Origin of the sequence: Companilactobacillus formosensis, from assembly GCF_005405305.1 — a bacterium.
GTDB classification, from domain to species: domain Bacteria; phylum Bacillota; class Bacilli; order Lactobacillales; family Lactobacillaceae; genus Companilactobacillus; species Companilactobacillus formosensis.
Genome location: NZ_BJDU01000007.1, coordinates 57,672 through 146,930, shown reverse-complemented (window position 1 = coordinate 146,930; position 89,259 = coordinate 57,672). Strand labels below are relative to the sequence as shown.

The window sequence follows — 89,259 nt, the reverse complement described above, 5'->3', positions numbered from 1 at the left end:
TAAAACTTTGTTCAGTTTTCAAAGGTCTACCATCTGATTAAGCGCTTACGCTCATCAGCGACTTAATTATTTTATCAAGCTGACAAGTTGATGTCAAGAACTTTTTAAAATAATTTTTCTAGCAAATCATCAAGTAAATGATAATTTGTTAGGTGATGTCTAACAGACAACTTAATTATCTTATCGAAGATGCAAGAACAAGTCAAGCACTTTTTTAAAATAATTTTTGACGTCTTGGATAAGCTGTAAGGCTTGAATCCGTTGACGCCGTTGCTCTGTCGCAACAACAAAATATATATTACCAATTAGAATAGAGGTGCGCAACCCCTTTTTACAAAAAAGTTGAATTTTTTTCAAAAAATAGCTCATTTCCTAATCCACTACTTAATTATACCCTTCTATTTCGTTATTAGAGCAAACAAAAAAGCATCAGAGACAATATCTCCAATGCTTTATATTACTTGTCTGAACTCAATTCAGGCGCATCTGTTTGATACAAGTCAACCATCGACTTATTGTCATTTTGTGCTAATAGACTTGTTCCGTTCTTAGTACGTGCTTTTTTGAGTTGTTTCAAAGCTTTACTCTTCTTATATGAGTAGTCTTTAGTATTAACCTTCTTGAACCCTGGCAACTTATGGAACCTCAAAAGATCCCCATTGATCACACGATCGGACAATGACAACTCGGTCGTTACCTTATTCGATAATTTAGCCTTCTCGGCAGAAGATATCTTCTTATCCACTTTACCAGTCTTCGTATTGTAATACGTACTACCAACCTTAGTTACCTCTGGCGTGACAAAATCACCGTTTCTGAATGCCACTACTTGCGAATGCTCACTCGATAACAAATCACTACCAAATTGGATCATGTTCTTATTACTAATTCCCAACAAATTCAACAAAGTTGGCAGAACATCGATTTCACCACCATAAGTATGGTTAATACCACCTTTTAGACCATCCATGTGAATCATAAATGGTACACGTTGGTATTGCGCATCGTTAAAGTCGTTGAAACCTTTGATTCCTGTTAACTTAGCCATAGCCTTGTTGTGATTATTAGAAATACCATAGTGGTCACCATATAATACGACCATACTATTCTTATCCAAACCTGTTTCTTGTAACCAATTCATAAATTCACCAATTGATTGATCCAAATAACGAGCCGTTTGAACGTAGCCATCAACGGTACTATCACCAGTATCAGTCTTAGAAATAGTTTGATTCTTCTTATCTAGTGTATAAGGATAGTGGTTCGTAACAGTAATCAACTTAGCATAAAATGGTTGTGGCAATTGCTCAATATATTGTGCAGAGTCTTTCAAGAAAATCTTATCTTTCATACCATAACCGATGTTATAGCTCTTCTTCTCTTTGTAATACTCTGAACTAAAGAAGTAATCGTATCCCCATGATTTATAGGCATTATCACGATTCCAGAAACTAGGAACATCCCCATGGAACGAAGCACTAGTATAACCAGCTTCTTGATCCAAAATAGCTGGAGCTGCTTGGAAGGTATTCGTCGTACCATCTGTAACCATAGCTGAACCTTCTGGCAATCCGAAGAGTGAGTTTTCTAGCATCAACTCAGCATCAGCAGTCTTACCTTGTCCAACTTGGTTAAAGAAATTATCAAAACTAATTGTGTCATCCTCATGATAGATTTTATTCAAGTTAGGAGTTACTTCTTCACCATCCCACTTAAAGTCAATCATGAATTGTTGCAAACTTTCCAAATGAATAATAAAGACGTTTTTACCCTTAGCAACGCCGGTATACTCGACATTAGGCTGAACGTAATTATTCTTCATATATTTCTCAATTGAGTCAATATCTGAACTCTTAGCTTGAGATTTAACCGCATTCGTCTTCGTTGTTTTGACCATATCATAAACATTAAAGACATTTAGTCCTAAGTACTTAACGATGTAGTTGTTATCAAAAGTTCTTGTTAAAAGCTGTGAACGGTCACTTTCGGCCAAAGTCAAATTGGCACCAAACAACAATACCGCTAAAGAACTGACCAATACTGGGATCTTCCAGTTAAGTTTTCTAATATCTACCTTGATGACATGAAAAGCCAACAATAATATCAGAATAATTATATCCGTAAAAACTAGGAAATCAGTTGGTTTCAAAATTCCCATGATACTTTTACCAAGGTTATTGGAAACTGATCCTGAACCTTTGATAAGTACCATGGTTAAAAAGTCGGAGAATTCTCGATAGTACAAAATATTGGAGAATAGCCAGACCGTATCCAAGAAATCAACAATCAGTAGAAAAATATAAGACTTTCTACCCTTCATATACAGTGAGATACCAAACAATAACAGCATCACTGGAATTGGATTGATGATCATCAAGAATGTTTGAATCGATCCCTTAACACCTAAGTTAAACTTAGTTTCATAAGCATAAATGGTTTTAAGAGTATATAAAAATACAGCCAGGATCACAAAACCCAGCCTAGTATTTAAAAAATTAGAAATACCTTTAGTAATACGCTTCATTATTTTCGCTCCATAGATTTATTAGCAACTTGTTGTTCAATTTTCGGTTTCTTCGAAACAGCAATAATCCCTAAGAACATCCCCAAATAATACGTAATAAATCTCCATAAAAACATACCCAAAACGAGACCTGAAGGAGAAGGTATAAATCCAGCAAACAATGTCTTAAAACTGAATTCCGCCCCACCTGATCCACCAGGGATTGGGAAGATTGAGACAATCATAACGATCATGATGTGCATAACTAAGACATCAACAACATTCACATGATCGCAGTTTAGTGCTAGTAAAACAAAGTAAACTACGAAGTAATACAAGAATAGCTGCAGAATTGTTAGTAAAGAAGCCTTGAGAACTTTTTTCTTCTCACGTTTCAAAACTAAACTCTCATTATAAAAACTATCAATACTACTCATAGCTGACTGTAAAATTTTATCACGTTTTTCCTCTTTGAGAAAAAATAAAACCGGTTTCAACACAATTTGTACCATTTTTTTGGTGAAATCATAGTAATACATAATCATTAACAAGAAAGAAATCGTTGCAACATGAATTACCATTCCAAAAACAATCAGCGTTGCTAATCCAGAAAAATGTTGTGCCACACTCTTAAAACTGACTAACATCGCAATAATGAAATTCACCAATACCATTAGTTGATAAATGACGAATTTCATCAATAAAACTGAACTGGCTCGTCCACCATCAATTTTTGACTGCATTAGACCAATCAATTGAGCTGGTTGACCACCAGAAGAAAAAGGTGTGATTGCGTTGAACAAAGCTTGAATCAATGGTATTCGATACATTTCCCACCAACCAAACTTACGCTCTCCTTTTTTCTTCAATAAGGTATGTAAAACCATTGCTTCAACGCCATACGATAGCAAAATTGATAAAAATGCCACCGCAAGCCAGAAATAATTTAACCCTTTAAAGGTTGAAACTAAAGAACTGAAATTGATGTCTTTGGCTTCCCACCAAAAAATACCAATTCCTAATCCCAGCATTACAAAAAGTGCTGCTATGTGTTTTCTATTCATTATTTACCCTGTTTAGCAATTTTATATTGACTCGTATAGAAATCATACCAGATTTTACTCAAATTTTCTTCTGAGTATTGTTTGGCAGCTTCCTTAGACTTTTTCTTAAAGCCTTCCAAAATAGAACGATCTTGATTAGCTTTGTTAATAAAAGCATTCATATCGGAAAAGCCATCAGCTTTTTGATAATAACCATCGATAATAGCGCGATACAATTCCAAATCTCTCAACAAGACTGGTGCACCGCAACTGAAAGCCTCTAAAACTGACATTGGGAACAATTCATCATAAGAAGGCAATAAGAATAAATCACAAATATTATAATAATTTACTAAATCGTTTCTATCAACTATTCCAGTGAATTTCATATTATCAGGCGCATTGTCGATCATATCCTTATAGCGATCATAACCATCAGTGATCTTACCAAAAGAAAAACCGCCCGCCCAAATAAATTGAATATCTGGATTAGTTTGCGCTAATTTATAAAAGTCATCGATTCCCTTACGTTCTTGAACTTGACCATCGCCAAAAACAACGAACTTATCTTCAGGAATGCCGATTTTCTTTCTAAATTCAGCTTTTTCTTCAGCTGTTTTTTCGTAAAAATTATCGGTTGAAACAAAATTAGGAATGTACTTAATTTTATCTCTATCTAGGCCATGAGCAACCAACTTATCGATAAAGGTAGGATTGACAACAACAATTTGGTCCATACGTTTATAAAAACTGATGACATATTTATAAAAAATACTGCGCGCTGGCTTTGGCAATTTGATACTACCTTCTAAGGTTTCTGGTAAAAAGTGCACGTAACCAATCTTACGACCCCTCTTTTTTGAGAAAGTCGAAGCATAAAATTGTGGGTCAATCGTATGATAATGGCTTAAATCACTCTTTGAGTAATCATTGATCTTGACCTCAAATTCATCACTAAAGTGTTCCTTCAACAAGTTGATCAATTCCTTATAGGCACTACCAACTCCTTGCCCGGCAACTTTGTCAGCTGATGAAAACATATTAATTTTAATCATTAGAATACTCCTCTGGATCAATTGATGAATCTGAAAGTTTCTCTCTTATGAAGTAATCTTCGGAACGACGGTAAAAATCAAGAATTGAATTACCGAATCCATCTGACGAAATACCATAGAGAACTTTCTTACGAGCATCACGGTCATCAAATGAATTAGGGTGTTCCAAATAAGTTTTGATTTTTGGCACTAATTGATCGTCTTCACTAAAAGTAACCCCAACTGACGGATCAGTCAATAAAGCATCTGTATACGGCGCACTTCTAACAACAATCTTTGTTCCAGAAGCAATTGCTTCAATATAAGTTAAACCTTGTGACTCAGTATCACTGGATGAAACAAATAAATTGGCCATGTGATAATAAGGTGAAATTTTATCATGCTCAACTTCACCAGTAAAAATAACATTATCACTGATACCTAAGTCCTTGCTCATTTGAACTAACTCATCCATATCTGGACCATCACCAACGATAACCAACATAACTTTCGGATTATACTTCAATAAATCTGGCATCGATTTTAACATATGATCGATTTTCTTTTCCAAAGCAATTCGACTCAACATTAAAATGACCGGCGTATCTTCAGCAATACCCAATTTTTCACGGATAGCTGAAGCATTGACTGGCTTAGTATACTCTGACAAATCAACTCCGGTCGGAATAATTGAAACCGGCGCTTTGATACCATAACGATCCATTGTCTCTTTAACTTGCTTACTAGGAGCAACTACTCCTGAAGCATTCTTTAAAAATAATCGTGTCATTTGCTTAACATGGTATGGCTTTAACAGATGTCCGTTCAATACATAATGTAAATAATCTTCATACATTGTGTGATATGTGTGAACAAATGGAATTTTGAGTTGTTTTGCAACAAATTTACCCATCATACCTAACGAGAATTCAGTTTGCGTGTGAATGATATCTAATTTTAATTCTTTAGCCAAATCGACCGCATGAAACATTCCTCGAATTGCAATCCTTCTATCAGTAAAAGATATAAAGGGAACACTAGCCAAACGGAAAATATTTGGTTCAATCGTATTCTTAGGAACATTGGGATCAGTCGTTGTAAATATATACACTGAATGACCTTTACGCTCCAAATCATTCTTCAAGGTCTGGATCGATGTAGCTACCCCACTAACTTGAGGGAAGTATGTATCGGTAAAAATTCCGATATTCATATAAACACATCTCCTCACAATACTTTATAAAGTAGATTATAACAAAAAAATGGAGGAATCACTTCCCCCACCTACGTCTTACCTTATTAATTTACTGAAACTTTGATTCTGCATCAAGAAATAGAATACTACAGCACCGATTGCAACTACGACCAACTCACCAAAGCCGACTGTAACGAAGTTAAGCCAAAATGGCAACTTCAAAATAAAATGAAGCTCTGCTCCAACAATAATTCCATTGACCACGGCACAGACAACTGGAACGGCCCATAAAAATTTGTTATCAGCAGGAATTCTAGTAATAATTAGACAAGCAATAGCAGTTGCCAATGTTCCTAAAATCAAATCAGCCACTCCCAATGAAGCACTGAAAATATTAGAAACAAAACATCCCACGATCAACGACCAACTATACTTATGATTAAAAAATGGCAATAACATCAAAATCTCGGAAACACGGAATTGAATTTGACCATAAGAAAATGCTGAAATTCCTGGAGCAATCGTCACAGCTACGTACAAAGCTGCAATCAATGCTAATTGTGTAATATCTCTTGTTTTTAAATTACTCAAAGTAAAACCTCCACTGTTTTAATTTCATAGCAGGTTACCAGTGCAAACTGCCTTTAATAGGTTATCTTATTTTGTCTATACTAGCAAGTAACAAAAAAGCCTAGGAATCATCCCAGGCAATTAATTAGTCTAAAGTACCACGAACGCGTAATTGTTCATCAATCAAATCAAGAACCTTTTGACGGTCTTCAGGATTTTCAACGAAGTCATACTTGTCGCCGTCAATCTTCATCTTAGGACTGTAATCATAGTCATCATACCAACCGTCATAACGTGAAAGTAAGTTATGGTAGTATTCTGGCAAAGTTGGATCTTGTTCTGGTTGTTCATATGAACGCCCACGTTTTTCGATACGGTGAATCATTGTGTCGTATGAAATATCCAAGTGAACTAGCAAATCTGGAGCTTTTTTAGCAGCAGCGTATGGTAGTTCTTGCATCATGTTAGCTAACAATTCATCATAAACTTTTACTTCTTGTGGTGTAGCACGTCCCATATCAGCATTCATATGGAAGAATAGTGAATCTTCATAAATTGAACGGTCCAAAACATTATTGTCTTGTACCATAGCTTTCTTGATTGATTCAAAACGCTTGTTTAAGAAGTAGATTTGCAATAAGAAGGCATACTTCTTAGGGTCTTTATAAAATAGTGGCAAAACTGGGTTATTATCAACTTGTTCATAGAAAGCCTCTGTTCCTAAATGTTCTGATAACACCGTAGCCAATGAACTCTTACCGGCTCCAATTGCGCCGCTCAATACGATCATCATTATTATCCTCCAATAAGTGAATTAAATTTATCTATTAGTTTCTAAAAAAACAACATTCACTATAATATCACTTATATTCTAGATATTGTATAGATTTCTAAAATTTCACAAGATATGGTATTAGTGAGAGCGGATAACTTCCTATTCATCAGGCTTTTGTGACTTAAAATTAATTTATTAATAATTTTCTTCACTACCCTGTTTTAAAGATATCATTTCTCTTATAATTAACTATGTAATCTATAGAAAGGGGAAAAGAAATGGGGAAAAAATTACACACTTTTTTGGCTGCTTTTGTAGCTGCTCTGGGACTAGTCATTTTAGTTTTTGCTAGTCACCCTAGCGAAGCTCAAGCGGCTGAATATCAAACTAATGATTTATTGAGCGGAATTTCGATAAAACAAAAAAATTATGGTACAGCTAGCGATATAAATCTGACTCTTGATTGGGACGCTAAAGATATAGAACTGCATGACGGTGATACTTGGAAAATACAATTTCCAGATACATTAAAAGTCACCCGAAGTGAAACTATTCCACTTTATGATGATGCAGGTGCCTTAATTGGTACTGGTGTATTAGATCCAAAATCTAATACTTTAACAGTTACTTTTAACGAACAAATTGAGAATCAAAAAGATTTCAAAGGTTCAATTAGTATCTTGACAGGAATTGGTCCTGGAAAAGATGCAAATATTGGTAATAATAATGTTATCATCGGAAATTTTAATGATAATATGACAATCATTTCATCAGATGCTGACTTCTCAAAAAAAGGAGTCATCGGTACTGACGAAAATGGTGATGCCATCATTACTTGGACGATTCTTGCTAATCGCAATAGTGCTGAAATGCCTAATCTAAAAATAATCGAAAACAACATTAACGATGATCAAACTTTCATCAAGGGTTCAGTTAATGTTTATGAGGCTAGTTGGACATCGCCTGGTTATTATAAAAAGGGGTATCAATTAAATAGTTCTGAATATACATACACTGAGGATGGTAATGGTTTTATCATCAACGGTCTTCCCAAAGATAATCAATTTTATGCTGTTACTTTCCAAACAAAAATCAATGATTCTGATAATGCAACAAATGGTCATAAGTTCAAAAATCACGCTGATTTCACTTGGGGTAATGGCTCAAGTACCGGTACAAATATGGCAGCCGCTGACGGTAGTGTAACTGGTAACTCTAATTCTGGTAGTGGTAACGGTAACAATATCTTAGGTTCAGTTGTTTTGACTAAAACTAGTGCCGATGAGAATAATACTTTGATTCCTGGTGCCACTTACAGTCTTTACAGAAAAGACGCTAATGAAGATACTTTGATTCAATCAGATTTAGTAACTGACGCTAATGGTCAAATTACAGTTGATAAATTACCTGCTGGTGATTATTACTTCGTTGAAACATCTACTCCAGATGGTTATCAACAAAATCCAAATGAAATTCCATTTACAATCACTGGTCAAACAACGACTGCTGTTCAAGTTGAGACTAAAGATGAACCTGTTGGCTCCAAAGAAGGTTCAATCATTATTCAAAAACTCGATGCTGCAACTGGTTATCGTTTAGCAGGTGCTGAATTCGACGTAATCGATGCTGACACTAACGAAGTAATCGGTCATATCACAACCGACCAACTTGGTTATGGTCACATGTATAACATCCCTTATGGAAATTATATTTTAAGGGAAACTAAAGCCCCTGATGGGTACATTTTAAACAACAAGGATATTACCTTCACTATCAATGATGAAACCCAAGCGCCTGCAATCATCTCAATTTATAACGAAAAAGAAACTGGTGGCGATGGTAACTTTAGTGCTTCCATGATCAAATACGATGCCGATTTATTACACGAAGAAAAAGTCGGAGTCGCTGGTGCTGAATATACGCTTTACGATACTGATGGTACCGCATTAGGTGTTTTCCAAACTAATGATGAAGGTGTCATCAAAGTTGATAATCTAAACCCTGGTAGCTATTACTTCCTTGAAACTAAAGCTCCAGACGGATATGATATCAACCCTGAAAAGATTGAATTCACTATTACTGATAGTGACATTGAATTAGGTACTCTTGAAACTTCTGATCCTAAATTAACTGGCGGTTCCGGTGGTGGCGAAACACCCGGAACTGACGGTAACGGAAATGAAGGAAAAGATCCTGATCCAGACGAAAACGGCAATACTGAAAACCCTGATCCCGATGGCAATGGGAATGAAGGCAATACTGAAAATCCCGATACTGACGGTAATGGTGATGGCGACAACAACGGTGGTGTAATTGTTGACCCAGAAAATCCTGGTTCTAGCAATAACAGCAACGATAACGAAGGCGGATTAATTACTAATCCAATCAATCCTGGAGACGCCAATAACGGTTCTGACAGCTCAAGTGATCTTCCTCAAACTGGTGAAAAAACTAGTTTGACAGCTACTTTCTTGGGCTTAGTATTGCTATCCGGAATTGTCTACTTCAAACGTCGTAACGCTTAATAAGTCAAAAAAATAGACTGAGAAATTAATCTCGGTCTATTTTTTTGCTCTAAAAAGCTCCACCACCGGAACCTCCACCAAATCCTCCTGATGAACCGCCAGAAAAACCACCTGATCCACCACTGATACTTGATGAACTTCCAGCAATGCCACCACCAGCACTGATTGCACCGATGAAGGCAGATTCAAAGCCATTCTTTGAACCTAAGAAACTAGTTGCTCCAATGTAATATGGAATTATCATAGAATCGTTAATTTGCTCGGTAGTGAAGTTTACCTTCAAGGCCTTAATAACTTTATCCGAAACTCCGAAAGCGACTGCATAAGGCAAGAATTGCTCCCAGAGAATCAAATCTCCGACCTCTGCCATCTTAATATCGTCAATATCAGAAAGCATGCGTTTGAAAGCTTTAATTTCATTAACCTTTTGTTCTCCTAAATCAGTATAAGGAGTAATCTTTCTTTTTGCCATCCACAGCATGACCCAAGAAAGAATTGTAATTATTACGTAGACTATCCCTAAAATTAATAGTTTTTTGCCAAAAATTGCCGCAATGATAAACATCAGGAATAAAATACCCGGAATTACTATTGCAGTTAAGCGGAAATTATCAACGATACGCATATTTTCTAAATCGAGATACTTTTCACGCCCTTTAGCAGCATCTTTAGACCAAGTTTCAAAATTCTGTACGATATCATTTTTAGCAGTGTGATACCCTTTGGCCGCAGTCTTGATCTGTTTCAACGTAACCTTTTTGCCATCCCCGATATTTTCAATCAAGAATTTGAAAAACGGATTAGTTGGTGGCACTAAAGCAGTAATTTCATACGTCTTTTTAACTTTTTTAATAGCCATCCGTCTCTTACCCACTTCATACAACAGATCAGCCGTCAATGACAAACTATCAGCTTTATCGCTACGATCAAGAATTACCTTTGCCATACTAGGTAAGAACTTAGGTTCATCGAAGAAATGATACAAAGGTGTCGGATGAAAATGCTTATTGCCAGGATTTTTTTTGATACTAATCAAACGTGCAATAAGGATTCCCGCAACGATTAAATAGCCAAAGGTCATTAAAACAATATAAATCCATTTTTTACGTTCTCGACTAGCATTCGCATCTAAAGCTAATTGCTTTTCATGGTTGAGAACTTTTTGTTTGATTTTTTTATTGACTATCTTGGGGTTATCGGCTGTTACCGTTGTTGGAAAGAGCATTTCTGTTTCCACAAATTGTCCTTCAGGAACAGTTTCAATTGTCATTTTGACAGAGCCATTTTTCCGATCAACCTTTGTATATCCGTCTAATGGTCCGTGTGTCCAAGCTTGTAACTTGGGAATATTCTTTTGTGGCAAATTGACCTTTAAAACAACGTTATGTAAATCTTTTTGCCAACCATCGCCGATTATTTTCCAATTTAGTCGCGCCGTATCAGTGTAATTAGTAATAGCCCCTAATAAATGATACTTATAAATATAAGTCAGTTTTTCCGTAGATGCTGAATGATAAACTTTGATATTCACTTTATCTTGGGTCTTATCAACTTTAAAGGAATTATTTAGTCCGGAATTATTTTGAGTCAATTGTTTAGTCGTATAACCATCGTCGATATAAACTTCGGGCGGCGTGATGCCATTGATTCCAGCAATATCCTGATTATAGTAAACTCCCTTGAAGTCACCATCAAACTGATAGGTGATTTTTTGCGTTAAATCAATATCACCATTTTTTTGGACGTCTGCTGTAGCGTTATACTTCTCTATTTGGTAATCGCCATCAGCTTTGACCGTTGAAGTCATTGTAAACATCAGCAACAATCCAAAAACTAGACTCCAAATACCCCAAATTTTCTTCATCGTATCCCCCAGTAAACTTAATATCCTAATTTTACCATATTAGGATTGTCGATAAGTTACTTGCATCTTAGTAGCATCAAATCTAGCCCAAGCGCCTATCGGAGTAGTCATCATTGGCACCGTATGACAGGAATCAAAATCATAGATTATCGGTAAATCACGATTCCCCAATACCTCTAAAAGAATATCTATCGGTTTGCGTCCCGTGTGCAAATCATCAAATAAGGCGTGTTTTCCCAAAACCATTCCTTTTACTTGATCAAAAGTACCGAAATTCTTTAACATCGAAAAGTTTTTTTCAATAATTGAAGCATCTTTTTCAGCGTCTTCAATGAATAACAAATCGTCTTTAGTATATTTAGGGAAATACTTGGAACCCAAAATTCCAGACATCGTGTTTAAGTTTCCACCGACAATTCTTCCCTCTAATATCGGTTGTTTTATGTAATGCCATTGATTTTGTACCATTTTTTTAGGTCGCTGGTAATCTTCCCAATTGATTGCCTCATCGGTCCAAAATTTTGGTGCCGTTAATTCTACTTCTCGATTGTTTAAAACTTGTTCAAAACTTTGCCAGGTGTAATCAATGATTTCCTTAGCATCCCCAAATGAAGCCACTAAAGCTGGTCCATAAAGTACTTTGCAAGCTGGTGCCTGAGTAGAAATCGCTAATAACAAAGCTGTTGCATCTGAATAACCAACAATAGTTTTAGGATGTTTTTGTAAATAATCATAATCAATTTTGTCTAGAATAGAATTAGTGACCAATCCTCCAATCGTTGCCATCAAAACATCAATTGTTTCATCATGAATCAACTGATTGATCTCATCAGCTCGAGCCTGGATACTACCAGAACGATAGAAATCGCTCTTCTGTGTCAACGAACCAGCTTGTAATTCTATTCCTTTACTAGTTAAGAAATCTTTGGCTCGTTGAAACCTTTTTGGCGAAAGATAAGTAATTGGTGTTGAAGATGAAAAATAGCCTATCTTCATAATAATCCTCCCTTGATTAATAATTATTTTACTACTTATCACCTAACAAAAAATGCAAAAAAAAAGAGAAACTAGTACGCATTTTTCATAACACGTCTAATTTCTCTTTCTTGATCACGTTTCTTAATTGTTTCACGTTTATCGTACTGTTTCTTACCTTCGGCGATACCAATCAATACTTTAGCAAAACCATGCTTTAAGTAAACTTTCAAAGGAACTACTGTGATTCCTTTTTCTTGAATACTTGAAGTAATCTTACGAATTTCTTTTTTATGGAGCAACAATTTACGATTACGTAAAGGATCATGATTAAAGATATTTCCTTGATCATAAATGCTAATGTTAACATTCTCTAACCAAAGTTCGCCATTTCGAGCTTGGACGAAACCATCTTTAATGTTCATCTTGCTGGCACGAACGGATTTGATTTCTGTTCCTGTCAAAGCGATTCCTGCTTCATAAGTTTCTAAAATATTGTAATCATGGCGCGCCTTACGATTGTTAGCTACTTCATTAGCAGCTTTAGTATGATGTTTCTTCAACAGAATCACCGTCTTTCGTATTTACCACGTCTCTTATGGTTTTTGTTTCCATTACTATTATTGTTTCTATTGCCATGACCTCTGTGATCATTGTGACGACCATGACCGCCACGACCTCTGCCATGTTGCATTGAACGTTTCTTCTTAAATTCAGCTTCACGTTTGTCAGCTTGTTCTTGTTCTTCTGGAGTTAGTACACGTTCAAAGTCAATTTGTCTGTGTTCAACATCCGCTCTGATCAACTTAACTTTGATTGGTTGACCAACTTTAAAAGTCTTACCAGTTCCACGACCGTGCATTGACATACTCTTTTCGTCAAATTCGTAGAAGTCGTCTTTCATGTTAGAAATGTGAATCAAACCTTCAACGGTATTATCCAATTGAATGAACATTCCAAAACTAGTTACTGAACTAACAACAGCATCAAAAGTATTTCCAACTTGGTCAGCCATGTATTCAGTCTTCTTCAAATCATCAACAGCACGTTCAGCATTGATAGAAATTCTTTCACGACTTGAAGTATGTTCAGCAATTTCTTGAAGCTTGTTGCTCCACTTAGCTTGTTCATCGTCAGTAAAGCCATGTTCAGCATAACTGTGAATCATACGGTGAACCGTTAAGTCAGGGTAACGTCTGATTGGTGAAGTAAAGTGTGTGTAATACTTAGCAGCCAAACCAAAGTGACCTAATGGTTCATCAGAATATCTAGCTTGTTGTAAACTTCTCAACAACATAATTGTAACAACCTGTTCTTCAGGGGTTCCGACAACATCAGATAAAACATTTTGGAACATCTTTGGTGTGATTTCTTTCAAGTTACCTTTAACTTGGACACCCATTGCAGCAGCAAATTCAAAGAAGTTCTTGATTTTTTCTTCATCAGGTTTTTCGTGGACACGATATAAGAATGGTACATGTTTAACATTGTAATGTTCAGCGACTGTTTCGTTAGCAGCTAACATGAATGATTCGATCATCTTTTCAGAAGTTCCACGTTCTCTTAACTTGATGTCGATTGGCTTACCGTTTTCATCAACGATGATTTGTGCTTCTGTTTCTTCAAAGTCGATAGCACCACGTTGGTGACGTTTGTTGAAGAGAATTTCGTGAAGCTGCGCCATTTGTTTCAACATTGGAACTAATGGAGAATATTCTTCAGTTAATTCTTCGTCACCCTTCAAAATTTCGTTAACATTATTATAAGTCATACGATATTTTGATTGGATAACACTTGGGTAAATTTCATGTTTAACGACATTACCTGAGTGGTCAATTTCCATTTCACAAGTCAAAGCTAGACGGTCTTCACCAGGGTTCAATGAACAGATTCCGTTTGACAATCTAAATGGCAACATTGGAATTACTCGATCAACTAAATAAGTACTTGTCCCACGAGCGTAAGCTTCTTCATCTAGTGGAGAACCTTCTTTGACATAATGCGTAACATCGGCGATATCAACTTCTAGATGGAAGTTACCATTTGGCAACATGTCCAAACCGACCGCATCATCAAAGTCTTTTGAATCATCCCCATCGATTGTGATAACCATATTCTTAGTCAAATCTTTACGACCAACACGATCTGAGTCTAAGACGTGATCAGGAATACTTTCGGCTTCTTTTAAAACTTCGTTAGGGAATTCTGGATTGATGTCATTGTCGACCACGATTGACATGATATCGACACCGGGGTCATTTTTGTTACCGATGATTTCAAGAGCAGTACCTTCCATACTTTGAGGGTGCTTGTCGTTTGGATATTCATCGATAGAAACTTGTACCATGTCACCCATTTGTGGATGCAATCCTTTGTCAGAAATAAAAATCATGTATGCAGCAATTTTCTTCTCATGACTTTGAACGTAGCCATAGTGGCCTGTCTTTTCAACTTGTGAATCACTGTAAGGGTGGAATTCACCAACAGCTTTAGTCAATGATCTTTCAACGATTTTAGTGATCTCACCTTCTGGTCCTTTGTCGATCCAAGGGTTAGATGGTTTAGTGATCTTCACTTCAACTGTATCGCCGTTGACCGCGTGGAGTGTGTTGTCTCTGGAAATAAAGGCATCAGGGTCGACTTCATCGTATCTAACGAAACCAAAGCCCTTATCGTTTCCTTTAAAAGTTCCTTCAACCACAGTTTCTGGTGTGGCCATCTTGAACTCATCTTTGTTGGTCAAAGTAATCTTACTTTCACCTTCTAGGACAGCTAGAGATTTAACAACACGTTTGAAAGCTGAAGCCCCATGCATTCTTAAAATGTCTTCGATCTGTTCTGACTTGTAACGACGATCGGGGTTGCTTCTAAAAACCTCTAAGATGTCCGCAATTAATTTATTTTCTTTATCTGGCATTTCTATCCTCAATTATTTTCTAAAAAATTTAACACGTCACTCTGCAATTGATTATGAGCGCGGTTGATAGTTAAAACATGCCCTGCATCGTAAAAATGTAGCTGTGATGTTTTAACGTCTTGAGCTACTAATTTAGCAGCTTCTGGATTTACTAATTTATCACTCGTACCTTGACCAATGAAATATGGTCGTTTTATTTCAGCCAACTTTTCAGTCACACCAACGGAAGTTTTTTGAATCGACATTATTTTGTTATCGATTTTTGATCTAACGACTCTCATCTTGGCGTCTAATTCCACATCAGTTAGTTCCTGTTGTAAAGAATACACCTTTTTAGCATACGTCATAAAGGCTGATTTAATGTCTTTGAACTCTTGATTATACAAAGGTGAGCCAAAAACTCCCCCTGCAATTACATCCGGGTTTTCTTCAAGTGCTTGGGTCGCAAAAATCGCACCTAGTGACAATCCAAAAACATAAATCTTGGTCTTTTGTTTTTGCTTTAAAAAGTCAATTGAAGCCTGTGTTTGTTGCCACCACTGATCTGGACCACCTTTTTCCAAAATATCCAAAGGTTCATCAGTTCCATGGCCAACTAGCATCGGAGCGTAGGCCGAAAAATTATTTCTCTGTAAAAATCTTCCTAATAGCCGCATGTCATTGGATGTCCCTGAAAAAGAATGTAACAACAACACTGCGCTAGTTCCACCGTCAAAATAAAATGGTTGTGGTCGTAAAATTTTCATTCGTAGCTCCTTATAACAAAAAACCTCCTGAGTAACTTTCAGGAGGATAAATTGCTTAGTGAGATGATAAGTAAACTAGTATCAATGAACAAACAAAAAATAATACTAGTAAAACGTAGGTAACCTTAACCATGAAGGCTTCAAAACCACGTTTCTTCTGGTTGCTGAATAGGTCACCACCACCACCGGACAATGCATTCAAAGCATCTTGTTGCTTAGTTGGTTGCATTAATACGGCAATGATTATCAAAATGGATACTATTATCAACAATGTTTCGATAATGTTATACACCTGTAAAACCTCCGTTCATGGTGTTGAAAGCTGAAATCACTCCTAAAACAATAACATAAAAGTGGTCAAATTTCTAGTGCATACCTTGAATCAAGTCTTGCAATTTTTGAGATATTTTTGCTCGTTGACCGGCATTGACCATGAAGACGATTCGATCCCCTGCTTTGATCATTGTATCACCACGAGGAATCAATTGTCTCTCACCACGGTAAACCGCAATCACTAAAATATCTTTTGGAAAAGGAATATCACGAATGTATTTTCCATCGATCGAACTACCTTCATAAATTGGTACCTCTAGTCGATCATTAAACTTGCTGACCCGATTCAAATATTCTGAATTGAGATTTAAACGTTCCTTTAAAGCTTCATAAATTGGGGCACCATTCAATAAATCAACCACAATGTAAGCCACTAATGACAAAACGGCCAATGGCATCAAATGTTTTAAAGAGCCAACCATTTCTGTGACTAAAATAATTGCTGTAAATGGTGCTTTACCAATACAAGCAAAGTAACCAGCCATCGCAAAGATAATCAAGTTACTTTCAAAATAAATTGGCAACAAGCCGAGTTGATTCATAAAGACGGCATAGATTGCTCCAATGATAGCACCGAGATTCAAGATTGGTAAAAAGATTCCACCTGGAAGTCCTGAACCATAAGAGATCATTGAAAAGACAAATCTCAAGAACAACAAGCCCATTAGAAATAACAGACCACCTTTGAATTTGTCCAAGTTGACGATAACTTCATTACCACCACCGATAAATTGCGTGTACATCATTCCTAAGGGAACAATTAGAATCAACGGGATTATTCCGTGGATATAACGTGGTAAACGAGTCTTAGCAAAAACTGCTGGCATTGATAAGGTACAAATTTGATACAGGCGACCCATCAAGCCTAAAATGATACCTAAAATAATCAAATGCCAATAATATTTAACTGGCAAACTAAATTGATAAGGCACTTGCAAAACCGGTTGTAATCCAAAAACGTATAACGCCACTAAATTAGCACTAACTGCACTAGCTAAAGAAGTAATCCACACCATCGGTGAAAAATTGTGATAAACTTCTTCCAAAACAAACATCGCTCCAGCAATCGGTGCACTAAAGGCAGCAGACAAACCAGCCGCAGCACCACTAGCAATAAGGACTCTTTGATTAACACCTTTATTATCATGTGTTAAATCACCAACCCCTTGACCAACAGCTGAGCCTAATTGAATTGAAGGACCTTCACGACCTAAGAATAAACCTGGTCCAATACAAAGAATTCCTCCAACAAATTTTCTCCACAAAATTGACCACCAATTTAGATGCATTTCCCCACCTAATTGAGCTTCAACTTGTGGAATACCTGAACCCGATATATTGGGTTCTTTTTTGACTAAATATCCGACAAACAGTCCGATAATAATCATCAAGCCTAATAACGACAAAACTAATAGAGAATTATTTCGTGCCGCAACATAAAGACCTTGATAAAACTTTAGAGAATGCGCAATCGACCACCGAAACATACTAACTAAAATCCCGGAGATGACTCCAACTAAAACTCCCTCTAAAGTCAGTCTTAACTTCTCATTATCTGTAACAGCTACTTTCATGATTCTCCCCTAAATATCTAATTTTGGCACATTGTAAATTGAAGGTGAAGGTTGATAGAAACCAGCTTCAAGAATTTCCATATCTGTTAAAATTTCTTCATCACTGACAAGTCTTGGTTTATGGTTGACCAAAGTATCGTAAACAGAATCGTAATACAATCCATAATCACCGAGTGGTGTCTTGATTTGTTTCTCGATCCAATCCCCATTGGCATTTTGATATTTAGCAATTCCGTAATACATTGGACTATCTTCTCCAAAGCCTGGTGTGCCTGGCATGATACCAGCTTTCAAGTCATTTTCTTGTTGGTCAGCACCGTATTTAATAAAGGAACCATTCATACCATGAACGATAAATCTTGGATACTCTTTGGCAACATCAGTACTTACTTTGACCTTAGCCTTCATTTTTGAGCCATAATGTAAGTCTACATCAAAATAGTTGTCGACTGCATCCTCAACTTCAGTATTTCTGATATCATAAACCACTTGATCAGGACGACCAAACAAAGCTACCATCCGGTCCATCAAATGTATTCCCAATCCATAAAATTCACCTTGTTCTTTTGTACCAACGTTATTAACTGTATGTGGACGATAGTAATCAATGTGTGATTCAACTTCAACAATATCACCCAAGAATCCTTGATCAATTACTTGTTTAGCAGCTAAATAGTCACCATCGAAACGACGATTTTGGTAAGGCATAACTAGAACGTTATTATCTTTTCCTAATTGGATCAATTCTTTGGCGTGGTCCAAAGTATCAACGAATGGTTTTTCAACAACCACTGATTTTTTAGCTTCGATAACCTGTTTAGCTAATTGATAGTGCGTTGATGCTGGTGTACAAATGGTTACTAAATCAATTTCTGGATCATTTAAAATATCATTCAGATCATTAGTAAAAGTGACACCTTTTTGTCGATAAGGTTTAGCCAATTTTTCATTAGGAGCCTTACGAGTATAGACTGTCTTTACTTCAAAATTGTCTCTAATATTTAAATATGGTAGATGATAACGGTTAGCCGATTTACCGAAACCGATAAAAGCAATTTTTAATGTCATAGAAATTCTCCTTCAATAGTTGATACTATTATTGTACAAAAAAAACAGCCCGAGGGCTGTTTTAATCAATCAATAAATAACTATTTGTTCAAGTTGTAGAAACTCTTGATACCCTTGAATTCAGCTTGGTCACCAAGTTGATCTTCAATTCTCATCAATTGGTTGTACTTAGCAATACGGTCTGTACGGCTCATTGAACCAGTCTTGATTTGACCTGCGTTTGTAGCAACAACAAGGTCAGCGATTGTTGTATCTTCTGTTTCACCTGAACGGTGTGAAACAACGGCTGTGAAACCTGCTTCTTTAGCCATTTCGATAGCTTCGAATGTTTCTGTAAGTGTACCGATTTGGTTAAGCTTGATAAGGATTGAGTTTGAAACTCCCATTTCAATACCCTTCTTCAAGTAGTCTGTGTTTGTAACGAACAAGTCATCACCAACAAGTTGTACTTTCTTACCAAGTTTAGCAGTAACTTTTTGCCAGTCTTCCCATTCGTTTTCGTCGATAGGATCTTCGATTGTAACAACTGGGTACTTTTCAACGATACCATCAAGCAAGTCGATAAATTCGTCTGTTGAAAGAACAGCACCATTTTCGCCTTCACCCTTTAGTTCGTACTTGTGTGTTTCAGCATTGTAGAATTCTGATGATGCACAGTCAAAACCAATAGCAACATCTTCACCAGGCTTGTAACCTGCTTTTTCAATAGCTTCAACCAAAATCTTGAAAGGAGCTTCGTTGTTTTCAAGGTCAGGAGCGAAACCACCTTCGTCACCAACAGCTGTGTTCAAGCCACGGCTTTCAAGAACAGCTTTTAGTGAGTGGAAAGTTTCTGAACCCATACGTACAGCTTCACGCATTGATTTTGCACCAACAGGCAAGATCATGAATTCTTGGAAGTCAACGTTGTTATCAGCATGCTTACCACCATTGATAACGTTCATCATAGGTGTTGGCAATACGTGAGCGTTAGGACCACCAAGGTATTCGTACAATGGAAGACCTAATTCGTCAGCAGCAGCACGAGCAGCAGCAAGTGAAACACCAAGAATAGCGTTAGCACCCAAAGTACCCTTGTTTGGTGTACCGTCAAGATCGATCATAGCTTGGTCAATAGCACGTTGGTCAGTAACGTCCATGCCGATAACCTTCTTAGCAATCTTGTCGTTTACGTTAGCAACGGCTTTAAGAACACCCTTGCCACCAAAACGTGATTTGTCGCCATCACGTAATTCAACAGCTTCGTGTTCACCAGTTGAAGCACCTGAAGGAACAAGTGCGCGGCCAAAGCCACCTAGTTCAGTATATAGTTCAACTTCAACAGTTGGGTTACCACGTGAATCAAGAACTTCACGGCCTAAAATATCAGTAATTACAGACATATTTTAAAAATCTCCTTTATGGTTTTAATACAGATTAATTTTAACCTTTTTTGCGACTAAAATAAATAACTTAATGAAAGTAAATTATTTATTGAAGTTAGCTAATGCGATATATGATTCTGGATCCATTGATGCACCACCAACAAGTCCACCATCAATATCTTCTTTAGCCATCAATTCTTTAACGTTAGCAGGTTTAACTGAACCACCGTAAAGAATACGTACTTTGTCAGCTGTGTCATTGTCATACAAGCTAGCAATCTTTTCACGGATTACGTGAACCATTTCTTGTGCTTGATCAGCAGTAGCAGTCTTACCAGTACCGATAGCCCAGATTGGTTCGTAAGCGATAACTGACTTAGCTAAGTCATCAGCAGAAATGCCTTTAACAGCATTTTCGATTTGACCTGTTACCCAGTCTTCTGCCTTGCCGGCTTCACGTTGTTCTAATGTTTCACCACAGCAGATGATAGGTAGCATGTTGTTCTTCAAGATAGCCTTAGCTTTCTTGTTGATATCTTCGTCAGTTTCTTTGAAGTATTGTCTTCTTTCTGAGTGACCGATGATTACATAATCAACGCCCATTTCATCAAGTGCCTTAGGTGAAGTTTCACCAGTAAATGCACCAGCATCTTCAAAGTATGAGTTTTCAGCAGCAGTCTTCAATGGTGTACCCTTTGCTCCTGCAACAAGAGTTGTAAGATCAATAGCTGGAGCACCGATGATTGTTTCTACGCCAGATTCTGGCAACTTGCCTTTGATACCGTCTAAAAATTCTTGGGTTTCTTTAGGATTTTTGTTCATCTTCCAGTTACCCGCAATAATAGGTGTACGCATAAAATTAGTTCTCCTCATGAAAAATAATTATTTATCTGAAATTGAATCGATACCAGGTAATACTTTACCTTCTAGGTATTCTAGTGAAGCACCACCACCAGTTGAGATGTGTGTTAGCTTATCAGCAATACCAAGACTCTTAGCAGCAGCAGTTGAGTCACCACCACCAACGATAGTAATAGCATCTGACAAGTTACCCATAGCACGTCCAACTTCTAGTGTACCTTCAGCAAACTTGCTCATTTCGAATGCACCCATAGGTCCGTTCCATACAACAGTCTTAGCACCCTTTAGAGTGTCTTGGAACAACTTAACTGTCTTAGGTCCGATATCAAGAGCCATTTCGTCATCAGGAATATCAACGCCATCTGTTGTTGTAGCTTCAGCGTCATTTGAGAATTCTTTAGCAACGATGTGGTCTACAGGAAGAACGATCTTGTCGCCAGCTTTTTGAAGGAGGTCTTTAGCTAGTTCAACTTTGTCTTCTTCGAATAGTGACTTACCAATCTTGTGGCCTTGAGCAGCTAGGAATGTATAAGCCATACCACCACCGATTAAGATGTGGTCTGATTTTGGAATTAAGTTTTCAATAACACCGATCTTATCTGAAACCTTAGCACCACCAAGGATTGTTACGAATGGGTGTACAGGATTGTCAACAGCGTTACCTAAGAACTTGATTTCCTTTTCCATTAAGAAACCAGCAGCAACGGGTTTGCCAGCAGCTTTCATAGCTGTTGAGATACCAACGTTTGAAGCATGTTTTCTGTGGGCTGTACCGAAAGCATCGTTGATAAATACGTCACCAAGTGATGCCCAGTATTCGCCAAGTTTAGGATCGTTCTTGCTTTCACGTTTACCGAAATCGTTGTCGATATCTTGGAAACGTGTGTTTTCCATAAGTAGAATGTCGCCATCATTTAATTCATTGATAGCATCTTCAAGTTCTTTACCTTCGTTAACAGGTACGAACTTAACTTTCAAACCACTTAATTCTTCAAGTTTAGCAGCAACTGGCTTCAATGATAAAGCTTTCTTGTCTTCGTCACTCTTAATACGACCCAAGTGAGATAGCAAGATAACCTTTCCACCATGTTCTGAAACATATTTGATTGTTGGGATAGCACCAACGATACGGTTAGTATCGCCGACAACACCATCTTTGATAGGAACGTTGAAATCAACACGCATCAAGACTTTTTTGTCTTTTACGTCAACGTCAGAAACAATAAGTTTTGCCATTATAAATCCTCCGATATTTTCCTTAAAAAAAGGCGGAAGGAGTTATCCTCCCTCCGCCAATTTAAAACACTAAATTAGGTTTTTTGATTACTATTTTAGATTAATGAATTAGTCTAATGTAGCAAATTTTTCAAGTGTACGAACCATTTGTGCAGTAAATCCTGATTCGTTATCGTACCATGCAACAGTCTTTACAACTTGGCTATCACCTGAACCAACGATTTGTGTTTGTGTTGGGTCAAAGATTGAACCAAATGATGTACCGATAACATCTGATGAAACGATTTCGTCATCATTGTAACCGAATGAAGGGTTGTTGTCTGTGTACTTCTTGATTGCATCGTTAACTTGGTCAACTGTAACTTCTTTGTCAAGAGTTGCAACTAATTCAGTAACTGAACCTGTGATAACTGGAACACGTTGTGCATGTCCATCAAGCTTACCCTTCAAGTCAGGAACAACTAGACCTAGGGCCTTAGCAGCACCAGTTGAGTGAGGGATGATGTTTGCAGCAGCAGCACGTGCAGCACGAACATTACCTTTACGTTCTGGACCATCTTGAAGTTTTTGTGTAGCTGTGTAAGCATGGATTGTTGTCATTGTACCAGCTTTAATACCGAATTCTTTGTTTACGGCATTTGCTAGAGGTGCAAGACAGTTTGTTGTACATGAACCAGCTGAAGCGATCTTAACGTCGTTTGTTAGGATGTCATCGTTAACACCATAAACAACTGTAGGCATGTCACCTGATGGAGCTGAGATCAATACACGTTTTGCACCGGCATCCAAGTGAGCTTGTGCTTTGTCTGCTGATGTGTAGAAACCAGTACATTCAAGAACGATGTCAACACCGTCGTTTGCAACCCATTTAAGGTCTGCAGCGTTCATTTCAGCATATACAGGAATTGTCTTACCGTTAACAACGATAGCATTGTCAGCAGCTTCAATCTTGTCGATTTCGAAGTTACCATGAGCTGTATCATACTTCAATAGGTGAGCAAGCATAGCAGGTGAAGTTAAATCGTTAATTGCAACAACTTCCAAATCTGTCTTGCCAGCTGCTTGAAGTGCAGCGATACGGCGGAATGCCAAACGACCGATACGGCCAAATCCATTAATACCAACTTTTGTAGTCATACAAAAATTCCTCCTTCAGGAAATCAAAAAAATATTATTTTAAAGGGTTATCCCTTAAAATCAGCTTTGAGGCACCCTCATCAGTAATCAATATAGTATGATGAGGTGCGTTTTTCATATATGACTGAATTGCTTTAGCCTTACTTTGACCACCGGCAATCGCAATCACATATTTTATTTTATCAAGGTCCCGGACGTGAAGTCCAATCCTAGGTACCTTATATACAAGTTTACCACTTTGATCGAAGAAATCTCCAAAAGCTTCTGAAACAGCTTCACCATTATCGATGATTTTTTGTTCCTTAGCCGAAAGATTTCGACGCTCTGCCATAACACTTGCAGTTCCGATGCTGTGAATAACAACATCACTTCTATATATTAGTTCAAGAACCGACTTAATTGAAGTCTCTTTTTGCAAAGATTCAAAACTTTTTTCGCTTATGTCCTCTGGAAGGTACATAGCCCGGTACTGGCCCTGCGTTCTTAAAGCCATCTCTGCACAGACACTATTTGCTTGAATCGTAACTGATTCACCTACACCACCGCGTGCTGGTAAGAAAACCAACTTACGGTTTTTCGATAAATCAGGTGAAAGATTACGAGCAACTTGTGCCAACGTACTACCACCAGTCACAGAAATCATTGACTGTCCATTTGGTAATACTGATCCTAAGAGTTGATTAAGTCTTCTACCAAACGAATCGACTACCCGATATTGCTTATCCGCATTACCTGGTAAAACAATACAACGACTAATTCCTAGCTTTTCACTTAAGCGTTTCTCCAATAGAGCTGTACCTTGATAATCCGCTAAGACATTGGTCAAGCGAACTACTACATCGCTACCTGTATGCGTTAGAGACATTCCAGATTTTGAAGAAACAATTAAGCCTTGCTTTCTTAATAAATCAGTCTCAGTTCTTAATCCACGTTCAGTAATATTAAGATCATCAGCTAATACTCTGCGCCCGACTGGCTCCATTAATGAGATACTCTGAAGTATTTTAAATCGCTTTTCCAGAGTTTTAATGAAGTCTGGGGCAACTAAATCCAGCAATTCTAAATCTTCATTATTAGTCATTTGATATACTCCATGGGACAATCATTGTCCCTGTATGTCTGTTTACGACCCATGTACTCAAAAAATAAAAGCCCGGATGAATCATTCCATCTCTTAAGCACAGTTATTAGTATAAACTCTCTTGTGAAAAATTCAAGTGAAATGATTACAAAAAGTACAATTAATAATATTTTTTTTGACATTTACTTTTTATATAGAGATGCGATAGAATTAAACAGTAATGCGCCGCTAGTGTAATGGATCGCACACAGGATTCCGGTTCCTGGAATGTGGGTTCGACTCCCACGTGGCGCATTTTTTTGTTTCACAAACTTTCAACAAGAAATGTTGAATTATCAACATGTATAAGATTCAACAAGAATATTATTACATGAAAAGAGAGTAATACTTCGTGTTTTATGACGGAATATTACCCTCTTTTTTAGTTTCTACGACTACTGAAAATAAAATGTCTTAACGTTTGATTAAAAGCTTCTGGAATTTCAGCCATAATGTCGTGACCACAATTATCCAAAACAATGTTAGTTATTCTCTTGTTTTGTGCTAAGTAATCTCCAAATCGATAATCGAAGTAAGGACTCTGCTTGGCAGTTACTATGCTTACAAATTTACTACTATGCAATAATGAATTGCGCCAATCCCTTTGGAAATGATCTTCTAAAAGAACTAGATTTTGCTTTCTATCGAATGGATAAAGACTCCGAACTTTATTTAACGACAAAGCTACTTGATTATTTAATCCATGTAAAGTTTCATGAGTTTTGTTTGGCAGTGAAATTTTTTCTTTAAAATTATCGGCAGTAAAATTTTCAAATCCATATTTCCACTCTGAATCATTGAGCATTTTTGGAGACTGATCGATTGCCAGAACCGATTTAACGTTAGAATATTTTTTTAAATAAGCATAACAGACACTTGCTCCCATCGAATGACCGATTAAAATTGGTTCTTGAAGTTGTAAATATTCGATTAAATTGGCTAAATCTTCGGTTAATCGATCAATTGTCAAATCTTTTTGGGTGCGTTGTGATTTACCATGATTTCGATGGTCATAAGTAATCACTCGACAATTCATCCCTACCAAATAATCAATTTGAGCTTGCCAAATTTCTTGATAACCACCAAAACCTTCTACTAAAATAACCGGTTGACCGATACCAAAACTTTGAAAATTAATTTTTATTCCATCGTTAGTTAAAAATTCCATTATTCTCTCCTCAAAAAAAGATAGACCAAAACGGCCTATCTTTTTTATTTATTCCAAGGATCTTTTACTAAAATTGGATTAGATAAAGTTTTCATCATTATAGTAGATTTTGACTGACTATATTCTTCTAATGAAAAACCATTATTACCTTGGATAACTTGTAGATCAGCATGAACACCGAATTGATTCAACTTTGCTAACAAATTCTTAGCGCCCTCACGACTAATTGGACTATTCGGTTTCCAAACTAGATCCAAATCACTGGTCATTTTGGCTGAATTAGTCCCTGTTGCTAATTCGAAACCAACGCTACCACTGATTCCCCATTTATATTCTTGTAGAATTTTTGCCACTGCTGGTAAAGCCTTAATTGCAGGTAAATTTTTGCGCTCATCAGATACATTTTGCCAAGACTTTTCAGAAACTAATTGATAAGGAGTAATGACTTCTTTAATGTTTGAATCTAAGACAAAAGCAGCAAAACGTTGTTCTCTTTTGATTCCTCTAATACCGACAGGAATCTTATCACCAACTATTTCACTACGACGGACCACAGCAGTTAACGAATCGGGAAAAATATCCTCTGCCCATTTGGGTAGTCCATCAGTAATCAAATCATTGATCGATGAAATTTTTAGTAGATCATGTGGTTCTACTTTGACCATTCTTCATCCACTAGTTTTCTAACTTGAAGAGTTGATTTACGACCACTAGCTTTAGCAATCTCTGTTTGATAACGGAAGTGCAAGCTTGTATCACCATCTAAACTGTCAATGGCTTGATCAATCAATTCTTTGATCTTATCAACATTTTCATCAGTTGCTTCCCATGAACCGATACCTTTAACTAATTTGTACAAAGCACCAAGTTTTTCATAATTGTCAATATCGTAAGCCATAGCAGGAACATGCTTAGTAGCTTCTTCCAACTCGGCAATTGTTCTTTGGGTAATACGAGCAGCACTAGCTTTTGACATGGCTTGAATAGTAATTGAATCATCATCTAAGGCAATCATTCTATTAGATTGCAAACCATGAGCTAAGAATCCACCAGATACAGCATCCCCAGGTATAAAGTCAATTACTGGATGGCCAGCTTGTCTAGCTTTAGCATATGCGGCAGCACTTGAACCAAGGGCTACGTGAATACCAATCAATTCTTCTTGATAACCATAAGCTTGGCTTGGAACATCAACGACTAAAACAATTGGACGTTTAACGTCTTTATCCTTATCTTCAGCAACAATTTGGTTAACGATGCTTGCAACAGCAAATCCTTCTTGAAGACCGACTTCACCTTCACGAACACGTGGAAATTTATTATCAGCATCTGGAACGATAGCAATAAATTCTTTACCATCTTTTTGAGCGTGCAAAACAGTTGAAACTGGACTAGTAGCATTCTTAATACCAGTCAATTTTTCAAACCATAGACGACCACGACTCTTAGTGCCAGCTTTTTCACCAGCAACAGCAGCTGGAATCGTATGTTTAGTAGCAACAACTGACTTGAACAACTTATTATATGAATCGATATCTAACTTCTTACTCAAGTCTAATTTATCCAACAAACTCAAGTAAAAGTCGACATTTTCAGTTCTGTGGGCATCTTTTTTAGTCTTGATTTCATTAACGATGCTTTCCTTAATGCTATCAACAGTATCATCGACCACTTCGTCAACTAGGTCAGTAGCTTGACGTTGTTTAGTTCCTAAAGTATCCCAAATCAAATCTTTATCGCTAGAATCAAATTCACGTACACCAGCTTCTTGTTCGATAACTTCGGGACCATTCAAAGCAATTCTTGCCTTGTTAGTAGCAATCAAATAAGAAAGGATTGAAGCGGTAATTGACATCCCACCGAATGATCCAACACGACCAGGTACTAATCCGATAACAGGAACAAATTTCTTCAAAGCAATAACAACATTTTGAATTTCTGAAATTGATAACAAACCGTAGTTAGCTTCTTGAAGACGAACACCACCAGTATCCAAAACAATAATTGGGTAAATAGTGTTACCATTCTTGTTCTCTTCTAATACCTTTTCCAAAGCTGCAACAATTTTGGCACCGCTGACTTCACCGATACCGCCACCTTGGAATTTACCTTCAATTGAAACAACTAAAACTTGGTTGCCTTCGATTTTTCCACGCATCAAGACGATTCCATCATCACTTTCAGGAACGATATCTTGAGGTTCAAGATGTGGTGAGATCATGTCATCGAGTGGTCCAACGATTTCTCTAGCAGTATTTGCATCTAATAATGAAAGCGCGCGTTCACGTGCATGTAATTCAACAAAACTATTTTTCATCTTTTAGTTCCTCCAATGCTTGAGTTAAACGAAGATTAACTACCCCTGGTGTGGAACCAAAGTCATTGATCTCAATATTAGCTTGGATTGGATATCTGTCGAAGAAACGTTTCAAAACATTTCCCCAAACTTCTTTGAAGCCGTCACTACCAGTTACGATATTAACTTCTGTTTCTTTATCTGTGGGTCTGAAAATAACTTCAAGGTCACCTGATGCAACTACCCCAACGTGTACGGGTTTGGAAATAGCATCTTTGGTATCGAAGTTAAAATGTAATTTTTCCATATTTATCTCCATTTCTACTTCAAATGTTTTAAAAAATAACTTGCAGCAAACAAATCAGCACAACCACCGGGTGAAATATTGTGTTCCCTAGTAAAGTCAGTCAATTTTTCAAACTGAGGATTATCTAAAATATTCTGTGGGTCAACAACGATCTGAGCTGAAAGATTCTGAAAATCACGTAAGACTTTTAAATTACTACGATAAACGATATTGGTATCATCAACGTTACTGTATAAAACGAGCAATCGTCTCATCCAAGTATCGAAATCATCCAACTGTGATTTGAAGGCTAAAGCTTTGGCCAAATTAGGAAAACCATTTTGAGCTTCTCCCTTAGCACCAGTCAAGGCATACTTTTGCTTCGTTACTGCACCATGAGTCTTTTTGGGAATGACATTCTTATCTGGCAAACGCGATAAATCTTTAGCTGTTAGTAAAATTGTTTCTAGATTCTTAGTTTGTTGGCTACTGATAGCACTGATCAATAACCCCATACTCCAGATAGCGCCCTTATGTGTATTGACACCATTGGTTGCTTGAAACATATCTTTTTCGGCAATCCGACCGATTCGGCCAATTTCTTCTCGCAATGGCAAGTCAATTGGTTGTTGATAAGATTTTTCAGCGATTTCCACGAAACTATCTAATAAACTATCAGCTGACTTATAAAATAATTTCCAATCCATATCGGTATGCGAACCATTTGAATAGGCATCGACTAGACCTGGCTTGGGTGAGAAACTAACTTCCCACTTCAGTGCTGCTACTGCTTGTTGTGCTAGTTGTAAAAATTTGGTTTCAATCATTAATTATGACCAACTTCTGAATTTTGCAGGTGGATTGTAAAGTCCATCAGACCATTTAACTAAGTCATCCATGTTTTGTGCTGCAAGAAGCGATCTCTTAGCTTGACCACGTTGAACGCCTAAGTCTTCAGGAAGAGCTACGATACCACGACGACGAAGATCAGCTAATTGCTTAGGATTGCTTCTCAAACCAACTGGTGTAACACCGGCGATAGCTTCAATAGCAGCTTGTCTTTCAGCCATACTGTCAGTCTTGTAAAGATAAGCGATACCTTCTTCAGTTACGATGTGAGTTGTATCTTCGCTATAAATCATAATTGGAACATTAGCCAATTTAGCTTCTTTTTGAACTTCTTCAGCATCCAAATGATCAACAAAGACAGGTTTCTTATTTGAACCGAAAGTTTCAACCATTTGAACAACTAATTTTTGACCTTTACCTAATGGATCATCATCGGGACGAAGGCTTTGCCAAGCTGGTGTTGAGTGACGACGTCCGTGTGGATTACTTCCCATGTTAGGAGCTCCACCAAATCCAGATAAACGACCATTAGTAACAGTTGATGAGTTACCATATTTATCGATTTGAAGAGTTGAACCAACGAACATATCCAAAGCATATTGACCAGCCATTTGACCGAAGGCACGGTTTGAACGCATTGTTCCATCTTTACCAACGAAGAAAATGTCAGGACGATGAGCAATGTAATTTTCCATTCCGACTTCTCCACCGAAACTGTGGATAGTTTTGACCCAGCCACTTTCAATAGCAGGAATCAAAGTAGGTGTAGGGTTAACTTCCCAGTTAGGAACAATCTTACCCTTTAGTCCAAGTTGTTCACCATAAGTAGGTAATAACAATTCGATGGCAGCAGTATTGAAACCAACACCATGGTTAACTGTTTGAACGTTGTGTTTTTCATAAATACCACGAATTGCCATCATACCCATTAGGATTTGTAATTCAGTAACATTTTGAGGGTCACGTGTAAATAATGGTTCCAATTGATAAGGTTCATCAGCCGGAACAACGATGTCGACCCAATCACCAGGAATATCAACACGAGGAACTTTGTCAACGATCTCATTAGCTTGAACGATTACAATACCATCTTTGAAAGCAGCAGCTTCAACGATAGCTGGTGTTTCTTCGGTATTTGCACCCGTATAAAGATTACCGTCATGGTCCACTTTATCAGCAGCTACCAAAACAACATTTGGAATCAAGTCAACATATAGACGAGCATATAACTCAAGATAAGTATGAATATCGCCGACTTCCATTGTTCCATCAGCAATCATTTGAGAAATTCTCGTACTTTGAGGTCCCGCAAATGAGAAATCAAGTTTCTTAGCGATACCTGTTTCAAAAATATCCAAATGTTCTGGACGTGACACACTGGACATGATCATATGTAGGTCGTGAACTTTTTCTGGGTCAACTGAAGCTAAAACTTTTGACAAGAAACTAGCTTGCTTTTGGTTATCCCCTTCCAAAACGACCTTATCGCCTGGTTTAATAACACTTTCTAATAATTCTTTAGCATTTTGAGTTTTAACAAATTTGCCATCGAGCATTGATGCGATACTGTCTAATTTGGCAGCTTTGGCATCACGATTTTGAGTCCAACTTCTTTTAGCCATCAATTATCCTCTTTTCCATTTTTCTAACAAAAATTGAATATCATCAAGATTCATATTATCCATGGTGATAGTTCGAAAATCTGGGAACTTGCTTTTGACTAACTTCGTAAAAGTATGTCCCGGTTTTATTTCTAATGCTGTATCAACACCTAATTCCTTAGCAACATCCATCATGGTATCCCAGTAAACGGGATGAACTAGATTATTGATCATGTCATATTTGACACCATCAACTTTTCTAATTGCGTGACCATTGTAATTTGCTAAATAGATGCTTTGGGGATCGTTCAAAGAAACCTTTGCCAATTCTTTTTCTAGGACATCAGCAACAGATTGCATCAAAGGTGAATGTGATGGAACAGGAACTTTCAATAAAACCGTTTTTTGTGCGTTATTATTTTTAGCCAGTTCCAAAACCTTCTTGATTCCCTTAAGAGAACCAGAAATAACTGTCTGTAATTCTGAATTCTGATTAGAAGTAAAGACTGGTTGAGTTTCGTTATTAACTTGATCAACCAAATTAATAACTTCTTTTCTAGTTAAACCAACAATTGCTCCCATTCCATAGCCAGTTGGATATGACTCTTGCATCTTTTGCGAACGAATGTAAACAATTTTAATTGCGTCATCTTCACTGATAACGCCGCTAGCAACTCCCGCTGCAAAAATACCTAAAGAATGTCCAGCTACTACATCTGGAGTTTGACCAATTTTCTTTAGTTGTCTGATATTGAACAATTGCAAAATCAAAATTCCTAATTGAATCTGAATTGAATCTTGATAAGCTTGTTCATCGTCAGTTAATTCAACACCAGTCAATTCTTTTACTTTCTCAAGCATTGATTCTGGTACGTCTTTTAACATTCCACTTCTCTGACCGCCTTGACCAGGGAAAATCCATAATACAGAAATAATTATCCACCCCCATCAAATCCTTTTTATTGATCTCACAAGTTCAGTATATGAAATGATTGATAACATGTATAATATAGAAAAAGCATAATACTTAACCATTTGGTTATATAAGAGGTGTTAATTTTGAATATCAATCAGCTCAAATATTTCGTCGTTGTCGCCAATCAAGAAAGTATCACCAAGGCTTCTAATATCTTGTATGTTTCCCAGCCAGCTGTCAGTAAAATGATCAAACAATTGGAAGATGAATTACAAACTAAATTATTTGATCGAACTGGTCGAACTTTAAAACTCAATCGTTCCGGAAAGTTATTTTATAGTTATGTTAATGATAGTTTGGAAGAACTTGACCGTGGCATCAATGCTGTCAAAGGCGGTCCTGATAAAATAGAACATCCAATTTCCTTATTAATGGAAGTGGCTTCTCCATTTATCCCCGCCATCGTCTCAACTTTTAAACAAAAATTCCCTAACGTCAGGTTGAATATTGCTCAACATAACGTTAGGGAAACAGATTTTAAACAGTTTGATTTTATCGTCACAACTAAACCACTAGAAGGTTTAACCAACGTGCCAGTTCTAAAAGAAGAAATACTCGTTGGCTGGAACATTAATTATGGCTACAGTAAACAGTTTATTAAGCCGAAAGATTTAAGGGGTGAAAAAATAATCGGCTTGTCCAAAAATAATCCTTTGCGTTTAACGATCGATAACTATTTCAATAAACGCGATATTACTCTGGATTACATGTACGAAGCTGATGATCCCGCAACCGTTCGTGGTTTGATTGAAGCAGGAATTGGTCTGAGTTTCATCCCTTCAGTCACTTGGCAAACAATCGAACCACGAGTTCAACTCGCCAGACTTTCTCCTGATCCATTGCAACGAACTATTTACCTCAGTTCTCCCTATGGAGTTCTTAATGGCATCAAACGAGAAATCAGTAACGAATTAATCATGATTTTCTTAGATTTCCAAAATTTTGAATTAAAAATATAGTTGCATTTTATTCTGAATGCGCTTATATTGAATCTAAGTTTCCTTTTGTTGATCTCACAAATTTACAAGAGGAGTGTTTCACATGAAAATAAAAAAAGACACTACAAGCCCGGCCGATATCGGTGATTACATGAAGGTCTTCGCTTGTACTGCCGTTATGATGCAGACCGTATTGAGTCTAGTTCTTGCAACTAGTCCAACTTATAACTATCAAACACCAATTGGTATCATTTATAACTTAGTTAAGTTCACTGCTCCAGCCTTTATTTTTGGTATTTTATATACCACGACTAGAACGACTAATCAAAATACCTTGGCTAATTATGGTGGCTATATGAAAAAACAATGGTCTGCTCTTTTTGTACCCACAATTTGGTGGACTCTAGCCTACTTACTGATCATGCCAAATGTTCAACAAGTTAACCAATATCACAACGTTGGTTCATTTCTTTGGCATTTCATCAATGGTAATGCCGCACCACATCTGTGGTATAACACGATGATGCTACAATTCATTATTTTAATGCCATTCTTCTGGATGCTAGCCCATTTTGTCAGAAACAATGCTAAGCGTGGAATCTGGACTTTAATTATCACAGTTATCTTTTTTGCAGCTTGGATTGGTTTTTACGACTTGGAAGTTTTCCATGGACTTCATGAACAAAGCTGGTATTTACTCGATCGAATTTTTATTAGTTTCGTCATTTATGGAATTTTCGGTGTTTTGAGTTGGATGTTTAGAGATAAACTCGAAAAATTTTTAAAGAAGTCTTTTCCTATTTTAGTAATTCTTTTCATAGCCGTCTTTTACTGGACTAACAAAGAACTCTTTAATTTCGGTTATCCTGTCAGTTTAGCTAATGCTCCTTATTACAAACCTTCGATGACCTTATATGCACTACTAGTTATTGGATTGGTTGCAACTTTGGCTATCAGACATATCAACACTGATTCCAAAGCTCTACCGGTATTCCACTTTCTAGCAACCTACGCTTACCGTGCTTACTTGTCTAACGTCTTTTGGCTACAAATCATCTGGCGTTTAGGTGGCAAGAATTTAGTAAATGTTAATCCTATCTTAGCCATTATCGTTTGCTATTTATTGACTTGGGTACTATCATTTGCTTCTGCATATACTTTCCACATCATTTGGTCAAAAATCAAAGATTCTTTACCAAGAAAACGTGTTCAAGAGTCAACTGAATAAATATTTTTATTTATCAAGCTTAGTTTGTTGACCCGATACATATTGTATGCTAAATTAGCACTGTGCTATTAAGAGTGCTAATTAAAAACAGGAGGCATTTTATGTTAGTTCCTACAGTTATTGAACAAAGTTCACGTGGCGAACGTGCCTATGATATTTACTCAAGATTATTAAAAGACAGAATCATCATGTTATCTGGTGAAGTTAACAGTCAAATGGCAAACACTGTCATTGCTGAACTACTTTTCCTTGATGCTCAAGATTCAGACAAGGATATTTCCATGTACATCAACTCACCCGGTGGTTCAGTTACCGACGGATTAGCTATCATGGATACGATGAATTTCGTTAAATCTGATGTTCAAACAATCGCAACTGGATTAGCTGCCTCAATGGGTAGTGTCTTGTTGTCATCAGGTACTAAAGGCAAACGTTTTGCCCTACCAAATTCAACTGTCCTCATTCACCAACCATTAGGTGGTGCTCAAGGTCAACAAACAGAAATTGAAATTGCTGCCCAAGAAATCTTGAAGACAAGAAAGAGATTAAATCACATTTTGGCTGATAACTCAGGTCAAACATTTGAAAAACTTCAAAAAGATACTGATCGTGATAACTACATGACAGCCCAAGAAGCTAAAGACTATGGTTTGATTGATGAAATCATGACAAATAAAGCTGACAAATAATCTTTTATAAAAATCTTCCTTTATCCGTTTTGGATAAGGGAGGATTTTTTTTGCTTCAATGCGTTTATTCCACCCTATAATTGAACTGATTTGGAGGTAAAAATGACTATCTTAAAACATTTAGATCAAAACTCTCTTGCAGTTCAATATTTAATGAAAAAAGATAAACACCTCGCTAAAGTCATTCAAATGGTGGGTCCCATGAATTATCGACTACAAACCGATGCCTATGCTTTTTTGGTCAGTCAAATTATTGAACAAATGCTTTCTAAAAAGGTCGCACAAATATTAACTCTTCGTCTAACAAATGAATGTAACGGTCATATTTGTCCAACTAAAATTGATTACTTATCTGATGAGCAACTATTAAATATCGGCATCTCACATTCTAAAGTTCACTACATCCAAAATTTAACGGGAGCAATTTTAACAAATAAAATAAACTTCTCAGATTATTTACAAATGTCCGACACAGAAATTATCGACAGCTTAACCACAGTCAAAGGAATTGGTATCTGGTCAGCAAAAATGTTTTTGATTTTTTCATTAAATCGACCTGATATTTTACCTTTTGAAGATGTAGCCTTTTTGCAGAGTTATAGTTGGGTTTACAAAACTCATAATTTAAACAAAGCAGCCGTCGTGAAAAAATGTTCCAAGTGGCATCCCTACGCATCTATCGCTAGTAGGTATATGTATCAAGCAAAAAACCTAGGCTTAACTAAAAACATTTTTCATTTATACGAAAAATAGGCCTGAAAGCGCTGTAATACGGGCATTGTGTTGGACAGCTTTTTTCATTTAGACTATCCTTTATTTGGTATTAGATTTTACAAAGAAGGGGTATTTTATGAACAAGGGTGAAATTCAAAATAGCCTAGCTCGGAAGTTATTCATCATAACTTTGCTATCGGGAACTTTCACGATGTCGATCAGTCAATCATCACTTTCAACGGCTTATCCAACATTGATGAAATTCTTCGGTGTAACGGCACCAACGATTCAATGGTTAACAACTGGTTTTATGTTGATCATGTGTATCATGATGCCTATCAGTCCTTGGCTATTAAACAATTTTTCATTTAAGAAAATCTTTTTAAGTGTGGTCGGAATTTTTGCGCTAGGTACGTTGATCATTATTACGGCGCAAAACTTTCCAATGGCTATGCTTGGTAGAGCTTTAGAAGCTATTGGTGTTGGGGTTTTATTCCCATCATTTCAATCGGTTTTATTGACCATTACACCGGAGAGTAAACGTGGCTCGACCATGGGTTACGCTGGATTGGTCATGGGATCAGCTTTAGCTAGTGGTCCAATTATTTCTGGTATTGTTTTGAACTTTTTGAAGTGGCAAGGATTATTCGTCATCTTCTTACTGATTATGATTATTATCTTTATCAGTGGATTATTTTGTATCAAAGACGTTATGCCTCGTCATAAGGCTAGTTTAGATTTAATTTCAACTGTTTATTTGCTCGGTTTGATTGGTTTGCTCTACGTCGTTAATCAAGCTGGAGCTACGAAGAGTTTTAGTACTAATTTAATAATTCTCTTAGTAATCAGTGTCATTTTGACTGGTCTTTTCATTCACCGTCAATTGACTAAAAAAGAACCACTACTCGATTTGAAAGTTATGAAGAACTTCAATTTTGATTTAGCTGTCTTATTAACTGGTTTTTCATATATTTCCTTGATCGTTGTGACAATTATTTATCCACTTTATTATCAAAATGTTTTGCACGTTTCAGTTTTGAAATCAGGTTTAGCACTAGTTCCACCAGCTATCGTTTTGAGTATTTTGAACCCATTAACTGGTAAACTTGCTGATAAGATTGGTTTTAAAGCTACTTTGATCAGTGGTATGTCCATGATTGTCGTTGGTTGGTTCTTATTATTCGTACTTCACTTCAAGTTAAGTATGTTCCCAATGATTTTGATTGCTATTCTAATTGAAGGTGGAAATGCCTTCGTTATGATGCCTGCAACTACACTTGGTGGTAATTCTTTGTCAGAGGATTTGATTCCCCATGGAACAGCTATCATTACAACCGTACGTCAATTATTAGGATCTCTTGGTGTTAGTTTAGCCACTTTGATCTTGGTAATCACTAATGAAAACCATCACTTACCTGCTAACAATGGTTTAATTGGTTATCAAAGAGTCTTTGCTTTCTTCTTCGTAATGGCAATCCTTGGATTTATCTTTGCATTGCTGATTAAGAACAAAAAGACTAATAAATAATAATTTAGTTCATGACTTTCGTCGTGAGCTATTTTTTTGTTTTCAATAATTGAAGTATAATTAAGGTCTGGATTATTTATTTATAGGAGAAATATTTTGGACTCAAAAAATAACTCACATAAGCAAACCATCTTCATCGCCTTATTCTTTTTTATTATTTTATTAGCTTGGACTATTTGGCAATTTCACTTTAATTATATGATTTCGCTCTACGATACTTTTTTCCATTCAGAGCGAATTTATGAAATCAGACTGGCTTTTCAACAACACCAATTGCCCAGTTGGGTCAATTTCAATAGTTTCTTTAATACAGGTCAGGCCATAAATGGAATGTATCCCGATATAACTTTGTGGCCGTTTGTCTTTTTGACTAACTTCTTAACGCCGATTCATCAAATCATTGCCATCAAAGCTCTCATTGCTGGACTCAGTTTTATCGTGACCTTCTTGTCCGTAAACAAACGTTTCGACAGCCGTAACGCCGTTTTAGCAGCGACAATTTTTACGCTTTCCGGTTCAGTTTTAAAAGACCTCGTCAATGAAATGCAAACGGGTACTGCTTTAGTAATGATTTTTGCTTTTCCAATTTTCTTTACACTCAAAGAAGCCATTGAAAGTGAAAAAATCGACCCACCTTTGATTATTAAAACTGCCCTATTGATGTTTTGGGTCATTGGTTCACACTTACTCAGTGCCGTTGTTATTACGATAGTGACAGGACTCTTTTTGATTATTAACACTATTATCAAGAAAAACTATTTAGCTTGGCTCAATTTGATTATTGCGGCTGGACTTACAGTTGTCCTCTGCGCACCAATCTTGTATCGACTAATGAAAATCACACAAACTGGATTGTTGTCACCGTTTGGATTAGGACACGTCGACAGCCTCAGTCTTTGGCAAATCTTTTGGACTTCACGTTGGAACACTAAATCAACGATTTCTTGGCTCTCAATTATTTTGTTGTTGATCGTAATTCTCAAGTTCAATCGACAAAAATTAAGACAATTACTTCCATGGATCAGCGTCGAAGTTGTTTTGATCTTATTTTCCAGTAACATCATCCCCTGGAATATTTTGGGGAAACTACCGATTATCAACAACTTCCAAAATTCTGCCTGGCGCTTTGCTCCCTTTTTAGGAGTCGTACCGATAATTTTGATATTAATTAATTTCAGTTCAAGGACGGCTCGTAAAATATTTTTTGGAGTAACGATTTTATCTTATTTAATGGCTGGCTATACCGGTTTTCAGGCTCAATATCATAAAACGGCTAAATTACCAGTTATTACGCAAAACTCCACTACCCCAACTGGTTTGAATGGCTATGCTAAAGTAACCTCTAGCGGCATCACTAGCGATACACTTTCACGTACCTTGATTCCTGATTACGCTCCTAATTCCGTTCCACTCGCTAAAGGAACTAATGGGTTGAGTCTAGACCCACGAATCGTTTACTTAATAAATGGTCATCTGGGAGTAACTAAGAATCGTGAAATTCCTTTAAAGCACAACAGTACCGATGTTAACTCAATTACTTTAACCGCCGATAACGTTCCTAAAGGTGAAATAACTTTACCAGTTTATGGCTATAATTCATTGATCTATCAAATCAAACTGAATGGACAAAGGGTTAAAGCTAGTCGTAGTTCTGAAGGTTTTATAACTATTCATTCCAATAAAAATCTTCAACACGCTACTTATCAAATTACGCAAGTTCAACCTAAAATGTATCGACCCCTACTTTGGATGTCGACAATTTTATTGATTGTTTTAATTGGTTTGTTAATTATTCCAAGTATAAAAAAAGCTAGACAACTGTAAAAAGTCGTCTAGCTTTTTTAGCTTTATACTTTATCTGTTTCTGCTAATTGATTCAACTTACGTAAACGGTGATTGATTCCAGATTTTGAAATCGGACCACTTGGTACCATATCGCCCAATTCCTTTAGTGAAACTTCTGGATTCTCTAATCTCAAGACCGCAATTTCACGTAATTTATCAGGTAAATTATCCAAACCAACTGTCGCTTGCAAATGCTTGATATTTTCAACTTGACGTTCAGCTGCTGCCACAGTCTTATTGATATTAGCATTTTCGCAATTAACTAGACGGTTGACTGAATTTCTCATGTCACGCACGATTCGGATATCTTCAAATTTCAACATTGCATTCGTAGCACCAATCAATTGTAAGAAATCAGCAATTTTTTCTGCTTCCTTCAAATAAACGATATAGCCGTTACGACGTTTAGTAGTTCGTGCATTCAAATGAAAATAATTCATCATTTGCGCAATACCTTCATTATGCATTTCGTATAATGAATAAATCTCTAAATGATATCTAGAAGTTTCCGGATTATTGACACTTCCAGTTGCTAAGAATGCTCCTCGTAGATATGAACGCATTCGTTGATCTTCATTGATAACTTCCAATGGCACATTAGTATTAATCGACAAACCAGATTCATCTAAAATATCCAAATCTGTCAAAATTTTATTAGTATCTTGGTTGATTCGTACTAAATACTGATTATTTTTCTTTAACTTCATCTTTTTACGCACTAATAATTCTGATTCAATGCCATATTTTTGCTTAACTAACGAAAAGATTCTTCTGGCAATTGCGGCGTTTTCAGTTTGTGCGGTTAAGACGAAATGATGGTTTTGCAAACTCAAAGAACCATTCATTCTCAACAATGCTGATAACTCCACACGAGCATGTTCGGGATGAACGACTAATTTTGTGAGCTCTTGTTTAACTTCACTAGCGTATGAAACCACTAACGTCTCACCTCATTTTTTCTATTTCCTGATTGCAACGAGAGATTGATAATTTCTCTGGCAACCTTTTCTCCATCGTGGAAAGCTCCCTTATCATGTAACGATAAGAAATCATCTTGAATAACTTTACAGCCCATTTTTCTCAAGCCTTCAAAGTCAGTTTCCACTTGGTTAACGTATTCATCATACTTTTTATGATCCATATAACCGTCAGGGATTTTACGCGTATTAACTAAAACTGTATCGATAAAATTCCCACCTAAATGACGGTTCAATACTTTTACGTGATCTGCATCAGTAAAGCCTTCCGTTTCACCGATTTGAGTCATGATGTTACAAATATAAACGATTTCGGCTGAAGTTTGTTTAACGGCTTCACCAATCTTTTTAATCATTAAATTAGGCAAAATACTTGTAAACAAACTACCAGGTCCTAAAACAACTACATCAGCCTGCATAATAGAAGCAATAACTGGAAGCACTGACTTAGGCTCTTGATCAGGATTATCTGAATCAGTGACCCAAACCCGTTTTACATGCTTACCTGAATGCGTTATCTCGTGTTCTCCTGACAAAGTCGTTCCGTCAGTAAATTCTGCATTCAACGTTAATTTCGTATTGCTGGCTGGATAAACGTGACCATCAACTTGCATCATTTTAGATAGTTCTTGTACGGCGTCAAAAATATTAGGCGACATTTCTGTTAAAGCAGCAATTATCAAATTTCCAATCGCATGACCAGAGAAGAAATCATCATTGGTCTTGAAACGATATTGGAAAACGTCTAAATCCACTTTAGGTAAATCAGATAAGGATGCCAAAACGTTTCTAATATCCCCAGGAGGGACAACGTTAATATAATCACGAATGATACCAGATGATCCCCCATCATCGGCTACGGTAACAATCGCAGTAATATTTGCATCCATATTTCTTAAACTGTTTAAAACAACTGGTAAACCAGTACCCCCACCTATAACTACAACTCTTGGACGGCGTCCCTTAACAACCCGAACTATCCTATTTGTTGCCATGTTCTATTACCTTCTTTTGAGATTTTTCCATGTCACGATGAGTAATATCTACGTAGTAATCTAATTTCTTTAGATCAGTACCTAAACGTTGAGCAATAGCGACTGAACGATGTTGACCACCAGTACAGCCAATTGCAATCGTCAAACTGGTCTTACCTTCTTTTTCATAACCAGGAACGATATCTTTTAGTAAACCATAGAATTTGTCATAGAAATTTTTTGTTTCTGCATCATCCATCACATAATCATAAACTGGTTTATCCATCCCGGTTTGAGTCTTTAATTCTTTAATATAGAATGGATTTCTTAAAAATCTAACATCCATCACAATGTCAGCATCAATTGGCAAACCATATTTAAAACCAAATGACATCACTTCGATGTGAAATGTTGGCACGACAGAACTTTCTTGGAAATTGTCGAAAATTTCTTCTCGTAATTGTCTAGGAGTGAGATCAGTCGTATCAATTTCAACTGATGCTCGACTCTTGATTTCTGAAAGTAACTCACGTTCCTTTTCGATTCCATCTAATAAACGACCTTCCATAGCCAATGGATGACTACGGCGAGTCTCTTTATAACGAGAAACTAATTCTTCATTAGATGCATTTAAGAAGAGAATCTTCATATCAACCTTTTGGTGTTTCTCTTGTTCATCCTCGTCCATTTTTGAAAGCATTGAGAAAATTTCATCATAAAATGAACGTGATCTAATATCTACAACTAACGCTACTTTTTTTATCTTACCGGATTCATGAACTAGCTCCCAGAATTTTGGAAGTAAGTTAGGTGGCATATTATCGATACAAAAATATCCTAAATCTTCAAAGGATTGCATTGCAACGGTTTTTCCCGCACCACTCATTCCAGTTACGATAACCAAACTAAGCATATCTTCTGCCATAATGCACCTCACATTCGAATATAAGCATAACACAACAAGCCGGGCGTGTCAGTTTTTAATACTGAAAAAGCCAATTAAAAAAGGCCTCCATAAAATGCGGCTAAAGCTCATTTCATGAAAGTCATTTTAATTATTGTGCATCTTTAGTACGCTTAGTATCACGCTCTAGGATAGGTTTCAAATATTGACCAGTATAACTAGCTTTGACCTTAGTAATGTGCTCTGGGGTTCCTTGAGCGACGATTTTACCGCCACCTTCTCCACCATCAGGACCAAGGTCGATCAACCAGTCAGCTGACTTAACAACATCCAGATTGTGCTCGATAACCAAAACAGTGTTACCTTCATCCACCAAACGTTGTAATACGCCTAATAAGCGTTTGATATCATCAGTATGCAAACCAGTTGTTGGCTCATCTAAGATATAGAAGTTCTTACCATTAGATTTCTTATAAAGCTCTGAAGCTAATTTCATTCTTTGAGCTTCACCACCAGACAATTGAGTAGCTGATTGACCTAGAGAAACATAACCTAGACCGACATCCTCGATTGTTTGGAGCTTACGTTTGATCTTAGGGATATTACTGAAGAAGTCCAAAGCTTCTGACACTTTCATATCCAAGATCTGAGCAATGTTCTTACCCTTATAAGTTACTTCCAAGGTTTCGGAATTGTAACGAGTACCATGACAAACCTCACAAGGTACATAAACATCAGGCAAGAAATTCATTTCAATTTTAATAATTCCGTCACCACGACAATTTTCGCAACGACCACCTTTAATATTGAAAGAGAATCTACCCTTCTTGTATCCGCGTAATTTAGCCTCATTAGTTTGAGCAAACAAACCACGGATATCATCAAACACGCCCGTATAAGTAGCTGGATTACTTCTTGGTGTTCGACCAATTGGGCTTTGATCAATAGCTATTATCTTATCTAAGTTCTCGTAACCAGTGATTTTCTTGTACTTACCAGGTTTTTCAGAATTATGGTTCATCTTCTGTGCCAAAGCACGTTTCAAAATCATATTAACCAACGTAGATTTACCAGAACCAGAAACTCCAGTTACGACAGTAAATTTGCCTAGTGGGAACTTAACATTTAAGTTCTTCAAATTGTTTTCAGCAGCACCGAAGACTTCAACGAATTCACCATTACCAGCACGACGTTTCAAAGGCACTGGGATAAACTTCTTACCCGCCAAATATTGACCAGTTAGAGATTTAGGATTCTTCTCAACCTCTTCAGGTGTACCAGCAGCTACGATTTGACCACCATTTTCACCTGCACCTGGACCAACGTCAATCAAATAGTCGGCAGCTCGCATGGTATCTTCATCGTGTTCAACAACTATCAAAGTATTCCCGAGGTCACGCATTTTCTTCAATGAACTGATCAAACGGTCGTTATCACGTTGATGCAAACCAATTGAAGGTTCATCCAAAATATACATAACACCTGACAAATTAGAACCAATTTGTGTTGCCAAACGGATTCTTTGAGCTTCACCACCAGATAATGTTCCAGCTGAACGAGAAAGCGTCAAATACTCCAACCCAACATTGATCAAGAAACTAAGACGATCCTTAACTTCCTTCAAAATTGGTTTAGCAATAACAGTATTTTGTTCACCAAATTTCACTGACTTGAAAAATGGAAGTTCATCTTTAATCGACATATCAGAAGCTTCAGCGATATCTTTGCCTTCAATTTTGACCGCCAAGGCTTGACGATTCAATCTCTTACCATGACAAACAGGACAAGTTAATTCCGTCATATATTTACGCATAACTTCACGAGTAAAGTCACTGTTAGTTTCATGATAACGACGATTGATATTGGGAATAACACCTTCAAATTCTACGTCGACATCACGCACACCGCCAAAATCATTTTCATAGTGGAAGTGGAAAGTCTTACCATCAGAACCATACAAAATAGTATTTTGATCTTTTTGAGGCAAGTCTTCAAAAGGTGTATCCATATCAATTTTGAATTCTTTACATGCTTGAGCTAACATTTCAGGATAATATTGTGAACTAATGGGGTTCCAAGGAACAATGGCTCCCTCATTTAAAGTCTTACTTTGATCCGGAATAACTAAGTCCAAGTCGACTTCTAGTTTAACTCCTAGTCCATCACAATTATCGCAGGCTCCAAAAGGAGCGTTGAAAGAGAACAAACGAGGTTCCAATTCTCCAACTGTAAAACCGCACAATGGACAGGCATTCTTCTCAGAGAATACCATCATGTCAGAACCGATCACATCAACGTTCATGTAACCATCAGATAGTCTCAAAGCAGCTTCAACTGAGTCGAACAAACGTGATTTGATGTGATCATTGATTACAATACGGTCAACGACAACATCAATACTGTGCTTCTTATTCTTATCTAATTCAATATCTTCAGCAATATCACGAGTTTCACCATCAACTCGAACTCTAACGTAACCTTGTTTCTTAATTTGATTCAAGGCTTTTTTATGTTGTCCACGTTTTGCACGTACAACTGGTGAAAGAATTTGTAGTTTAGTTTTATCGCCCAACTTTAAAATAGCATCAACCATTTGTTGAGCTGATTGACTAGTAATTTTGGTCCCATCATTAGGACAAATTGGTGTTCCTACACGAGCCCACAACAAACGAAGGTAATCATTAATTTCTGTAACGGTACCAACGGTTGAACGAGGATTTTTGGAAGTAGTTTTTTGATCAATCGAAATAGCTGGACTCAATCCATCAATCGAATCGACATCCGGTTTATCCATTTGACCTAAAAATTGTCGAGCATACGATGAAAGACTCTCAACGTAACGTCTTTGACCTTCCGCGTACAAAGTATCAAAAGCCAAGGAACTCTTCCCTGAACCGGATAAACCAGTCACAACGACTAATTTATCACGAGGAATCGTCACGTCAACATCTTTCAAATTGTGTGCACGTGCACCATGAATTACAATTTTATCATTTAACATATTAATTACATTTCCGCCTTTAACTCTAAAATCGTGTCACGTAAATTAGCTGCGGCTTCAAAGTCGAGCTTCTTAGCAGCTGACTCCATTTGCTCCTTTAGATTGGCAAGGAGCTCTGCTTGTTCCTTCTTACTCATATCCTTAAAGTCAATATCATCATCGATTTTTTCTGTCTCAGAAGAAGTATTATCGACTTTCTGGAACATTGAAATAGCATCTCTGATAGGTTTAACAATTGTTTTTGGAGTAATACCATGCTCTTCATTGAACTTCTCTTGTAGTCTACGACGACGGGCTGTGGCATCAATTGCTCCACGCATAGAATCAGTAATGGAATCAGCATACATGATAACTTTACCATGTTCATTTCTTGAAGCACGGCCAATAATTTGAACTAGTGAACGTTCAGCCCGCAAGAAGCCTTCCTTGTCAGCATCCAAAATCGCAATTAAGGAAACTTCTGGCACATCGATACCTTCACGTAACAAGTTGATACCAATCAAGACATCGAACTTACCTAAACGTAAGTCACGAATGATCTTCGATCTTTCCAAAGTCTTAATATCACTGTGCAAGTATCTGACCTTGATACCTAAATCCTTGAAGTAATCAGTTAAATCCTCAGCCATCTTCTTCGTTAAAGTTGTAACGAAGACTCTCTCATGTTTAGCCACACGATCATTTATTTCAGCTACTAAATCATCGATTTGACCCATAATTGGACGGACTTCAATTTTAGGATCCAACAAACCAGTTGGACGGATAATTTGTTCAGCTCGATGATCAGTTCTCTCCAGTTCATAAGGGCCAGGTGTAGCTGAAACATAAAGGATTCGATTAACATGTGTCTCAAATTCTTCTAGTTTAAGTGGACGGTTATCCAAAGCACTAGGCAAACGAAAACCATAATCAACCAATTGCTGCTTTCTAGCTCGATCACCATTGTACATCCCACGAATCTGAGGCATAGTAACGTGTGATTCATCAATCATGATATTGAAATCCTTAGGGAAGAAATCAAGCAACGTAAATGGAGGTTCACCCTCTGCACGACCTTCCATATGACGTGAGTAATTCTCAATTCCGGAAGTATAACCCATTTCACGCATCATTTCGATGTCATATTCTGTTCTTTGCTTGATACGTTGAGCTTCGAGCAACTTACCTTCTTTAGTAAATTTAGCTACTTGTTGATCCATTTCATCTTTGATGCGTTTGAGAGCTTCTTCCATCTTAGAATCACTGATCATAAAGTGCGTAGCAGGGAAAATCCCGATATGATCCATTTGACCTTTAACTTCACCAGTTAAGGCATCCATTTCGATGATTCGATCAATTTCATCACCAAAAAATTCCACACGAATAGCATTATCGTCACGTGAAGCTGGGAAGATATCCACAACATCTCCACGAACTCTGAATCTACCACGTTGGAAATCGATGTCATTTCTTTCAAATTGATTTTCGACTAATTCTTCTAACAATTCATCGCGAGCAATCTCTTGCCCAACACGTAAAGAAATAATACTGTCAGCGTATTCTCGTGGATCACCTAATCCAAAAATACAAGATACCGAAGCAACCACAATAACATCATTACGCTCTAGTAATGAACTAGTTGCCGAGTGACGCAATTTATCAATTTCATCGTTGATACTAGAATCCTTTTCAATATATGTATCACTAGATGGTACATAAGCTTCGGGTTGATAGTAATCATAATAGCTGACAAAATATTCCACCGCATTGTGTGGGAAAAATTCCTTCATTTCACCATAAAGTTGACCAGCTAAAGTCTTATTATGAGAAATAATTAACGTTGGTTTATTGAGATTTTTAATAACATTGGCCATTGTGAAAGTTTTACCAGTACCAGTAGCACCTTCCAAAATGACTTCTTTATCGCCTTTTTGAAAATCTTTAGTGATAGTGTCAATTGCTTGGCCCTGATCTCCAGCTGGAGAATACTTTGAGACCAAATCAAATTTATTATCAGTAACTCTATCTATCACGCCGTCAGTCCCCCTTTAAGCTAAAAAATACATCTAACTCGCACATGAATTAGATGTAATTAATGTCAGGCATATTTCGCTGGCTCTATAGTACCATAGCGAACATATTTTCGCCATAGATTTACTTATTCCTTTGTCAGTCGTGGCAACATCATAAAAATTGCTAAACCAACTAAGAACAAGACACTCAATGAAGCAGCTCCAATCGTTGATTTACCAGTAATTTGCGTCACGATACCAACTAAGACTGGTCCCAAAACAGCCGAAAATTTACCTAAAATATTATAAAATCCAAAGAATTCACTACCGGAATCTTTCGGAATCAATTTACCAAAATAAGACCTACTCAAAGCTTGAATACCACCTTGACTAGTTCCTACTAGAACAGCTAAAATCCAAAAATCCTTTGCTGTTTCTAGCTTTAAAGCGTACAAGCAAATTCCAAAATACAGAATAATTGCTAATAAAATTCCTTTACGAGCAGAAAAATGATTAGCTATCCAACCATACAAAATGGAGAATGGAAAAGCGACTAATTGGACAACTAACAAAACTAACATCAAGGTCGTCGTGGTAATTCCCATATCCATCCCAATTGATGTAGCCATCGTAAAAATCGTATCAACCCCGTCAATATAGAAGAAATACGCTACTAAGAACCAAGCAGCTGCCTTGTATTTACGTAAATGCGTCACTGTTTCCCAAACACGTTTAAAACTTGAAGTAATTGGATGAGGATTTTCTGGCAATGAATAAACTTGTTGAACATTTTTCAATAGCGGAATGAAGAATATCAACCACCAAATTGCTGCCAAGAAGAAACTCCAACGAGCAACACCATAACTAGACAGCATTCCAAAACCACTCGTCAACTGTAAAACTAAGAACAATATAAAAGCTAAAACACCACCCAAATAACCATAAGCATAGCCATTTGACGAAAGTGAATCCATTCGTGAATTATCAGCCACGTCGGTCAAAAAACTATCATAAAATAAATTTCCCGCCGAATATCCAATTATCGACAGGATATACACAGCCAATAACATTTGCCATTGATTAGGTGGTAATAATGCCAATCCAAATGTCATTAAAATCCCTAAGAATGAAAAACTAGTCAATAATTTCTTTTTGTGATGTGGATAGTCAGCTAATGCACCTAAAACGGGTGCCAAAATGGAAACTATCAAGGTTCCAAAACTATTAGCATAACCCCAAAATGCCGTCGCATTAGCTTGTGATACTCCTGAATTTTGAGCTACCGATTTGAAATAAACTGGCAAAACTGCTGTGGTAACAATAATTCCATAACCTGAGTTAGCCCAGTCATAAAAAATCCAACTCCATTGTTTTTTATTGAATCTCATAAATTCCCTCAATTCTAATCTTTAAAAATACCCTCGATAGCACTTCCAGCCAATGGTTCAGGGAACTTTAGCCCTAATAATTTAGCAAAAGTTGGTGCTTCGTCAACTAATTTAGCACCATCAATCGTTTGATTTTCTTTGACCATTGGTCCGTTAAAGATAATTGTTGTCTTATAGCCTGGTTTTTGTGGATCATAACCGTGAACCCCTTGATAACGGTCAGGATGTCCCATCATTTCTGGCATAACCTTTTCCACAACATTTGAACGACTACCCTCGTCAGTGAAATAATAACCAGCTTTGGCCTCAACCATCAGCGTACATTTAGGATCAGCTCCACGAGCAATAGCTTCTTCATTAGAATAAATTCGTTCGACACCTTCTACTCCAGAAATAACTTCCCGTAGACGTTTAATCTGACTGAAGTCCTTTGTATAAATATATGTGGACCCGTCACAAGTCTTTGCTAACACTGACCAATCTTTTCTAATTGTTTGATCAGGATTACCCGTTAACCAACCACGTTTAGCAAATAATGTGTTCAAATGAATCATTTTATCAACGTTAATTTGATAATGGTCACCCAATATTACGAAATTAGTATCGCCAAAAGTTCCCGCTTCTTTGGTAGCATCAACTACTTGCTTAACGTGTTTATCAAGTCGATGTAAGGCTTCCATAGCTTCATCAGAGCGAACGCCATAACGGTGACGCATACTATCCATATCTACAAGATGCAAAAGCGTCAGATTCGGTTTCTTATTTTTAATCGTATCGACGGCACAAGCTGTAATAAATTCATCCAATTGCGGTTGTTCGATGCCATTTCTTAATTTACCGTACTTTTTGTTCATTTCCAAAATAAATAAAGGTGAACTAGCTCTCAAAGATACTAAAACTTGATTCGTCCAAATTCGGTTAGGAAAAATTTCTGCCAAATTGTAAGTGATTTTACTACCAGCAGTTACTGGCCACAAAAAAGCCGCCGTTTTCATTTTATTTTTATGTGCTAAATCGTAAAGTGTCGGTACTTGAACGTCTTTTTGATACCAGTACCAATCTGGGGAACGACGTGTCGTTTGGATCTTGGTGTTATTAACTATTCCATGAACATTTGGATATTGACCGGTGATGATAGTTGTATGCGAAGGATAAGTCAAAGTCGGATAAATTCCACTGACTTCTTTGACCCAAGTTCCTCCATTAACTAATTTGTTCAATGTTGGAAGTTCTGATTGATGTTCATTAATATCGTTAAAACCCAATGAATCTAACGAAATAATTACTAAATGTTGATTTGTAGACAATTTGATTTCCCCTTTTCACAAAGTACATGAAAATATTATATCGCAATTGGATAGTGACTGTAACGTGGTAAAAGCAACAAAAAAAGACCTTATTAGGATTATGCCTTTCCTAACAAGGTCTAATTTTTTATTCCCAGCCTTCAATTTCTTTAGCAAATTCGGCTAGTTTCTTAGCAGCACCATCTTCAGTGTCACTCTTAACGCCAATGTAAAATTTCATCTTAGGTTCAGTTCCTGATGGTCTAGCGGCAACCCAAGTGTCATCAGCTAGAACGTATTTCAAAACGTTGGCCTTTGGTAGACCAGTTTCTTTAGTACCACCAGCGGTGACATCAGTGTCATTCAAATAATCGATTGATTCAACTACTTTAACGCCATTGATTGACTCAATTCCTTCTTCACGAAGTGTCTTCATGATTTGAGCCATCTTGTCTTTTCCAGAAATACCTTCAAATGTCTTGGAAATAGTCTTTTCACGATAATAACCAAATTCTTTGTAAAGGTCTTCTAGAGCATCATAGATTGTCTTACCTTCTGATTCATAATAAGCAGCTGCTTCAGCTAGTAGCAAAGTTGATTGCATGGCATCCTTATCACGAACGAAAGGCTTAACTAGATAACCGTAACTTTCTTCAAAGCCAAAGAGGAATTCATGGCTATTAGTTTTTTCAAATTGTTCGATTGTTTCAGCAATATATTTGAATCCTGTCAAAACATCAAACATCTTAACGTCATATTTATTAGCAATTGCTGTAGCCAATTCTGAAGATACGATTGATTTAACAACTGCTCCGTTAGCTGGTAATTCCTTCAAATCCTTCTTAGCCATCAAGAGATAGTTCAATAGAACTGAAGCAATTTGATTACCAGTCATTAATTTATAAGAACCATCCGGTTGTCTTACTGCGGCTCCTAAACGATCAGCATCAGGATCAGTCGCAATTAAAATATTAGCACCAATCTTCTTACCACGTTCGATAGCCAAATCAAAAGTTTGGGCAAATTCCGGATTAGGGAATGGTGTTGTCGCAAACTCTGGATCAAGGATGGCTTGTTCTGTTACCATATTAAAATTCTTAAAACCTAGTTTTTGGAAGATTCTTGGAGCAATCATCTTACCTGTTCCATGAAGTGGCGAGTAGACGAATTTCATCTTATCACCAATATCTTCAATCAACTTTGGATTTACGATAACTGTCTCAAGATTCTTCATATAATTCAAGTCGACATCTTCACCAATCAAAGTCAACAATTTGTTAGCACGCAATTGAGGTACTGACATAACTTTGATACTAAAGAGGTCGCTAGCTTTACGAGCAAAACTAGTAATATTATCAGATTCAGCTGGAGGCATTTGTCCACCATCTGGACCATAAATTTTGAAACCATTGTATTGCTTAGGATTGTGGCTTGCTGTAATCATAATTCCTGCATAAGTGTGCAAGCTTCTTACAGCAAAAGATAACTCAGGTGTTGGTCTCAAACTATCAAAGACGTAACTGCGGATTCCGTGAACACCCAAAACTTTAGCTGATTCGTAAGCAAAATCTTGTGAATAGTAACGAGAATCATAACTAATTGCTACACCTTGAGCCTTCACTTTTTCGTCCAAAGTATCCATAAATGATGCTAGTCCTTCAGTAGCTTGACGAACTGTATAAATATTCATGCGGTTGATACCAGGTCCAATCAAACCACGCATACCAGCCGTACCGAACTCCATAGGTTCATAGAAAGCTTCTTCAGCTACTTCTGAGTCATTCTTCATCTCATTGAGTTGCTGTTTCATATCTGGATCTAAATCTTTATAGTCGAGCCATTGTTGCATATTATCTTGCCAAGACATTAACTTCGTCCTCCTAATTTGTAAGTACCTACAGCTATTATAGCAATCCTAAAGTACTATTAAAATTTGATTTACACAACTTTAACAATAAAAATTTAAAAGAGACTTAAAATTGTGTATCAAATTTACAAATTAGTAAGCTTCACTACTGATGATCCTGTTGATATCCGTATTATAGTATCTAGCCAAAGCAATCAAAGTATCAATATCTGGCATTCTAATACCAGTTTCATAGTGAGATAAGGTTGTGACATCAATATTTAAATGTTGAGCAACTTCCTTTTGAGTAACATTTTTTTCTCTTCTAAGGATTTTCAAGTTTTTTGCAATATTAAAACCGGATTCATTCATCAGACGATCCATATTATTATTTACTACTTCACGCATAAGAATCACTTCCTATCTTTTTATACACATTATACTATATGTTTAAACATGTACAAAATGGAACCACTTTTAGAAAATTTATTTTTCAAATATTAACCAATCGTTACGGCCCCAGATAATAAAAAAAGGTTATGTAAAAGAGAACAATTCTCTTTTACATAACCCTCAATTATTTTTATAAAATGATTACTTAGCTGAAACTTCACTATCAGAAAGCTCTTGAATGTAGTTGTAAGCTTGTTGTCCGGCAATACCACCTTCACCAACAGCAATAGCAACTTGACGCAAGTCTTTCTTTCTAACGTCACCTACAGCAAAGATTCCAGGAACTTTTGTTTCCATGTGTTCATTAGTATCGATCCAACCATCTTCATCAAGCACGCCTAAGCCCTTGAATGGTTCAGTCATTGGTTTGATACCAACATAGATAAAGGCACCCTTAGCTGGAACAACGTGTTCTTCACCGGTCTTCTTGTCAACGTAACGTACGCCAGAAACCTTGTCATCTTCACTTGTGATTTCCTTGACGTCAGCATTCCAAACGAACTTAATCTTATCGTTCTTAAATGCACGGTCTTGCAAAATCTTTTGGGCACGTAATTGATCACGACGGTGAATAATTGTTACGGATTTAGCTAATTGTGTCAAATAGATACCTTCTTCAACGGCAGAATCGCCACCACCGATAACGGCAACGTCTTGTCCCTTGAAGAATGCACCATCACAGACAGCACAGTAAGAAACACCACGGCCTGATAATTCTTCTTCACCAGGTACGCCAATCTTCTTGTATTGTGAACCAGTAGCGATAATTAAAGCCTTTGTTTCATAATCGCCATCATCTGTATGGATGATTTTAACATTTCCTTTATCTTCAACTGATTCAACAGCACCATAGCCAAAGTCAGCTCCAAATTGAGTTGATGATTTATACATCTTTTCACTTAAGTCTGGTCCTAAAATTGAATCAAAGCCAGGATAATTTTCGATTGCGGCGGTGTTGTTCATTTGACCACCATAAATACCACGATCAAGAATCATTACTGACAAATTAGCACGTGAAGCGTATAAAGCAGCTGTTAAACCACCAGGTCCCGCACCAATAACTACTACATCATATGTTTTCATCGTCGAATTACCTCCTATTACTCAACAAATATTACCATTATTTTTCAACTTGGCAATTAAGTTGCTCACAATTCATTATACCAAGGTTGTTTTTGTCGTTTGCGCCGATAAATGAATAATCCGATTGCGACAAAGAATAAAACTAATGATAAGACTTGCGAAACTCTAACTCCGGGAAGAATATACAAACTATCAGTTCGCATCCCCTCGACAAAGAAGCGGACAGCTGGATACCAAATTAAGTAAGACAAAAATACTTCTCCGCGCTTAAAGAGGTGTTTTCTATTTCTCAAAACTAAAATCAAAACTAAACCGATCAAATTTCCAACCGATTCATACAAAAATGTCGGCTGGCGATAAGCTCCATTGATATACATTTGTTCAATAATGAAATGTGGCAAATGCAATGATTGCAAAAAGTCTAAGCTAGTTTTGGCACCAAAAGCTTCTTGATTCATGAAATTTCCCCAGCGACCAACAATTTGACCAAGCAAAACTGATGGTGCTGCAATATCTAACATTAACCAAGGAGAAATGTTTCTCTTTTTGCACAAAACTAATAATACGATAAAGGCTGCAATCAAACCGCCATAAATAGCAATTCCACCGTGCCAAATTTTAATAATTTCACTCGGATTAGCCAGATAAAATGGCAATTCAAAAATCACATAATACAATCGAGCACCCACTAAGGCTATCGGTACCCCATACAAGACTAAATCCAAAATATTATCTGGATCAAGATGACGTCTTTTGGCTTCACGCATCGCCATAATGACTCCCACTAAAGCGCCTAAGGCAATGATGATTCCATACCAATGTACTTGTAATCCCCCCAGATTAAACGCAATTGGATTTAATGCTAATAGGTCAAAACTCATTACTTACCTTCTCCATTATTTTTTGTTTTGGCTTCATTTTCTTTAATCAATAAGCCTAAATTATCCTCGAATTTCTTAGTAGCATCGTAGCCCATCTTCTTGGCACGATAGTTCATTGCTGCAACTTCAATGATGATAGAAATATTACGACCAACTTTAACTGGCACCGTAATTTGAGGAACATCAACGTCAAAGAAAGTACGTTTGTCTTCCAAAGTTCCGATTCGATCATAATTCTTATCAGCTGACCAATTCTCCAAGTTAATGATCAATTGAATTTCACTCTTAGAACGAACAGCACCGGCACCAAAGAGATTCATCACATCGATAATTCCGATACCACGAATTTCTAGCAAGTGATTCAAAATCTTAGGAGCTTCACCAACGATAGTCTTCTCATCACGTTGATAAACATCGACACGATCATCAGCAATCAAACGATGCCCTCTCTTAACTAATTCCAAAGCCGTTTCACTCTTACCAATTCCAGAATGTCCCGTCAAAAGAATTCCAATACCATAAACATCAACTAAAACACCGTGAATAGATTCTCTAGGTGCTAACTTCTCATCGAGATATTCAGTAATCATACTAGAAAGTCTTGTTGTAGGCAAAGTCGAACCAATTACAGGTACATTGTGCTCTTTAGCCGCTTGCAAAATTTCTTTACTAGGTTGAATATTTCTAGAAATAAGCAATGCCGGCGTATCTTCACGACATAATTCCAACATAACCTTATAACGATTGTTGCTTGTCATTGAACGTGAATAAGCCGATTCAGTTTGTCCAAATAATTGAATTCTTTCACTAGGATAATAGTCAAAGTAACCAGTTAACTCAATTCCTGGACGAGAAATATCACTAGTAATAACCTTTTTACCTTCAAGAAGCTCTTCGCCGCTATAAACTTTTAATTCATTATCTTTTACCAATTGCGATACAGTAACAAAATTTGTCATAACCCAGCCTCACTAATTCATGTTTTACCTTAAGTTTATCATTAAATGATACAAAAAAAACGCGTTCTAGACGCGTCTTTGAAAATTGTCTTTCGTGTAATTGTTAATAATAGAATAACAAATTGCTAAAATTACTGCTACGACTAATGCCGAACCAAAACCATTAAAATGAAAACTTGCTGATCCTACTAAAACAGAAGTCAGTTCCAAAGTAATAGCATTAATCACAAACGAAAATAATCCGAAAGTGATAAAAGTAATCGGCAATGAAATAATGTGCAACAGTGGCTTAATAGTTCCATTCAGAATCACCAAAACCAAACTTGCTAAAATAGCCGTACCCAAACTATCAATTTGAAACATCCCTGGTAAAACACGCGCAATTGCTAAAAACAACAACGTTTGAATTACCAGTCTGATTAATAACTTCATTGCATACCCTCATTTAATTATTATTTAAATCAATAATATTTTTTGGGCGCCTTAGGTCGACGATATTTCTTTCTAAAATCAGTTTCTTGAATATTACGAGTTTCCGGAAACGAAAAGACGCAAACTACGTAAACCAAAATTGTCAAAAAATAAGTCAACGGTGTTAAGAAAATAAACAACAGGCGAATCCAAGTCGAGTCGATTCCAAAGTACTCACCTAATCCTCCACAAACACCTGCAAGCATCCGATTTGTACTAGATCTCGTGATTCTATTTCTCATAAAATATCACCTCAACTCGTTCCAAAAATATTATACACATGCTTATTCAGCAATATGCTTCCGATTCAGTTCTACCACATGTCCGGTGTTCAAGTAAACTACCCATTCACAAATATTAGTTGCATAGTCACCAACACGTTCCAAATAACTAGCTACTAACATGTAAGAGGAGCCACTCAAAACATTCTCAACAGTCTTTTGCATATCTTTGATACACAATTCATTGATCATCGTACTCTTAGCGTCAATTTCGATATCACGGTGAGCAACTTCTTCAGCCATCTTGCTATCTCTTTTTAAGTAGGCTTCTAGAGAGTCTTCAACGATTGATGTTGCCATATCACCCATTTCACCAATGACTTTTTCGATTTCTGGAATTCTAGTCTCGCCTTTGACCCGAATTGTTTCTTGCGCAATACTTACAGCATGGTCACCCATTCGCTCTAAATCAGAACTTGCCTTTAATACTGTCACAATCATTCTCAAATCGGATGTCACAGGTTGTTGCAGAGCAATCATTTCAAAAGATTCTTTTTCCAGGTCCATTTCTCGTTTGTTAATTACATGGTCATGTTGAATTACATCTTTTGCTAAAGCCTTGTCATGATCTATATATGCTTTAACGGATTTCATAATGGCTTCACTCGCCATCATACCCATCTCTGAGAACCGTAAATGTAGATTATTTAATTGTTCTTCAAAAGTAGTACGCATTTTTCTTTTCTCCTAACCGAATTTTCCAGAAATATAATCCTCCGTCTGCTTTTCCTTCGGATTTAAGAAAATATTTCTAGTTTTATCCGCCTCAATCAATTCCCCATTTAGGAAGAAAGCGGTCTGATCTGATATTCTTGATGCCTGTTGCATATTGTGTGTAACGGTAATAATTGTGTAATCCTCACGTAAGCGAAGCATAGTATCTTCAACTTTGGATGAAGAAATTGGATCCAAAGCCGAAGTTGGTTCATCTAATAAGATAATATCAGGTTTCACTGCTAAAACTCTAGCAATACATACTCTCTGTTGCTGACCACCGGATAATGACAAAGCACTTTGATGTAATTTATCTTTGACGTCATCCCAAACGGCAGCACTTTGCAAACTAGTTTCAACAGCTTCATCCAAAACAGCTTTATCTTTCACGCCTGCAAGTCTTAGTCCATATACTACATTATCATAGATTGAAAAAGGAAACGGATTTGGTTGTTGAAAAACCATTCCAACTTGTTTACGTAATTCAACCGTATCGATATTAGGAGCATAAATATTCTTCCCATTTAGACTGATAGTTCCAGTAATTGTTACATCAGGAATCAAGTCATTCATGCGGTTAAGACATCTAAGATAAGTTGATTTACCACATCCAGAAGGACCAATCAAAGCTGTGATTTCATTTTTGTTGAAATCCAAATTAATGCCCTTTAAGGCTTCTTTTTTACCATAAAATAAATGTACATCAGATGATGTTAAAATTTTTTCTGTCAATATGAGTGCTCCTATCCAAAGTGTCCAGAAACATAATCTTCAGTCGTCTTAATCTTAGGACGCGTAAAGATTTTTCTAGTTTCATTAAATTCGACAGCATGTCCCATGTGGAAAAATGCTGTGTAATCACTGATTCTAGCTGCTTGTTGCATGTTATGCGTAACGATAATAATGGTAAATTTATCCTTCAAGCTCAACATTGTTTCTTCAACATTTGACGTTGATATTGGATCTAGCGCACTTGCGGGTTCATCCATCAATAAAATATCCGGTTTCATCGCAATGGCTCTAGCAATACAAAGTCTTTGTTGTTGACCCCCAGAGAGTGCTAATGCACTTTTGTTAAGATCATCTTTGACTTGGTCCCATAAAGAAGCCTGTTTCAAAGTTGTCTCAACGATTTCATCTAATTTATCCTTGTCATGTAAGCCATGACGTTTTAATGCAAAGGTAATATTGTCATAAATTGATTTAGAAAATGGATTAGGACGTTGGAAAACCATCCCAATATGCTTCCTAACTTCATAAATATCAACATTATCTTTATTGATATCTAAACCACGATACATGATCTGCCCTTTAACACTAGCACTTGGTACTTCATCGTTCATTCGATTTAAAGATCTTAAATAAGTCGATTTACCTGAACCAGAAGCGCCAATCAAAGAGGTGATCTTATATCTTTCAAATTGAAGCGATGCCTTATGCATGGCTTCTTTTTCGCCATAAAAAACTTGTAGATCCTTAGTCTTCATGGCGATTTCATGTTTATCCTCGTCTAAATGAAGGATGTATTGTTGTTCATTTTGTTCAGTCATATTCTATTCACCCGTCATCTTTTTATAAACTAAATTGCCAATATATCTAGATAGAAGATTAAAAATCAATACAGCAATGATCAACACAGCTGAAGCCCCGGCAGAAACTTGCACTGCATCAGGAATTAGACCTTCAGAGTTAACTTTCCAAATATGTACCGCCAAAGTTTCAGCTGGTCTCATCAAGTTCAATGGACTAGTAATGCTGAAGACATTGAAATTAGTGAAGTCCAATGGTGGAGCAGACTGACCGGCTGTATAAATCAAGGCCGCAGCTTCACCAAAGACTCTTCCGGCACCAATAATCATTCCGGTAATAATTCCTGGAAGTCCATCAGGGATAATAACGTGAATCACAGTTTCCCATTTTGATAATCCTAAAGCAAGTCCAGCTTCTCGTTGAGATTGAGGAACGGACTTCAAAGAATCTTCCACATTTCTCGTCAAAATTGGCAAGTTAAAAACTGTCAAAGTTAAAGCACCAGAAAGAATTGAAAATCCAAATTTAAAACTAATTACGAAGATCAAAAATCCAAACAAACCAACAACGATTGATGGTAAAGAACTCAAAACTTCAATTGAAACACGAATTAATTCAACGAATTTATTTTTTCCAGCGTATTCAGACAAGTAAATTCCGGCACAAATTGAAATTGGAATTGAAATCAACATTGATAAAATCAATAAGAAAAACGAGTTGAACAATTGAATCCCAACACCACTTCCGGCTTGGAAAGCTTTTGAACCAGAAGTTAAGAAATGCCAATTAACATATCTTAGACCACTGCCCAAAATATAAATCAATAAACCTAGCAAGATTAAGACAATGATTCCTGACATCGTATAAATAACGCCAGTAGCAATCTTATCTTTATTTTTCTCGTTAAACACTAGAATTCACCTCGCTTAGCAATTGATCTGATGATGAAGTTGAAGAATAGAGACATCAACAACAATAATAAAGCTAATGACCAAAGCGCATTGTTCGGCGTTGATCCCATAATGGTATTACCCATATTCATCGTCAAGACACTAGTCAAAGTCGATGATGGAGAAACTAAATTTTGTGGCAATAACATGGCATTACCGATAACCATTTGAACAGCCAAAGCTTCACCAAAAGCTCTTGCCATACCAAAGACAACAGCTGTCAATAATCCTGGTGTAGCGGCTCGCAAAATAACTTTGTGAATCGTTTGCCATCTAGTAGCACCAAGTGCTAGAGAAGCTTCCCGATAATATCTTGGAACTGCTCTTAATGCATCGACAGACATTGAAGTAATCGTTGGCAAAATCATTACGAATAAGACAAATGATCCAGCTAAGATACCAAAACCACTACCACCAGCGATTTTTCTTACAAAAGGTACCACAATTGTTAAACCAATAAATCCATAAACAACTGAAGGAATACCCACTAATAATTCAATCACAGGTTGTAAAATTTTGCGCCCCCATTTAGGCGAAATTTCTGTCATAAATAAAGCGGCCGCAATCGCAAATGGCGTACCGATTAGAGCTGCAATCAAGGTTACTGCAAATGAGCCAACAATCATCGGTGCAGCTCCAACAATTGGGTGTCCAGCGCTATCTAATTTATTTGGAGCCCAAACAGAATGAGTTAGAAAATCAATTGGATTTACACCATCTTTAATAAAGATTAAAACCCCACGTGATGCGATGAAACCAATAATCGTAACCACTAATAAGACAATAATGGCAGTAAAACTGAAAGATATAATCTTACCGCGAGTTTCACGTTTAGCGGAAACAGATTTTTTCGTTAAGCTTTCTTTGATTGGATCTTTCAAATTACTTTACCCCCTTTGAAACGGGCGTAACATTGCCCTTATAATCCTTTTGATACTTCATTTCATTGATTGGAACATAGTTCATTTTTTTAACGACTTTATTCTGAATTTCATCAGTCATAATAAACTCAAGAAACTCTTTAGTCATAGAAGTTGGTTGACCATTCGTATACAAATGCTCATATGACCAAATCTTCCACTTATTATTTTCAATATTTTTAATTGTTGGCGCAACACCATTAATATTAATAGTTTTTACTGCGTCGTTTAAATAAGGCATAGCCAAATAGCTAATTGAACCAGCTGTATTATTGACGATTTGACGGACCATCCCACTAGAATCTTGTTCTTGCGAGCGAACAAATGGTGCCCCATTCATAACGTCGCTTTCAAAGGCAGCTCTAGTACCACTACCATCAGCTCGGTTGATGATCGTGATCTTCAAATCTTGTCCACCAACTTGTTTCCAGTTAGTTATTTCACCAGAAAAAATCTCACGCAATTGCTTGATCGTCAGTGACTTAACTTTGACGTCTTTATTAACGATTGGAATCATTCCAACTGCAGCTATTCGATGATCAACAAGTTTACTAGCATCAATACCTTTTTTCTGTTCAGCATACAAATCAGAATTACCGATATTAACGGCACCTTGTTGAATCTGGCTGAGTCCTGTACCGGTTCCTCCACCTTGGACGTTAATGTACCTATTGGGGTTACTCTTTGAAAATTCTTCCCCCGCCAGTTCCACTAACGGTTGAGCAGCTGACGAACCAACTGCTGTAATAGTTTCTTGGCTTGAAGTGCCTTTGCAACCACTCAAAACAAAAATAATTGGAATCATAATTGCAAATAATGCAACAAGTCTCTTTTTCAATGTTCTCACCTCTATCCGACTAGAATAATACACAATTGTATATTTTTTGTATAAAAAAAAGCTGTAACAAAATAAAATATTTTGTTGCAGCAATTTTATTAAAGTGGTACGTCAACTGTAAACGTTGTCCCTAATCCCTTATTAGACTCGATTCTGATATCTCCGTCCAATGTATCAAGGGTCTCCTTAACGATAGCCAATCCTAACCCAGTTCCACCGGTTTCCAGACTTCTGGAACGGTCAACTCGATAAAATCTCTCAAAAATTCGACCTTGATCTTCTTCGGAAATTCCGATTCCGGTATCTTTGATAACAAATTTGATTCGATTTTCAATTTCATCGTGGTGAACTTCCAAATCAATTTCACCATTTTCTTTATTGTAAGAAATAGCATTCTTGATCAAATTACGGAAGACGAGATTGATTTTTTCTTTATTGATCGTTACTTCTGGATTACCGAAGTACTGTTGTTTAACTGTTATATTGTGCTTCTTAATGGCGATTGACTGACGATCTAAAATCTTATCAATATCTTCATGCAAATTAATCGTATCAGCTTTTTGGGTGTCACGTTTAACTTTGGATAATGACAAAATATCTTGAATCAAGTCAGACAAACGAACACTTTCGCTATGAATAATTTCCAAGAAATGATCTAACTTCTTAGGATCATCTTTGGCACCATTAAGCAAAGTCTCTGAGAAGCCTTCAATTGAAGTTACTGGTGTCTTCAATTCATGACTGACATTATTAACAAAATCTACTTGCATACGTTCAATCTGACGACTTTGCGTCAAATCGTACAAGATAACTAGGACTTGTTGTTCATAGTCTTCTCGTGAGTGAACCAAGCGAATAACGTTAGCATCTACGAATTTTTGTGAATTGCCAACTAATTGAATTTCACGATGGTGGTTCTTATTTTTCTTCAAAGTATGCTCAATCATACGACTCAAACTATAAGTCTTTACATCTTCAATGAACGGATGAATCTCGTTAGAAATGTTTTCATCCAACAAACTAGACATCGCTTGATTATGCAACAAGACATCCCCCTGAGAATTCAACAACATTACCCCAATTGGCAAATGTCCAACCAGACCACGAAAACGTCTTTCACGTAATCTAACGTCATCCCGTAATTCATTGATATCCATACTGATTTTATTAGTTTGTTCAACCAAACCATACAATTCATCAGTCGGTGACAAAATCAAAGAAGACATTTCCTTATCTTTTCTAACTCGACGCAGATTTTCAGTTACATTTCTAATATCGGCACTCAATTGCTGACGCTTGCGATAATAGAATAAAATCACTGAATCAGTGATCAAGAAATACATCAAAGTAACAATTACAAAAGTCATTGGACTCTGACTCCAAAAACGATTATAAGTCTTAGCTACGATGTGGCGACTAGAGCTCGACATGAAATACATTGTTCTAGTAGTAAAAGTCTTATCTGTCACATAATTCTTGCCAGGAGTAGTCCGACCATTGTGATACATATCATAAGCCTTTTTTTGCATAGTCGTATTTTCTTGACTAGCATCAACATAATTCAAACCAGCGATTCTAGCTGCATCTGCAGGTTCATGGTTTTTCTTAAGTTCTTTATAAGAGACGGTTTCTTCTGTAAACATATTGTTTTGAGAATCCGCCAGAATACTATCGGAGAAAGTAACTAAAATCAAAAATATTGCAACAGAAATCAAAATGGCAACTATTGGTCCAATTCTTTTCTTCATAAATGTCATACCTCTAAAATATAACCGAATCCATGCACGGTTTTTATTATTTGTGGGTTCTTTGTATCCTGTTCAATTTTATCACGAAGGTGGCTAATTTGAATATCGACCATCCGCATCTGTGAATTGGAATTAATGCCCCAGACATTGTCGAAAATTTGTTCTCGAGAAACGACAATCCCCTTATTTCTAATCAAAAATTCCAATAATTCATATTCCTTTTTAGTTAGCGAAATTTCCTTGCCATCCAAAATAAGTCCCTTGACATCAGTGTTAAGTTCAAAGGTTTTACTCTTCTGCTCTCCTGAAGTTCGACGCAACACTACTTCGATTCGAGCTAATAATTCCTTAATACTAAAGGGTTTAGTGACATAATCATCTGCACCACTAACTAATCCCTCAATCTTGTTATCTTCTGAATCTACAGCTGTTAGAAAAATAACTGGTGTTAGATTACCGGATTTACGCATTTTTTTCAAAACTTCAATTCCACTCATTTTAGGCAACATTTGATCCAATAACATCAAATCAAAAGTCTGCTCATTTACTTTGTCAAAAGCTTCTTGACCGTCTTTAGCAGTGGACACTTGATAATCATTACTTTCCAAGTTATATTCAATCAACTCTAAAATCGAAGGTTCATCATCGACAACTAAGATCTTTTTTTTCATTTTTATTTGGCTCCTTGTAATTTCCATTGGAGATAAGCATAAATAAATGGATCTAAATCACCATCCATAACGCCTTGACCATTGCTAGTGGAGTAATTTGAGCGATGATCTTTGACCATAGTATATGGATGAAATACATAAGAACGAATCTGTGAACCCCAACCGATATCTAGTTGTTCACCTTGAATCTCAGCATGCTTCTTAGCACGTTCTTCCTCTTCTCTTTGGAACAACTTAGCTTTCAACATGTTCATAGCTGTTTCTCTGTTTTGCAATTGCGAACGTTGTGCTTGCGAACTGACAACGATACCTGTTGGCAAATGAGTAATTCTAACCGCTGAAGAAGTCTTATTAATATGTTGACCACCAGCACCAGAAGATCTAAACACATCAACTCGCAAATCATCATCATTAATATCAACGTGAATACTATCGTCCAATTCGGGCATCACGTCAACTGAAGCAAACGATGTATGTCGACGACCAGCAGAATCAAACGGAGAAATTCTAACTAATCGATGAACTCCACGCTCAGAACGCAATAATCCATAGGCATTTTTACCACGGATCATCATTGAAACACTCTTGATCCCAGCTTCATCACCTGGCTGATAATCTTCGATTTCAACTGAAAAATGGTGTTGTTCAGCCCATCTTTGATACATTCTCAAAAGCATAGAACCCCAATCTTGAGATTCGGTTCCACCAGCTCCTGGATGAATTTCCAAAATTGCGTTGTGAGAATCATACGGTTCAGCTAATAACATCATTAACTCATAAGAACGAAGTTTTTCAGCTAATTTAGACGAATCGTCTACTAATTGTTGCATCAAATCATCTTCTGGGTCATCTTGATAAAGTTCGGCTAAAACTTGTAAATTTTCTAAACCTTCACTTAATTCTTTAAAGTTATCAAATTTATCTTTTAAAGAATTAGTTTCATCAATTAGTTTTTGAGCTTTTTCATGATCATCCCAAAAACCATTCTCAGTCATCTGATGTTCATTTTCGGCGATACTTTCTTCGAGATTCTCTAAGTCAAAGAGACCCCCTGAACTGCTTTATTTTGTCTTCCATCTCAGAAATTTTATTTTTAATTTCACCAAATTCCATAACGTCACCTATAAAAAAAGCAGGCCATCGGCCCGCTTTTATCTTTCCATATTTTGTCTGATTTCGGCCTTCATGAATAGTCTTGTAACATCATATTCAATATCTGAAACCATTTCTTCAAACATACGATATCCTTCTTCTTGATATTCAACCAAAGGATTCAATTGTCCATAACCACGTAGACCAATTGATTGACGTAGTTGATCCATAGCATCGATATGATCAGTCCAATGTTCATCAACAACTCTAAGTATAACAACTTTTTCAAATTCTAGCATTTGAGAAGGATCACCAAGCTGTTGTTTCTTTTGCTCATAATTCTTGTGAACAAAGTCCATCAAATACTTAACGATCTCTTCAGGCTTCTTAAGTTGTAAGTCAACAACGCTCATTTGATCGTCATTAACTAAGGCAGCTTTGGCAAAGTCAGCGATGGCTTCTAATTCCCAATCTTCTTCCTTACCTTGTGTATGAACATCAACTTGTGCTTTGATAGTTCTTTCAATCATAGGGAGTAATACTCGATCAAGATCTTTGTCTTCGTTGATAACTTCCATACGTTCTTTATAAATAACTTCACGTTGTTCACGCATAACATCATCGTATTGAAGAGTATTCTTACGTGTATCGTAGTTATTACCTTCAACACGTTTTTGAGCAGATTCAACTTGACGAGTCATCATCTTACTTTGGATAACAGCATCATCGTCTTCAATCTTCAAAGCCTTTAGAACACGTTTAATTCGGTTAGAACCAAAACGTTTCATCAAGTCATCTTCTAGTGACATATAGAATTGTGTTACACCAGGATCACCTTGACGACCAGAACGTCCACGCAACTGATTATCGATACGACGTGATTCGTGACGCTCAGTACCAATAACACATAGTCCACCTAGTTCTCTAACGCCAGGTCCAAGTTTAATATCAGTACCACGACCAGCCATATTAGTAGCAATCGTAACAGCACCACGTTGGCCGGCGTTCATGATAATTTCAGCTTCTTTGGCGTGATTCTTAGCATTCAAGACAGCATGTGGAATACCTTCTTTATCCAATAATTTAGATAGATATTCTGAAGATTCAACCGCAACAGTACCAACTAGTAATGGTTGACCCTTAGCATGACGTTTCTTGATTTCACGAACAACCGCTGCGAACTTACTCTTCAAAGTTGGATACAAAACATCTTCTTTATCAACACGGATAACTGGTTTGTTAGTAGGAATTGAAATAACTTCCATGTTATAGATTTCTCTAAATTCTTCAGCTTCTGTCTTAGCAGTACCAGTCATACCAGCCAATTTGTCATACATACGGAAGAAGTTTTGGTAAGTAATGTTGGCCATAGTTTTAGTTTCATCTTGGATTTCTACGCCTTCTTTAGCTTCAATAGCTTGGTGTAGTCCATCAGAATAACGACGACCATCCATTACACGACCAGTGAATTGGTCAACGATTTTAACTTCGCCTTCTTGAACCACATAATCGATATTCAAACTCATGATGTAATTAGCACGCAAAGCTTGATCCAAATGGTGGTTCAAAACAGTATTATCAATGTCATAAAGGTTATCGAGGCCAAAGTAATCTTCAGCCTTTCTAATTCCTGTTTCAGTCAAACTGATTGACTTAGTAGGCCAATCAATCTTGTAATCGTCTTTTTCAAGAGTTTTGGCAAAACGGTCAGCACGAACGTACATTGCGGTTGACTTCTCAGCTGCACCAGAAATGATCAAAGGAGTTCTAGCTTCATCAATTAAGATTGAATCAACTTCATCGACAATAGCATAGTGAAGCGGACGTTGAACCATTTGTTCTTTGTAAACAACCATGTTATCACGCAAATAATCAAATCCAAGTTCACTATTAGTTGAATAAGTAATGTCACAATTGTAAGCATCACGCTTCTCTTCAGAACTCATACTATTAACGTTTAGTCCAACTGATAGACCTAGCCAATTGTACAATTCACCCATTTGCTTAGCATCACGGCCTGACAAATATTCGTTAACTGTAACAACGTGTACACCTTTGCCTTCAAGGGCATTTAAGTATACTGGCAATGTAGCTGTCAAAGTTTTACCTTCACCAGTTTTCATTTCCGCAATATTACCTTCGTGCAAAGTAATACCACCAATTAATTGAACTCTAAATGGATAGAGTCCAAGAACTCTTTTTGCACCTTCACGAGCTGTAGCGAAAGCTTCAGGTAAAATATCATCGAGTGTTTCACCCTTAGCTAGTCTTTCTTTAAATTGTGGAGTCTTAGCTTTTAGATCGTCATCAGACAACTTGCTGTATTCATCAGCATAGCTTTCAATCTTATCGGCAATCTTGCCCATACGTTTGACTTCTCTTTTATCACTTTCGACCCATCTTCTTAGTGGATTTGCCATATTAATATATCTCTCCTAAGTGTTATAAACATACTCTTAATAGTAGCATTAATTTTTAAACTTTTAAACTTAATATCAATTAAACAGACTTTTCAGGATTACAATGATACACCATTTGCGGGTCTTTTTGTGTTAAGAAAGCTTTACAATTCAGCCGAAGGTATAAAAAAAGCCGAGATGTCAATTCATCTCAGCTTAAAAATTATTTTTATTCGTTAGTTTCAATTAGACCATATTTACCATCGTTACGTTTATAAACGATGCTTGCCCCATTTGTTTCTGAATCCTCAAAGATAAAGAATTCATGGCCTAACATTTCCATTTGTAGAACAGCCTCTTCGGCATCCATTGGTTTCAATGATAACCGCTTTGTTCTAACAATTTGTGATTTGTCCTCTTCTGTATCCTTTGGTGTAATGTCATCTAAAGGAAGATCCTTCAAACTGCCGCCCTCGCGACTCTTGCGATTTACACGTGTCTTGAATTTCTTTACTTGTCTTTCTAGCTTATCGACAACCAAATCAATTCCAGCATACAAATCATCATTTACTTCCTCAGCTCTCAATGTGATGTATGGTAGTGGAATCGTTACTTCAACCTTTGTACCTTTTGAAGGGTATGTTTTTAAGTTTACATGAGCAATTGGATTGCTTCCATCACTAAAGTATTTTTCCATTTTGGAAAGTCTTTTTTCGACATATTCGCGAATTGATGAAGTTACTTCGATATTTTCACCACGTACATTAATAGTTAACATAATAATCTCTCCTTCCGACGATAGGAAATTAAAGAGTGTTCTTACATCTCTTTAATGTAATTATAATATTCTTATGCCTATATGACAACGTTTTCACTATCGAGATAATGAAAATGTTGAAATATTCGTCAAGCCAGCTTGTAAAAACACATCATGACTATGCATTAAAGTCCGGCCGGTCGTATAAATATCATCCAATATTAAGATATTTTGATTTTTGGGAATTTGTTTTAACTCTGGTAAAGGATAAAAGGTTTGAGGAGTCTGCAGCCTCTCCAAACGATTTTTTTGTGCCTGTGGTTTATCGGCATCTACTTTGACTAAAAGTTTTTTTAAATTAAAAATATCTTTATATAGTTCATAAACCGGATCAAAACCTCGTGCTTGAAGATGACTCGGGCTAGCAGGAATGTAAGTAACTACATCAAAGGAATGTTTCAAAGACCATCTCTTTATATCTTGATAAAATAATCGTGCTAACAAGACATCTCCGTATCTTTTATACAGCTTGAAGTAGCTGTGTATGAACTGATTATACTCAAACAAAGCTTGATGGCAATTGATTATTTGATATTTCTTTTCCCACATCAGACAATCCTGACAAATTGTCCCAATATTAGGCTTACAGCAACGTGGACAATTATTTTGCCCATCTAATGGTTCTAACTGACTACGACATAGATCACAAATATAATTTGGTATCTCAGCTTGAAACAAGAATATTTCTGATATTTTTAAATTATTGTTTATTTCTGTACCACAATTGAGACATTTCATTTTTTGGCCTGCTGATTTAAATATTTGATTTCTGCACAAGCTAAACGAATCTGTTCTGTGTAATATTGATAGTAGAAATGAACCTCGTCATCATAAGAATCTTTACCCCTACCAGCTCTTCCAGCTATTTGGATCAGTGTCGTCTTCGTAAATTCTTTTGCTTGTGCTTCTAAAACAATTACCGTAATCTTCTTGAATGTGACGCCACGTTCCAAAATCGTTGTCGTCAAGATGGCTTGCACTTCTTGATCACGAAACTGTTGTACCTTTTCTAATCGTTGTTTATCTTTGGAACTCACATCGACAAACTTTAATGTTGGATACAATTTCATTAATTGTTCAGCAAAGGATTTCATAATTGGAATTTGTGGAAAGAACAACATAAATCGTTGTTTGTTATTAATCATTTGATTTAATTTATAACGCAATTGAGGATTAATACCCCAAAAATTAACTTTTTTGAACAAAAGATGACACTGCGGTTCAGGTAGTGGATGACCGTGGAATCTTTGATACAATTTACTCAAGGTAATTTTTCCTTGTTGAACATCTTGAAGTAATTTCTTTGGTGGCGTGGCAGATAGATAAACAATCATTCCATCAATTTTTTTAGCTTTAAAGATGGCCTTATGCAACATTTCATTACCTTCCAAAGGATACGAATCTACTTCATCAATTATCAAGACATCAAAGGCGTGTTCAAAACGGATCAACTGGTGAACTGTCATAATAGCAATTTGAGTCAAATGATATTTTTCTTCACTCTTGCCATGAAAAAGTCCAATTGAAGTTCCTGGAAAAACCTTTTGGATTCGTGGGAATAGTTCAATACAAACGTCAACTCGAGGAGAACACATTGCTACTCGTTGACCTTTTTTCAATATTTGTTCGATCAAAGAAAAAATCATTTCTGTTTTACCAGCACCAGTTACGGCCCAAACTAAATGATCTTGTCTATTGTGAAAGGCATTTATAAGCTCTCTAACACCTTTTTGTTGATTCGAAGTTAATTGCCCGTTCCATCGTAAGTATTGGCCTTGAATTGGATATGAGACGTCTGTCGGAGTAATTATCAACTTATCGTTTGCCTGAATTTTTCCTAAATTAATACAGTAACGGCAATATTGAAAATCAATCGGTAACTTTTCGATTTCCATCAAGCAACGTCGACAAAACAGTTTATTATCTTTTTTTACAGTTGCCTCACAAATCACACCTCCCAACGCCTGCAATTTATATAAATCTTCATTTTCTAAATTAGTCGCATTAAGTACGCGGCCACCTAAATATTCATTTATTTTATCCATATAAAAAAATACGCAAAGGAGTCATTATTTTTGGAAAATTATAAAACAATCGCTCAAACTGGCAGTCATGAAAAAGACATTAAAAAATCTCGTTTCATTGCACACATCGCCCAAGTATTCTCTGAGGATGAAGCCAATGATTTTATCAAGAAAATTCGTCAGCAAGAATCTGGTGCTACTCATAATTGCACTGCCTTTATCGTCAAAGAAAATGTACTGATCGAACGTATGTCAGATGATGGTGAACCTAGTGGAACTGCAGGATCACCGATTCTAAACGTCTTACAACAACAAGAATTGCAGAACGTGGCAGTCGTTGTTACCAGATACTTCGGTGGTATTAAATTAGGTGCCGGTGGTCTTATCAGGGCTTATTCTTCAACTACTGCTGAAGCGGTCAAAGAAATTGGCTTAGTTGAAAATCGTATTCAACAAGGATTTGAATTAACAATTCCATATCATTTATTTGATAAATTTGATAACTATGCCAAAAACGAAAAAATCAACCTTGAAAATAAACAGTTTACTACCGATATTAAATGTGAAATTTATTTAGATTTAAACGTAGTTGATCAAGCTGTACAAAATATCAAAGATTTATTCCAAAACCAAATTCAATTAAAAGAAACTCAAAAAACTTACAAACAAGTTCCTATTGAGGCCAATTAAAAAACTCCGATTCGTAAAAAAAGCGAATCGGAGTTTTTTAGTATCTACCTGTCTGCATAGTAAAAATTGGAACGTCGTTACCTTGATGTCCTGTTTGGCTTTCTTTAAAGACTTGATACATTCCGCGATATTTTTCATAATCTCGATACATATTATTTCTAATAGATTTAGGAATTGATTGCCAGTCGACAAAATTAATTCTAGAAACATAGCTACCACGGTGCTTTACCATCGCATAGGGTTTATTTTTGGGAGCTAATCCACCATAAAAAGTTAAGAATGAAGAATCTCCCCAAGCATTGTCAGTTACAACCATATTCTTATATGGCGAACCCAAGATTTTTTTTGTTTTACCATGGGAATCTTTAACAATTTCATAATCTGAAGCAATAGCTGTCTTTTCAGTTGGCAAAGCCGCATAACCAATTTCAGTCTCCAACAACGGATTAAATCGATCGACCATGACATTCTTATACTGGTAAGTTGATAAAAAGTAAAAACTTCCTCCGATGGCAAAAACCAATACTAAAATTGCTATTAACCATTTTTTATAAACTCGTTTTAATTTCAAATCTTTATCAATTTTTTGCACAGTTTCAAAATCTCCCTTTAAAAATTCATCTAAGGAAACTTTCAAAATAGAACTTAAATTGATCAACATCGAAATATCTGGATAAGTTCGACCAGTTTCCCAACTAGAAATTGTCTTATCAGAAACATTTAATTTCAAGGCTAACTCTCGTTGGGTTAAATCATTTTGCTTTCGATATTTTCTTAGCTGTTCATTCAATTCCATATTGAATCCTCCTCAATTTCAATTTAAAGGTACCAACATATATTTACTACCTATGAAAAGTAGAACTCAATCTTTCAACTGTCTAAGATTTGTAGAATATCTTCAGAAACAAAAAAAGCAGGCGCTATAACGGCACTTGCTAATCTTTCTTTTCCATTCTTTTAACGAATCTTTGAATCGAACGTAGTAAAGGCTGACGATCATCACCAAGTAAACCAATCGATTCAATAAATAATTCCAAACCAATCAAAACGCCTATCGTCAACAAAACGCTTCCCCATAAAGTTGACAATGGATAAAGCAATGAAATAAAGGCAAATACTAATGACAATCCATAAATCACCAAAACAGTTTGACGATGTGACAATCCCAATTGCATCAAACGATGGTGCAAATGGTGCTTATCGGCTTGCATAATTGGCTTTTTGTTCAATAATCTTCTTAAAATTGCATAAACAGTATCCGTAATTGGCACACCCATAATAACCACTGGCATCAATAAACTAATGAAAGTTACGTTTTTGAGGCCCTTTAAAGAAAAGACGGCCATCATGAAACCAATAAAGAGTGAACCAGTATCACCTAAGAAAATGCTGGCTGGATGGAAATTATGTGGTAAGAAACCAATTAAGGCTGCTACCATCGCAAAAATCCAAATTGCTACATAAACGTTAGTCATATTCAAGAAGAAATATGCCATAACTCCCATGGTAAACAACGCTATGATTGAAACTCCCGTCGCCAAGCCATCGAGTCCATCAATCAAATTGACCGCATTAGTAATAGCGATAATCCAAATGATAGTTATCGGCAGACTCCACCAACCAAGTTGGAATGAACCAAAAATTGGTAACGTGACCTCATTCATTCTAATTCCAGCTAAGAAGTAAATTACCAACGCTGCTGCCAAGATCCCAGCTAACTTAGCTTTAGGCGACAACTCTCTAATATCATCAATAATCCCTGTCAAAATAATGATACATTCGGCCAAGAAAACACTGAACAACTCATGAGTAGGAAATTGTTCGCGCAATAACACAAACGTCGAAAAATTAAACGCAATAAAAATAGCCAGTCCACCCATTGTGGGCATTGGCTTAACATTTACTCGCCGAGCATTTGGTTTATCCACAGCTCCTAAAATATAGGCTAATTTCACTACGAAAGGAGTTATTGCAGCCGACAGAATCATCGTTAAAAATAATTTTACTATTACACTAAACATAACCGACATTTTAGAAAAACTCACTTTCCATTAATAAAACAATTATACAATACCAGACCCTTAATCTAAAAGAAAATAAAAAAAGAGTGTACCCTTTGATACACCCCTCAATAATTATTTTGCTAATTCAACTTTTCTGACTTCACGAACAACTGTGACTTTAATATGTCCAGGATATTCAAGATTGTCTTCAATCTCACCTTTAATATCTCGAGCTAAAATTGCAGCTTGATCGTCAGAAATTTGTTCAGGCTTGACCATGACACGAATTTCATGACCAGCTTGAATAGCATAACTATGATCAACACCTTCATGTTTATCAGAAATTTCTTCCAATTTTTCAAGACGGTGAATGTAATTCTCCATCGATTCTGATCTAGCACCAGGACGCGATGCAGAAATTGCATCAGCCGCTGCAACAATTGTTGCAATCAATGATGTTGGTTCAACATCCCCATGATGTGAAGCAATCGTATTAATGACTACTTCTGGTTCTTTATACTTAGTTGCGATATCCACACCTATTTCTACGTGGGATCCGTCAACTTCACGATCGATAGCCTTACCGATATCGTGCAATAAACCTGCTCGTTTTGCTAACATAACATCTTCACCCAACTCTGAAGCCATTACAGCGGATAATTTAGCGACTTCGATTGAGTGATTCAAAACATTTTGACCGTAACTCGTACGATATTCCATACGTCCAATAATCTTGATCAAATCAGGATTAATTGAGCTGATGCCCAAACTATAAACAGTCTGTTCACCAACTTCACGAATATGATCATCCATTTCTTTTCTAGCTTTATCGACCATTTCTTCGATACGAGCTGGATGAATTCTTCCATCTTCAATCAATTTCTCCAGAGCCATTCGAGCTATTTCTCTTCTGACTGGATCATAAGCACTTAATGCAACTGCCTCTGGAGTATCGTCGATTATCAAGTCAACCCCCGTTAACGCTTCGATAGTCCGGATATTTCTACCCTCACGACCAATAATTCTCCCCTTCATGTCTTCATTAGGCAATGTAACGGTTGTAACGGTCGATTCTGAAACAGTATCAGCTGCACTTCTTTGAATTGCTGCAACGATCAAGGCTTTAGCATCTTTTTCTGAAGTTTGCTTAGCCTGTTCGTCACTTTCTTTAATCATTTTGGCACGTTCATGAACCAATTCTTTGTTTAATTTATCAAGAATGATTTTTCTCGCTTGTTCACGAGTTAAGTTACTTACTCTTACCAGCTCCGCTTGCTGTTTTTCAAGAGTATCAGTCAATTGTTTAGCCTTTTCATCAAGTTTTTGTTGGCGTACTGCAAGATTATTTTCGTTGTGCTCGATATTGTCCTCACGTTTTTCAAGCGTTTGGTCTTTTTTATCCAAAATGTCTTGTCTTTCGAGAACACGATTTTCTTGTTTCTGAATATCTTTACGACGTTCTTTCAATTCATCTTCTTGCTTCTCACGATACTGATGAATTTCATCCTTGGCTTCAAGTAATTTTTCCTTTTTCAAGGACTTGGCAGCCTTATTAGCGTCCGAAACAATATCTTCAGCAGTTTGTTTAGCTTGTGAAAGTTTTTTCTCGTAGGCATCTTTACAGAGAGCATATCCGAAAAGGACACCCACAATTAATGTTACTAGAGCGAAAGAGAAGGTTATGATAGCAGGATACATGCCATCACCTCCATATTTGCTTTTAAAAATGTGTTTGTAAAAATTTAAATGTTGCAGATTATTACATACAACTTAATATTATAGAATAAATATCGCCTGTCGACCAACTAAAAAGAAAAAAAAGAGACACAATCGGCCTCTTTTCTCTTATTTATTATCCTTTTTGTCAGCCTCAAGATTCAAATCTAGAGCTTCATCGTCTTTTTTAGCTGTTTTTTCATCTTTTTTTGAATCTTTATTATCTTTGGCATTTTTAGCGTCACTAGAATCTTCTTCATCTTCTGGCTTGCCATCCATGCCGTATGCTGCACGAACTTTTTGCTTGATTTCTTCCATCTTATCAGGATTATTGGCTAGGTAAGTCTTTGCATTCTCACGACCTTGACCAATTCTCTCATCACCATAAGAATACCATGAACCACTCTTGTCGATAATATCCTTATCGACGGCCATATCCACTAATTCACCAGTTTGAGAAATACCATGACCATACATAATATCTACCAAAGCAATCTTAAATGGTGGAGCAACCTTATTCTTTACAACTTTAATCTTCGTACGGTTACCAATTACATCTGTACCATCTTTGATTTGTTCAGCACGACGTACTTCTAGTCTGATCGTTGAATAAAATTTCAAAGCACGACCACCAGGAGTAGTTTCTGGATTACCAAACATAATACCGACTTTTTCACGAATTTGATTAATAAATAAAGCAATTGTCTTAGTCTTGTTGATTGAACCAGACAACTTACGTAAAGCTTGTGACATCAATCGAGCTTGAAGACCAACGTGGGAATCTCCCATCTCACCTTCAATTTCAGCACGTGGGACCAAAGCGGCAACAGAATCGACAACGACGATATCGACCGCACCACTAGATACCAAAGCATCAGCAATCTCTAATCCTTGTTCACCTGTATCAGGTTGCGATAACAACAAGTCATCGATATTAACACCTAAGGCAGTTGCATAAGCGGGATCCATGGCATTTTCAGCATCAATATATGCTGCTGTACCACCTTGTTTTTGAACTTCAGCAACGGCATGTAAAGCAACGGTTGTTTTACCAGAACTTTCAGGTCCATAAATTTCTACGATTCTTCCTCGTGGAAAGCCACCAACACCTAATGCATTATCAAGCGCAAGTGAACCACTAGAAACAGTTGAGATTTGAGTATTTAAATCATCACCCATTCTCATAATGGCACCCTTACCAAAATCCTTTTCAATCTTTTTTAAGGCTACATCCAAAGCCTTTTGTCGTTCATCTTTAGCCAAATTGCTTTCCTCCTAATGCATTCATCACTAGTTATATTATTAGTAATTCATCAAAAAAGCAAGAAAAAAGCGAACAAATGTTTGCTCGTTATATTATTTCTTGAACGAGAGCAAATCCACAAAGGACGGACTTTTCACGAATAGCTTGACGCGATCCAGAAAAATGAAATTCTTTGACGATTTTTTCGTTATTTGTACGGTTGTAAGCACTGATAAAGACCGTTCCCACAGGGTTTCCCTCCAATGGATCAGGTCCGGCTACTCCTGTGAAACCAACGCCTATATCAGCCTTGATTTTTTCAGCAGACAATTTGGCCATTGCCAAAGCTACAGGTCCACTGACGACAGTATTGTCTTCAATCAATTGCGGATCCATTCCCAGCAATTGTACCTTGATAGAATCAGCATAAGTAACAAAACCACCATCAAAGACGTTTGATGCACCTGGGACAGTCGCAACGGTTGCTTGAAACATCCCGGCCGTCAAACTCTCTGCCGCAGTGATTTTTAAATGACTTTGCTTTAATAGATCAACTGTCTGTTTAGGAAAACCTTTAAACTCTTCTGGAATTCCTTTTTCAAAATCTAATCGTTCAATTGTCTTTAAAAAATCTATCTCTTTTTTCATTGCTCTCTCTTTCAAATTACGTATTAAGATTTGAAAATATCTTTACTTTGAATAAAGTAATCAGCACCTGAATAAATAGTGAAAATTAAACAGATATATAAGAAAATTTCTCCAATTGGAATATTGATAGCTGAGAAGAAAATGTTGTGCATCAACAAGAAAATGATAGCTAACATTTGAGTAGTAGTTTTGATCTTTCCTGGCATTTGAGCTGCCATAACCTTGCCACCAACTTCCAAAACGATAGTTCTTAAACCAGTAACTGCTAATTCACGACAAACGATGATAGCAACTACCCAAGCTGGAGCCATTTTAAAACTAACTAAGAAAATGAACGCTGTCATAACTAACATCTTGTCAGCCAACGTATCAGCAAATTTACCAAAGTTAGATACTAAATGATACTTACGAGCAATTTTGCCGTCTAACAAATCTGTCAACGAGGCAACAATAAAGACTACTGTTGCTAAAACATGATTGACTGGAATCAAATCATTGGCGACGTAAATATCCCCCAAGCCACTCCAATTGAAGGCTAATAAAATAATAAAGACCGGAATTAAAATAATCCGTAACATGGTTAATTTATTTGGTACATTCCAAACCATTGAAAAAGTCCTCCAGAATACTAATTTTGACAAAACAATGGTGCCTACCCATAAAGATTAGACACCATTATTTTATTTTTCAATATTAAATGTCAAAGTTTTGACGATTGTGTCACCACTTTGTGACTTAGACAAGTCAACATCTTTACCATCAATCGTAACCTTAGTGTTATTAACGTTACCAGTTTGAATGGTGAAAGTTGTTGTGTCGCTAGGAACAGTAGTTTCCTTCTTTTCGTCAGCGCTAAGAGCTTGTTGCCAAGTAGTATTGTCGCCTTCCTTGAATTGAATCCAAGCTTGACCATTACTACCTTCAACAACAACTTTTAATCCGTCACTTGGAGCATTTGTGATCGTATATGTTCCTTCAGTGTCAGACTCCTTGACAGTTGTCTCTTTAGACTTAGTTTCTGTCTTTTTAGCAGCCTTTTTCTTAGTTGTTGTCTTCTTAGCTTTCTTGGTTGTTTGTTCAGTATTATCCTTTGGAATTGTCACGCTTGATGTACTTTGACTCTTATGAATCATTCCAAAGGCGATAACTCCGATAATTACGATAATTATAATTCCAACGACAATTTGAGGAATATAGTTACCCAAATTTGAGAAGAAAGAATTTGATTCTTCTTTGATACTTCTAGTCTTAGTTTCTTCAGGAGCAGATTCTTGTGTAGGTTGTGCATTAGGAATATCTGACTTGTATTCTTCCAACAAGTCATCGCTTGAAATACCAACAGCATCAGAATATTGCTTGATAAAAGCTCTGACATAGAAATCACCAGGAAGATGATCAAATTGACCTTCTTCAATAGCAATCAAATATCTTTTTTGAATTTTTGTGATTTGTTGTAAATCATCAATTGTGTATCCTTTTTTGATACGAGCATTTCTTAATTTTTGGCCAATTTCGTCCATTATTTACCACCGATTAACTAATTTTTCTAAGTATAACATATATTATTATCTAACTACTAGCGACCTTATAGCAACCAACCACCTGCAAAATAAATTGTTTGTCCCGTCAGGTAATTTGATTCGATATTAACTAAATAACTAACCAAATCAGCTATTTCATCAGGATTTGCCAATCTATCTGCTGGTATCTCTTCTTTTACATTTTCAAGGTCTTCGCTCGAAAATTCTTGAGTATTCATCTTAGTATTGACTGCCCCAGGGGCGACAACGTTGACGGAAATACCCAAAGAAGCTACTTCCTTAGCATAGGCATCTGCAAAGGAAGACATTGCCCCCTTAACAGTACTGTAAACTACTTCCATCGCTGAACCGATTTTTCCATAGATTGATCCGATAAAAACGATTCGACCATGATGCGTTTTAGCTAGTTTATCTTGAAGCGCCTGTAAAATCAAAATTGGTAATTTTACGTGGATATTCCACAAAGAATCAATTTCTTTTTCCGAAATATCAACTAACAACTTATAGTAAGTATTACCTTGAGCAAAAACTACTGCATCCAATCCAAATATCTGACTGGTCAATTGTTCAACTGTATCTTGCTCCATATTGAACTTGATGGGAATAAAATCCTGTTGCGGATACTTTTCCACAAGTTCTGTGCGTAACTTTTCAATTCGTTCTCTATTCTGATTGTAATGCAAATACAAGGACCAACCCTTTTGGGCTAGTTTTTTAGCACTACTGGTCCCGATATCACCAGAACTTCCCATAACTAATGCATACATAGTTTACTTCCTATTTGGTAAAAGATTGTAGTAGGTACAATTATCATCCTTCAAAAATTTCTCTGCAATCGTTAAAATGTCATCTTTTTTAATAGAATCAATCATATTGATCAGTTCTAAGTAGTCAACATCGTAGAAGTAAAGTTCAGCCATCTGATTAGCAATAGCTTCAGGTGAATTTTGTGCAAACAAGTAAGAACCAATGGCATCGCGCTTAATTCTTTCAAATTTGGCATCTGTTAGAACTTCCTTTAACGAGCTATAAGACAAGTGATTGCGTAGATATTCTTGAAATTTTTGAGGATTATTATTTGACCCACTAATTATGATAAAACAATAGTTATTTTCTGCAACTACATTATAAGAAAAACTATCATCAATTAGACCAGAATTACTCATTTCTTGATAATTCTTGGAAGATTCACCTATCAAAGTCTCCATAATCATATTTAATTCAAATTGTTTCTTTACTAAATCATACCCAGACATTTCAGTATTAATTCTAATTCCATAAGCACTACGAGCTTGACTGATGTCCATCGTCTCATAGCCACCTTGACCAATTGGTTCAAACTGACGATCAACTTTTTGCAATGGTTTATCTATTTGATGAAAATTAGAATTTTCAACTATATTTTCAACTTTTTCAAAATCTACATCGCCAACTAAAACGAGGTTCATGTTATCAGGTCGATAGTTTTGTTGATAAGTAGATAATAAATTTTGACGATTGATTTGTTTTAATGACTCACTTGACCCAGCAATATCTTCTGCAATCGGATCATTAGGATACAATTGTCCCAAAATTCGTTGTTCTAGAACCCATTCAGGCATATCTAAGTACATTTGAATTTCTTGATCGATGATCCCACGTTCAGATGCAACATTCTCATCGGTGAAATATGGATTTTGAATCAAGTCTAATAAAATCTTCAAATTATCATACGGATTATCTAAAGTTTGAAATAAATATGCCGTCTTCGTATAACTAGTGTAAGCATTGGAATTAGCACCATATTGGGCAAATTTTTCTGATACATCGTAATTAGGTTTGGCAAATAATTTATGCTCAATGAAGTGAGCAATTCCCGCAGGTAAAGTTCCCTCGTTTGTTTTAGTATCTACTGAACCAAAATTAGTCATTGCTAGTCCGTAGACTTGATTAAATCCTGACATCGGTACGACAGTGATTTGTAAACCGTTATTTAATTTTTTCGTTTGTTTTTCTAACTTCTCAGTCATTCGAATCTCCAATCAACTGATATTGTGCAATGGCATGTAAATTATTAGCCACACTAGCAATATGATCACGATCTAATTTATCTAATTCTGCTTGAAATTGCTCATCGCTCATCAAAGTCTTTGGATAAACAGTTTCCCAAATACTACGCATGATGTAGTACTGGATCGAATCAGTCGCAATCTTTCTTCTCGTCAACATGACTTTTTGAGCATGTTCTACTTGATTATCAGTAAATTCTCCATTTTTAATAAAGTCGATTTGTTGATTGATCAACTCTAAAGCCTTTTGAACTGAATCAGAATCCAAACCGGCCTGAATCGTAACCAAATGACTCAATGGTTGATAAGTACTAGATACTGAATAAGCTAAACTATTCTTCTCTCTAACTTGTTGGAACAATTGTGATTGATCATCGCCACCCAAAATCAAATTCATAATTTGAGGTGCCAAACGATTAAATTTCTTAGAAACTCCCTCAGTTGCATAAGCCAAGGCAATTCGACTTTGATTGAGGTGTTTGTGTTCAATTTTTTCAGCTGGATTAGCAATCAATTGATTGAATTTATCGAATTCAATTTTTAAATCTAGGCGTTCATTATTCATTTGAGTATAAAAGCTACTAGTTAAAATATCTTCCGCAAATTTTTCTTCATCAACATTCCCAACGACATTAATGACAATCGTATCTTTTTTAATGACATCTTGATACATTTCTAGCAATTTTTCATTTGTTAATTCGCGTAATTGATCAATACTTCCAAAAATCGGTATTTGACGATCAGGATTATTCTGATAAATCAATTTAGTTAATCCTAGAGTACTGACTAAATCTTGATTATCTTGAATCGAAACTAAATTAGACATCAAATTACGTTTTTCGGTTTCAAAAGATGTCTGATCGAATTCTTTTCCTGCTAAATTTGGCTTAAAAATTATTTCATTCAATAATTCCAAATTGTCTTTAATCTGCGTTTGACCATCAATCAAAAAATTAGGATCAGCAAATTCAATGCTGAAAGCCAAGTCATTAAAATTCAAAAGATTTCGCGTAAAAACATTGATTTCAGAGCCATACAATTCCATTTCACGGTCATTTATCGATCGAAAACTGGGATAATTAGCTGTTGAATTAGACATAACGTTGGCCAACAATCGGCGTCCCGTAGTTTCTTCTTTTTTTAAAGGACGAAGAAAATCGACTTGAACTTTAATAGTTCGGAATTTTTTGATTGGATTTATATTTAAGAAAATATTCTTTGCTAATGTTTTTCTCAATTTTTCACCTGATTTTTTCTTATTGTTTCTAGTTGTTCGGGAGTAATTAATACTTTTCGTGGCTTACTACCCTCTGATGGTCCCACGATACCTTTATTTTCCATTTCATCAACCATTCTTGCAGCTCGATTATAACCGATAGCAAATCTTCTTTGAAGCATAGAGACACTGGCCGATTGACCCTTAACAATCATATCGACAGCATCATCCCAATACTCATCTTCTGGCTTATCGCTGTCGCCACCGCCTTCTTCAACATCAGTAGGAATCATTTCTTCATCGTAATGGGCTTCTTGTTGCTCGCTGACAAATTTCACAACATTTTCAACCTCTGATTCGGAAATATAGGCTCCCTGAAGTCGAATTGGTTTACTCTTCCCAATTGGTTGGAAAAGCATATCGCCTCGTCCTAAGAGCTTCTCAGCTCCAACTGAGTCCAGAATAGTTCTTGAATCGACACCACTGGAAACAGCGAAGGCCATTCTGGATGGAATATTGGCTTTGATCAATCCAGTAATAACATCAACAGAAGGACGTTGCGTTGCAATAATGATATGCAAACCGGCTGCACGGGCCATTTGAGCTAAACGAACAATAGCTGCTTCTACTTCGTGTCCAGCTACCATCATCAAATCAGACAACTCATCAACGATAACGACGATAAATGGCAAGCGTTCCATTTTATCTTCGTCCGCAGCGGTTTCATTGAACTTATCAACATCAGCGTTATACTCACCAATGTTACGGTGACTAGTCTCAGCAAACAATTTATAACGACGTTCCATTTCTTTAACAGCCTTTTGTAGCGCTCCGGCTGCTCGTCTGGCATCAGTAACAACTGGAATCAGCAAATGCGGAATGCCGTTATAAACATTCAATTCAACCATCTTTGGATCAATCAAAATCAACTTAACCTCATTAGGTTTAGCTTTCATCAAAATACCCGTAATAATCGTATTGATTGCAACAGACTTACCACTACCAGTAGAACCGGCAATCAACAAATGGGGCATTTTAGTAATATTTGCTTCAATGATATTACCCGAAACATCCTTTCCAAGTGGAACAATTAACGGATGAGTCTTATCTTTTTGATTTTCAGTGATATCTTTAAATGAAACTGTTGAGATAGTCTTATTAGGCACTTCGATCCCAACAAATGGTTTTCCTGGAATTGGTGCTTCGATACGGATATCTTTAGCAGCCAAAGCCAAAGCCAGATCATCGGCTAAATTGACAATCTTACTTACTTTAACACCAACTGCTGGTTGAACTTCATATTTTGTGATAGTTGGACCTAAACTTGCCTTCTTAACTTCAACATCAACCCCAAAACTCTTGAAAGTCTGACGTAATTTATCTTTGTTTTCTTCAATCAAATGAACTTCTGAAGTCTGATCCGTTTGTGGTACTTGCTTCAACAAATCAACAGATGGTAATACATAACCATCATTATTGACGGGCTCAGCTTTCTTATAGCCAACTGGATCTGGTAAATCTTTATCTTTAGTACCATCGATACCATAAGGTTTAGAAACCACAGTAGCCTCAGAAGTAGGTTGTTCCGGAGGCTTAGGTGCTCCTTCGATTTTAAAGTCATCTGGTTTCTTGTCTTCTGTTTTATCTTCAACGAAACTATTGAAACCATCCTCTGTTTTATCGTCATCTCTCACTATTGGAGCACGTTTAGTAGGTTTATCAGATTTAAGATCAACCTGCTGTGTCTTCTTTTGATCAACATAATTGCTGTAATGGCCAACTAAAATATCTTTTATTTTAATAAATAGATGCTTTAAGAAAACCAAAATATCTGTCGTTACAACCGAAACTTGTTTCATCGTAACGTTTAATAACATTAAAATTCCAATAAAAATAATTAACGCGGTAACAAAATACGTTCCTACACTTGAAAACATTGGCATGAAGAAACTATATAAATAAGAACCTATCATTCCTCCACCAACTGATCCGCCGACATCAACCTGCGTTATATCAGCAGATAAAGTATTCCATGTGACGAGATTATAATTGTGATATAGCGACATACTGGAGAAGAAAATGCCGTGTAAAATTATTAATGTTCCTAAATAAACAAACAAAAAACCAAAATTTCGTTTAGGCGACAATAAAGGAAATCGCCCTGTAGCGATGATGAACGCCGCTACAACGATACTGATAATTAACAATACTGGATAACTATCCCCAACAAAGATTCGATAGATATTATCGAAAGTTTTGCCAACGAGACCAAACTTGAATAAGCCTAGAATCGCCAAGATTATCCACACTAAACTGACCAAAGATCTAATCAGCCGTGAATTATCAACGGTTTTTTTACTCTTTCTAGGCCTTGAACTTGCCTTTTTTTTAACCATAAGTACCTCACATGAATTTAAAAGTAATCATCTAAAATTATACCTTTTTTGAACGTTAAAAAAAACAGCCCTCAAGGACTGTTTATTTATCTTCTTCATTATTAGGCTTGATTTCTGCATCTTTGGTAAAATTCAATGAAACACCATGATTCAACGTTACACTAGTAACTTGATAAGTTAATGTTTCAATATACTCAACTGCCGAACGTGAAATTTGTTGAACTTGCTTGCCATCTAAATCTTCTGCTTCACCGTGGAAGCCAACTGGTTGAACTACTTGCCCAACTAATCCTGAAACTTTAAAGGGAGCATCTTTCATATGAATTTCAAAAGGAATAACGACTTGGAAAATCTTACCTTCATCTTCATTCATAGGTTGACCGTTCTCATCTTTGAACTCAGGATGTTCGATACTAATGTTTAAAGTACTCTTCTCATCAGCACTTGGTGATTCAACATCATAGTGAAACGCTTGAACGCTAACTGCACCTTTATTAATTTTCATAGTTTTTCTCCTAATCTAATTTATCGTGTTCATAATGATGACTTAATTCTAAACCAGCAAAATGTTGTTGGCGCACGGCTTCATAAATAACTAAAGCTGCACTGTTAGATAAATTTAAAGCTCGGATATTGTCACTCATAGGAATTCGTAAGCATTTTTCAGGATTGCGACGCATGAAATCTTCTGGCAAACCAGTTGTTTCTTTACCAAATAAAAAGTAATGATCAACCGAAGTATCTGAGAAATCCTGATCACTATAAACCTTATCTGAAAATTTAGTAATCAAATACAAATACTTATCGTCAGGTATTGATTCCAAAAAAGCATCCAAATCATCATGGTAAGTAATGTCGACCTTATCCCAGTAATCCAAACCAGCACGCTTCATATGAGCATCGTCAGTATTGAAACCTAATGGTCTGATCAAATGTAATTTAGTATTAGTTCCCGCGCAAGTTCTAGCAATATTACCAGTATTAGCTGGCATCAATGGTTCATAAAGTGCAATATGGTTCGTCATTATTTAATCTCCTTTTACATAAACAAAAAGCGCATGACCTCGGTGAAAACCACAGCAAGGACATGCGCTAGTATAGCCTCTTGTTTACTTGCTTTTGTCAAAATCACTTCTGAGAAAAACAAATAACCCCAAAACTCATAAAACATTATATACGTTTTATCCGGTCTAGACAATAGTTTTTGAATTATTTGTGATTTTTCTTAGATTTTTCTGTATCTTTTGCAGTTGTTGTTTCATCAACTGGTTCAACGTCTTCATCATCATACCAAGAAGAATTACGTTTGAACCAGTTAAAAATTCTCGTACAAATAATTTTTAAAATAGCAAAGATTGGAATCCCTGCAATCATCCCTACTAACCCATACAATCCGGCTGAAACTAGCAAGACTAGAATCGTCGTTACAGGATGCATTTGCATTTTATTACCAACAATAATTGGTGAAATAACACGGGTCTCAATCGTCTGCTCAACAGCAAAGACAATCAATACTTTTATAACCATCGATGGAGCAATAAAGGCCGCAATAACTAGTGAAGGAATCAAGGCCAATGCTGAACCAACATAGGGAATCAAGTTTAAAATTCCGGCAACGATTCCTAAAATCAAGGCATATCGTTGTCCTATGATCAAATAGCCAACGAAGAACATAACTGCTACCCAGAAAGCCACCGTCAACTGTCCCGTAATGTAAGAACTCAATGATTGACTGATTTCTGAAAGCATGTCACTAACTGACTTCTTCAAACGATTAGGAACGAATTTAACAACAGAAATCTTAAATTTCTTATCGTCTTTTAACATAAAGAACAAAATAAATGGTGCCGTTAGTAAAATCATGACAACATTCGTCAAGACACTTACAGCTGAGCTTAAATTATTCATCGTCTGTGGCAAAATTTGACTCATAGATTTTTCAAAACTCTTCGTGATACTGGCATTAGTTGTAGCTAGTCGCTCTTTAACAATATGTAATTTTGGATCAGAAAACATATTTTGTAAGCTCTTATTCAAAGAATCCCAATATTGTGGCCAATTCTTAACTAATGAATCCACTTGGCTTTGTACAAAGGGAATCAGCGACATAACGCCCCAAATCAATAAAGCCAAAATAATAATAAAAACAAAGGCAATTGAAATAATCCGATTAACGTGAAGCTTGTTTTCCAAAACATTGATCAGCGGATTGATTAGATAATACAATACCAAGGCCAAAATAACTGGTGGCATTATAATTCCCAAAATTTGTCCGACTGGTTGGAAAACAAAACTGATTTTTGAAAATAAAAATATAATCAAAAATACCAAAAAAATGTTAACCAAAATCACCGTCAATTGGTTGTTTAAGAACCATTTGTAAAACCAACTTTTATTTTTTTCCGGTGTTTCTCGCATAGATTGCTCCCCAAAATTTTTATACAAAGATTATACTGTATATTATAATACTATACATTATTTGGAGGAATTGTAATGATTGAAAAGCTTCTTTTAAGCGGTTACACAAAAAAGACTGGTAAAGGTGTTTATTCTGCCGATTTCAACTCAGAAACTGGTGAATTGACTACACCTAAAGTATTGGTCGAATTAAACGGACCAACATATATCGATGTAACTAATGATATGAAATTGATTGCCTTAGCTAAAAAAGATGATCGTGGCGGTATCGTAGTTTACGACATTAATAATGAGCCTAAGCTTTTGGATGAGGATTTTTCAGAAGAAACTTCCCCATCTTACGTTAAATTTGACCCTAGTCGCAATTTGATTTTTAGTGCCTACTTCCACTTGAGCAAGGTAAAGATCGATCATTTAACTGATGATGGCAAAATTGAGCATTACTCAGAAGTCAAATTTGAAGGACATGGTCCTCGTACTGAACAAGATCAATCCAAACCTCATTTCAGTGCTTTGACTCCTGATGGCAAATTGATTATTTGTGATTACGGTGCTGACCGTATTTATATTTACAACATTGATGATCCTAAAGAGCCAAAATTGATGAATAATTACATTGCCCCAGCTGGTTATGCTCCTAGACATTTAGTCTTCCATCCAACAAAGCCAATCGTTTACGTTGCTTGCGAATTATCTTCAAAAGTTTTAGTTATGGAATATGATGCAGAAACTGCTGGTTTGACATTAGTCGACGAAGTTGAAGCTGCCAAAGATGAACAAAAAAATACAACAGCTGCTATCCGTATTTCTAAGGATGGTAAATTCTTGTATGTTTCAACTCGTGGTGCTGACACAATTGCTACTTTCAGCATCGACAAAAATGGCGACCGTCTAAAGAAACTCAACACAGTTTCAACTAACGGTAATGGTCCTCGTGATTTTGAGTTAGATCCTTCAGAAAAGTATTTGTTAGCTGCTAACCAAGATAGCGATGACTTAACTATCTTCAAACGCAATCCTAACAAAGGAAATCTAACACCTTTAGAAAATAAAATTTCCATTCCTGAGTGTGTTTGTGTACACTTTATCTAGTTCCAAATTTAATTCAGGAGAATATTATTAATTATGTTCATTGAAATTATTAAAACCATCATTTTGGGTATTATCGAAGGTTTTACAGAATTTCTACCTATCAGTTCAACTGGACACTTGTACTTAGCTGATGAATTCATCAAATTAAATGAATCTACAGCTTTTATCAACATGTTCATGGTAGTTATTCAATTCGGGGCAATCTTAGCGGTTATCCTCATCTACTTCCACAAATTGAATCCTTTCTCACCTAAGAAAAATCATCGTGAGAAAAATCAAACTTGGAGTATCTGGTTCAAAGTTTTGGTTGCTATCATACCTTCAGTAGTTATTGGACTTCCTTTAAACGACTGGATGGATGCTCATCTTACTAGCTGGCAAGTTATCTCGGCCACATTGTTAATTTATGGTATTTTATTCATTGTCGTCGAAAATTGGTTGAAGAATAAACGTCCTCAAGTTGAAGACTTAGATCAACTTTCATACAAAACTGCCTTTACAATTGGTCTTTTCCAAGTCCTATCACTAGTTCCCGGTACTTCTCGTTCTGGGGCAACTATTTTAGGTGGTATGACAGTCGGTACTTCTCGTTTTGTCGCAACTGAGTTCTCATTTTTCTTAGCTATTCCAACTATGTTTGGTGCTAGTCTTTTGAAGATTGGTAAGTATTTCATGAAAGGCAATACTTTTACTGGGGACCAAACTATTATCCTACTTGTTGGTACATTAGTTTCATTCATTGTTGCTTACGCTTCTATCAAGTTCTTGCTTGATTACATCAAACGTAACGACTTCAAGGCTTTTGGTTGGTATCGTATCATCTTGGCAATCATTGTCATCGCATACTTTGGAATCAAAAGTTTTGTATAACATATTGGACGTCTTCGGACGTTCTTTTTTTGTTCAAAATTGTTAGAATAAAGATACTGATAAAAAGAGGGGTTGAACATTATTTATAAAGAAGTTGCTGTAGAAAATTTCACTAAGATTCCTGCTGCGGTTTTAAAAGGTGCTAATCGAATCGAATTAAATGACAATCTAGCTGTTGGAGGAACTACTCCTAGTTTTGGTGTTTTACAAGAAGCTACTAAATACCTTCAAGAGAAGTCTGTTCCTGTCGTTGAAATGATCCGTCCTCGTGGTGGAGATTTTGTATATAATGATTTAGAAATTAAGATGATGGAAGCTGATTTATTCCAAGCTCAAAAATTAGGTGTTGATGGCGTAGCTTTTGGAGCTTTGACTAAGGATGGAAATTTGGACGAAGATGCTATGGAACAACTGATTGCTGCTTCCAGTGGCATGCAAATCGTCTTTCATATGGCTTTTGATGCCTTAGCTGAGGACAGCAAAAAATCAGCTATTGATTGGTTAGTAGATCACGACGTTGACCGCATCTTGACTCACGGTGGGCCACTAACGACACCAATCGACCAAACTTTAGACAATATCAAGAAATACATCGACTATGCAGACGGTAGAATTACTATTTTACCTGGTGGCGGTGTTAATTTTGAGAATTGTGACACAATTGCTAAAGAATTAGGCGTTAAAGAATTACACGGTACAAAAATTATTGCTGATATTCAATAAAAAAAGCTGTATTGACTAGGAAAGTTAGTTCTTTTCTAAATTAGGTCAATATCAAACTGCCACTTGAGCATCGTAAAACTGTCTCTACCGAGTTACATTTCATATAATTCAAGATCAAAAAAAGCCTCTATTTGGAGAATACACTCCCAATAGAGGCTTTTGATTTGCTGATATTAAAAAACAGAACCACTATAAAGTCCGGAATACTTCCATTAATCAATACAGTTTTTTTACACTTTGATAAAGTATTGCATGAACACTCCAGCAATACTGAAATAAATTAAGACACTAGTTAAATCACTTAAGGTGGAAATAAATGGACCACTGGCGACCGCTGGATCGAATCCAAAGCTAGACATTAACATTGGAATAAAACTACCAGCTAAGTTAGCTACCGTAATAGCAGCACACATGGCTAACCCAATGACCATCCCTAAGACGAAATTATGTTTCCAAATTCCTACTAATAGCAAGACTGCAGCACCTGTTACTAAGCCTGTTACAAAACCAGTGACCAACTCTTTGATCAATAATTTTAAAAATTCATGGCGATTTATTTCTTCAACTGCTAAACGCCTAACTGCCACAGCCAAACTTTGCGTACCAGCATTACCAGCTGTACCAGTGATTGTTGAAATAAAGACCGCTAAAATACTCGCTTCAGCTAACAAGTTTTCGTAATGATTAATCAAGGTAGCAGTGATCATACTTAGAAGCAACAGTGTGATCAACCAAGGCAAACGCTTTGAAGCTGCTTTGAAGGGACCATCGTTATTAGTCTCGTCCATACTAACACCGGCCAAACCGGAGTAATCTTGTTGGGCTTCATCATCAATAACTTCAATAACATCATCAACTGTAACGATACCAACTAATTTGTTTGAATGGTCAACAACGGGAACGGCTAAAAACTCGTAATCTCTAAAGACTTGAGCAACTTCAGCTTGTTCCGCATCAACATTGACCGTAATAATATCACTATTCATTTTTTCACTTAAAGTATCGTCGTCTTCAAGTAAAATCAAATCACGCAACGACATAACGCCAACTAAATCATCGTGGTGATCCAAAATGTAAATATAATAAATTGTTTCAGCAGTCTTAGCGAACTTTTTCAAAGCTCTGATTGCCTCAGCTGCTGTCTCTTCCTCATGAAACTCTACGTAGTCGGTCGTCATGATACCACCGGCAGTTTCAGTGTCATAGTGCAATAGTCCACGTAAATTATTGGCATCATTACGTGGCATCTGACCTAGGAATCGGTCGACATCGACCTTATCCAAATGTTCTAAAACATCAGCGGCATTATCATCATACATATCGTTCAACATTTTTGAAGCGTAATTAAGATCCATTTCCTTCAAAAGTTCAGGAATTTTAGGATTATCATCTTCAATGGTATCGAACATATCTCCCATTTCGTCCGGTTCCAAAATTGAATAAAGCGTCATTCGTTCAGGTTTATTCAACGTGAGGTAAAAAGTACTCTGGTCATAAAA

General features: G+C 36.5%; 79 protein-coding genes and 1 tRNA gene (1 of these 80 cut by a window edge). 12 read left to right on the top strand and 68 right to left on the bottom strand.

Annotated elements, in window-relative coordinates:
- Window positions 1-457 precede the first annotated feature (457 nt).
- The 6 genes from FFM65_RS09465 to FFM65_RS09440 form a co-directional block, all read right to left on the bottom strand.
- On the bottom strand, window positions 458-2,524 hold the full coding sequence (locus FFM65_RS09465) for an LTA synthase family protein (protein WP_119318506.1): 2,067 nt from the start codon (window positions 2,522-2,524) through the stop codon (window positions 458-460).
- Entirely contained in the window at window positions 2,524-3,567 is a 1,044-nt protein-coding gene (locus FFM65_RS09460; RefSeq protein WP_119318505.1) for a lysylphosphatidylglycerol synthase transmembrane domain-containing protein, read from the bottom strand. The genes FFM65_RS09465 and FFM65_RS09460 overlap by 1 nt, the downstream gene beginning before the upstream one ends.
- Entirely contained in the window at window positions 3,567-4,601 is a 1,035-nt protein-coding gene (locus FFM65_RS09455; protein ID WP_119318504.1) for a glycosyltransferase family 4 protein, read from the bottom strand. Before FFM65_RS09455 ends, FFM65_RS09460 begins: the two co-directional genes overlap by 1 nt.
- Window positions 4,594-5,793 (bottom strand): glycosyltransferase family 4 protein, encoded by a 1,200-nt coding sequence (locus FFM65_RS09450; protein WP_119318503.1) that lies wholly within the window; start codon window positions 5,791-5,793, stop codon window positions 4,594-4,596. The genes FFM65_RS09455 and FFM65_RS09450 overlap by 8 nt, the downstream gene beginning before the upstream one ends.
- A gap of 78 nt (window positions 5,794-5,871) precedes the next feature.
- Window positions 5,872-6,366 carry a QueT transporter family protein gene (locus tag FFM65_RS09445; RefSeq protein WP_119318502.1) on the bottom strand — a complete coding sequence of 165 codons (495 nt, stop codon included), beginning with the start codon at window positions 6,364-6,366 and terminating at the stop codon, window positions 5,872-5,874.
- 124 nt (window positions 6,367-6,490) lie between these two features.
- A complete protein-coding gene (locus FFM65_RS09440; protein WP_010020467.1) occupies window positions 6,491-7,135 on the bottom strand; it encodes a deoxynucleoside kinase in 645 nt (214 codons plus the stop codon).
- A 263-nt stretch (window positions 7,136-7,398) separates the two neighbouring features.
- Here FFM65_RS09440 and FFM65_RS09435 point away from each other — a divergent pair, with 263 nt between their 5' ends.
- A complete protein-coding gene (locus FFM65_RS09435) occupies window positions 7,399-9,645 on the top strand; it encodes an LPXTG cell wall anchor domain-containing protein (RefSeq protein WP_119318510.1) in 2,247 nt (748 codons plus the stop codon).
- Between the two features lie 49 nt (window positions 9,646-9,694).
- On the opposite strand, the gene FFM65_RS09430 is transcribed toward FFM65_RS09435, so the two are convergent.
- The 13 genes from FFM65_RS09430 to FFM65_RS09370 all read right to left on the bottom strand — a co-directional run bounded on the left by FFM65_RS09430 (window position 9,695) and on the right by FFM65_RS09370 (window position 24,822).
- Window positions 9,695-11,509 (bottom strand): DUF2207 domain-containing protein, encoded by a 1,815-nt coding sequence (locus FFM65_RS09430; RefSeq protein WP_119318501.1) that lies wholly within the window; start codon window positions 11,507-11,509, stop codon window positions 9,695-9,697.
- 39 nt (window positions 11,510-11,548) lie between these two features.
- Window positions 11,549-12,505 (bottom strand): S66 family peptidase, encoded by a 957-nt coding sequence (locus FFM65_RS09425; RefSeq protein WP_119318500.1) that lies wholly within the window; start codon window positions 12,503-12,505, stop codon window positions 11,549-11,551.
- A 71-nt stretch (window positions 12,506-12,576) separates the two neighbouring features.
- Complete coding sequence (smpB, locus tag FFM65_RS09420) at window positions 12,577-13,047, bottom strand: SsrA-binding protein SmpB (protein WP_010020471.1); 471 nt, start codon at window positions 13,045-13,047, stop codon at window positions 12,577-12,579.
- Window positions 13,048-13,052: 5 nt separating this feature from the next.
- Window positions 13,053-15,401 carry a ribonuclease R gene (gene rnr, locus FFM65_RS09415; protein ID WP_119318499.1) on the bottom strand — a complete coding sequence of 783 codons (2,349 nt, stop codon included), beginning with the start codon at window positions 15,399-15,401 and terminating at the stop codon, window positions 13,053-13,055.
- 8 nt (window positions 15,402-15,409) lie between these two features.
- A complete protein-coding gene (locus tag FFM65_RS09410) occupies window positions 15,410-16,147 on the bottom strand; it encodes an alpha/beta hydrolase (RefSeq protein WP_119318498.1) in 738 nt (245 codons plus the stop codon).
- Between the two features lie 55 nt (window positions 16,148-16,202).
- Window positions 16,203-16,439, bottom strand: a complete 237-nt coding sequence (secG, locus tag FFM65_RS09405; protein ID WP_010020475.1) for a preprotein translocase subunit SecG — start codon at window positions 16,437-16,439, stop codon at window positions 16,203-16,205.
- A 73-nt stretch (window positions 16,440-16,512) separates the two neighbouring features.
- Window positions 16,513-18,054, bottom strand: coding sequence for a ClC family H(+)/Cl(-) exchange transporter (locus tag FFM65_RS09400; protein ID WP_119318497.1), 1,542 nt, complete (start codon window positions 18,052-18,054; stop codon window positions 16,513-16,515).
- 9 nt (window positions 18,055-18,063) lie between these two features.
- Complete coding sequence (locus FFM65_RS09395) at window positions 18,064-19,122, bottom strand: oxidoreductase (RefSeq protein ID WP_119318496.1); 1,059 nt, start codon at window positions 19,120-19,122, stop codon at window positions 18,064-18,066.
- Between the two features lie 80 nt (window positions 19,123-19,202).
- Entirely contained in the window at window positions 19,203-20,504 is a 1,302-nt protein-coding gene (gene eno, locus FFM65_RS09390; protein WP_119318495.1) for a phosphopyruvate hydratase, read from the bottom strand.
- Window positions 20,505-20,588: 84 nt separating this feature from the next.
- Window positions 20,589-21,341: a triose-phosphate isomerase gene (gene tpiA, locus FFM65_RS09385; protein ID WP_059074838.1), complete on the bottom strand. Its 753-nt coding sequence runs from the start codon at window positions 21,339-21,341 to the stop codon at window positions 20,589-20,591.
- Between the two features lie 27 nt (window positions 21,342-21,368).
- Entirely contained in the window at window positions 21,369-22,583 is a 1,215-nt protein-coding gene (locus tag FFM65_RS09380) for a phosphoglycerate kinase (protein WP_119318494.1), read from the bottom strand.
- A gap of 108 nt (window positions 22,584-22,691) precedes the next feature.
- Entirely contained in the window at window positions 22,692-23,720 is a 1,029-nt protein-coding gene (gap, locus tag FFM65_RS09375; RefSeq protein WP_119318493.1) for a type I glyceraldehyde-3-phosphate dehydrogenase, read from the bottom strand.
- A gap of 34 nt (window positions 23,721-23,754) precedes the next feature.
- Window positions 23,755-24,822: a sugar-binding transcriptional regulator gene (locus tag FFM65_RS09370; protein ID WP_307722444.1), complete on the bottom strand. Its 1,068-nt coding sequence runs from the start codon at window positions 24,820-24,822 to the stop codon at window positions 23,755-23,757.
- 201 nt (window positions 24,823-25,023) lie between these two features.
- Between FFM65_RS09370 and FFM65_RS09365 the strand changes: the two genes are divergently transcribed.
- Window positions 25,024-25,095 (top strand) — tRNA-Arg (locus FFM65_RS09365).
- Window positions 25,096-25,222: 127 nt separating this feature from the next.
- On the opposite strand, the gene FFM65_RS09360 is transcribed toward FFM65_RS09365, so the two are convergent.
- The 7 genes from FFM65_RS09360 to FFM65_RS09330 are packed head-to-tail and all read right to left on the bottom strand — an operon-like array spanning window position 25,223 to window position 31,958.
- On the bottom strand, window positions 25,223-26,008 hold the full coding sequence (locus FFM65_RS09360) for an alpha/beta fold hydrolase (protein WP_119318491.1): 786 nt from the start codon (window positions 26,006-26,008) through the stop codon (window positions 25,223-25,225).
- 44 nt (window positions 26,009-26,052) lie between these two features.
- Window positions 26,053-26,673, bottom strand: a complete 621-nt coding sequence (locus tag FFM65_RS09355) for a malonate decarboxylase holo-ACP synthase (protein WP_119318490.1) — start codon at window positions 26,671-26,673, stop codon at window positions 26,053-26,055.
- The gene (gene mdcD, locus FFM65_RS09350) at window positions 26,661-28,325 is read right to left on the bottom strand and encodes a biotin-independent malonate decarboxylase subunit beta (protein ID WP_119318489.1); all 1,665 of its coding nucleotides are present in this window, start codon (window positions 28,323-28,325) and stop codon (window positions 26,661-26,663) included. The genes FFM65_RS09355 and mdcD overlap by 13 nt, the downstream gene beginning before the upstream one ends.
- Window positions 28,315-28,611, bottom strand: coding sequence for a malonate decarboxylase subunit delta (locus tag FFM65_RS09345; protein WP_010020492.1), 297 nt, complete (start codon window positions 28,609-28,611; stop codon window positions 28,315-28,317). Before FFM65_RS09345 ends, mdcD begins: the two co-directional genes overlap by 11 nt.
- A gap of 14 nt (window positions 28,612-28,625) precedes the next feature.
- Entirely contained in the window at window positions 28,626-29,417 is a 792-nt protein-coding gene (locus tag FFM65_RS09340) for a triphosphoribosyl-dephospho-CoA synthase (RefSeq protein ID WP_119318488.1), read from the bottom strand.
- Between the two features lie 3 nt (window positions 29,418-29,420).
- On the bottom strand, window positions 29,421-31,061 hold the full coding sequence (mdcA, locus tag FFM65_RS09335; protein ID WP_119318487.1) for a malonate decarboxylase subunit alpha: 1,641 nt from the start codon (window positions 31,059-31,061) through the stop codon (window positions 29,421-29,423).
- A gap of 3 nt (window positions 31,062-31,064) precedes the next feature.
- Complete coding sequence (locus tag FFM65_RS09330; protein ID WP_255311500.1) at window positions 31,065-31,958, bottom strand: ACP S-malonyltransferase; 894 nt, start codon at window positions 31,956-31,958, stop codon at window positions 31,065-31,067.
- Window positions 31,959-32,099: 141 nt separating this feature from the next.
- Between FFM65_RS09330 and FFM65_RS09325 the strand changes: the two genes are divergently transcribed.
- The 6 genes from FFM65_RS09325 (at window position 32,100) to FFM65_RS09300 (ending at window position 38,937) form a co-directional block, all read left to right on the top strand.
- A complete protein-coding gene (locus tag FFM65_RS09325) occupies window positions 32,100-32,975 on the top strand; it encodes a LysR family transcriptional regulator (RefSeq protein WP_162897972.1) in 876 nt (291 codons plus the stop codon).
- A gap of 82 nt (window positions 32,976-33,057) precedes the next feature.
- A complete protein-coding gene (locus FFM65_RS09320) occupies window positions 33,058-34,182 on the top strand; it encodes an acyltransferase family protein (protein ID WP_119318484.1) in 1,125 nt (374 codons plus the stop codon).
- 101 nt (window positions 34,183-34,283) lie between these two features.
- The gene (gene clpP / locus FFM65_RS09315; RefSeq protein ID WP_010020500.1) at window positions 34,284-34,871 is read left to right on the top strand and encodes an ATP-dependent Clp endopeptidase proteolytic subunit ClpP; all 588 of its coding nucleotides are present in this window, start codon (window positions 34,284-34,286) and stop codon (window positions 34,869-34,871) included.
- A 102-nt stretch (window positions 34,872-34,973) separates the two neighbouring features.
- A complete protein-coding gene (locus FFM65_RS09310) occupies window positions 34,974-35,624 on the top strand; it encodes a DNA-3-methyladenine glycosylase family protein (RefSeq protein WP_119318483.1) in 651 nt (216 codons plus the stop codon).
- Between the two features lie 97 nt (window positions 35,625-35,721).
- Window positions 35,722-37,113, top strand: a complete 1,392-nt coding sequence (locus tag FFM65_RS09305; protein ID WP_119318482.1) for a DHA2 family efflux MFS transporter permease subunit — start codon at window positions 35,722-35,724, stop codon at window positions 37,111-37,113.
- Window positions 37,114-37,209: 96 nt separating this feature from the next.
- Window positions 37,210-38,937, top strand: coding sequence for a putative glycosyltransferase family protein (locus tag FFM65_RS09300; protein WP_119318481.1), 1,728 nt, complete (start codon window positions 37,210-37,212; stop codon window positions 38,935-38,937).
- Between the two features lie 23 nt (window positions 38,938-38,960).
- Here the strand turns inward: FFM65_RS09300 and whiA are convergent, their stop codons facing one another.
- The 27 genes from whiA to FFM65_RS09165 form a co-directional block, all read right to left on the bottom strand.
- Entirely contained in the window at window positions 38,961-39,896 is a 936-nt protein-coding gene (whiA, locus tag FFM65_RS09295; RefSeq protein WP_119318480.1) for a DNA-binding protein WhiA, read from the bottom strand.
- The gene (mgfK, locus tag FFM65_RS09290) at window positions 39,896-40,930 is read right to left on the bottom strand and encodes a gluconeogenesis morphogenetic factor MgfK (protein ID WP_119318479.1); all 1,035 of its coding nucleotides are present in this window, start codon (window positions 40,928-40,930) and stop codon (window positions 39,896-39,898) included. Before mgfK ends, whiA begins: the two co-directional genes overlap by 1 nt.
- Window positions 40,917-41,834, bottom strand: a complete 918-nt coding sequence (gene rapZ, locus FFM65_RS09285) for an RNase adapter RapZ (protein ID WP_059074029.1) — start codon at window positions 41,832-41,834, stop codon at window positions 40,917-40,919. Before rapZ ends, mgfK begins: the two co-directional genes overlap by 14 nt.
- Before the next feature lie 130 nt (window positions 41,835-41,964).
- Entirely contained in the window at window positions 41,965-44,814 is a 2,850-nt protein-coding gene (gene uvrA, locus FFM65_RS09280) for an excinuclease ABC subunit UvrA (RefSeq protein ID WP_119318478.1), read from the bottom strand.
- Between the two features lie 5 nt (window positions 44,815-44,819).
- Entirely contained in the window at window positions 44,820-46,826 is a 2,007-nt protein-coding gene (gene uvrB, locus FFM65_RS09275; protein ID WP_119318477.1) for an excinuclease ABC subunit UvrB, read from the bottom strand.
- A 125-nt stretch (window positions 46,827-46,951) separates the two neighbouring features.
- Complete coding sequence (locus FFM65_RS09270) at window positions 46,952-48,193, bottom strand: MFS transporter (RefSeq protein ID WP_119318476.1); 1,242 nt, start codon at window positions 48,191-48,193, stop codon at window positions 46,952-46,954.
- A gap of 14 nt (window positions 48,194-48,207) precedes the next feature.
- Window positions 48,208-49,500, bottom strand: a complete 1,293-nt coding sequence (locus FFM65_RS09265) for an alkaline phosphatase family protein (protein WP_119318475.1) — start codon at window positions 49,498-49,500, stop codon at window positions 48,208-48,210.
- Between the two features lie 127 nt (window positions 49,501-49,627).
- Window positions 49,628-51,346 carry a phospho-sugar mutase gene (locus FFM65_RS09260; protein ID WP_119318474.1) on the bottom strand — a complete coding sequence of 573 codons (1,719 nt, stop codon included), beginning with the start codon at window positions 51,344-51,346 and terminating at the stop codon, window positions 49,628-49,630.
- Window positions 51,347-51,478: 132 nt separating this feature from the next.
- A complete protein-coding gene (locus tag FFM65_RS09255) occupies window positions 51,479-51,733 on the bottom strand; it encodes a helix-turn-helix domain-containing protein (protein WP_057814034.1) in 255 nt (84 codons plus the stop codon).
- Between the two features lie 186 nt (window positions 51,734-51,919).
- Window positions 51,920-52,861, bottom strand: coding sequence for a thioredoxin-disulfide reductase (trxB, locus tag FFM65_RS09250; RefSeq protein ID WP_119318473.1), 942 nt, complete (start codon window positions 52,859-52,861; stop codon window positions 51,920-51,922).
- A 65-nt stretch (window positions 52,862-52,926) separates the two neighbouring features.
- Window positions 52,927-53,742 (bottom strand): prolipoprotein diacylglyceryl transferase, encoded by an 816-nt coding sequence (lgt, locus tag FFM65_RS09245; RefSeq protein ID WP_119318472.1) that lies wholly within the window; start codon window positions 53,740-53,742, stop codon window positions 52,927-52,929.
- Window positions 53,742-54,701 carry an HPr(Ser) kinase/phosphatase gene (gene hprK, locus FFM65_RS09240; RefSeq protein WP_119318471.1) on the bottom strand — a complete coding sequence of 320 codons (960 nt, stop codon included), beginning with the start codon at window positions 54,699-54,701 and terminating at the stop codon, window positions 53,742-53,744. The genes lgt and hprK overlap by 1 nt, the downstream gene beginning before the upstream one ends.
- 66 nt (window positions 54,702-54,767) lie before the next feature.
- Window positions 54,768-55,133, bottom strand: a complete 366-nt coding sequence (locus tag FFM65_RS09235) for a phage holin family protein (protein WP_057814026.1) — start codon at window positions 55,131-55,133, stop codon at window positions 54,768-54,770.
- 29 nt (window positions 55,134-55,162) lie between these two features.
- The gene (locus FFM65_RS09230) at window positions 55,163-55,414 is read right to left on the bottom strand and encodes a PspC domain-containing protein (protein ID WP_059074038.1); all 252 of its coding nucleotides are present in this window, start codon (window positions 55,412-55,414) and stop codon (window positions 55,163-55,165) included.
- A 42-nt stretch (window positions 55,415-55,456) separates the two neighbouring features.
- On the bottom strand, window positions 55,457-56,128 hold the full coding sequence (gene phoU, locus FFM65_RS09225) for a phosphate signaling complex protein PhoU (RefSeq protein ID WP_059074039.1): 672 nt from the start codon (window positions 56,126-56,128) through the stop codon (window positions 55,457-55,459).
- A 12-nt stretch (window positions 56,129-56,140) separates the two neighbouring features.
- Window positions 56,141-56,899 carry a phosphate ABC transporter ATP-binding protein PstB gene (pstB, locus tag FFM65_RS09220; RefSeq protein WP_010020535.1) on the bottom strand — a complete coding sequence of 253 codons (759 nt, stop codon included), beginning with the start codon at window positions 56,897-56,899 and terminating at the stop codon, window positions 56,141-56,143.
- 11 nt (window positions 56,900-56,910) lie between these two features.
- A complete protein-coding gene (gene pstB, locus FFM65_RS09215; RefSeq protein ID WP_057814014.1) occupies window positions 56,911-57,717 on the bottom strand; it encodes a phosphate ABC transporter ATP-binding protein PstB in 807 nt (268 codons plus the stop codon).
- A gap of 3 nt (window positions 57,718-57,720) precedes the next feature.
- Window positions 57,721-58,608: a phosphate ABC transporter permease PstA gene (gene pstA / locus FFM65_RS09210; protein WP_119318470.1), complete on the bottom strand. Its 888-nt coding sequence runs from the start codon at window positions 58,606-58,608 to the stop codon at window positions 57,721-57,723.
- Window positions 58,608-59,528 carry a phosphate ABC transporter permease subunit PstC gene (pstC, locus tag FFM65_RS09205; protein ID WP_059074040.1) on the bottom strand — a complete coding sequence of 307 codons (921 nt, stop codon included), beginning with the start codon at window positions 59,526-59,528 and terminating at the stop codon, window positions 58,608-58,610. The genes pstA and pstC overlap by 1 nt, the downstream gene beginning before the upstream one ends.
- Before the next feature lies 1 nt (window position 59,529).
- A complete protein-coding gene (locus FFM65_RS09200; RefSeq protein WP_119318469.1) occupies window positions 59,530-60,405 on the bottom strand; it encodes a phosphate ABC transporter substrate-binding protein PstS family protein in 876 nt (291 codons plus the stop codon).
- Window positions 60,406-60,503: 98 nt separating this feature from the next.
- Entirely contained in the window at window positions 60,504-62,153 is a 1,650-nt protein-coding gene (locus tag FFM65_RS09195; RefSeq protein ID WP_119318468.1) for a sensor histidine kinase, read from the bottom strand.
- 5 nt (window positions 62,154-62,158) lie between these two features.
- On the bottom strand, window positions 62,159-62,824 hold the full coding sequence (locus FFM65_RS09190) for a response regulator transcription factor (RefSeq protein WP_010020543.1): 666 nt from the start codon (window positions 62,822-62,824) through the stop codon (window positions 62,159-62,161).
- Window positions 62,825-62,826: 2 nt separating this feature from the next.
- Window positions 62,827-63,937 (bottom strand): peptide chain release factor 2 gene (gene prfB / locus FFM65_RS09185; RefSeq protein WP_238788910.1). Its coding sequence is split into 2 segments (ribosomal slippage): window positions 62,827-63,864 and window positions 63,866-63,937, totalling 1,110 coding nucleotides; the frame shifts between segments, so codons are not numbered across the junction.
- Window positions 63,938-63,975: 38 nt separating this feature from the next.
- Window positions 63,976-66,336: a preprotein translocase subunit SecA gene (gene secA, locus FFM65_RS09180; RefSeq protein ID WP_119318467.1), complete on the bottom strand. Its 2,361-nt coding sequence runs from the start codon at window positions 66,334-66,336 to the stop codon at window positions 63,976-63,978.
- A gap of 208 nt (window positions 66,337-66,544) precedes the next feature.
- Window positions 66,545-67,093 (bottom strand): ribosome hibernation-promoting factor, HPF/YfiA family, encoded by a 549-nt coding sequence (gene hpf, locus FFM65_RS09175; RefSeq protein WP_010020547.1) that lies wholly within the window; start codon window positions 67,091-67,093, stop codon window positions 66,545-66,547.
- Window positions 67,094-67,189: 96 nt separating this feature from the next.
- A complete protein-coding gene (locus FFM65_RS09170; RefSeq protein ID WP_119318466.1) occupies window positions 67,190-67,870 on the bottom strand; it encodes a ComF family protein in 681 nt (226 codons plus the stop codon).
- Entirely contained in the window at window positions 67,867-69,177 is a 1,311-nt protein-coding gene (locus tag FFM65_RS09165) for a DEAD/DEAH box helicase family protein (RefSeq protein WP_119318465.1), read from the bottom strand. The genes FFM65_RS09170 and FFM65_RS09165 overlap by 4 nt, the downstream gene beginning before the upstream one ends.
- A gap of 30 nt (window positions 69,178-69,207) precedes the next feature.
- Here FFM65_RS09165 and FFM65_RS09160 point away from each other — a divergent pair, with 30 nt between their 5' ends.
- Window positions 69,208-69,846 (top strand): YigZ family protein, encoded by a 639-nt coding sequence (locus FFM65_RS09160; protein WP_119318464.1) that lies wholly within the window; start codon window positions 69,208-69,210, stop codon window positions 69,844-69,846.
- A gap of 37 nt (window positions 69,847-69,883) precedes the next feature.
- On the opposite strand, the gene FFM65_RS09155 is transcribed toward FFM65_RS09160, so the two are convergent.
- The 14 genes from FFM65_RS09155 to FFM65_RS09090 all read right to left on the bottom strand — a co-directional run bounded on the left by FFM65_RS09155 (window position 69,884) and on the right by FFM65_RS09090 (window position 85,075).
- A complete protein-coding gene (locus tag FFM65_RS09155; protein ID WP_119318463.1) occupies window positions 69,884-70,642 on the bottom strand; it encodes a helix-turn-helix domain-containing protein in 759 nt (252 codons plus the stop codon).
- 139 nt (window positions 70,643-70,781) lie between these two features.
- Window positions 70,782-71,867: a glycosyltransferase family 4 protein gene (locus tag FFM65_RS09150; protein WP_119318509.1), complete on the bottom strand. Its 1,086-nt coding sequence runs from the start codon at window positions 71,865-71,867 to the stop codon at window positions 70,782-70,784.
- 114 nt (window positions 71,868-71,981) lie between these two features.
- On the bottom strand, window positions 71,982-73,547 hold the full coding sequence (gene rny / locus FFM65_RS09145; protein WP_119318462.1) for a ribonuclease Y: 1,566 nt from the start codon (window positions 73,545-73,547) through the stop codon (window positions 71,982-71,984).
- Between the two features lie 147 nt (window positions 73,548-73,694).
- Window positions 73,695-74,828: a recombinase RecA gene (gene recA, locus FFM65_RS09140; protein ID WP_119318461.1), complete on the bottom strand. Its 1,134-nt coding sequence runs from the start codon at window positions 74,826-74,828 to the stop codon at window positions 73,695-73,697.
- An 88-nt stretch (window positions 74,829-74,916) separates the two neighbouring features.
- The gene (locus FFM65_RS09135) at window positions 74,917-75,456 is read right to left on the bottom strand and encodes a CinA family protein (RefSeq protein WP_119318460.1); all 540 of its coding nucleotides are present in this window, start codon (window positions 75,454-75,456) and stop codon (window positions 74,917-74,919) included.
- A gap of 23 nt (window positions 75,457-75,479) precedes the next feature.
- Window positions 75,480-76,064, bottom strand: a complete 585-nt coding sequence (pgsA, locus tag FFM65_RS09130) for a CDP-diacylglycerol--glycerol-3-phosphate 3-phosphatidyltransferase (RefSeq protein WP_010020559.1) — start codon at window positions 76,062-76,064, stop codon at window positions 75,480-75,482.
- A gap of 72 nt (window positions 76,065-76,136) precedes the next feature.
- On the bottom strand, window positions 76,137-76,976 hold the full coding sequence (locus FFM65_RS09125) for a helix-turn-helix domain-containing protein (protein ID WP_119318459.1): 840 nt from the start codon (window positions 76,974-76,976) through the stop codon (window positions 76,137-76,139).
- Between the two features lie 65 nt (window positions 76,977-77,041).
- Window positions 77,042-77,764, bottom strand: coding sequence for an elongation factor P 5-aminopentanone reductase (gene ymfI / locus FFM65_RS09120; RefSeq protein WP_119318458.1), 723 nt, complete (start codon window positions 77,762-77,764; stop codon window positions 77,042-77,044).
- Window positions 77,765-77,767: 3 nt separating this feature from the next.
- Window positions 77,768-79,006 (bottom strand): EF-P 5-aminopentanol modification-associated protein YfmH, encoded by a 1,239-nt coding sequence (gene yfmH, locus FFM65_RS09115; protein WP_119318457.1) that lies wholly within the window; start codon window positions 79,004-79,006, stop codon window positions 77,768-77,770.
- The gene (gene yfmF / locus FFM65_RS09110; RefSeq protein ID WP_119318456.1) at window positions 78,999-80,282 is read right to left on the bottom strand and encodes an EF-P 5-aminopentanol modification-associated protein YfmF; all 1,284 of its coding nucleotides are present in this window, start codon (window positions 80,280-80,282) and stop codon (window positions 78,999-79,001) included. The genes yfmH and yfmF overlap by 8 nt, the downstream gene beginning before the upstream one ends.
- Window positions 80,279-82,657, bottom strand: coding sequence for a DNA translocase FtsK (locus tag FFM65_RS09105; RefSeq protein WP_119318455.1), 2,379 nt, complete (start codon window positions 82,655-82,657; stop codon window positions 80,279-80,281). The genes yfmF and FFM65_RS09105 overlap by 4 nt, the downstream gene beginning before the upstream one ends.
- Window positions 82,658-82,739: 82 nt before the next feature.
- Complete coding sequence (locus tag FFM65_RS09100) at window positions 82,740-83,162, bottom strand: DUF1149 family protein (RefSeq protein ID WP_010020569.1); 423 nt, start codon at window positions 83,160-83,162, stop codon at window positions 82,740-82,742.
- A 10-nt stretch (window positions 83,163-83,172) separates the two neighbouring features.
- On the bottom strand, window positions 83,173-83,682 hold the full coding sequence (gene trmL / locus FFM65_RS09095; protein ID WP_119318454.1) for a tRNA (uridine(34)/cytosine(34)/5-carboxymethylaminomethyluridine(34)-2'-O)-methyltransferase TrmL: 510 nt from the start codon (window positions 83,680-83,682) through the stop codon (window positions 83,173-83,175).
- Window positions 83,683-83,866: 184 nt separating this feature from the next.
- Entirely contained in the window at window positions 83,867-85,075 is a 1,209-nt protein-coding gene (locus FFM65_RS09090) for an AI-2E family transporter (protein WP_119318453.1), read from the bottom strand.
- A 75-nt stretch (window positions 85,076-85,150) separates the two neighbouring features.
- On the opposite strand from FFM65_RS09090, the gene FFM65_RS09085 reads away from it, so the two are divergent.
- The 3 genes from FFM65_RS09085 to FFM65_RS09075 all read left to right on the top strand — a co-directional run bounded on the left by FFM65_RS09085 (window position 85,151) and on the right by FFM65_RS09075 (window position 87,760).
- Complete coding sequence (locus FFM65_RS09085; RefSeq protein ID WP_119318452.1) at window positions 85,151-86,167, top strand: lactonase family protein; 1,017 nt, start codon at window positions 85,151-85,153, stop codon at window positions 86,165-86,167.
- Between the two features lie 33 nt (window positions 86,168-86,200).
- Window positions 86,201-87,037, top strand: a complete 837-nt coding sequence (locus FFM65_RS09080; protein ID WP_119318451.1) for an undecaprenyl-diphosphate phosphatase — start codon at window positions 86,201-86,203, stop codon at window positions 87,035-87,037.
- 81 nt (window positions 87,038-87,118) lie between these two features.
- Window positions 87,119-87,760 (top strand): copper homeostasis protein CutC, encoded by a 642-nt coding sequence (locus FFM65_RS09075; RefSeq protein ID WP_119318508.1) that lies wholly within the window; start codon window positions 87,119-87,121, stop codon window positions 87,758-87,760.
- A gap of 230 nt (window positions 87,761-87,990) precedes the next feature.
- On the opposite strand, the gene mgtE is transcribed toward FFM65_RS09075, so the two are convergent.
- Window positions 87,991-89,259 carry the 3' portion of a magnesium transporter gene (gene mgtE, locus FFM65_RS09070; protein WP_119318450.1) on the bottom strand. The gene runs 105 nt beyond the window's last position, so only the last 1,269 of its 1,374 coding nucleotides appear in the window; its start codon lies off the right edge, out of view — the gene reads right to left on this strand; it ends in the stop codon at window positions 87,991-87,993.

What these genes read in the sequence shown, in the direction of transcription:
- FFM65_RS09465 (WP_119318506.1), bottom strand. Translation starts at nt 2,524, where the DNA reads ATGAAGCGTATTACTAAAGGTATTTCTAATTTTTTAAATACTAGGCTG.
- FFM65_RS09460 (WP_119318505.1), bottom strand. Translation starts at nt 3,567, where the DNA reads ATGAATAGAAAACACATAGCAGCACTTTTTGTAATGCTGGGATTAGGA.
- FFM65_RS09455 (WP_119318504.1), bottom strand. Translation starts at nt 4,601, where the DNA reads ATGATTAAAATTAATATGTTTTCATCAGCTGACAAAGTTGCCGGGCAA.
- FFM65_RS09450 (WP_119318503.1), bottom strand. Translation starts at nt 5,793, where the DNA reads ATGAATATCGGAATTTTTACCGATACATACTTCCCTCAAGTTAGTGGG.
- FFM65_RS09440 (WP_010020467.1), bottom strand. Translation starts at nt 7,135, where the DNA reads ATGATCGTATTGAGCGGCGCAATTGGAGCCGGTAAGAGTTCATTGGCT.
- FFM65_RS09435 (WP_119318510.1), top strand. Translation starts at nt 7,399, where the DNA reads ATGGGGAAAAAATTACACACTTTTTTGGCTGCTTTTGTAGCTGCTCTG.
- FFM65_RS09430 (WP_119318501.1), bottom strand. Translation starts at nt 11,509, where the DNA reads ATGAAGAAAATTTGGGGTATTTGGAGTCTAGTTTTTGGATTGTTGCTG.
- FFM65_RS09425 (WP_119318500.1), bottom strand. Translation starts at nt 12,505, where the DNA reads ATGAAGATAGGCTATTTTTCATCTTCAACACCAATTACTTATCTTTCG.
- rnr (WP_119318499.1), bottom strand. Translation starts at nt 15,401, where the DNA reads ATGCCAGATAAAGAAAATAAATTAATTGCGGACATCTTAGAGGTTTTT.
- FFM65_RS09410 (WP_119318498.1), bottom strand. Translation starts at nt 16,147, where the DNA reads ATGAAAATTTTACGACCACAACCATTTTATTTTGACGGTGGAACTAGC.
- FFM65_RS09400 (WP_119318497.1), bottom strand. Translation starts at nt 18,054, where the DNA reads ATGAAAGTAGCTGTTACAGATAATGAGAAGTTAAGACTGACTTTAGAG.
- FFM65_RS09395 (WP_119318496.1), bottom strand. Translation starts at nt 19,122, where the DNA reads ATGACATTAAAAATTGCTTTTATCGGTTTCGGTAAATCGGCTAACCGT.
- eno (WP_119318495.1), bottom strand. Translation starts at nt 20,504, where the DNA reads ATGTCTGTAATTACTGATATTTTAGGCCGTGAAGTTCTTGATTCACGT.
- tpiA (WP_059074838.1), bottom strand. Translation starts at nt 21,341, where the DNA reads ATGCGTACACCTATTATTGCGGGTAACTGGAAGATGAACAAAAATCCT.
- FFM65_RS09380 (WP_119318494.1), bottom strand. Translation starts at nt 22,583, where the DNA reads ATGGCAAAACTTATTGTTTCTGACGTTGACGTAAAAGACAAAAAAGTC.
- gap (WP_119318493.1), bottom strand. Translation starts at nt 23,720, where the DNA reads ATGACTACAAAAGTTGGTATTAATGGATTTGGCCGTATCGGTCGTTTG.
- FFM65_RS09360 (WP_119318491.1), bottom strand. Translation starts at nt 26,008, where the DNA reads ATGGAATTTTTAACTAACGATGGAATAAAAATTAATTTTCAAAGTTTT.
- FFM65_RS09355 (WP_119318490.1), bottom strand. Translation starts at nt 26,673, where the DNA reads ATGGTCAAAGTAGAACCACATGATCTACTAAAAATTTCATCGATCAAT.
- mdcD (WP_119318489.1), bottom strand. Translation starts at nt 28,325, where the DNA reads ATGAAAAATAGTTTTGTTGAATTACATGCACGTGAACGCGCGCTTTCA.
- FFM65_RS09345 (WP_010020492.1), bottom strand. Translation starts at nt 28,611, where the DNA reads ATGGAAAAATTACATTTTAACTTCGATACCAAAGATGCTATTTCCAAA.
- FFM65_RS09340 (WP_119318488.1), bottom strand. Translation starts at nt 29,417, where the DNA reads ATGATTGAAACCAAATTTTTACAACTAGCACAACAAGCAGTAGCAGCA.
- mdcA (WP_119318487.1), bottom strand. Translation starts at nt 31,061, where the DNA reads ATGGCTAAAAGAAGTTGGACTCAAAATCGTGATGCCAAAGCTGCCAAA.
- FFM65_RS09320 (WP_119318484.1), top strand. Translation starts at nt 33,058, where the DNA reads ATGAAAATAAAAAAAGACACTACAAGCCCGGCCGATATCGGTGATTAC.
- clpP (WP_010020500.1), top strand. Translation starts at nt 34,284, where the DNA reads ATGTTAGTTCCTACAGTTATTGAACAAAGTTCACGTGGCGAACGTGCC.
- FFM65_RS09310 (WP_119318483.1), top strand. Translation starts at nt 34,974, where the DNA reads ATGACTATCTTAAAACATTTAGATCAAAACTCTCTTGCAGTTCAATAT.
- FFM65_RS09305 (WP_119318482.1), top strand. Translation starts at nt 35,722, where the DNA reads ATGAACAAGGGTGAAATTCAAAATAGCCTAGCTCGGAAGTTATTCATC.
- mgfK (WP_119318479.1), bottom strand. Translation starts at nt 40,930, where the DNA reads ATGGCAACAAATAGGATAGTTCGGGTTGTTAAGGGACGCCGTCCAAGA.
- rapZ (WP_059074029.1), bottom strand. Translation starts at nt 41,834, where the DNA reads ATGGCAGAAGATATGCTTAGTTTGGTTATCGTAACTGGAATGAGTGGT.
- uvrA (WP_119318478.1), bottom strand. Translation starts at nt 44,814, where the DNA reads ATGTTAAATGATAAAATTGTAATTCATGGTGCACGTGCACACAATTTG.
- FFM65_RS09270 (WP_119318476.1), bottom strand. Translation starts at nt 48,193, where the DNA reads ATGAGATTCAATAAAAAACAATGGAGTTGGATTTTTTATGACTGGGCT.
- FFM65_RS09260 (WP_119318474.1), bottom strand. Translation starts at nt 51,346, where the DNA reads ATGTCTTGGCAAGATAATATGCAACAATGGCTCGACTATAAAGATTTA.
- FFM65_RS09255 (WP_057814034.1), bottom strand. Translation starts at nt 51,733, where the DNA reads ATGCGTGAAGTAGTAAATAATAATATGGATCGTCTGATGAATGAATCC.
- trxB (WP_119318473.1), bottom strand. Translation starts at nt 52,861, where the DNA reads ATGAAAACATATGATGTAGTAGTTATTGGTGCGGGACCTGGTGGTTTA.
- lgt (WP_119318472.1), bottom strand. Translation starts at nt 53,742, where the DNA reads ATGAGTTTTGACCTATTAGCATTAAATCCAATTGCGTTTAATCTGGGG.
- hprK (WP_119318471.1), bottom strand. Translation starts at nt 54,701, where the DNA reads ATGACAAATTTTGTTACTGTATCGCAATTGGTAAAAGATAATGAATTA.
- FFM65_RS09235 (WP_057814026.1), bottom strand. Translation starts at nt 55,133, where the DNA reads ATGAAGTTATTAATCAGACTGGTAATTCAAACGTTGTTGTTTTTAGCA.
- FFM65_RS09230 (WP_059074038.1), bottom strand. Translation starts at nt 55,414, where the DNA reads ATGAGAAATAGAATCACGAGATCTAGTACAAATCGGATGCTTGCAGGT.
- phoU (WP_059074039.1), bottom strand. Translation starts at nt 56,128, where the DNA reads ATGCGTACTACTTTTGAAGAACAATTAAATAATCTACATTTACGGTTC.
- pstB (WP_057814014.1), bottom strand. Translation starts at nt 57,717, where the DNA reads ATGACTGAACAAAATGAACAACAATACATCCTTCATTTAGACGAGGAT.
- FFM65_RS09195 (WP_119318468.1), bottom strand. Translation starts at nt 62,153, where the DNA reads ATGAAGAAAAGAATTGGACCAATAGTTGCCATTTTGATTTCTGTTGCA.
- FFM65_RS09190 (WP_010020543.1), bottom strand. Translation starts at nt 62,824, where the DNA reads ATGAAAAAAAAGATCTTAGTTGTCGATGATGAACCTTCGATTTTAGAG.
- secA (WP_119318467.1), bottom strand. Translation starts at nt 66,336, where the DNA reads ATGGCAAATCCACTAAGAAGATGGGTCGAAAGTGATAAAAGAGAAGTC.
- hpf (WP_010020547.1), bottom strand. Translation starts at nt 67,093, where the DNA reads ATGTTAACTATTAATGTACGTGGTGAAAATATCGAAGTAACTTCATCA.
- FFM65_RS09170 (WP_119318466.1), bottom strand. Translation starts at nt 67,870, where the DNA reads ATGAAATGTCTCAATTGTGGTACAGAAATAAACAATAATTTAAAAATA.
- FFM65_RS09165 (WP_119318465.1), bottom strand. Translation starts at nt 69,177, where the DNA reads ATGGATAAAATAAATGAATATTTAGGTGGCCGCGTACTTAATGCGACT.
- FFM65_RS09155 (WP_119318463.1), bottom strand. Translation starts at nt 70,642, where the DNA reads ATGGAATTGAATGAACAGCTAAGAAAATATCGAAAGCAAAATGATTTA.
- FFM65_RS09150 (WP_119318509.1), bottom strand. Translation starts at nt 71,867, where the DNA reads ATGTTTAGTGTAATAGTAAAATTATTTTTAACGATGATTCTGTCGGCT.
- rny (WP_119318462.1), bottom strand. Translation starts at nt 73,547, where the DNA reads ATGTATCCTGCTATCATAACCTTCTCTTTCGCTCTAGTAACATTAATT.
- FFM65_RS09135 (WP_119318460.1), bottom strand. Translation starts at nt 75,456, where the DNA reads ATGAAAAAAGAGATAGATTTTTTAAAGACAATTGAACGATTAGATTTT.
- pgsA (WP_010020559.1), bottom strand. Translation starts at nt 76,064, where the DNA reads ATGGTTTGGAATGTACCAAATAAATTAACCATGTTACGGATTATTTTA.
- FFM65_RS09125 (WP_119318459.1), bottom strand. Translation starts at nt 76,976, where the DNA reads ATGGACGAAATTGGCCAAAAATTAAGAAATGCTCGTATCAAAAAAGGA.
- ymfI (WP_119318458.1), bottom strand. Translation starts at nt 77,764, where the DNA reads ATGTATGCATTAGTTATGGGAAGTTCTGGTGATATCGGGACCAGTAGT.
- yfmH (WP_119318457.1), bottom strand. Translation starts at nt 79,006, where the DNA reads ATGACTGAGAAGTTAGAAAAACAAACGAAAAAATTAAATAACGGTTTA.
- FFM65_RS09105 (WP_119318455.1), bottom strand. Translation starts at nt 82,657, where the DNA reads ATGGTTAAAAAAAAGGCAAGTTCAAGGCCTAGAAAGAGTAAAAAAACC.
- FFM65_RS09100 (WP_010020569.1), bottom strand. Translation starts at nt 83,162, where the DNA reads ATGAAAATTAATAAAGGTGCAGTTAGCGTTCAAGCGTTTCACTATGAT.
- trmL (WP_119318454.1), bottom strand. Translation starts at nt 83,682, where the DNA reads ATGACGAACCATATTGCACTTTATGAACCATTGATGCCAGCTAATACT.
- FFM65_RS09090 (WP_119318453.1), bottom strand. Translation starts at nt 85,075, where the DNA reads ATGCGAGAAACACCGGAAAAAAATAAAAGTTGGTTTTACAAATGGTTC.
- FFM65_RS09085 (WP_119318452.1), top strand. Translation starts at nt 85,151, where the DNA reads ATGATTGAAAAGCTTCTTTTAAGCGGTTACACAAAAAAGACTGGTAAA.
- FFM65_RS09080 (WP_119318451.1), top strand. Translation starts at nt 86,201, where the DNA reads ATGTTCATTGAAATTATTAAAACCATCATTTTGGGTATTATCGAAGGT.